Raw genomic sequence first — 115,343 nt, forward strand, 5'->3', positions numbered from 1 at the left:
GTCGGTCGTGTAGTCGTTGTTGACCAGCATCACGATTTCGACGTTCTTGCCGTCGGCGGTACCGGCCGGGAAGTTGACGATGCCGTCACCGTCCGTGTCCTTCAGACCGGCCTTGGCGAGTTCGGCCTTGGCGCCCTCGAGGTCGAATGGATAGTAGACGGTGGACTTGCGGTCATAGAAGCTGGTGCCCGAGGAGAGGCCGCCTGGATAGATCGCGGTGAACGGCCCCTTGACGAGGGAATCGCCCAACGCCTTGCGGTCAAGCGCCATGGTGACGGCCTTGCGGAAATCCTCGTTGCGGTTCAGTTCGCGGATCGCCTGGCCGCGCTCGTCCGGATTGCCCCAGCCATTGGCGGAGAAGTTCAGGCGCAGATTGTAGCCGATCAGCCGCGGGCCGAAGGCAAGGCGCGCCGGCGCGTTCGCCTCCGCCGCGCGCTTCAGCGAGGCGACGAAGTTTTCCGGCTGCTCGAGGTTGGAGAAGTCGCCGGCGCCGGCGACCGCCTGAACGTCGCGGTCGGCCCAGGTCGACAGTTTGTAATGCAGCTCGTTGAGATAGGGCAGCTGGTTGCCCTTCTCGTCCACCTTCCAATAGTAGGGATTGCGGCGCATGACGATGATGTCGTCGGCCCGATATTCGACCGGCACCCAGGCGCCCATGACAGGCATGTTCATATATTCGGGCGGGAAAGCGTTCTTGAACTGGTCGTAGGTGTTCTTCGAATATTTCGGGTGCTGCGGCTTCAAAATGTGTGCGGGACCGGGACAGAAGGTGCCATAGGCCATTGCGTAGAGGTGCTGTTTCGGGAAGGCGTCCTTGAAGGTCCATTCGACCGTGTAGTCGTCGATCTTCTTCAGCGTCGTGCCGACGCCGAAGGTTTCCTGGGTGGCGCCATTGAGCGGCGAGACGTTGGGATCCATGACCTCGTCGTCCCAGTAGAACATGACGTCGTCGGCGTTGAACGGCACGCCGTCGGACCATTTGGCACCTTCGACGAGATGCATGGTCAGCTTGTGGCCATCGGCTGACCAATCCCAGCTTTTGGCAAGATTGGGCAGCGGCTCGGTGTCCTTCGCCTCGACCTGGAACAGCGGCGCGGTGCGCGTCAGGCACTCGGAAAGACCGATGTCGATGCCGCCCCACCCTTGGGTCTGGCCGGCGCCGTAGTTCCAGCCTTCGGGCCGGCCGCCGATGACATGGCGCATCGTATCGCCGTAGACGCCGATGCCGTCCGGCATGTTGGCGGTCTTGAAGACAAGCGGCTCTTTCGGCAGCCGATCTTTCACCGGCGGCAGCTTGCCGGCCTTGACGTATTTTTCCGTGACCCAATCGGGCTCGTGATAGTCGGGCAGCGCCTTGAACTCCAGGATGGAGTCGCGCGGCACGTACTTGATCTTGCCCTCGGCCGGAAACGTCGCCGGAACCGGTGGGATTGTCGGCTCGGAAGCGAAAGCGTTGAGCGCCGGAACGGAGACGCTCAGCGCCAGTCCGGTGGCAATGCCAATGCTGCGTAGGTTCCTCATTGTCTCCTCCCTCCTGTTCAGACGTTTGCTGCTGCTCGTATCTTGCCTGGACGGCAGACTGCGGTGGATCCGCCTCCCGTGGATCCGCCGCCGCGCCCGGTTCTCAGACGGCCTGTTTCAGCGCGGCCTTTTCGGCGCGCAGTTCCTCGATCGAGCGCACGCTTCGCCGCGCGGCACCGGCCCATTCCCGCGTCTTGACCGTGGATTTCGACAGCCTCTCCTTGGCTGCCGGAACCGCATGGGCATATTGCGGCAGCCATTGCGCCTGGGCGACGACCATTTCGTCGACCATCTGCCAGACCTCCTCCGGCGTCGACACCGCGCCGACCAGCGGGTCATGCAGCACGGCAAGCTTCAGAAGATCGATGTCGCCAGATATCGCCGCGTGGACCGACATGCGCTGGACGTTGATCGAGGCCATGCAAGTAGCGGCACAGGCTTCCGGCAACGTGATGCCGGCGGCCATGTTGATGCCGAAACGATCGACGAAACCGGGTGACTCGATGATGGCGTCGCGTGGCAGATTGGTGATCACGCCGTCATTCCTGACGTTGAAGTGGCCACGATAGACGCGGTTGGTTTCCAGCGCCTCCAATATGTGGCTCGCATGCTCGTTCGAGCGCCTTGACGCGTCGATCGGTTTCGACGCCGCTTCGAGGAATTGCGGATATTCGGTCTCGAACCAGTTGCGGGTTTCCGTGGAATAGCGGAGGTAGCCGCCGGTCTCGCCATGGATCCAGTCGGACATGTCGATCCAGCGCGTGATCTCGTCGGGGCGCTTGCGGTACCAAGGCAGATATTCGGAGAGATGGCCGTTGCTTTCGGTCGAATAGACGCCGAAGCGCTTGAGCACATCGATGCGCAGCTTTTCCTGCTGGGAATAGACCGGATGTGCCTCGAAGGCGGCAATTAGCTCATCCCTATCAATCTTGCGGCCGTTCAGCCGCAAATCGATGAACCAGGTCTGGTGGTTGATGCCGGAACAGACATAGTCGAGTTCCCGCGGCGATTTCGCGCCCAGCACCTCGGCGATCTGTTCGGCTCCGTGCTGGACGCCATGGCAGAGACCGACCGTGTCGACCTTGCCGTATTCGATCGCCGCCCAGGTGTTCATCGCCATCGGGTTGGCATAGTTGAGGAATTTGGCGTTGGTATCGGCGACTTCGCGGATGTCCTTGCAGAAATCCAGGATCACCGGAATGTTGCGCTGACCGTAGAGAATACCGCCGGCGCAGATCGTGTCGCCGACGCATTGGTCGATGCCGTATCTCAAGGGAATGCGGATATCATCGGCATAAGCTTCGAGGCCGCCGACCCGCACGCAGCTTATGATGTAGCGCGCGCCCTCGAGCGCCTTGCGGCGGTCGGTCGTCGCGGTCACCCTCGTTGGCAGATTGTTCGCCTCGACGATCCTGTCGAGGATCGCCTTGATCATCGCGAGATTGTGCTCGCTGATGTCGGTCAGCGCGAATTCGATGTCCTTGAATTCCGGCACGCACAATATGTCGGTGAACAGCTTCTTCGTGAAACCGACGCTGCCGGCGCCGATAATAGCGATTTTGAAACTCATCACCTTCACCTCGGTCCAATCGAATGCTAGGCAAGGAGCAGCAAGGGAAGAAAGATGGCCACACGCCTTTGGGCGCATGCCATTCAAGCCGGAATCCGGCTTTTCTCTCCTCCCGCCCGCTCCTCGTTCGCAGGCTATTCGCGTTCTTCGAGGCGCGATTATGCGCTTATTCGCGGGCGCGGCCAGAGAAGGATTATGCTTTCAGGGGTAATTTTGTGCTGCGGGATTTAATCGCCAACGGAGAGTCAATGCGGACCGTCTCGCTGCCGCGCGGCCGCCAGCGCCTGCATGCCATGCCGACGAGCACGGGCTATGAGGTGCGCGAGGACGTGACCTATGACTGGGACGGGCGAAAGCGCGGTCAGACACCGTTCACCGTCCTGCAGCATACGATCGGCGGTACCGGCCGGTTGCGCTACGAAAACCGCGATTACCGCCTGCAGACGAACGACACGCTGCTGGTGCTGGTGCCGCACAACCACCGCTACTGGCTGGCCAGGGGCGAGCGCTGGGAATATTTCTGGATCTCGATGAACGGCGAGGAGGCGTTGCGCGTCCACAAGTCGATCCTCGACGTGTCGGGACCGGTCTTTCGGCTGCAGCCGGCGACGATCGATCATCTTGCCGATTGCAGTCTGCGTCTTATCAAAGGGGCCGCTTCTCCAGGCGCTGCTTCGGCGATCGCCTACGAGGCGGCGATGGCGCTCTACGACGATGTGTTCGGCTCGCACGCCTTTGCCGAAAAACAGAGTGCCATGCAGCCGGTCATCGATCATATCAACGCCAATCTCGACAAAGCCCTGCCGGTGGCGGACCTTGTCCAGATCAGCGGACTGAGCCGGGCTCATTTCTCACGCTGCTTCGCCGAGAGCGAAGGCCTGCCGCCCGCCGAGTTCGTGCTGCAGCAGCGGCTGCAGCGGGCGGCGAAATTGCTGACCAAGGCCGATTTCCTGCCGGTGAAGGAAGTGGCCATCCTGTGCGGGTTCGAGGATGCGAATTATTTTTCGAAGGTTTTTCGCCGCCTCTACGGCACGACGCCCAGCCAGTTCCGCACCACCGGCATGTATGCCAGCTTGCGAACGCCGGCCAGGCGCGGCGCCAGGGTGTCGGACGACGAGACCTGATGCCGCTTGAGACCTAATCAGGCCGCGTGCAGGCTGCCCCCGTCCAGCCACTCGAGTTCGGCTGGCGAAAGCGCGATGTCCAGCGCCCGCAGGCTGTCGTCCAGTTCGCCCAGCGTGCGCGGCCCGATCAACGGGACCGATGGGAAAGGCTGGTTGAGGACATAGGCCAGCGCAATATGGATCGGGCTCTTGCGCAGCCTGGCGGCGAGTTCGATCGCCCGGTCGCGGCGGCCGAAATTGCGCTCTGAGTACCAGACCCGCACCAGTTCCTCGCTGTCCAGCCTGTCGCGCCCGGCGCGGTCGGTGAAGAAGCCGCGTCCCTGGCTCGACCAGGCGAAATTCGGCATCTGCCTGGATGTCAGCCAGGCTTTCCAGTCGTCGGTGGAGGAGGTGATGCAGCCGGCCCAGATCGGCTCCAGCATTTCGGCCAGCGAAAAATTGTTGGAGAGCGCGCCGGGCTTCTGCTTGCCAGTGCGCTCGGCATAGGCAATGGCCTCGTCCATGCGCTGCATCGTCCAGTTGGAGCCGCCGAAGGGACCGCGAATACGCCCGGCCTTGACCTCCGCGTCCATGGCGTCGACGAACTCGCCGACCGGCACGTCCGGATTGTCGCGATGCATGAAATAGATGTCGACATGGTCGGTCTGCAGACGGTCGAGCGACTGGGCAAGCTGCTTTGCGATCACGTCGGGATAGCAGAGCGGCGAGTGCGCGCCTTTGGCGATGATCACCGACTGCTCGCGCACGCCACGGTTTCTCAGCCATTGGCCGAGCAGCGTCTCGGTGTAGCCGCCGCCATAGACGTAGCCGGTGTCGAACAGATTGCCGCCAGCCTCGAAAAAGGCATCGAGCAGGATCGACCCGGAGGAGAAGGTGCGGAAATCCTCGAAGCCGAGCGCCACCACGGAGGTCGGTTTCGGCAGGCCCGGAATGGTGCGCTTGCCTATCGCGGTGCCGCCGGGCCGCAGAGGTCGGCCGGAGATGGTGTTGGTGCGCAGCGAGGCCTTCTCGATCTCGTACTCCAGCCCCACCGCCGCGCGCCATCTGTCTAGCACGCGCAAGGTGCCGAGGCTGTCGGCCCAGCCCATCCCCGGCCAGGCGAATTCCTGTCGCCCGGCGCGGATCGCCTCGCCGGCGGCATCGACCTCGAAGGAATAGACATGGCGCTTCTCGTTGACGCTGATGGTCTCTTGCGCGCCGTCGGCGCCGATCACGTCGATCCGGCCGAGGCCGACATCGCGGTCGCCGCCGGCGAACCAGAAGTCCGGCACCTCGATGCGGCCCTTGGTGCCGAAGATGCGCAGGACGTTGTCCTGGTTCAGCGAGATACTGCAGGAAACCTCGGCGACGATGCCACCGGGGAAATGCAGGACAGCGGAGGCCCATTCGTCGACGCCGGACTGGCCAAGGTGGGCGCCGCCCACCACCTTGTCGGGTTCGGCGAATGGCTTTCCCGCGGCAGCGCCGGCAATGAGGCGCACCATCGACACGGGATAGCCGCCGACGTCGAGGATGCCGCCGCCGGCGAGGTCGTTGGCATAGAGCCGGTGCTCCGGCATGAAATCAGGCATGGCGAAGCCGAAGCTCGACTTGATCATCCTGATCTCGCCGATGACGCCGGACTTGACCAGGCCTACCAGCTGCAGCGTCTGCGGATGCAGCCGGTACATGAAGGCTTCGCCTAGAAAGGTGCCAGCCTTGCGCGCCGCATGCATCATGGCGTCGGCCTCGAAGGCGGTCAGCCCGAGCGGCTTTTCGCAAAGCACATGTTTTCCGGCTTCCGCCGCCCGGATCGCCCATTGCGCGTGGCCGGGATGCGGCACCGCGATATAGATCGCGTCGATCTCCGGATCGGCGAGAAGAGCGTCGTAACCGTCGAGGATGCGGGTGCCGGGAAAGCTCTCGGCCAGACCCGGCTTGCCGGGGTTGCGCGCGCCGATGGCGACCAGTTTCCCGGTGCGGGAACCGGCGACGCCGCCGGCAAAGGCCTTGGCGATGCCGCCCGGCCCAAGAATCCCCCAGCGAATGGGCGTTGATGCAGTCATGTCATTCTCCTTGCGGGCTTGGAAAGGGGCGGCCGGTCAGCGCAGCCGCAGCCCCTTTTCGTCGAACAGGTAGGATTTGCGGATGGAAACGGTGACCTCCGAGGTGTCGGGAATCTTTGCCGCGTCGCGCTGAATCACCATATCCTCGCCATGGGCCGTTCGGGCATAGAGGAAGCTCGTGCCCCCCAAATGCTCGACCACGTCGATGGCGGCGGTCAGGTCGGCGTCGCCTTCACCGGCGCTGCCAAAATGTTCCGGCCGCACGCCGACGATGACTTTGCTACCCAGTTCGGGCCCTGCGCATTTCAACGGTTGCGTGATGCGGGTCTTCTCCTCGCCGGCCAGCTCGACCACGACCCCTTTTTCATCACGCCCGACAATATGGGCCTTGATGAAATTCATCTTCGGCGAACCGACAAAGCCGGCCACGAACATATTGTCGGGATTGTCATAGAGTTCCAGCGGCCGGCCGATCTGCTCGATATGGCCGGCGCGCAGCACGACGATCCGGTCGGCCAGCGTCATCGCCTCGGTCTGGTCGTGGGTGACATAGACCATGGTGGCGCCGAGTTCCTTGTGCAGCCTTGAAATCTCGACCCGCATCTGGACACGCAGTTCGGCATCGAGATTGGAGAGCGGCTCGTCGAACAGGAACACTTGCGGCTCGCGCACGATGGCGCGGCCGATGGCGACACGCTGGCGCTGGCCACCGGAAAGTTTCTTCGGACGGCGGTCCATCAATTCGCTGATGCGCAGGATCTCGGCCGCGCGCTTCACCCGCCGCTCGGTGTCGGCCTTGGGGTTGCCGGTCATGCGCAGCCCGAAGGAGAGATTCTGCTCGACGCTCATATGCGGATAGAGCGCGTAGGACTGGAACACCATGGCGATGCCGCGGTCGGCGGGCTCGACATCGTTGACCACCTTGCCGCCGATGGCGATCTCGCCGCCGCTGATGTCCTCCAGCCCGGCGATCATCCTGAGCAGCGTTGACTTGCCGCAGCCCGACGGGCCGACGAAGACGACGAACTCGCCATCGGCGATGTCGATGTTGGCACCGTGGACGACTTCGAACGCGCCGAAGCGCTTGGCGACATTGGTGAGCGTGACGGTTGCCATTCTGCCCCTTACTTGACCGCGCCGGCGGCGATGCCGGCGATGAAATGACGCTGCAGGAGCACGAAGACGATGAGCATCGGCACGGTCAGCATGACCGCGCCCGCCATGATGCCGCCCCACGACACTTTGGTCAGGCCGATCAGCGTGCCAAGCGCCACGGGTGCTGTCATCGAACCCGGCTGGCTGTTGATCAGAAGTGGCCACAGATAATTATTCCAGGAGGCGAGGAACAGGATGATGCAGAGCGCCGCCAGCATCGGCCGCGCCAGCGGCAAGGCGATGAAGACGAAGATCCGCCACTCCTTGACGCCCTCGACGCGGGCCGCATCGAACAGATCGTCCGGCATCATCGAAAAACTCTGGCGCATGAACAGCACGCCCAGCGAATTGAACAGCGGCGGCACGATCAGCGCCACCCAGGTGTTGGCAAGCTTGAAGTCGCGCGCCACCATGATGAATTGCGGGATCAGCACCACCGCATAGGGCAGCGTGATGGTGCCCAGGATGATGGCCACGACCACGCTTTTACCGAAGAACTGGTAGCGGGCCAGCGCCCAGCCGGCCATCGAGGTCAACAGCACCGACAAGACGGTGTAGGTCACCGCCACGCAAACGGAGATGACGATGGCGCCGACGAAGTCTGTGTCGCGCTGCAGATTGTTGAAATTGTCGACGAAATTGCCGCGCGGCAACAGTTCGATGCCCGGGCTGAATATGCCGTTGTCGGGCATGGTCGAGAACACCACCATCATCCACAGCGGAAACAACCAGATCAGCGCCAGCGGCGTCAGGAACAGGTGCAGTGCGATGCTTCGTTTCAGTCTTGCCGACGAGAGCGAACTCATTTCGGTTCCCTCGTCAGCCATAGCTGCACCAGCGTGATGGCGATCGCCAGCCCGGCCATGGTGTAGGCGATGGCAGAGGCATAGCCGAAATTGAGCGAGCGGAAGCCCTGGCGGTAAAGCAGCAGACCGAGCGTCTCGGTGCCGCCGCCCGGCCCGCCACGCTCGGTGATCAGGAACGGCTCGGTGAACAATTGCATGGTGCCGATGATCGACAGCACGGCGCAGAAGACGATGACCGGCTTCAACAGCGGCAGGGTGATGTAGAAGAATTGCTTGAGCTTGCTGACCCGGTCGAGCGTCGCTGCCTCGTAGACATCCTCGGGAATGGACTGCATGCCGGCCAGCAGGATGATGGCGTTGTAGCCGGCCCAGCGCCAGGTGACCGCGATCATGATCAGCGCCATGGCCGGCGTGACATTGGAAAACCAGTCGACCTTGGGCAGGCCGATGCTGTTCAGCAGCTTGTTGACGATCCCGAAATCGAGGCTGAACATCAGCCGGAACACCGCCGAATAAGCGACCTCGCCGACCACCACGGGGGCGAAGAAGGCGAAGCGGTAGAGGCCGCGGGCCTTGAGCAGCGGCGAATTCAGAAGCACCGCCATCACCATGGCCAGCGCGATCATCACCGGAACCTGGATGACAAGGATGAGCAGCGTGTTCTTCAGCGCGTTGAAGAAGGCGGGGTCGCCGACCAGCCGGCCCCAGTTGAAGCCGGGCGCGAAGCGCCACGGCACGGTGCGCGTCGCCTGGAACGAGATCAGGAACGAGGAGATGATCGGCCACACCCAGAAGATGGCGAAGATCAGGAGATAGGGCGTAAGGAAGCGATAGGCCGTGGCATTGCGGTCGCGCATCTTTTGTCCTCCTTCATCCCTGGTGTTGAAAGCAAGCGTGCAAGCGGCGGGTCCAGGACGGCATAGCTGCCGTCCCGGACCCCGTCCTGGGAGGTCAGGACTTGACAGGCAGCCCAGTCGCCGAGGCGATCTGGCTGGCGGCATCGTCGAGTGCCGCCTTGGCGTCGGGATATCCGCCAGCGAGGTATTTGGTCTGCACGGCGCGCACGATGATCTCGGCATCGCTCTGGAACTGCGTGCCGCGGCTCGGAACGACCTTGGGCAAGGTGCCCAGAATATCCTTCCACACCGCCTGGCCGCCCCAGTAGGGCTGGCCCTGGCTGACGTAAGGGTCGTTCAGGGCCGAGACCAGTGATGGGACGAGGCCGAACTCCTTCAGCATGGTGATCTGGCCTTCATTGGTGCCGAGCGTGTATTTCAAATACTCGTACGCCGCTTCCTTGTTCTTCGACGCCGAGGTGATGGCGAGCGACGAGCCGCCGAGATTGGCGGCATGCGGCCCGTCCGCGGTCAGGCTTGGCATCAGGTAGACGCCCCATTTGCCGTTTTCGCCGGCCGATTCGGTGCGGATGGTGCCTTCGTACCAGCCGCCATAGACCTGGGTGGCGACGGTTCCGGCGGTGTTGTTGGTGATCTTGGTGCCCCAATCGGCCGACGAGACGATGCCCGCGTCCTTCATCTCCTTGACCTTGGTCATGGCGTCGACGCATTTGGGCTGGTTGACCGTGATCGACTGGCCGTCCTCGGCGAAATAGGCGCAGCCCTGTTCGTTGGAGATCATGCGGAAGAATTCACTGTCGCCGTTGAAATCGGCATTGGTCATCGAGACCCCTGGATTGGCGGCCTGGATCTTCTTGCCGGCGGCGATGAAATCGTCCCAGGTCTTGATCGATGCCGGGTCGACGCCGGCCTTTTCATAGAAGTCGCGGCGATAGAAGGCGGCGACCGGGCCGGAATCCCACGGCATGGCATAGGCCTTGTCGCCGACTTCGAGTTCGGTACGCTTGAAATCGGGGAATTTCTTCTGGTCTTCCGCCGTGTAGCCCAACGTGTGCAGGTCGACGAAACAGTCGGGGAACTGGCTCCAGTAATTCTCGGCCTCGCCGTTCTCGATGGTCACGATATCGGGCAGGCCGACGCCGCCGGCCGCGCATCCGGCGATCGACTTGTCATAGGTCGGCTGGTTGCCGAGATCCTGGACCGTGACCTTGATGTCGGGATGGACCTTGTTGAAACCGGCAACCGTTGCCTTCAGCGACGAGGCGGCGATGTTCCAGCTCCAGATGGTGATTTCGCCGGATTGCGCGAAGGCCGGGGCTGAGCCCAAGGCAAGCGCGAGCGCGGCGCAGGACAGTGTGATGCGCATTGAAATCCTCCCATTTCATTTGCTCTCTCTGCGAGCCTGGCTAGACTAGGCACCGGCAAAGGCCTGTCCCCGACAAAGGGAATACGAAATTGGCGGAAAGTAAGATGCCCGAACGGCCGTTTTACCAGCCTGGTGCCAGCAGCGTGGAAGGCCTGCCGCTGCTGTTGCAGATGTTCCACACCAATCCGCTGGTGATGCTGAAACCGCATTGGCATGCCCAGGTCGAGGTGAATTTCATCGTCCGCGGCTCCGTCCACTACCGCATGAACGAGCACGAAATCTCGCTCTCGGCCGGCGAGATGTGCCTGTTCTGGGGCGGCCTGCCGCACCAGATGGACGATTTGAGCGACGACGCCGTCTATGCCGGCGCGCACCTGCCGCTGGTGCATTTCTTCCGGCTGCACCTGCCGGCGGACATACGCCACCGGCTGATGACGGGTGCGACGCTGGTGACAAGCGCCACCGATCAATCCGACAATGACAATTTCGCCCGCTGGAACCGCTACGCCCGTTCGGGCGATCCGGCCAAGACCGAGCATGCCGTCAACGAACTCCTGCTGCGGCTGGAGCGGGTGCGGTTCGAGCCCTATCGGCTGGTGCCGGAAAACGCCGCCGGGCAGGAGGCGGGCAGTCCCTTCGACCAGCAGTCCTCACGCAATGTCGGGCGCATGTGCGATTTCATCGCCGAAAATTTCCTCTACGACATCGATTGCATGAACATAGCGGCCGCCGCCGATATCCACCCCAAATACGCCATGAGCCTGTTCAAGAAATCAACCGGCATGACGCTCAACGAATATGTCAACCTGTTGCGGCTGAGCTACGCGCAGGCGCTTCTGATGCATCAGGACGCCAATGTGCTGCGGGTCGCCATGGACTCGGGCTTCGGCTCGCTCAGCGCCTTCAACAAATCCTTCCGCAAGCTGGCCGGCATGACCCCATCCGACTTCCGCAAGGGGCTGCCAAGCGCCAGATAGGCGGGCGCACGGCATGGAAACCGGCCCATCGGGCGACATTTCTTTTCCTGCGGGAAATCCACATCTGGGCGCTGGACAGGCCGGATTCCCATGCTATAACCCACGCGCTTTCAAGGGGCGCCCACGGTGCCTTCATGAAATCCGGAGCGGGAGTTTTCGTTAGCCGGAACAGGCCCAGATAGCTCAGTTGGTAGAGCAGCGGACTGAAAATCCGCGTGTCGGTGGTTCGAATCCGCCTCTGGGCACCATCATTTTAAAAATCCAAGCGCTTATGGCGTGACCACCTGATCGCTATCATCGCATGCGCCTGTTGCAGGCGCGTTCGCGTGTCGTCGCTTAGGTTTTCTTGTCGCCATCGGGATTTGGTGCCGGTGCCTCTCGCACGTCTCGCGGTGGCGGATCGACATGCTCAGGCTCTGGCGGTGCTTCCTTGTCCGGCCGACGGACGGGTGGCTGCGGGCCGGGCTTCGGCCGTGGTTCTTGGATCTTGGCTGGCATATCCAGTTAACCGCAACCACAGGCTCTTGTTCCCTTGTGTCTTAAAGAACCGGGAGGCCGAAGCCTTCTGTCGGCTTGGTGCGGGTGCCCGCCCTGTCACAAAGATCGATGGACGGAACGACTTTGCCTTCGCCGGGCTTGTGGAGGATTCAATTTGCTTGGTGATCCCACAACCCTAGGGCAAACTCCCTGCCGGGGCTGCAGGAGGTGAAATGAGAGCACGCGCAGCAACGCTTGGGGATCTCGAGGATGTCTTCCATGGCCTGTCGAAGCGGATGTCGGACGAGTACGCGGCGGCCGGCAAGGACAGCAAGATCGCCTACGACAATCTGATGATGAATTTGAAGGAAGGCCGCGCGCACGCGCTTGTCGAGGGCGAGAAGGCCGTGGCGATCATTGCCTGGCATGAAAACAGCGACGCCGCCGATACGCTGTTCGCCGCGCGGGAGGATTTCTTCCGCGGCTCGACCGTCCGTTTCTGCAAGCGGCATATCAGGCATATCCAGGCGCTTGCCGGCAACCTTCCAATCCACTCGCGCAGTTGGCTCCAAGGGCCCGACGTCGCCAGGTGGTTCGGCATTATCGGCTATGTCGAGCGCGGCCAGGAAAACGGCGCAAAACTGTTCGAACTGCCGCCTGCGCGCTGAATAGAAATTCTACCGCACCGCGAACGCCGCCTGCACCGCCCGGTTGACCGTCACCGGCAGGATCGACATGTGGTTTTCGCCGGCATGGAGTTCGAAGCTTGCCCGCAGGCCCGGGAGCGCGTCGAGGCGTTCCGCCATCGCCCTGGCGAATCCGTCGGTAAGGATGAGCTTTTTCTGCGCCAGGCGCTTTTCCTCGTCTTCCGCGCCGACCTGGAACGGCGCCAGCTTTTCGGTCTCATACTCTCCGGCCGACAGGATTACGTCGGCTTTCAGGCCGTCGGGAACAGCGGCTTCGAACCTTTCGAGAAAGCGGTCGATAACGCGATCTTCCCAATAGATGGCAGGGCTGGCCGCAATGAAGGTGCTGAATGAGAGCGGGCGGGTGAACAGGGCGTAGAGCGCGAACAGGCCACCGAAAGAGTGGCCGTACAGTGCCTGGCGGCTCTCATCGATCCTGGTCCGGCTGGCGACCCACGGCTTCAGCTCGGCTTCGATGAAGGCCAGAAAATCCCCCGCCCCGCCGGTCCTGACTTCCGGCGTGCCCTCGTGGAAGGGCGGATAGGTCCTGCCCGGCGGGGGCCCCAGATCCCATGAGCGGCGCAGCGAGTCATAGGCGCCCTCGACGGGGTAGCCGATGGCGACGATGACGCCCCAGCCGACATTGGTGCCGGCGGGATAGAGGGCCTGCGCGCGCATCGCGTCGACCGCCGTGCCGATAACGGCGTTGCCGTCGGTCATGTAGAGCACCGGCCAGCCGGCCTCGGGCATTGGCCCCGACGGCACATGGATGAAGACCCGCCAGGGATCGCCTCCGCTTTTGCCAACGAAGTCGTGGACGGTGGTGTCGGCAATCAAGGCTGGCGTCGCCATCGGCTTGGATATCTCCACGGGACAAGGCTCAGCGGCGGCGCAAGAGCCACATCAGGACGGGGCCGCCGATCAGCGTCGCGACGAGGCCGGCCGGAATCTGGCGCGGGAAGATGGCGGTGCGGCCGATCCAGTCGGCGCAGACCATGATCAGCGCGCCGGCAAGCATCGCGCCGATCGCTTGCGACAGCGCACGCGACAGGCCAAGGCGCCACGCCAGGTGCGGCGCCATAAGGCCGATGAAGGTCAGCGGCCCGACGACCAGGGTCGAGGCGGCGGTGAGCGCTGCCACCATCAAAAGCACCAGCAGCCGTGTTGCCTTGAGGTTGACTCCGAGGCTTTGCACCGCGGCGGAGCCGAGCGGCAGCATGTCCAGCCAGCGCAGGAAGAACGGTGCGAGCAGGAACAGGCAAAAGGCAAACGTCGAGGTCAGAAGCGCCGAGCCGGCGTCGACGCCGTAGGTCGAGCCGGTGAGCCAATTGAGCAAAAGCATGGCGCGCGGATCGCCCGTGGCGGTGAGCACCAGGATCAGCGCGTCGAACAGGGCCGTCAAGGCGACACCGGCAAGCAGCAGCCGCTCTGGCGCATAGGCGGTACGGCGGCCGATCGCCAGCGTCACCAGAAGGGCGGCGAAGGCGCCGATCGTGGCGGCCAGGGTCTGTACCGGGCGGCTGGCATCGGCGAGCGCGAACAGCGCCACCATCATGCCGAGCACAGCACCGGCGCTGATGCCGAGCACTTCGGGGCTGGCCATCGGATTGCCGGTCAGCCGCTGCATCATCAGCCCGGCCAGCGCCAGCATGGCGCCGGCGGCAAGTGCCGCGGACACTCGAGGCAGCCGCCAGGCCAGCAAGGGCCGCAGCTGATCGCCGGACGCGAATGTCCAACCATCGGTGCCCGGCGCGTAGAGCAGCGCCAGCACGAGCAGCAAAAGCAGGAGGCCGCCGATCGCCGCCAGCACAAGGCCGGGCCTTTTCGTTCTGGGCAAGCGCTCGGCGGCGAGTGCCGGTGCTTCCGCGCCAAGCGCGAGGCGCGGCAGAAGCCAAAGAAGCAGAGGCGCGCCGAGAAGCGCCGTCATCGCGCCGGTCGGCAGCAGGTCGCCCTGTGGCCCGGTCGCGACCTGCACTCCCTGGTCCGCCGCCCACAGCAGTGCCGCGCCGATCAGCGGCGCCATCACCAGTTGCTGGCCGAGCCGGCGGGCGCCGCCGATGCGCGCGAGCGTGGCGGCGGCAAGGCCGACGAAGCCGATGACGCCGACGGCGGCAACGACGAAGGCGATCAGGGCGACCGCCGCCGCCAGTCCGGCGAAGCGATAGGTACCGAGCGGGACGCCGAGGCTGCGCGCGCCTTCGTCGTCGAGGCCAAGCAGGGTCAGCGGCCGCACCATGAGGCCGATCGCCAGCGCGGCACCGCCAAGGCGCGGCAAGAGCCACCGCATCACCGACCAGTCCTGCTGGCCGAGCGAACCGGCGCCCCAGAGGAACAGGCTGGCCAGCCATTCATGCCGAAGCACCACAAACGCAGCACCGATGGCGCCGGCATAAAGGCTGACGACCAGCCCGGCCAACACGACCGAAAGCGGCGACAGGCCCTTGTGCCAGGAGAGCGCCAGGACCGCCGCAAGGGCAGTGAAGGCGCCGGCAAGCGCCACCCATTCGCGGCCGAAGGCAAGCAGCGACGGCGCCAGAAGCGTCGCCAGTGCCAGCGCCAGATAGGCGCCGGCCGAGACGCCGACGGTTTCGGGCGAGGCGAGCGGATTGCGCAAAACCTGCTGCAGCACCGTCCCGGCCAGTCCGAGGGCCGCACCGCAGAGAAGGCTGACGGCGAGCCGGGGCAGGAAGGCGTAGTGGACGAGCACCTGCCTGATATCCTCGATATCGGGGCTTGCGAGCGCCCCCAGCCAGAGTGCCGGCGGCAATTGCACGCTCATGTTGGAGAGGGTCGCGGCGCCGGCCGCGCAGAGAAGCACGACGCAAAGCAGGATCGCGCCCAGGGGATATCCGCCTGGTATGCGAGGCGACGGGGCGCGGCCGCGGACGAGGCCGGCATTGTCGGGCAAGATCGCTTCCTGCTCAACCACGGGCGGTCTCCGCCGTCAGCGCCGCGGCCAGCAGGCGGGCAAAACGGCTCGCCGAGGGCAGCGTGCCGAACATCAGCACCGCAGGCAGGCGCATGATCGAGCGCTTGCGCACGAACGGCATGGCATTCCAGACCGGGCTCTCGGTCAGCGTTCCGCCCGCCCCTTCGGGCAAGGGTTCGAGATAGGCAAGGCGCGCATCATCAGACGTTGCCAGCCCGTCGATGCCGACAGTTGCAAATCCCCAGTAATTAGTCTCTCCGGCCCAGGCGTTGCGGATGCCGATGCGGTCGAACACCGCCTGAAACAGGCTTTTTTCGCCATAGACGCGCACATTGCGCGGGTCGAGGAAGCTGACGACATAGATCGGCCGCGCCGAAAGCGGTTCCAGCTGCTGCTTGATGGTCGAAAAATGCGCCTCCGTCGCCGCTATCAGCGCCTCGCCCTCCCTTTCCTTGCCGACAAGCCTGGCCAATTGCCGGGTCGCCTCGATGGCGCGCTGATAGGGCTGACCGTCGGGCGTATAGATGCCGATCGTCGTCACCGGTGCCACGCGCTCGAGCAGCGGCTTGATGCCGTCGAGATAAGGGATGGAGAGGATGATGTCGGGACGAAGCTGTTGCAGGAATTCGAGATTGGGCTCCAGGATCGTGCCGATGTCGGCGACTTGGGGCGGCAGCGGCGGCTCGACCACCCACGTTTCCCAGACCTCACGGTCGGCGATAGCGACCGGCGTGATGCCGAGCATGAGCAAGGTCTCCGCCAAGCCGTCATCGAGGCAGACGATGCGCGGCGGGCTGGCCGCGGCTGGCGTCACGACGCCGGTGAACGGCAGAGTGAACAGCGCGAGCGCGTGGCGACGCGTGATCCGGACGCGCGGACGATTGACCTCTCCTGGCCGGGGTTGATGATCTGTATTCAACTTGGCTTGCCTGTTGCCCGGGGCCCTGGTCTCCGGCGACCAATCCGAGTTGACTATTAAACAGGATATTCTTAGTCAAGTTTTTAAGACGAGGCCGGCGGCGACAAACCCCAAGAAGGCAGGTGACGCGATCCGGCAACAGCTCCTAAAATCCGTCAGCAAACTATCCCCGAAAAGGGGCCGGAGGCGGTGCCGGGCGCATCCGCCACAGCGTGATCGGGTTGCGCTCGGCAGGCGTTGATGGTTTGTTGCCGGTCAGCGGAGATCAAGTGATGCGAGAATCCATGGGTCAAGACGAATACGGGTCGGCGAACCCCTTCGATCCGGACGACCTGCCGAATTTGAACGCGATCGGACCAGGGATCGGCAATAACGACTTCGAGAAATACGCGGTCGCCGTGATCATCGTGTTCGGCGCCCTGATCATCGGCGGCTTGATGGCCGCGTCGATGACTTTCGGCCACCGCAACGGGTTCCTGTTCGCGCTGGGCGGTGCCACGTCGGCCTGGATATCGGGAAACGCGCTGCTGCTCGACCGGCCACGCATCTATGCGCTGTTCGTCGGCATCGCCGCCTTGATGCTGATCGCGTCGACCATCACGCTGGTGACCTGACGGCTCCCGGGCCATGAGGCGGAGGCCGGTCCCGAAAGGCGGAATCCGGCCTCATCCGGAAAGCAACGGTCTTGCGGCCTGTCAATATCCGAGCGCTTCGCCGGCTGCCGCGCGGCTGTCGATGGCGCCATTGTAGCGCGCGCCGCCGCCCTTCTCGATTTCCGCCAGGCTCTTGCCGCCGACGAGAATGCCCGCCGCCTGGCCCCAGCTCTGGTCACTGAGATCAAGGCGATAGCCCATCCCGGCCAGCAGTCTTTCTGTATCCGGCGAAAGGCCGAACGGCTCGACATAGACGGTATCGGGCAGCCATTGGTGATGAATGCGCGGCGCGTCGATCGCCTCCTGGATGTTCATGCCGTGGTCGATCACGTTGACGATGGCTTCCAGCGTGATGGTGATGATGCGCGAGCCGCCTGGGCTGCCGATGACCATGAACGGCTTGCCATCCTTGGCCACCACGGTCGGGCTCATCGAGGACAGCGGCGTCTTCTTCGGCTGGATGGCATTGGCTTCGCCCTGGACGAGGCCATAGAGATTGGGCACGCCGGGTTTCTGGGTGAAGTCGTCCATCTCGTTGTTGAGCAGGATGCCGGTGCCGTCGGCGACCACGCCGGCACCGAACGAACCGTTGAGCGTGTAGGTGACCGCGACCGCGTTGCCGTCCTTGTCGATGATCGAATAGTGCGTCGTCTCCTTCGACTCGCCGAAGCCCTTCGGCATCAGATCCTGCGACACGCCGGCGCGGAACGGATCGATCTTGTCGCGGATGTCCTTGGCATAGGCTTTGTCCAGCAGCCTGGAGACGGGGTTGTCGACGAAATCGGGATCGCCGAGCGCGGAGTTGCGGTCGACATAGGCGTGGCGCATCGCCTCGACCATGACGTGGACGGTCTCGGCCGAGCCGGCGCCGAGATAGGACAGCGGATAGCCTTCCAGCACGTTGAGGATTTCGCAGATGATGACGCCGCCTGAGCTCGGCGGCGGCGAAGAGATGATCTCGTAGCCGCGATAGGAGCAGGTGACGGGCTTCAACTCGCGCACCGCGTATTGTTCGAAATCACCCTTGGCCAGGATACCGCCCTTGGCGCCGCTCGCCTTGACGATGGCGTCGGCGATGGCGCCCTTGTAAAAGGCATCGGGACCTCTCTCGGAAATGGCCGAGAGCGACGCGGCAAGGTCGGGCTGAACCAGCTTCTCGCCGACGCCATAGGGCTTGCCATCGGTTTTGAGGAAGGCCGCCGCCGCCGCTGGGTCCTTCGCCAACCTTTCGGCGCTGCCGGCGAACGAAGCCGCATCGCCCTGGTTGAGGACGAACCCATCTCTGGCATAGGCGATCGCCGGCGCCATCAGGTCCTGCCTGGACAAGGTGCCATATTTCTGGCGCGCCATCTCGAAACCAGCCACCGAGCCTGGTACGCCGACCGCGAGATAGCCGTCCAGGCTAGCGCCCTTCACCGGGTTGCCGTCCTTGTCGAGATACATGGTCTTGGTCGCGGCAAGCGGCGCCCGCTCGCGGAAATCGAGGAAGGTCGATTTGCCGTCCTTGAAGCGGATGGTCATGAAGCCACCGCCGCCGATATTACCGGCATTGGGATAGACGACGGCCAAGGCATAGCCGACGGCGACCGCCGCATCGACGGCATTGCCGCCCTTTTTCAACACCTCGACGCCGACTTCGGAAGCCAGATGCTGGGCCGTGACGACCATGCCGTTCTCGCCCTTGGCCGGTGCCGGCGACGCGGCGAAAGCCGATGGCGAAAAGGCGAAGGCGATGGAAAGACCGAGGGCGATCAATGTCCTACGGGTGAGATGCATGGCGGGTTCTCCAAGTGGTGCTTGCCTAGAAGAGCTACTTGGAGCGATCGAGTCCATCTTCAATAAAGACATTCACGGGTTGGTGACTGCTCGCTTGTGGTGGAGATGCAGGGCAGAGGAGGCGTGAAGGATCGCCAACTTTCGGACGTCGGCGCGACAGCGTCCCCTCTGTCCTGCCGGACATCTCCCCCGCAAAGGGGAAGATCGGCTCTACCTCAAACGATCCCGCCGGAACCACCTGCGACGGCTGGCCGCTCCGCCGCGATCTTGGCGCGATAGCCCGCCGCCCGGTATGCGGCGACCGGATCGATGGCGCCACCTGTCTTCAGCCGTGCCATGGCAAGGATCGGCTCGACATCGGTTCGGTAGGCCGCCTTCAGCGTCTGCGTCGCCATCAGCGCGTCATTGCCGTCCTGGAACCCTTCAAGCGCCTTTCGGTCGACCAGCAGCGCCTGCGTATAGGCGCGCTGCACCTCGACCGCCGACAGCATCAGGCTTTCGATCGGATCGGTGACGTTGTGGCTCTGGTCGAGCATATGAGCGGGGTCGAACCCCTCGGGGCCTGACAGCTCGGCATCGACCAATTCGTTGAAAACCAGGAACAGCCGATAGGGGTCGATCGACCCGGCATCGAGGTCGTCGTCGCCATATTTCGAATCGTTGAAGTGGAAGCCGCCGAGTTTTTTGAACTGAATCAGCCGTGAGACGATCATCTCGATGTTGACGTTGGGCGCATGATGGCCGAGGTCGACCAGGCAGAAGGCCTTGTCGCCGAGCTCCCTTGATATGATGTAGTTGGTGCCCCAGTCCTGCACGACGGTGGAGTAAAAGGCAGGTTCATACATCTTGTGTTCGGTGAACAGCTTCCAGTCGTCCGGCAGCCCGGCATAGATCTCCTTCATCGCGTCGAGATAGCGCTCGAACGCCTTGGCGAAATTGACCTGGCCGGGGAAGTTGGAGCCGTCGCCGATCCACACCGTCAGCGCCTTCGACCCAAGCGTCTTGCCGATCTCGATGCATTCGAGATTGTGCTCGACCGCCTGACGACGCGTGTCGGCGTCGGCATGCGACAGCGAACCGAATTTGTAGGAAAGCGTCTGGTCCTTCGCGTCGGAAAAGGTGTTGGAGTTCATCGCATCGAAGCCAAGCCCGAAGCGGGAGGCCGCCTGCTTGAGCCGGTTCGGATCGGCCTTGTCCCAAGGAATGTGCAGCGACACGGTCGGCGTCGCCTGCGTCAATTGCTGGATGACGGCGCAATCCTCGATCTTGTCGAAAATGTCGCGCGGCTCACCGGCGCCGGGAAAGCGGGCGAAGCGGGTGCCGCCGGTGCCGACGCCCCAGGACGGGATCGCGACCGCGAAGTTTTCCACCTTGTCACGGATAGCGTCGATGGCGATGCCGCGTCGGTCGAGGCGCTCGCCGAGCGAGGCATAGTCACGCTCGAGGTCAACCTTGCGCGCGGCGTTACTGCTGGCGACGATGTCGGCGGAGATGATGGATTCGGACACTGCTGTTCCTCCCAGAATGCATTCGGTCGGCGGCGCCCCTCATCCGCCTGCCGGAAACTTCTCCCCGTATAGCGACGGGAGAGAAGGGGCCAGCGTGAGCGCCGGCGAGCGGCTACCGCGTAAAGCTCTGTGCGTTGCCGGCGTCGACGTTGATGATGTTGCCTGTCGACTTGGCCGACATGTCGGAGGCGAGGAAATAGATCGCCTCGGCGATGTCTTCCGGGAAGACGGAGCGCTTCAGCATCGAACGCGAGCGGTAGTGCTCTTCCAGATCGTCGGTCGACATCTTGTAGGCGGCGGCACGCTGTTCCTTCCACTCGCCGGTCCATATCTTCGAGCCGCGCAGCACCGCATCCGGGTTGACGACATTGACCCTGATCTGGGCTTCCGCGCCCTCCAGCGCCAGGCAGCGGGCGAGATGAATTTCGGCGGCCTTGGCGGTGCAGTAGGCGGCGGCGTTGGGCGATGCCGCCAGGCCATTCTTGGAGGCGACAAAGACGACGTTGCCGCCGATCTTCTGTACCCGGAACAGCCGGAATGCTTCTCTGGAGACCAGGAAATAGCCTGTGGACAGGATGTCCATGTTCTTGTTCCACAGCGCCAGGGTCGTCTCCTCGATCGGCGCCGACGATGCCAAACCGGCATTCGAGACCAGAATGTCGATGCCGCCGAACTCGACGGCCGTCTCGGCGAAGCCGGCGACGACCTGGTCCTCCGAGGTGACGTTGATGAGAACTGGGCGGACGAAATCCCTGCCATAGGCTTTTGCCAGTTCCTCGTTGGCGCCGGCGAGTGCCGCCTCGTCGATATCGGCCAGCACGACGCAGGCGCCTTCGCGCAGCAGGCGGTTGGCCGTGGCGCGGCCGATGCCGCCGGCGCCGCCGGTGACCAGCGCGACCTGGCCGGCGAGAGACTTCGGCTTCGGCATGCGCTGCAGCTTCAAATCCTCGAGCAGCCAATACTCGATGTCAAAGGCCTCCTGCGCCGGCAGGCCGACATAGGACGAGACGGTCGACGCACCGCGCATGACGTTGATGGCGTTGACGTAGAATTCGCCCGAGATGCGCGCTGTCGCCTTGTCGCCGGCGAAGGTGAACATGCCGACGCCGGGCATCAGATAGACCACCGCGTTGGGGTCGCGGATAGCAGGCGAGTCCGCATGCTTGCAGCTGTCGTAGTAGGCTTGGTAGCCGACACGATATTCGGCAATGTCGTCGGCGAGTCGCGCGATGACGGCATCGACGTCGGGCTTTGCGGGATCGAATTCGATCACCAGCGGGCGGATCTTGGTGCGCAGGAAGTGGTCCGGGCACGAGGTGCCGAGGGCTGCCAGCGGGCGCAAATCCCTGGAGTTCACGAATTCGAGCACGGCGGGCGAGTCATCGAAGTGGCCAAGCTTGTGGCTCTTTTCCGAGACCAGGCCGCGAATCCTGGGCATCAGCTTGGCGGCAATCGCTCGGCGGGCAGCCGCATCGAGCGACTTCACTACCTCCCCACCGAAGATCGCCACGCCTTCGGAGCGGCGCTCGAACCACTCTATCGCTTGGTTGATCACCGAAATCGTCGTTTCGTAGCACTCCTTCGGCGTATCGCCCCAGGTGAACAGGCCGTGGCTTTCGAGGATGACGCCCTTGGCGGTGGGGTGTTCGACGCAGAATTTCTCCAGCCACAGGCCGAGTTCGAAGCCCGGCCGCTTCCACGGCAGCCAGCCAATGGCACCGCCGAATATCTCGTTCGTCAGCACCCTGGAATCCTTGGCGGCGGCGATGGCGATGATGGCATCGGGATGCATGTGGTCGACAAAAGGCTTCGGCACATAGGCGTGCAGCGGCGTGTCGATCGAGGCCGCGCGCGGATTGAGGTTGAAGGTGCAGTGGGGAAGATAGCCCACCATCTCGTCCTCGTGCTCGACGCCGCGATAAAGCCCCTTCAGCGCCCGCAGCTTGTCCATGTAGAGCGTTGCAAAGCCATCAAGCTTGATCGAGGCGCTGTCGCCGCCCGACCCCTTCACCCACAGCACTTCCACATCCTGGCCGGTGAGCGGATCCTTCTGCCATATCTTCGAGGAGGTGTTGCCGCCGCCATAATTGGTGACGCGCTTGTCGGAGCCGAGCGTGTTCGAGCGATAGACCAGCAGCTCGGGCTCGCTCATCCCCTTCGCCTTCGCGTCGTCCCACAGATTGGCGAGGCGCGAGCCGGAGCGCTTGTCGAGCATAGTAATCCTCCCTTTGGAGCGCGCACCATGCGCTCCTTTTTCGCTCGGGAATGTCTACGCAAGAGGCGAGCTTGTCAATCACAAACGATCAATATCAATCATATTGCACTGCACAATGAAATTATATGATCGGAAATGATTGACACTGCTCGGTTTGGGTGCCTAGATGCTCAAGCAGGGAGGAACCATGCACGAAAAAGAGCGCCACAGGATCATTCTGTCCGCCGTCCAGGAAAAACCTGTGGTGACGGTGCAGGAAATGGTCGACCTGACGGAATCGTCCGAGGCGACGATCCGGCGCGACATCGCGGCTCTCCATGTCCAAAAGCGCCTGCGCCGTGTGCGCGGCGGTGCTGAAGCAATATCGCCGCCGCAGTTCATCGGGCTGGCCGGCCGGCCCTTCTCCGTCAACGAAACGCTCAACGCGGCGCAGAAGCGGGCGATCGCTCGTGAAGCGGTCGAGTTGTGCAAGGACGGCGAGCCGATCATCATCAATGGCGGTACCACCACCTTCCAGATGGTGCATTTCCTGACCGGCCTCCGCATGCCGATCTTCACCAATTCGTTCCCGATCGCCGAGCACCTGCTCAAGCACTCCAAGAACACGGTCATGCTGTCGGGCGGCACCATCTATCGCGAGCAGAACATCATCCTGTCGCCCTTCGACAATGACGTGACGCGCAATTTCTACGCACGCCGCATGTTCATGGGCGCTCAGGGACTGGGGCCGCTCGGCCTGATGGAAGGCGATCCACTGCTGATCCAGGCGGAGCAGAAGCTGATCGACCAGGCCGACGAGTTGGTGGTGCTGGTCGATTCCTCGAAATTCCGCAAACGCTCCAGCCTGATCCTGTGCGGTCTTTCGCGCATTGCCACCGTCATCACCGACGACGGCATCGAGGACCGCGAGGCAAAGATGCTGGAAGCCGCGGGGGTGACGTTGATCGTCGCCCGCAAGTCGACAAAAGAAGAATCTTCACTGCAGGCCTGAGACACCTCACGCCCGCAGCGGCGATGGAATGCAACGCTCAAGGGAGGAAATTCGATGAGCTTCTTGAAGAAACTGATGGTGACGGCGGCCTTCTCGGCCGCCATGTTCGTGAATGCCGCCTACGCGGAAAACGTCGAGATCGCGCTGGTGGTGAAGTCCCTCGGCAACGGCTTCTTCGATGCCGCCAACAAGGGCGCGCAAGAGGCGGCTAAGGAACTCGGCGACGTCGACATCATCTACACCGGCCCGACCAAGGCGACCGCCGAGGCGCAGATCGAAGTGGTCAATTCGCTGATCGCGCAGAAGGTCAACGCCATCGCGATTTCCGCGAATGACGCCGACGCGCTGGTGCCGGTGCTGAAGAAGGCGATGGAACGCGGCATCACCGTCATCTCCTGGGATTCGGGCGTCGCCAAGGAAGGCCGTCAGCTTCACCTCAATCCGTCCGACACCGGCCTGATCGGCGAGACCATCATCAAGCTCGCCGCCGACTATCTGCCGGAAGGCGGCGATGTCGCCATCCTGTCGGCTTCCTCGACCGCGACCAACCAGAATTCCTGGATCGAAGCGGCCAAGAAGGTGCTGCCGGAGAAGTTCCCCAAGATCAAGCTCGTCGCCACAGTCTATGGCGATGACGATTCGGCCAAGAGCACGGACGAGGCCAAGGGCCTGTTGAAGTCCTATCCGAACCTCAAGGCGATCATCGCGCCGACCACCGTCGGCGTCGTCGCCGCCGCCCAGGTCGTCACCGACGAGAACCTGATCGGCAAGGTCAATGTCACCGGCCTTGCGCTGCCGTCGGAGTTCAAGAAGTTCATCGACAACGGCGCCAGCCAGGCGGTTGCGCTGTGGAACCCGATCGACCTCGGCTACTCCGCCGTTTACCTCGCCCACGACCTGGCGGTGAAGAAGGAAGAGGCCAAGCCGGGTGCGACGCTGTCGATCGGCCGCGTCGGCAAGGTCACGCTCGACGACACCAACTCGGCCGCGATGGCTCCGCCCTTCCAGTTCGACAAGAGCAACATCGAGAAGTTCTCCAAGATCTATTGATCTCGGAGCTTTCAAGCTGGCGCCGGCGCGGGGGTCCTCACACCCCGCCGCGACTTCAAACGGACCTAGTTTCAGGGCTTGATACGGATATGGACACGACGGCCCGACACAGCGAGACTGACGAGCGGCTTCCGGCCTCCGCTCCGCGCCTGGCACTGTCCGGCATCTCCAAGAGCTTCCCCGGTGTCCGTGCCCTGCACAATGTCAGCCTGTCGCTCTATCCCGGCCAGGTGACCGCGCTGATCGGCGAGAATGGCGCCGGCAAGTCGACGCTGGTCAAGATCATGACCGGCATCTACCAGCCCGATGCGGGCACGATCAGCATCGACGGCCAGGCCGTCGCGCTGCCCAGCGCGCACGTCGCCTTCGGCCACGGCGTCACCGCCATCCATCAGGAAACCGTGCTGTTCGACGATCTCAGCGTCGCCGAAAACATCTTCCTCGGCCATGCGCCGCGCACGCGCTTCGGCACCATCGACTGGCGCACGATGCGCAAGAATGCGCGCGAAGTGCTCGACACCATGCATGCCGGCCATATCGATGCCGATGCGCGGCTCAGGGATCTCGGCATCGCCAACAAGCATCTCGTCGCCGTCGCGCGCGCCATGTCGATCGACTCCCGGATCGTCATCATGGACGAGCCGACCGCAGCCCTTTCGATGAAGGAGATCGAGGAGCTTTTCCTTTTGATCGAATTCCTCAAGGAGCAGGGCAAGGCGATCCTGTTCATCAGCCACAAGTTCGACGAGATCTATCGCATTGCCGACCGCTACACGGTGTTCCGCGACGGCGAGATGGTCGGCGAAGGCCTGATCAGGGATGCCGGCCAGAGCCAGATCGTGCGCATGATGGTCGGCCGTTCGGTCGACCACATCTTTCCGCAGCGCAAGGCCGAGATCGGCGCGCCGGTGCTTTCCGTTTCCGGCCTGTCGCATCCGACCGAGTTCAGGGATATCGGCTTCGAACTGCACAAGGGCGAGATTCTTGGCTTCTATGGCCTGGTCGGCGCCGGGCGCAGCGAGGTGATGCAGGCGATTTCAGGCATTACCCGCATAAGCGCCGGCACGATCACGCTGGATGGCAAGGCGATCGCGCCGAAATCGGCCGCGGATTCGATCGAGGCCGGCATCGTCTACGTCCCGGAAGAACGCGGCAAGCAGGGCGTGGTTATCGGCCTGCCGATCTTCCAGAATGTTTCGCTGCCATCGCTCGCCCGCACCTCCAAATCAGGCATGCTGCGGCTGGCGGAGGAGTTTTCGCTGGCCCGTTCCTACACGGAACGGCTCGACCTCAGGGCCTCCTCGCTCAGCCAGGATGTCGGCACGCTATCGGGCGGCAACCAGCAGAAGGTGGTCATCGCCAAATGGCTGGCGACCGCGCCCAAGGTGATCATCCTGGACGAGCCGACCAAGGGCATCGATATCGGCTCCAAGGCCGCCGTGCACGGCTTCATGGCCGAACTGGTGGCGCAGGGCTTGTCGGTAATCATGGTGTCGTCCGAACTGCCTGAAATTCTCGGCATGTCCGATCGCGTCGTCGTCATGCGCGAGGGCCTTGTCGCGGCGGTCTACGACAACAAGGGACTGGATGCCGAGACGCTGGTCAGGACAGCAGCAGGGATCGCGGCATGAAAGCTTTCCTCAAATACCGCGAAATCTGGCTGCTCGCGGCCATCGTCGTTTTGATCGGGCTGATCTCGACGCGCTTCCCCGCCTTTGCCGACCCCGGCAATCTGCGCCAGGTGTTCAACGACACCTCGATCCTGATGATCCTGGCGCTCGGCCAGATGGTCGTCATCCTGACGCGCTCGATCGACCTGTCGATGGCGTCGAACCTCTGCTTCACCGGCATGGCGGTGGCGATGCTGAACGCCGCGCACCCGGCGATCCCGATCCCGCTGCTGATCGTCATCGCGCTTGCAGTCGGGCTGGCGCTCGGCGCCATCAACGGCCTTTTGGTGTGGCGTCTGAACATCCCCTCGATCGTGGTGACGCTGGGCACGCTCACCATCTATCGCGGCGCCACTTTCGTCCTGTCCGGCGGCGCCTGGGTCAATGCCGACAGGATGAGCCCGGAGTTCATCGGCTTCCAGCGCGCTGCTTTCCTCGGCATTCCGGTTCTGTCCTGGATCGCTATCCTGGTGATCGCGCTGTTCTTCGTGCTGATGACGCGCACCGCGCTCGGCCGCTCGATCTATGCCATCGGCGTCAATCCGACGGCGTCCGTCTATACCGGCATCGATGTCGGGCGGACCAAATTCATCGTCTTCTGCATCTCCGGCATGATCGGTGGCCTCTGCGGTTATCTCTGGATCTCGCGCTATGTGATCGCCTCGGTCGAGGTCGCCAATGGCTATGAGTTGAACATCATCGCCGCCTGCGTCATCGGGGGCATATCGATCGCCGGCGGCATCGGCTCGGTCGGCGGCGCCGTGCTCGGCGCGCTGTTCCTCGGCATCATCTCCAACGCTTTGCCGGTCATCAACATCTCGCCCTTCTGGCAGATGGCGATTTCGGGCAGCGCCATCATCCTGGCGGTCGTGCTCAACGCGCGCGGCGAACGCCAGCAAGGCCGCATCATCCTCAAGAAAGTGGAAGCGGTGACATGACCGACGTCCCCGCCCCGCGCCACATTCCCGACCGGCTCGACAAGCCGCTCTCTTCGGCGATCTTTTCCTGGGAAGCGCTGCTGGTCGTGGTGGCCATCGCCATCTTTGCCATCAACAGTTTCGCCTCACCCTATTTCCTCGATCCGTATTCGCTGTCCGATCTCACCTTCAATTTCACCGAGAAGGGCCTGATCGCGTTCGCCATGGCGCTGCTGATCATTTCGGGCGAGATCGACCTGTCGGTGGCCGCCATCATCGCGCTCGCCTCGACCATGATGGGCATGGCGGTGCAGGCCGGCGCCGGCACGCCAGTGCTTGTCCTGATCGGCATCGTCGTCGGGCTCGGCTGCGGCGCCTTCAACGGACTGCTGGTCACGCGCCTCGGCTTGCCTTCCATCGTCGTCACCATCGGCACGATGAGCCTGTTTCGCGGCATCGCCTTCATCACTCTCGGCGACCAGGCCTACAAGGGCTATCCCGAAAGCTTCGCCTTCTTCGGCCAGGGTTATGTCTGGTGGGTGGTGTCGTTCGAACTGGTGCTCTTCCTCATCGCGGCCGTCATCTACTGGTTCCTGCTGCACCGGACTAGCTTCGGCCGCCGGGTCTTCGCGATCGGCAACAATCCGGTCGCGGCGCAGTTTTCCGGCGTGCGCGTCGGCCGTATAAAATTCATCCTGTTTTGCCTGACCGGCCTGATGTCGGGCATCGCCTCGGTGCTGATCACGGCTCGGCTCGGCTCGACGCGTCCGTCGATCGCGCAGGGCTATGAGCTGGAGGTCATCACCATGGTGGTGCTCGGCGGCGTCAGCATCCTCGGCGGCGCCGGCAGCATCGTCGGCGTGGTGCTTGCCGCCCTGATCATGGGGCTGGTGACCTTCGGGCTCGGCCTGCTCAACGTGCCCGGCATCGTCATGTCGATCTTCATCGGCCTGCTGTTGATCATCGTCATTGCGCTGCCGATCGTCTGGCGGCGGCTGCGCGGGGGACGCCTGGCCTGATGCCCGAGAAATACGCATTCAAAATGATGCTTAAACCCGGCATGAAGGCCGGGTACAAAAAGCGCCACGATGAAATCTGGCCGTCGCTGGTCGCATTGCTGAAGCAGGCCGGCGTCTCCGACTACTCCATCCATCTGGACGAGGAAACGAACATCCTGTTCGGTGTGCTGTGGCGGCGCAATGGCCACGGTATGGACGATCTGCCGAAGCATCCGGTGATGCAGCGCTGGTGGGCTGAAATGGCCGACATCATGGAGACGAAACCGGATAACGAGCCGGTGGCGGTGCCGCTGGAAATGATGTTCCATATGGAATGAGCGCGGTCCGCCATATCGCCGTCATCGACATCGGCAAGACCAACGCCAAGGTGGCGCTGGTCGATCTCGCCACATTGAGCGAGGTGACGCTGCGCCGGATGGCGAACGCGCCGGTGCGACAAGCGCCCTACCCGCATCATGATGTCGGAGCGCTATGGGCGTTCATCCTCGACAGCCTTGCCGACCTCAATCGCGAACAGCGCATCGACGCAGTTTCGATCACCACGCATGGCGCGACCGGCGTGCTGGTCGATGCCACGGGCGAGCTGGTGCTGCCTGTGCTCGATTATGAATACGATGGGCCCGATGAGCTGGCGTCCGACTATGACGCGATCCGCCCGCCCTTCTCCGAGACCGGCACGCCGCGCCTGCCGCTCGGCCTCAATCTCGGCGCGCAATTCTTCTGGCAGCAGCAAAGTTTCCCGACGGAGTTCGCCAGGGCCGCCGCGATGCTGATGTACCCGCAATACTGGGCGCTGCGCCTGACCGGCGTCGCCGTCAACGAGGTCACCTCGCTCGGCTGCCACACCGATTTGTGGAACCCCTGGGCGGGGGATTTTTCGGCGCTGGTCGATCGCCTGGGCTGGCGCGAGCTGATGGCTCCCGTACGGCCGGCCAGGGACCGGCTTGGCTCGATCCTGCCCGCGCTTGCGGAGCGGACCGGGCTCGATCCACAAACCCCGGTCTTTTGCGGCCTACACGATTCCAACGCCTCGCTGCTGCCGCATCTCCTGTCAGATGCGCCGCCCTTCTGCGTGGTCTCGACCGGCACCTGGGTGGTGTCGATGGCGGTCGGCGGCAAGACGGTAGCGCTCGATCCGGCAAGGGATACGCTGGTCAATGTCAATGCGCTCGGCAACCCCGTGCCCTCGGCGCGGTTCATGGGCGGCCGCGAATTCTCGCTGCTGACCGAGGGCTCGGCGCAGAGCTGGAGCGACAGCGATGTCACCGCGGTGCTGGCGCGCAAGACATTGCTTTTGCCTTCGATCCAGCAAGGCTCGGGGCCGTTTCCGCATCACACCGCCGCCTGGCGCAAGGGCGAGGCGATCCCTCCCGGCCAACGCTTTGCCGCCATCTCCTTCTACCTGGCGCTGATGACGGCGACCTGCCTCGACCTCGTCGGCGGCGATGGCCCGACGACCGTCGAGGGGCCTTTCGCGCGCAATCAATTGTTCACGCGGATGCTCGCCGCGAGCACTGGCCGCGCCGTCATCGCATCGGAAGCCGCTACCGGCACCAGCATCGGGGCCGCCCTGCTTGCATCGGACCAGCGCGCGGCGCATGGCAAAGGTCAAACACTGGAGCCGCCGGCCGATCCGGCCTGGGCGGAGTATATCAGCGCATGGCGGGCGGCCGTCGAGGCTATTGGCTGATCAGAGAATCCGCTTGCCGAAGGCCGACATGACGAAGTTGACCGCGTCGCTACCGATCCTGGGCTCCAGATCGGCACCCAGGCCGGAGACATCCATCGAAAGCAGCCCGCCGGAAAGCGCGATCGCCTCCATCGCCTGATGCGTCTCGCGCACGGTGAGGCCGCCGGAGCCAGCCGCCCAGCCGGCGAATTCGGTCGCCGTGGGCGAATAGCTGACATGAAACCCTTGCGTGCCCGAGGTGGCGATGCGGATTGCCTCGTGCATCAGGTCGCGCATGCCCATCGCGTCGATATCGGTCATCGTGAAGGCCGAGACGCGCGAATCCTTCAGGACCCGCACTTCCGCCGGATCGGCTTGGCGCAGTCCGATGATGACGACGTTTTCCGGCGACAGCTGCGGCTGCAGCGCGCCGGCCTTGTGGTCGAGGCCAAGCGAGCGCGCCAGTACCGACGCCTCCGGCAGGTCGATGCCATCTTCGTCCTCCGGCATCAGCGCGGCGATGGAATCGATCCAGATCAGGCCGAAGGAGTGGGTCGCGCGGGCCGTTGCGGTCAGCGCCTTGTGCGCGATGCGACGATCGGCGCCGGCGGCGAACCGGATCAGACCCGAGGGCGGCCGATCGATATCGGCCAGTTCGACGACGTCGAAATTCATCGACTCCAGCCGGGCGCTGGTTGCTTCGCGCGCGAGGATGCGAGCCGCTTCCGCTTCGGCCGAGATCGACACCATCTTGCGGCCGGAGAAATCCGCGACATCGTGCATCGGTGCTTTTTCGACATATTCCGAGGTCATGGCCAGAAGCATGGCGCCGTAGCTCATGCGGAAGGCGACGCGGTCACCAACGGCGAGCGGCGGGTCGGCATCCTGCACATCGAGCAGCAGATGGTCACTGGAGGCGCCGAGCACCCTTATCCCCTTGGCGATCGGGATCAGCCCTTCGACCAGCACATCCTCGCGGCCGATATTGGCGATGGCACGCAACCTGTCGCCTTCGTCGGGGAAGACCGGCTGGTTGCCGAAGGCGTCGTAGCCGGAGGTGCCGATCGGCCGCGACGGCTTGAGCTTGACCTCGATGACGTCGCTGGTCAGCCGGCAGGCATCGGGTTCGAGTTCCGCCCATGGCACATCGCGGAAGGTCTCGACACCGCCCTGCAGGATCGCCTCGCCGACGCGCAAATTGTTGATGCCGGCCGGCAATTTGCCTTCAAGCAGCAGCGGCAGGGATGACGACGCGCCGCCGGAGATGAAGTCCAGGCTTTTCCCGGACAGGCGTTCGGTCTTGTAGGCATGAGCGACGAGCTGGCCGAGATTTTCCTCCGTCGGCATGATGGCGCCGAAGCAACCGAGATTGGTGCCGATGCCGGCGATGCGCACGCCCTTCATGTCGAGAATCCGCTCGACGGTGGGGATGAGGTCGTTCGGCCAGATGCCTTCGCGGAGGTCGCCGAGATCGATCATCAGCATGATGTCGTGGACGCGGCCCATACGCTCGGCGATGCGCGAGATCTCGCGGATGATCGTCAGCTCCGACTGCAGGCTGACGTCGACGGTGCGCACCACCTCCTCGACGCGCGCCATCGGCGGGCTGCGCAACAGCATGATCGGCGCGCTGATACCGCTGTCGCGCAGCCGGCGGATGTTTTCGAAACGCGACTCGGCGATCCCGGAGACGCCGCCGCGCAGCATGGCGCGCGCCACTTGCGGCATGCCGCAAGTGCCCTTGGTGACGCCGAAAACCTTGATGCCCGAAAGCGCGCAGCGGTCCACGACGGTGCGGGCGTTGCGCTCGATGCGGCCAAGGTCGATGGCGACTTGCGGTCCCGACATCCTATCCCCTGTAGACCAGGCCTTGGGGGTCGATCTCCGGCTTGCGGCCGGCAATGAGGTCGGCGAGAAATTTTCCCGAGCCGCACGCCATGGTCCAGCCGACATGGCCGTGGCCGGTGTCGAGATAAAGGTTGCGGTATTTCGCCTGGCCGATGACCGGCACCGAGTTCGGCATCATCGGCCGCAAGCCCGCCCATAGCTCGGCCTTCCTCTCGTCGAAAGCACCGGGGAACAGGTCCTTGCCGGTTCTGAACATGGTGGCGAAGTCGCTGGGTTTGTGGGTGCGGTCGAAGCCGGTGAATTCGGCGGTCGAAGCCAACCGCAATCGATTGCCGAGGCGCGAATAGGCCATCAGCTGATCCTCGTCGGCGCCGCCCATGGTCGGGCCTTTGCTCTCATCCTCCAGCGGAATCGTCGCGGTATAGCCCTTCACCGGATAGACCGGCAGGTCGATGCCGTAGCGCCGGCCGAGCAGGCCGCTCTCCGGCCCCATCGATATGACCACCGCATCGCCGGCGATCGGTCCGGCCGAGGTCATCACGGCGCGCACCCGGTCGCCCTCGATATCGAGGCGCTCGACCGTCGTCCCATAAAGGAATCTCACGCCGAGCTTTTCGGCGGCATAGGCAGCGAGGTTTTCCACGAACTGCCGGGAATCACCGGTCTGGTCGATCGGCGAGTAGACGCCGCCGGCGATCTTTTGCTTCACCCCGGCAAGACCTGGTTCAAGGTCGACCAGCCGGTCGCGGCCGACGATCTCGATCGGCAGGCCATGCTCGGCCAGATAGCGGTAATTGTCGGTGCCGGTGTCGAGACTGTGCTGCGAACGGAAGAAGTAGAGGATGCCCTTCTTGCGCTCGTCGTAGTGGATGCCGGTGTCGGCGGATATGGCGTTGATGCAGTCGCGCGAATAGAGCGCCAGCCGCAGCTTGACCTGGCTGTTGGCCCGCAGGCGGGCCACCGTGCACTGGCGAAGGAAGCGCAGGCTCCAGGCGAGGAAATAGGGATCGAAGCGCAGCCGCACCTTGATGCCGAGATCATGATTGTAGAGCCCGCGCAGGAACGTCTTGAGTGCCGCCGGCGAGGCCCAGGCGGTGGCGTCACCTGGAGACACCAGCCCGGCATTCGACTGGCTGGTGCCTCGCGCCGGCGCCGCATGACGCTCGATCACGGTGACCTCGTGACCGTCGGCGGCCAGATAGTAGGCTGCCGCCGTACCGACGACGCCGGCTCCAAGCACCGTTATCTTCATACCATCCCCCAAAGCTCTTCGCGGCACCGCCTCCACACGTGTCGCGGATACTTGCATAGCGCGTCGCCGCGCGCCTTGCGAGCCCTGGGCTTGTGAGCCCCTGGGGAAAGCGCGCTCAGCCCCGCGCGGAGTTCTTGCTGGTCAGGATGCGTTCCCAGGCCAGCGCGTCGTTGACGATCTGGTCGAGATCGTCGCGCCGCGGGGTCCAGCCCAGTTCGGACCGGGCGAGATCGGAATTCGCAACCACCGCCGCGGCATCCCCGGGACGCCGGTCGCCCATCCTGACTTCGAAATCATGGCCGAAGGCGCGCCGCACGCTTTCGATCACCTCGAGCACCGAATAGCCATGGCTGTAGCCGCAATTGGCGACGAGGCTGGCGCCTCCGGCGCGCAGCCGCTGCAAAGCCAGGCGATGCGCGGCGGCCAGATCGCTGACGTGGATATAGTCGCGCATGCAGGTGCCGTCCGGCGTCGGATAGTCGGTACCGAAGACCTGCATGAAGGGTCGCTTGCCGAGCGCGGTCTCGCAGGCGACCTTGATCAGATGGGTGGCGCCCGGAGTGGACTGGCCGGTGCGGCCCTTCGGGTCGGCGCCGGCGACGTTGAAATAGCGCAGCGCCGTGTAGCGGATGTCGTGCGCAAGGCCGGCGTCGCGCAGCATCCACTCGCTCATCAGCTTGGACAGGCCATAGGGCGATTCCGGCGCCAGGCGGGCATCCTCGCGCACCGGCTCCAGCCCGGCGCCGCCATAGACGGCGGCTGTCGAGGAGAAGATGAAATTCGGCACGCCTTCGCGGACCGCTGTTTCGATCAGCGTGCGGGTCTTCGAGGTGTTGTTCTCGTAGTAGGCGAGCGGATCGGCTACCGATTCCGGCACCACGATGGAGCCGGCGAAATGGATGATGGCGTCGACATGATTGTCCCGGATGATCCCGCCGACCAATTCCTTGTCGGAGACATCGCCGACAATCAGCTTTGCCTCCGGCGCCACTGCCCATTCGAAGCCGGTGGAAAGGCGGTCGAGAACGACCACGCTTTCGCCTGCATCCAGCAATTCCCAGACCATATGGCTGCCGATATAGCCGGCGCCGCCTGTCACCAAAACCGTCATCCCAAGTCCTCGCTTACCCAAGATTTATCGGAAACTGTCTCAACAACCGCCTTACTGGAAAGCCCCGCGCATGACCATTAGAACGAGAGGTAACCGGCGTTCACTTGATGTGGCATCATGCGGAAACAAAAGTGATCCACTGAGCGTGTCGTGAAGCGGAATAGGCCACGATCCGCCAACGTTAGGAACAGGTGCGGGGCGTGGCATTTTGACCAAAATGGCCCGGTGGACGGCCAAAAGGCCAATGATTATGATGCCGCGCAAAATTGGGAAGTCGACATGAACTATCAGCGGTTTTTCGAGGAAGCGATCGATCAGCTCCATGCCGAGCGTCGCTACCGCGTCTTCGCCGACCTGGAGCGTATCGCGGGCAAGTTTCCGCGCGCCGTCTGGCGTTCCAACGGCCGCGCCGAGGAAATCACCGTCTGGTGTTCCAACGACTATCTCGGCATGGGCCAGCATCCTGACGTGATCGCCGCATTCCAGAACGCGGCCGGCAAGATGGGATCGGGCGCCGGCGGCACCCGCAACATTTCCGGCACGTCCAACCCGCTGGTCGAGCTCGAGCATGAGCTGGCCGACCTGCACGGCAAGGAAGCCGCCTTGGTCTTCACCTCCGGCTTCGTCTCCAACGAGGCCTCGATCTCGACAATAGCGCGGCTTTTGCCCAATTGCCTGATCATCTCGGACGAGCTGAACCATGCCTCGATGATCGAAGGCGTGCGGCGCTCGGGCGCCGAGAAAAAGATCTTCCGCCACAATGACGTCGCGCATCTGGAAAGCCTGCTGCAGACCGCGGGGCGCGAACGCGCCAAGCTGATCGTCTTCGAAAGCGTCTATTCGATGGATGGCGACATCGCGCCGATCAAGGAGATCGTCGAACTCGCCGAACGCTACAACGCCATGACCTATATCGACGAGGTCCACGCCGTCGGCATGTACGGACCGCGCGGCGGCGGCATCACCGAGCGCGAAGGCCTGGCCGACCGCATCGATATCATCGAAGGCACGCTGGCCAAGGCGTTCGGCACGCTGGGCGGCTACATTACCGGCACCAGCGCCGTCATCGACGCGGTGCGCTCCTACGCGCCGGGCTTCATCTTCACCACCGCGCTGCCGCCGGCGATCGCCGCGGCCGCCACCACCTCGATCCGTCACCTGAAGCGCTCGCAGGCCGAGCGCGACGCCCAGCAGCAGCAGGCGAGCCGAACCAAGCAGATCCTGTCGGCGGCCGGTCTGCCGGTGATGGAATCGCCGACACATATCGTGCCGGTACTGGTTGGCGATCCTGAACTCTGCAAGATGGCGAGCGACCGCCTGCTCGGCGTCCACGGCATCTACATCCAGCCGATCAACTACCCGACGGTGCCACGCGGTACCGAACGGTTGCGCATCACGCCGACGCCGTTCCATTCCGATGCGCTGATCGCCGAACTGCAGGACGCGCTGGTCGAAACCTGGGACGCGCTCGGCATCCCCTACGGTTCGGCGGGACGGCCCTCAGTGACCAAGAGCGACCGCATCATTCCACTGCTGGTGCCCAAGTCGGGCGGCTGAAGTCAGGTGGCGGAAGCCGCCACCGCTCAGACAGTCTTCATCCACCTTGCCAGCCGGTTTGCCGCATCCTCGAGCTGGTCGAGCCGGCGGTGGAAGCACAGCCGCAGGAACGCTTCGCCACCGGGCCCGAAGGCGGTGCCGGGCGCCAGGCCGACATTGGCCTTGTCGACGATTTCGAAAGCGGCTGCCCGCGAGTCCGTGATGCCGTCGACGGTGAAGAACAGGTAGAAGGCGCCCTGCGGCACGGTGAAGCGCGCCTTGCCGGTTTCGCCCAGAATGCCGCAGACCAGGTCGCGCGCTTGCCTCGCCCGCTCCACCTGTTCGGCGACGAAGGCATCGCCCTCGTCGAGCGCCGCGACCGCGCCGCGCTGCATGAACTGGGCCACGCCCGAGTTCGAATACTGGATCAGGTTCTCGAACACCTGCTGCAGGCTTGGATGCGTCTTGATCCAGCCGACGCGCCAGCCGGTCATCGCCCAGTTCTTGGAGAAGCTGTTGACGAACAGGATGCGGTCTTCCGCCTCCGCGATGTCGAGGAAGGACGGCGCGCGGCCGTGACCATAGTGGAACAGCGAATAGATCTCGTCGGCGATGATCCACAGGCCCTTGGCGCGGGCGAGATCGAGGATCGCCCGCAAGGTCTCGTGATCGGCGGTCCAGCCGGTCGGATTGGACGGCGTGTTGATGAACAACGCCTTCGTGCGCGGTGTGACCGCCGCCGCTATTTTCTCGACGTCGCATGACCAGCCATTTCCGGAATGGTCGAGCGTGACCGGCACCGGCACGGCACCCGCGATAGCGGCGGCGGCGTCGAAATTCGGCCAGGCGGGCGACAGGTAGATCACCTCGTCGCCGGCTCCCGCAAGCGCATCGAGCGCCAACTGGATGGCATGCATGCCGGAGCCGGTGACGATGAATTGCTCCTCGGCGAAGGTCTTGGCGAAGTGCCTTTCGTAGTAGCGTGCCAGCGCCTGCCTGAGATCGGGAATGCCCCTCTGCCAGGTGTAGAACGTCTCACCGCCGGCCAACGCCTTCGACGCCGCATCGGTGATGAAGGACGGCGTCGGCAGGTCGCCCTCGCCGGCCCAAAGCGGGATCAGGCCTTCGCGCAATCTACCATAGTTGACGACGGCGACGATACCGCTTTCGGGCGCGGCCAGGGCCTCGGGGCGCAGGGTCTGGATCAAGGTCATGGGCAGGTCCATTGTCTCGGGGCGTTCGCAGGTGCTGTTTACCAGATGCGAAAACAGAAAACCCCGGCCGCGAACGACCGGGGTTTTGGTCCAGAAGAACCCTATCCGTCTATCGCCTGGCCAGCAGATCGCGGATTTCGGTCAAAAGCTGCACATCGGCCGGCGGTGGCGCGGCCGCTGGAGCCGGCTTTTCCCTTTCCAGGCGCCTGCGCATGTTGTTCACGGCCTTGACCATGAGGAAGATGATGAAGGCTAGGATGATGAAATTCAGCACCACGGTGATGAAGCTGCCATAGGCAAAAACAGCACCTTGCTTTTTGGCTTCCGCCAGCGAGGTGGCGTTGACGGCCGAGGAAAGCCCAAAGAAGTAGTTGTTGAAGTCCAAGCCGCCGAAGATCGCTCCGACAATCGGCATGATGATGTCGTTGACCAGGGAATCGACGATCTTGCCGAAGGCAGCGCCGATGATGACGCCGACGGCCAAGTCCATCACATTGCCCTTGGAAATGAATTCCTGGAATTCTTTCAGCATTCGACCCTCCTTATCATGGCGGGCCGCGCAGCCGTCCCATCCCGGAAGCACCGCCCCGGCGACACCATAACAAAAACCTCAAGTTGCAACATGGGCAAAAAGGAGAAAACAACCGGTTTCGCCTTACCCTGCGTTACCTCTTTGAAATCAGGTGCCCAAAGCCGTGATGGACTTGACGCCCAAGCTGTGATTGCGTCTGACCCGGCCAGGTGAAAATCGGCACAGGGAGGATCTTGCCGGCGTGCAGGGCTTGTTCATCGTCATCATCGCGATCGCCTATGTGACGCTGCTGTTCGCCATCGCCAGCCTGGGCGACCGCCGCTCGGCCTTGTCAGGGCCCAGCAGGGCGCGACCTTTCATCTATGCGCTCAGCCTTGCCATTTACTGCACGTCCTGGACCTTCTTCGGCTCGGTCGGCCTTTCCTCCGAACGCGGCCTCGAGTTCCTCGGCATCTATACCGGCCCGGTGCTGGTGTTCGTGTTCGGCTTTCCCTTGCTCAACCGCATCGTGCGGCTGGCCAAGACCGAGAAGATCACTTCGGTCGCCGACTTCCTCGGCGCCCGCTACGGCAAGAGCTTCACCGTGGCAGCCATCGCCACGCTGATCGCCACGATCGGCGCCGTGCCCTATATCGCGCTGCAATTGAAGGCGATCTCCGGCTCGGTCAGCCTGATGGTCGAGCATTATACGGGCTCGCCGCCGTCCTTCGATCCGTTCGTCAGCGACATCTCGCTGGTCGTCGCCATGCTGCTTGCGCTGTTCGCGGTCCTGTTCGGCACGCGCCACGCCGATGCCACCGAACACCAGGATGGGCTGGTGCTGGCGGTGGCGGTGGAGACCGTGGTCAAGCTCGCCGCCTTCCTGGCCATCGGCCTGATGGTCACCTTCCTGATCTTCGGCGGCCCCGGCGACATGTTCGACCGGCTGGCCGAGAATGGCCAGGTGCGGCAGGCAATGGGCTATTCGACATCGCTGGCCACCTGGCTGGTGCTGACGTGCCTGAGCGGCTTTGCCATCATCCTTTTGCCGCGGCAGTTCTACGTCACCATCGTCGAGAACCGCAGCGAGGCCGAACTGCGCACCGCGACTTGGGTGTTCCCGCTGTATCTCGTGGCGATCAACCTGTTCGTGCTGCCGATCGCCTTTGCCGGCCTGACGCTGGTCGGCGCGAGGACGAGCAGCGACCTTTACGTGCTGTCGCTGCCGCTGTTCAGCGGCCACGATTTCCTGGCCATGGCCGCCTTCATCGGCGGCTTGTCGGCGGCAACCGCCATGGTCATCGTGGAGAGCGTGGCGCTGTCGATCATGATCTCCAACGACCTGATCATCCCGCTGTTCGTGCGCCGGCTGTTGCGGACGACCACCTCGGAGAACGAGGATTGGTCGACGCTCATCCTCAATGTGCGGCGGGCGTCGATCTTCATCCTTTTGTTCATCGCCTTTCTCTATTATCGCGAGAGCACCAACAGCGCCCGGCTGTCCTCGATCGGCCTGATGTCCTTCGCCGCGATCGCGCAGTTCGCCCCTGCCCTGGTTGGTGGGCTGATCTGGCGCGGCGCCAATGGCCGGGGTGCGGCACTCGGCATGGTCGCCGGCATCCTGGTCTGGGGCTATACGCTGCTGGTCCCGTCGCTCGTCGCGCCCGATACAGGCATCATCGTCCACGGACTGTTCGGCTTCGAGGCACTGCGGCCGCAGGCACTGTTCGGCACCGTCGCCGAGCCGCTGAACCACGGCGTGCTGTGGAGCCTTTCGGTCAACGCGCTGTTTTTCGTCTTCGGGTCACTGTCGCGCGCGTCGGTACCGCTGGAGCGCATCCAGGCATCGATCTTCGTGCCGCGCGAAGCCGGACCGATGCCGAGCCTGCGCCGCTTCCGCACCGCCATCACCGTCAACGACCTCAAGGATACGATCGCACGCTATCTCGGCGTCGAACGAACCGAGCGGTCGTTTCAATCCTTCGAGAAGAGCAATGGTACCTCGCTGCATGGCAACGAGCAGGCCAGCATGGACGTCATCCGCTTTTCCGAGCAGCTTTTGGCCAGCGCCGTCGGCTCCTCCTCGGCACGGTTGATCCTGTCGCTGCTGTTCCGGCGCCACGACCGCGAATCCCGCGACGCCTTCCGCCTGCTCGACGACGCCACGGAAGCGCTGCAGCACAACCGCGACCTGCTGCAGATCGCGCTGGACCAGATGGAGCAAGGCATTACCGTCTTCGACCGCGATTTCCGGCTGATCTGCTGGAACCGCCAATACCGGGCGCTGTTCGACCTGCCCGACGAGATGGGCCAGGTCGGCGTTTCGCTCGACCAGATCCTTCGCCATCTGGCCGAACGCGGCGACATTCCCGCCGACCAGCGCGTGACGATGCTCAACCGGCTGACCAGCTTCGTCAGCCCCTGGCAGATGGAGCTGAAGACCAGCGGCCGCATCCTCGAACTGCGCTCCAACCCGATGCCTGACGGCGGCATCGTCGCCACCTATGCCGACATTTCCGGCCGCGTCGAACAGGATCTCGCGCTGAAAAGCGCCAATGAATCACTGGAGCAGCGCGTCAAGACCCGCACCATCGAACTGACTGGGGTCAACGAGGAATTGACCCGGGTCAACGAGGAACTGGCGCAGGCCCAGATGCTCGCCGAGGAGGCCAATCTCGGCAAGACGCGCTTCCTTGCCGCCGCCGGTCACGACATCCTGCAGCCCTTGAACGCCGCCCGGCTCTATTGCTCCTCGCTGATCGAGAAGGCCGGCAAGGGTCCGGCCGGCAAGGCGGCCATCAACATCGAATCCTCGCTGGAATCGGTCGAGACCATTCTCGGCGCCGTGCTCGACATTTCGCGCCTCGATGCCGGCGCCATGAAGCCGGACGATACCGCCTTCAACCTCGACGGCCTGCTCAGCCAGATCGGCAATGATTTTCGACCGATGGCCGCAGCAAAGAAGCTCGAGCTGACCATCATTGCATCCTCACTGACCGTGATGACGGACCGCAACCTGTTGCGCCGCCTGATCCAGAACCTGGTTTCCAATGCCATCAAGTACACCCGCCAGGGCCGCATCCTGGTCGGCGTGCGGCGGCGCGGCGAACTGGCGGAGATCCAGATCATCGACACCGGCATTGGCATCGCCGGTGACAAGCTGAACACTGTCTTCCATGAGTTTACCCGACTGGACGAAGGCGCACGCGAAGCAGAAGGTCTTGGTCTTGGCCTGTCCATCGTCGACCGTATCGCCAGGGTGTTGCGGCTTGAGATCCGTATCTTCTCCAACCCGGGCAAGGGCACGCGCTTTTCCGTCATCCTGCCCGTGGCGGCCGCGCAGGTGCCGCGACGCGAGGTCGAGACCAGGGCGCCGGCCCGCGCGGCGGCTTCGCTCTCCGGCCTGCATGTGCTGTGCATCGACAATGACATCCGTATCCTCGAGGGCATGCGGCTGCTGCTCGAGGGCTGGGGCTGCAATGTCGCTACGGTGACCGGCTCGGAGGATCTGGAGAGGGCCGCGATCGACCGTCCGGACATCGTGCTTGCCGACTACCATCTCGACCGCGAAACCGGTCTCGATATCATTATCAGGCTGCGAGCCACCCACGGCGATGACTTGCCGGCCGTGCTGGTCACGGCCGACCGTTCCAACGAGGTACGAGCAGCCGCGGCAGGCCTCGACATCCCGATGATCAACAAGCCGTTGAAGCCGGCGGTGCTGCGTTCGATGATGGCCAGGTTCAGGCCGATGGTGCGGGCGGCGGAGTGACATCGAAGCGCCTGAATCAGGCCTGGTGCTCCAGGGCTTCGAGATAGGCGCAGAACATGTCGGCGAGCGCATCGGAACAGGTCGATGCGGCGAGCCGAAGTTAAAAGTTCCGACTGAGCCAAGCAGCCGGCACTCAGCCCGCCGGCTGCAGCGGGTCGCTGCCTATCTTGGACAGCAGGATCACCGCCTGGGTGCGACTGTCGACGCCGAGCTTTTGCAATATGGCCGAGACATGCGCCTTGATCGTCGCCTCGGAGACGCCGAGTTCATAAGCGATCTGCTTGTTGAGCAGACCCTCGGCCAGCATGCCGAGCACGCGGGTCTGCTGCGGGGTCAACGTCTGCAATCGTTTGATCAGGTCCGATATTTCGGGATCGCGTTCGACGCCGAGATCGACGCCGACAGGTGCCGCGATATCGCCGGCAAGCACCGACTGCACGGCGCCGCGGATTTCCTCCATGCTGGCCGACTTGGAGATGAAACCGGAGGCGCCGAGATCGAGCGCGCGCCGTATGGTCGCCGGGTCGTCATGCGCCGACACCACGACCAGCGGCACCGCAGGATGGATACCGCGCAACGAGATCAGGCCGGAGAGGCCGCTGGCGCCGGGCATCGACAGGTCGAGCAGCACCAGATCGACATCTTCATTAGCCACGACCAGCGCCTTGGCGCTTTCGAAATCACCGGCCTCATGGATGGCGGCGACATTGCCGATGCCGGCAAGCGCCTCGCGCAGCGCGCCGCGAAACAGCGGATGATCGTCGGCGATCACGAAAGAATAGCCTGACGGCAAATGTCCCTCCCCGAATCCCCGATTTACTGCTTTTTGCGGGATCAGTTGGACGATTATGAGGGGCTGCGCACTGTTTTCAAGCGGCAAAGCCAGCGCGCCGCGTTTTCCCTCGTCTATGGCAATCAGGTCTTCTGCGAGTTGGGCCGGGCGCCGTCGCCGCTGTCCTTGTCCATATCCTTGACGATGCCCATGAAGCTCTTCAGGAAGCGCTCCATGTAGCTCATCGTCGTGTTGAAATCCTCCTCGCTCGGCAGTTTCGATTCGAGACGGGCGGAGAGCGAATTCTCCAGCTTGGTGACGCGCTCGTCCATCGCCTTCATCGAGGCTTGCAAGCGATCGACCTCGTCCTGGTAGGCGGCGCGTTCGTCGGCCGCCATCTTGCAGACGAGCTGGCCCGAACGCTCCTCGCAGATCGACATCGCGCCGGTCTGCGTATCCATGCGGATATAGCCGGTGGCCGATTTTTCCAGCCGGTAGCGGTCCGTTTCTTCCGAATAAGCTGAAGCCGCGACCAGCGAAACGAGCGCGGCGGGGATCAAGATGTGCTGCAGACGCATGTTGTCCTCCATGGCCAAGGCCTCAAATATCGCATGTTTGCGCCGGAAATGGGGAAGACCCTTGGCCTGGCCTTCCCCGCGCGACTGGTTCGGATTATAGCGCAACCATGTCACAGATTATCTACAAGATAACTCCGCAAGCGCCTTGGCGCGAGGCCGAAGCCAAAGGCCGCTTCGCCGGAGCGCCGATCGACACCGCCGACGGCTTCATCCATTTTTCGACGGCGGCGCAGGCCAGGGAAACCGCGGCAAAGCATTTCCAGGGCCAGACCGACCTTCTGCTGGTCGCCGTCGACGGAAACCGCCTGGGTGATGCGCTGAAATACGAAATCTCGCGCGGCGGCGCGCTGTTTCCGCACCTCTACGGCGTGCTCGACCTGAAAGCGGTGCTCTGGGTCAAGCCGCTGCCGCTTGGGGCCGACGGTACCCACCAGTTCCCGGCCCTGGAGGGGCAATGAGCGTGCTCGACCGGATCGGCCAGAAACTGCTGTTCACCTTCGATCCGGAAACCGCGCATGGCTTGTCGATCGCGGCACTGCGCTGCGGCCTGCCGGGCGGCGCGCGGACGGTACGCGATACGAGGCTGAAGGTCAGCCTTTGCGGTCTCGATTTCCCGAACCCACTTGGCATGGCGGCTGGCTACGACAAGAACGCCGAAGTACCCGACGCGCTGCTTGGCCTCGGCTTTGGCTTTGCCGAAGTCGGCACGGTGACGCCGCTGCCGCAGGCCGGCAACCCGAAGCCGCGCATCTTCCGGCTGACATCGAATGAAGCTGTCATCAACCGGCTGGGCTTTAACAATGAGGGCCATGCGGCCGCCGAAAAAAGGCTTGTGGCGCGCTTGGGGCGCGGCGGCATCGTCGGCGTCAACATTGGTGCCAACAAGGACAGCACCGACCGCGTCGGCGACTATGAGAGCGGCGTTTCCCGCTTTGCTCCTTATGCCAGCTATCTCACCGTCAACATTTCCTCGCCCAACACACCAGGCCTGCGCACCATGCAGGCGCGCGAGCAGCTCGGCGAATTATTGTCCCGGGTCAGGGCCGCGCGCACTGCAGCGTCCGCGCAGCCGCCGATCTTCCTCAAGATCGCGCCTGATCTGGTCGAGGCCGAACTGGAGGATATCGCCGCCGAGGTCATCGAAAAGCAGATCGACGGCATCATCGTTTCCAACACAACCATTTCCCGCCCGGCGCTGCGCAGCGACGATGCCGCGCGGGAGACAGGCGGGCTTTCGGGAAAGCCGCTATTCGAGCGCTCGACCATCGTGCTGGCCAGGATGCGCAAGCTGCTCGGGCCCGAAATGGCCATCATCGGTGTCGGCGGTGTCAACTCAATGGAGACGGCTCTGGAAAAGATCCGCGCCGGCGCCGATCTCGTCCAGCTCTACACCGGCATGATCTATGGCGGACCGGCGCTGCCGGGCCGGATCGTCGCCGGGATGGCACGTTTTGCCGAAACGGAAAAACTCAAGTCGATGCGCGAGTTGCGCGACAGCCATCTCGACCGATGGGCGTCGAAGCCGCTCAGCTGAACGCGGTTTGCATCCGCAGCCGCAGAATTGTCAGCAGGCTCAATCCCCGCACCAGCAGAAAGACGTGCAGCGCCGCCCACAGGCCGCGATTGCCGAAGGTGGGCGCCAGCGTGATCAGCGCGGCGGCAAAGGCGAGGAATGACAAGAGCATCATGTTACGCATGTCGCGCGACCAGGTCGCGCCGATGAAAACACCATCCATCTGGAAGGCGAGCACACCGCTCAGCGCGGTGAACGCGGCCCAAGGCAGGTATGTGTCGGCCACGGCGCGGACCTGCTGCGACGTCGTTACGACGGCAATCAGGTTGGTGCCGGCCATGAGCAGCACCAGCGCCGCGGCACCGGCCAGACCAAGGCCCCAGAACAGGGTCAGCCGCACCGCCTGCCGGAAGGGCTGTTCGGAGCGCGCGCCGACGGCGCGGCCGGCGAGTTGTTCGGCGGCGGTGGCGAACCCGTCGAGGAAATAGCCGGCGACGAGAAAGAAGTTCATCAGCACCGCATTGGCGGCCAGCGTCACCGTGCCGAACTGCGCGCCCTGGCGGGTGAACAGCGCGAAGGCGGCGAGCAGCGAGAACGAGCGGATCATGATGTCGCGGTTGAGCGACAGCATGCGCAGGAAGGCGCCCATATCGAGCAGGCGCTGCCGAGGCAAGGGCGGGGTGGATCGGAACCGGCGAACCACGATCGCGAGACCAAGCAGCATGGCGAGGAATTCGCCGGTGACGGTTGCCCAGGCGACGCCGGAAACACCCCAGCCGAGCTCAAGGCCGAGCAGGAAGCACAGCGCGATATTGGTGCCGTTCAGCACCAGTTGGAGGATCAAGCCGAGCCCGCCCTCGCCGCGCCCCAGTACGTAGCCGAGGATGGCGTAGTTGATCAGCGAGAACGGGGCGGCAAGCAGCCTGATCCTGATGTAGACACCCATCGCGTCGCTGACGCGTGGCCCGGCGTCCATGAACCACTGGCCGCCAACGGCGATGAGTGGTGAAAGCGCTGCCAGCACGACGCCGGCAACGACCGCGATCAGCACGGCACGCCAGAACACCGCCTGTTCCTCCAGCGCGTCGCCACGCCCGAAGGCCTGGGCGACGAGACCGGTGGTGCCCGAACGCAGAAAATTGAAGGTGGTGAAGACGACGTCGAAAGCCAGCGCGCCGGCGGCCAAGCCGCCAAGCAAGGCGGCGTCACCGAACTGGCCGACAACAGCCGTGTCGACGAGGCCGAGCAGCGGCGTCGTGAGATAGGCGAGCGTCATCGGCACGGCGATGGCAAGCACCGACCGGTTGGTGACGGAAAATACTTTGATGTCGGCTGGGATGGCGCCCTTGTCCAAAGGATTGCTGCCTTGCTGATTTGCGGCTTGATCGGGGAACCGATGTGCCCCATTTTCCGGCCACCGCGCAATCGCCCTTCCGCGGCGGCCAACCGAAATCCCGCTCTGGCGCGAAACCGTCCGACCCAGTTCATGCCCCTGCAGATCGTCCACCATCCCGACTACGACGCCGGCTTCGCGACCAGCCATCGCTTTCCGATGAGCAAATATCCGCTGCTGATGGAGGCCCTGCGAGCACGCGGCCTGGCCGGAGCCGGGGCGCTCAACACAGCCGAACCCGCGCCTGCGTCTTGGCTTAAGCTCGCCCATGCGGCAGATTATGTCGAGCAGGTCGTCGGTTGTTCGGTCCCTGAAAAAATCGAGCGAGAGATCGGCTTTCCGGTCGGCCCGCGCGTCTCGTTGCGCGCGCAGCTTGCCACCGGTGGCACGGTGGCGGCGGCGCGGCTTGCCTTGCGTCACGGCATTGCCTGCAATACCGCCGGCGGCAGCCATCATGCGCGGCGCGCGCAAGGCGCCGGCTTCTGCACTTTCAACGACGTCGCCGTCGCCTCGCTGGTGCTGCTTGAGGAGGGCGCGGCACACAATATCCTGGTGGTCGATCTCGACGTGCACCAGGGCGACGGCACGGCGGATATTCTGGGCGACGAGCCGCGCGCCTTTACCTTCTCCATGCATGGCGAGCGCAACTACCCCGCGCGCAAGATCGCCTCCGACCTCGACGTCGCCCTGCCCGACGGCACGGGCGACGCCGCCTATGTCGAAAGGCTCGATACCATCCTGCCGGAGCTGTCGGCCAAGGCGCGTTGGGACATCGTCTTCTACAATGCCGGCGTCGACGTCCATGCCGAGGACCGGCTCGGCAGGCTGTCGCTTTCCGACAAAGGCCTGCGCGCCCGCGACAAGATGGTCATCGGCCATTTCCGGGCGCTCGGCATTCCCGTCTGCGGTGTCATCGGCGGCGGCTATTCCACCGATGTGCCGGCACTTGCCGCGCGCCACGCCATCTTGTTCGAGGTCGCATCGGACTATGCCTGAAGGTCACTTCCGGTAGTTGGCGATCCTGAGCAGGATGAAGGCTGGCACGACGATCGCGGCACCGAGCAGGATGTAGCCGAGGAAACGGTCGATGGCGTGGAAGCCGAGATTCCATAGATCAATGAAGAACTTCTGGATGCCGTAGAACACGTCCATCGGCGACCAACCGAAAGCGTTCATAACCAGGCCGACGAGAAAGGATACCACCAGCAGCTTCAGAATAATCCTGAGCGGCGAGTCGCCGAGAAAGCGCGTCAGTGCGGACAAGGCCGTCTCCCGATTGAGATGCCCCGATTCATGGGCACGGCGCAGAGATACGTGCTTGGCGGCCATCCATCAAGCCGCCAGGGGCCGGTGCGGGGGAATTGATAAGCCGCGGCAGATGTTGGGCGCCATCGGGAGGGCGCTCTGCCCTGCCACAGCTGGTGAAAGCCGGATCCTGGCGGGCTTATGGCGCGGTGCCCGCATCCGCATGGAACTGCCGGTTCGTTCGTGACACGTGCCATCGGCGCCGCCAAAAGCGTGGCGGCCGCACGACCCCCGGCTTACCTGTTTTCTGTTTTCTAACCAATTGCCGCTATTGCCATTCCAAAGCGGGAGCCAGGCTTTGGTGGGAACGGGAAAAATCGGCGCGCACCGCGCACCCATGTTGTCGGTCGTCGTGCCTTGCTACAATGAGCGCGACGGCGTGGCGGAGCTTCATCGACGCGTCAGCGCGGCATGCCTCGAGCAAAGCCTCTCCTACGAGGTCGTGCTCGTCATCGATGGAGCGACCGACGGAACCCGTGATGCCGTTTTCGAACTGGCCGAAAAAGACGACCATGTGGTCGCGATCGACCTTGCCCGCAACTACGGCCATCAGATCGCCTTGAGCGCCGGGCTGGAATTCTGCCGCGGCCAACGCATTCTCATCCTCGACGCCGACCTTCAGGATCCGCCCGAACTATTGAGCGCAATGATGGCGAAAATGGATGAAGGCTTCGACGTGGTCTACGGCCAAAGGGTAAAACGGGAGGGCGAAAGCTGGTTCAAGCTGGCCTCCGCCTCGATGTTCTACCGCCTGCTCGGCCGGATGGTCGATGTCGAGATCGCGCCGGACTCCGGAGATTTCCGGCTGATGAGCCGGCGCGCGCTGGACCATCTGATCGCGATGCCCGAACGCTACAGGTTCATTCGCGGCATGGTGAGCTGGATCGGGCTGAGGCAGGCCGCCTTTCCCTATGAACGGCAGCGGCGCTTTGCCGGCGCAACGCACTACCCGCTGAAGAAGATGGTTCTTCTGGCGGTCGACGCTATGACCAGCTTTTCGATCGTGCCTTTGCGCTTCGCTTCGCTGCTGGGCATGATGTTCGGCCTGCTCGGCCTGGTCGTGCTTGGCTATACGCTGTTCGAATGGTCTATCGGCAATGTTCTGCCGGGCTGGACGAGCCTTGCCGCGATCATGCTTATCCTGGGCAGCGTCCAGCTTCTGGTGCTGGGCATTTTCGGCGAGTATCTCGGCCGCATGTACATGGAGACGAAGCGGCGACCGCTTTATTTCGTCAACGAGATCGTTTCACGAAGCCAGGCGGCGGCCGAGGACCAGGACCTGCCGGTCCACCGCCTCCAGGAAATAGTGAAACGGGCGGCGCGTCGTTGAGGTAAGGGTCGACCGTGGGTAACGGGAACGCCATGGGCAGGATATGGTCGATTGTTCCGGCCGGCTTTTCGCGGATGCTGCGGTTTGGCGCGGTCGGGCTGCTCAACACGGCGCTGGGCTGTTGTCTTATCCTGGCTGGGCTGGAGCTGGGCCTTGGCGACATCGCCGCCAACATGACCGGCTATGCCGGCGGTCTTGTCCTTGGCTTCTTCCTCAACCGCCGCTGGACCTTCGGCCGTGCAGGCGGTTTTCGCTCCGGCACGGCGGTGCGGTATGCGCTTGCCTTCGTTGTGGCTTATACCGCAAACCTGACGATAGTGGTCGCCGCCATGTCCGCCGGCGTCGTCGAAAATCCGTTTGTCCACCTGGCGGGAAACTGCCTCTACTCGGTCCTCTTCTATCTCGGCTCGGTCCGTTTCGTCTTCGTCGGCGCGGCAAAAGACGCTGTCTTGGTCGCGATCGACATGAAGTCCCCTGGAGCGGCGACATGAACAAGGTCGAGGCAATCGTTCCAGTGTTCTCGCCGCTCGAGGACGCACAGCGCGCCAGGCTGATATTCTGCCTGATCGGCGCGGGTGTCATGGCGACGGTTCTGGCAACCTTTGCCAGCGCAACCCTGCAGGACCCCGACAGCTGGTGGCATGTCAAAGTGGGGCTGGATTTCCTGGCAAACGGAACGCTTCCGACCGTCGACACCTATTCCTACACCTTCGCCGGCCAACCGTGGATTGCCAAGGAATGGCTGGGGCAGGTTCTGCTGGCCCTTGCCTACAGCGCGGGTGGCTGGAACGGCGTCGTCACGCTGATCATCGGCACGATCTGTCTCGCGGTCTTCCTGTCGGGATGGTTCCTCAGCGCGCACCTGAAACCGGTCCTGGCCGTAGCGCTGGCATTCGTCGCGGCCTTCCTGATCAGCCCGATCTATACGGCGCGCCCGCACGTCTTCACCTTACCGATTATCGTCGTCTGGACGACGATGCTGTTTCGTGCCGCGCAGGACGAGAAGGCTCCGCCGCTCTGGCTGCTCGGTCTGGTCGTATTGTGGGCGAACCTGCATGCCACGTTCACTCTGAGCTTCATCATCGCCGCCTTCGCCGGCCTCGATCTGCTGGCGCGCACCGGCCTGTCGAAACCCGCACTTTTGGCGAAGTGGGTGGCGTTTGGCCTGCTCTGTCCGTTGGTCAGCCTGATACACCCTTATGGCGTGCAGGCCATCCTGGCCACGCTCACCGTCGCCTATGGCAATGAGGCGGTGCCGCTGATCCTGGAGTGGCGGCCGTTCAATGCCCAGGAACAGGTCCTCCAGGAAGCCGCGATACTGCTGGCCTTTTTCGGGCTTCTGACATCGAGGCTACGGATCGGCTGGGCCAAGGCGTTGTTCATCGTCTTCACCTTGCACGTCTACCTTTCGCATCTGCGGTTCGTCTATCTGTTCTTCCTGCTTGTTCCCCTGGTGGTCGCGGTCGAGGTCGCGCGCCAATATCCCGCCCTGTCCGCAGGCGCCTGGCTGAAAGAAGAGCGCGACGGACTGGAAAAATTCTTCGCCAGCCGGTTCCATCTGCTCCGCGGCGCGACGGCGGTGTCGCTGGTCGTTGCGATGCTTGCGCTCAACAACGCCGCCTACCAGGTCGCGCCGAGCCCGAAGACATCAGCCAGCGGCGCCCTTGCGTTCGCCAGGGATCACCACCTCGCAGGCAATGTGCTGAATTCCTACAATTTCGGCGGCACATTGATTTTCCACGACATCAAGACCTATGTCGACGGCAGGACGGACCAGCTGTTCCTGGGCGGGTTCACGAAAGCGGATGAGGCGACGGGGCAGACCGGCGGAAAACCACTGCTCGAGGCGCAGTTGAAGAAATACGCCATCGGCTGGGCACTGCTTACAGCCGCGGATACCCGCATCCCCTTCTTCGCCGAGTTGGGCTGGAAGCGGGCCTATGCCGATGACCATGCCGTGATCTACCTGCCGGCAACCTGACCGGCCGCTTCCAAACCGGCTGCGCCGGCGTCCAAAGCATGGCGTTCCGGCTTGACACTCATGTTGCAGTGCAGCAAAATCGTTTCGCAGAGGAGAGCCTGTGAACCCCACGGCGTCACGATTTTTCGCACAACCAAGGCATCGTCGCATGAGCGGCGTGGCATGCTTCGCACGAGATCGGCGGGCCGCGAGCCGCGGACTGTCCGAATGAACTACAGGCGCGACATCGACGGCCTGCGGGCCGTTGCCGTGCTGCCCGTGGTGCTCTTTCATTTTGGCGTGTCCGCCATCCCAGGGGGATTCACCGGCGTCGATATTTTCTTTGTCATATCGGGCTATCTGATCAGCGGCAGCTTGCTGGATGATCTCGAGCGCGGCCAGTTTTCGATAGGCCGCTTCTACTGGCGCCGCGCACGGCGCATCCTGCCGGCGCTGACCTTCGTCATCCTGCTTGCAAGCATCGCGGCATGGTTCATCCTCCTGCCGTCGGACCTGCACGAGTTCAGCCTCAGCGTGATCGCTGCCTCGACCTTCTGGTCGAACATCTATTTCTGGAAGACGACGAACTATTTTTCGATCGACGCCGAACTGCGGCCGCTGCTGCACACATGGTCGCTTTCGGTCGAGGAACAGTACTACATCTTCGCGCCGATCCTGGTTTATCTGATCTATCGCTATGCCTCGAAGCGCTGGCTGACGATACTTCTGCCCATCACCATCGGCAGTTTTGCCCTGGCGGTGATGGCGACCACGCTGGCGCCGACCGCCGGCTTCTACCTGCTGCCGACACGCATCTGGGAACTGGCGCTGGGCGCCATGCTGATGCTGAAAAGGCCGCCGCCACTTGCCAGCCGGCCGGCGACGGAACTGATCGGCCTGGCCGGCTTTGCACTGCTCGGCTTCGGCTTCCTGACGATCTCGGAGAGCGACCCGTTTCCGGGCTATAACGCCCTGTTTCCCTGCGTCGGAACGGCCCTGCTGATCTATGCGGGCCAGAACCATGCGAACCGACCCGTGCCCCTCGCCACGCATGTGCTTCAGTTCGCCCCGATGGTCTGGATCGGCCTCATCTCCTATTCGCTCTACCTTGTTCACTGGCCGATCAACTCCTTCGTCCACTACCTCTCGCTGAAGGCCATCTCGGTGCCGATGATCGTCGCGATGACGGTGGCCAGCGTCGCCCTGGCGACCTTCTCGTGGAAATATGTCGAGCAGCCTTTCCGGCGGAAGCGGGCCTTCACCGCCCCGCTGCCGATCTTCGCCTTTTCGGCGACGGCGATCGCCCTGCTGTGCGTCGGCGGTCTGGCCGGTGTGCTGGGCAAGGGCTTTCCGCAGCGGTTCCCGGATTTCTCGACGCAACGGATCCTGGTGGGCGACTGGCGCAACGGTGTCTGCTTCAATGAGGGTGCGAGCCGGATCGAGGATTGGAACCTTGCCGACTGCACGCGCACGCACGGCTTTGCCACCAATGTGCTGCTGTGGGGCGATTCCTTCGCGGCTCACTACGTATCGGGCCTGGAAGCCAACGCGCAGAAAATCCAGGCCAACGTCGTCCAATATACCTATGCCGGCTGCCCACCCAACCTGAGCTATTTTTCCTATGCCCGGCCGGCCTGCACCCGCTTCAACGAACGGGCGCTGTCGATCATCCGTGATGCCAATATCCAGGCGGTGATCCTGAGCGGTCGATGGACCGACTACCAGGCCAGGGGCTTCGATGGCCTGCAGACGACGATCGACCGGCTACGCGACATGGGTGTCAAGGTCTATGTCATCGGCCAGTCTCCGGAGTTCATCGCCGACGTCCAGAAGATCGCTTTCTTTGCAAAACACGAAGGCGCCGCGAATACATCCTGGCCGATGGCCATGGATCCCGACATCAACAAGCAGGTGCAACTCTTCGCCAACGGCGCGACCTTCATCGACCCGCTCACCTATCTGTGCGACGCAACCGGTTGCTCCTATGCGGATGCCGGCAGCAAGCAGTTTCTCTATTTCGACTATGGCCATTTCTCTTCCGCCGGCGCGACGCTGGCCATCTCGAAATACTGGCCGAGCTTCGCCGCCGGCGGCGAAGTCGCAAAGGCCAGGGAGCCAACGCCGACCGTCACCGGTGAGTTGGCGAAGCCCGCCTTGTGAGACCGGTTTGCGATTGCCCGAGGCCATGCCGTCATGATAACGAGGCTGCAGCGCGGGTATGATGTAATGGTAGCCTGTCAGCTTCCCAAGCTGAACGCGCGGGTTCGATTCCCGCTACCCGCTCCAGTCTGATGCGAAAAGCCGATTGCCTAGCCCGGCCCCTGTCCGATTGGCAGCACTATCGGGATTTCGCCTAGGCCTGTCCGGTTAGCATCTGCTTCTTGAGGAGGAACCGGGCGAGATTGTTGATGTTCCGCGGCGCCACCTTCCTGGGCAGATGCGCCAGCAAGTCTTCCGATTTGACGTCGTTGCGGAACCGCTCCGCCCAGTCTTCGGTGAGATCGTCCCGCTGCAGGCGTAAATTCGTTTCGAACTCTCCGTCCGGCATTTCAACCGACAACTGCCGGGCCACCGACGCAACGTACGGCCGAGGATCGTCCAACAAATCGTCATAAAAAAAGTGATCGTATGCCAGGTCGGCCAGCCGCAGGTAAGCTTCCCAGAAGGCATAGCTCTGCTCGATCAGGAAATAGGCCTGGCAGATGCCGGCGAAGTCGTATCGCGGAACCAGATCGGCGCCGTCCATCGTGCTTTTCCAGTGCCCCGACGCCTTTGCCCGGCAATAGGAAATCGCCTGGCGAAGGCGGTCCCGCCGCTCCAGCAGGACCAAGCCCATGGCATGGCGCCGGCTGCATTCAGCGAGGAAGTCAACTCCATATCTGGCCTGCGACCAGTGAAGATGCCGCGGAAACAGTTTCACGGCGAACGTGCCGTTTGCGGTTCCGCCGCGATCGATCACGGCGGACATCAGGTCATCGAAGGATTTCGGCTTGCACCCCAGATTGGCCGTATCGAGCCACTCGGCCGACTTGCCCAACAATCCCGTGCTGTTCGTGAGACTGCCAAGCCATTCGGAGCCGCTGCGGGCTTCGGTCAGTATGGCGACGCCCTTCATGCGTGCCGCTTCTCCGCGGCACGCATGATCTTGATTGCAGAATGCCGTTCTTCTTGATGGTCCCTCGGCATGGTCAAAGCTCCGCTTTAAACAGGCTTCAACGGACAAAGGCTCATATGGTTCCGCCGATTCGGCGGCAGCTAGGCAAAAGTGCGAGTCCCAAACACGTTACAGTTGGGTAATCAACGCCGGACTTGAAGAGCCTGAACACAGGTGCCGGCCACCTGCGGTGGCCGGCTTATGCGTCAGCAAGAAGAGATTACAGCCATACGCGGAGCCAGACGCGCTCGCGCCAGCAGCGGGTACGGCGGCGGCCATGGCGCCAGTAGCTGCGGCAAACTCGTCTCCAGCCGCGGCGTCGCCCGTGGCGACGACGCCAGTAGCCATCGTGGCCATGATGGCGGCGAAAATGCCAGTCGCGATGCGAGACCTGCTCTACCTCGACCGCTTCATCCCCTTCGAAGACAGCCGGATCCGGCTTGTCCAGTTCATCGAGAATTCCGTTTCCCTGGGGAACACCGGCTACCGCGCGGCCTGGTCCGGCCACGCTCGCAAACGCCGCTGCCCCCGCGAGGCCAAGCATTCCAGTAAGAAACAACCGACGTTCCATAAAAACCTCCCGAGTTGTTAATCGTCGACACCTCGTTTCCTCGCCCGCAACGGGCTCCAGCGCGCATGCCGAACGGTTTGAACGCGCGGCAGCGGTTCTCGTTCCATTACCCCACTTCGCGCAGGATGAAATCATGCAGCATTTTGGCAGCCGGCGACAGTACGCGATTCCTGACGGTGATCAGGCTGTAAGGCCTGACCTCGATGTCGAATTCGGTTTGGACGACATCGATGGCGCCGGCAAGCCCGTCCGGGTTCTGGATGAACTTCGCCACCTGCACCGAGACCGGCGCGATGGCATCGGATTGCGCGACCATGACCAGCGTGAGCAGCAGCGAACTGGTGTTCAAGATCCGGTCCGGCAGCGCGATGTTGCGGTTCAGGAAGTTGCTCTCCATCGCCTGACGCAAGGGCGAACCGCCCGACTGGAACACCCAGTCATAGGCAGCGGTGTCTTCCAGCCGCACCACATTGCCTCCGGCGAGCGGGTGGCCGCGGCGCACGATCAGGCAGGCCTTCTCGACGCCGATCACACGGGATTCGAACAGTCGTGGATTGAGGTCGTCGGGAATGCGGGCGATGATGAAGTCGTGGCGCGAGCCGATCAGCTCGCGGGCGAGCACGTTCGACGTCTCGACCTGCATGGTGATCTCGATGCGCGGATAGATGCGGCGGATTTCACGGATCGCCGGCACTGCCAATTCGATCGCCGGCGCGGTCACGGCGCCGAGGAACACCGAACCGCCCTTGCCGGCCTTGAGCTCGGCAATCTCGCGGTCGGCTTCGCGCATCTCGAGCAGGATCGAGCGGGCCCGCCTGGCAAGCGCCTGGCCATAGGGAGTGAGGGTCACTCCGCGCGGCAGCCGTTCGCACAGCTTCACGTCGAGCACCGCCTCCATCTCGGCGATCATGCGCGAAGCGGCCGGCTGGGAGATGTTCATGACCTGGGCCGCGGCGCTCACCCGTCCGTGATCGTCGAGGGCGGCGATCATGCGCATGTGGCGCAAGCTCAAACCACTGCGCAGGAGTGTCTCACCGTCTCCCGGGAGCTTCTCGTAACTTACTGGAATCGCATCGGGATCGCGCAATGCCGCCATGATCTCCAGCTTTCTCGCCGATTGCTTTCCGGATGCTAGATCATACCGGTTTCGGTATAGCAACCACCAAAGATCGCATTTGACAGTTATGGCAAAGGGACCCACCCTTCGCGCGTTCCGGGACGCAAGGGTCGGTAGCGATCAAAATCGTATCGATTGAAACTGCGTCGCGGAGCCGATTGGGAGGATACCGGAGATCGATAATGCCGACAGCGGCGCGTTTGCGCTCCTGTCTGGCTGCGCGGCCCGCGAAGCCCCGAGGTGTCGCGTCCATCAACCAGGGAGAGTAATGTGAAGATTATCAAGACGCTGGCCGCCGTGGCGGCCCTTGGCATCGCTGCCATGACCTATCAGGCGCACGCGGCCGACAAGGGTCTTGTCGGCGTGCTGATGCCGACCAAGACCTCGCAACGCTGGATCAATGACGGCGACGCCGTCAAATCCCAGCTCGAGGCGCTCGGCTACACTGTCGACCTGCAATACGCGCAGGACGACATCCCCAACCAGCTCAGCCAGCTGGAAAACGAAATCACCAAGGGTCCGAAGGCGCTGATCATCGCCTCGATCGACGGCACCACGCTGTCGGATGCGCTGCAGAAGGCCAACGACGCGGGCGTCGTCGTCGTCGCTTATGACCGCCTGATCAAGAAGACCAAGAATGTCGACTATTACACCACCTTCGACAATTTCGGCGTCGGCGTGATCCAGGCAAATTCCCTGGTCAAGGGCCTCAAGGAGCGTTTCCCGAACACCAAGCCGTGGAACGTCGAACTGTTCGGCGGCTCGCCCGACGACAACAACGCCTTCTTCTTCTACAATGGCGCGATCTCCGTCCTGCAGCCGCTGATCGACGACGGCTCGATCAAGATCAAGTCCGGCCAGACCGGCATGGACAAGGTCGGCACGCTGCGCTGGCTCGCCGCTACCGCCCAGGCGCGCATGGACAACCTTCTGTCGGCCAACTACTCGGACGGCAGCCGCGTCGATGGCGTTCTGTCGCCCTATGACGGCCTGTCGCGCGGCATCACCGCCTCGCTGCGCGCTGTCGGTTACGGCACCGACGCACAGCCCTGGCCGATCGTGACCGGTCAGGACGCCGAGACCGCCTCGGTCAAGCTGATCATCTCGGGCGAGCAGTACTCGACCGTGTTCAAGGACACCCGCGAACTGGCCAAGGCCACGGTGCAGCTGGTCGACAAGGTGCTCTCCGGCGGCAAGCCGGAAGGCCTCGACGAAAAGACCTACAACAACGACGTCAAGGTGGTTCCCTCGATCCTGCTGACGCCGCATGAGGTCGACAAGTCGAACTACCAGGCCCTGGTCGTCGACTCAGGCTACATCAAGGCCGAAGACCTGAAGTAATCCCGGTTACAAAGGCAGGGGTCCTGCGCGACGCAGGGCCCCTTTTCGTTCACAAGCGGCCCCGGTATTGTCTCTGCCGGCCTAGAGCCATTCCCGGAAATTGCGCAGCGGTTTTCCGTCAGGAATCGCCTAAAAAAGAAAGTCTAGGAGGAGCTTGCCTGATGACCTCGACGATTTTGGAGATGCGCGACATCACCAAGACGTTCCCCGGCGTGAAGGCGCTGTCGAACGTCAACCTCCACGTCGAGGAAGGCGAAATCCATGCCGTGGTCGGCGAGAACGGCGCCGGAAAATCGACACTGATGAAGGTGCTTTCGGGCGTCTATCCCTCCGGCACCTATGATGGCCAGATCATCTTTCAGGGCCAAGAATGCCAGTTCAAAGGCATTCATGACAGCGAACACAAGGGCATCGTCATCATCCACCAGGAGCTTGCGCTGGTGCCGATGCTGTCGATCGCCGAGAACATTTTCCTCGGCAACGAGCAAGCCAGATACGGCGTCATCGACTGGGACGCCAACGAGGCGCGCACGGCCGAGCTTTTGAAGAAAGTCGGGCTCAAGGAAGACCCCAAGACGCTGATCACCCATATCGGCGTCGGCAAGCAGCAGCTGGTCGAGATCGCCAAGGCGCTCAGCAAGGAAGTGAAGCTGCTGATCCTCGACGAGCCGACAGCATCGCTCAGCGAGAAGGACAGCCAGGCGCTGCTCGATCTATTGCTCGAGTTCAAGCGGCAGGGCATGACCTCGATCCTGATCTCCCACAAGCTCAACGAGGTGAACCGCGTCGCCGACAAGGTGACGGTGATCCGCGACGGGCGCACGATCGAGACATTGCCGAGGAAGGACATCAGCGAGGACCGCATCATCACCTCGATGGTCGGCCGATCCCTCGACGATCGCTACCCGCCGCGCGAACCTAGCATCGGCGACGTCATTTTCGAGGTCAAGGACTGGTCCGTCTACCACCCGATCCATGCCGAACGGCAAGTGATCAAGAGCATCGACCTCAAGGTGCGGAAGGGCGAAGTTGTCGGCATTGCGGGACTGATGGGCGCCGGCCGCACCGAATTCGCCATGAGCCTGTTCGGCCGCTCCTATGGCCGGCGCATCAGCGGCGAGGTGCTGCTCAACGGCAAGCCCGTGGACCTTTCCACAGTGGGCAAGGCCGTGCAGAACGGCATCGCCTATGTCACCGAGGACCGCAAGACCTATGGACTGAACCTCATCGACCATATCAAGCACAATGTGACGCTGGCCAACCTCGGCGGCGTTTCCAGTGGCGGCGTGATCGACGATATGCGCGAAATGAGCGTCGCCAACGACTATCGCAAGAAGACCAATATCCGCGCCTCCAGCGTCTATCAGCTGACCGGCAATCTCTCTGGCGGCAACCAGCAGAAGGTGGTGCTGTCGAAATGGCTGTTCGCCGACCCGGAAGTCCTGATCCTCGATGAGCCGACGCGCGGCATCGACGTCGGCGCCAAGTACGAAATCTATACAATCATCGCTCGCCTTGCCGCCGAGGGCAAAGCGATCATCGTCATCTCGTCTGAAATGCCGGAATTGCTCGGCATCACCGACAGAATCTATGTCATGAACGAAGGGCGCATCGTCGGCGAAATGGCGGCAAGCGACGCCAGCCAGGAAAAAATCATGCGCGCCATTGTTCGCGGAGAAGGAAAAGCATCATGAGCACAGACAGCGCTCCCGCACCCCAAAGCGGCACCGCCGAGGACGTCAAGCAGGGTCCTCGCGTCGCCGTCTCGGCGCTGACGACGAATCTGCGCGAATACGGCCTGATCATCGCGCTGATCGTCATCATGCTGTTCTTCCAGTACACGACGTCGGGAACGCTGTTCAAACCGGTCAACCTCAGCAACCTGGTGCAGCAGAACTCGTTCATCATCGTGATGGCGCTCGGCATGCTGCTGGTCATCGTCGCCGGCTATATCGATCTCAGCGTAGGATCGGTCGCCGGCTTCATCGGCGCGCTTGCCGCCATGATGATGGTCATCTGGCCGCTCGGCATATTCAGCAATCCGCTCGTTGTCTCGATCGTCTGCCTCATCGTCGGCGGGTTGATCGGTGGCGCGCAAGGGTACTGGATCGCCTATCACCGCATACCAAGCTTCATCGTGACGCTCGCCGGCATGCTGATCTTCCGCGGCATCTGCCAGGCGCTGCTTGGCGGCGGCTCCTCGGTCGGCCCGCTTCCCGACAGTTTCAAGGCGCTGAGTTCCGGTTTCATCCCCGATGTCATCGGCCCGCTGACCCTGATCCCGCCGACGGTGAACGCGGCCGGCAAGACCGTTTTGGGCAGTGGCCTGACGCTTCACATGACGACAGTCGTGCTGGGCCTGATCGCGGTGCTCGCCTACGCCTATTTCGGCTTCAGGACGCGACGCAAGCGCGAACTCCACGGTTATGAGGCCGAGCCTTTCACCCTGTTCGTCATCAAGACCCTGGTCGGCAGCGCGCTGGCGCTCTTCCTGGTCTTCCAGTTCGCGACCTATCGGGGCCTGCCGATCGTGCTCCTGGTGATGGGCGTGCTGATCTCGCTGTTCGTCTTCGTCACCAAGCGCATGACCATCGGCCGCCGCATCTACGCCATGGGAGGCAACGCCAAGGCTGCGCAACTGTCGGGCATCAACACCGAAAGGCTGACGCTCTGGGTGTTCGTCAATATGGGCGTTCTGTCGGCGCTCGGCGGGCTGATCATCGCCGCACGTCTCGGCCAGGCCGTGCCGGCCGCGGGCCTCGGCAGCGAGCTCGACGTCATCGCGGCCGTCTTCATCGGCGGCGCCTCGGCGATGGGCGGCGTCGGCCAGGTCATCGGCGCGGTGGTCGGCGGCTTCATCATGGGCGTGATGAACAACGGCATGTCGATCATGGGCGTCAATGTCGACTGGCAGCAGGTGGTCAAGGGCCTGGTGCTGCTCGGGGCCGTGATCTTCGACGTCTACAACAAGAACAAGGCTTGAGGGCTGGGGCGAGGACTAGGAGGCATACCGGTTCTAGATCGCGAAGCTGCCGGCAGCCCGTCGGCACCAAGAAGTCCGGGGAAGGACCAGGCTCGCGAACGCAATCCGGACGAAGCGTTTCAACCGTGGCGCGTTTCCGCGCCGCGCCGGTCAGGATTTGCCCATTGGCAGCCGGATACAGATAAATGAGAGAGGACTGATCATGCTGATCTCGCAGATTCTCGACGACGCCGAGACGATCCGTGTCGTTGCCCGCAGCGGCGGGAAGACCCGGATCATCAACGGGGCGCGCAGCGTCTATTCGCTGGCGATGGAGGCTGCCCGCACCGGCGTCGGCCTGGCCGCCCTGATCGAACGCAAGGGGCTTGGCGAGACGATCGATCTCGACGCCGCCTACAAAAGGGGGCGCCTGCTGTCGCCGATCAATCACCCCGACCCGGCGCATCTGCACCTGACCGGCACCGGGCTGACGCATCTGGGGTCGGCGGCGACGCGCGATTCCATGCACAAGAAGCTCAGCACCGACGGCGAGGAGCAACTTACCGATTCCATGAAGATGTTCCGCATGGGACTGGAAGGCGGCAAGCCCGCGAAAGGCCAGGTCGGCGTGCAGCCGGAATGGTTCTACAAGGGCAACGGCACCATGGCAGTCGCGCCTGGCGCGGCGCTCATGTCACCGGCCTTTGCCAAGGATGCTGGCGAGGAACCAGAGGTCGCCGGGATCTATGTCATCGGCGATGACGGGGCGCCATTCCGCGTCGGCTTCACCTTGTCGAACGAATTCTCGGACCATGTGACCGAGCGCGTCAACTATCTCTTCCTCGCCCATTCCAAGCTGCGCAATGCCTCCTTCGGCCCGGAGATCCTGATCGGAGACCTGCCTTCGGACATCCGCGGCACGTCGCGCATCCTGCGCGACGGCAAGGCATTGTGGGAGAAACCCTTCCTGTCGGGTGAAACGAACATGTCCCACACCATCGCCAATCTCGAACACCACCACTTCAAATATTCGGCCTTCCGCCAGCCTGGCGACGTGCATGTGCATATGTTCGGCACCGCGACGCTATCCTTCGCCGACGGCATCAAGACGGAGGCCGGCGACGTGTTCGAGATCGAGGCCGGGGACTTCGGACTGCCGCTGCGCAACCCGCTCGAGATCGAGAAGCCGGTGAAGGTGTCGGTGAAGGCGCTTTGAAGCCATGAGCGCGTGATTCCCCTCTCGTGGGGAATGGCTGGCAAGCCAGAGCGGGGCGCTGTCCCGCCGATCTGGCAATAGGTTTCAGTCACGTCCCTGCCGGGCATCTCTCCCACAAGAGCGAGGTCGGCAGCTTCAACCTTAGCGCACGGCGCGGAAATGCTTTGACAGCTTCAGGCCCTGCGCCTGGTAGTTCGAGCCGAGATCGGTGCCGTAGAGCGCCTGCGGTCGCTTCAGCATATGCTCGTAGACCAGCCGGCCGACGATCTGGCCGTGGTCGAGGATGAACGGCACTTCGTGGCTGCGCACTTCGAGCACCGCCCGGCTGCCGGTGCCGCCGGCCGCCGAATGGCCGAAACCCGGATCGAAAAAGCCGGCATAATGGACACGAAACTCGCCGACCAGCCGATCGAACGGCGTCATCTCGGCGGCGTAGAGCGGCGGCACATGCACCGCCTCCTGGCTGACGAGGATGTAGAACTCGTCGGGATCGAGCACCAGTTCGCCGGCGCGGCTCTTGTGGATCGGCTCCCAGAAGTCGAGGACATCCTGCGCGGCGCGCTTGTCGACATCGACGAGGCCGGTGTGGTGCTTGCCGCGATAGCCGACCAACCCATCCTTGTCGCCATTGAGGTCGATCGACAGCGCGATGCCGCCGCCGGAAATGTTCGGCGGCTCCGTGGCGACCAGCATCTCGGCACGATGCAGCTCATGCAACTCGGCTTCCGAAAGCAGCGCGTTGCCGGTGCGAAAGCGGATTTGAGACAGGCGCGAACCCGTGCGCGCGATGATCGGAAAGGTGCGCGGGCTGACCTCGAGATAGAGCGGACCGTTGTAGCCGGCGGCGATCTTATCGAACTCATGGCCCCGATCGGTCATGACGCGGGTGAAGATGTCGAGCCGCCCGGTCGAGCTCTTCGGATTGGCCGAGGCCGAAATGTCAGCCGGCAGGGCCAGACTTTCGAGCAGCGGCACAATATAGACGCAGCCGGTTTCGAGGACCGCGCCTTCGGTCAGACTGATCTCGTGCAGTTGCAGCCGATCGAGCTTTTCCGACACCTTGTGGTTGGGACCGGGCAGGAACGAGGCGCGAACCCGCCAGGCCTTTTCGCCCAATCTGAGATCAAGGCTCGCCGGCTGGATCTGGTCGGCATCAAGCGCGCGCGGCGACTTCAGCGCGCCGGACCGGAACAGCGCCGATATGTCCTGATCGGGAAGAATGCCTGTCTGCCGCAAAGTCTGGCTCCGCCCCAAGACTGGTCTCTTTCGTTTGCAGGTTCTTGTTTGTTGCAGGTTCTTGCCGCAAAACCGCGGGGCACTTCTGCGGAACCTGCCTTGGTACAAACGTCTTAATGAAGCCGGCAATTGACGCAAGCGTGGCGCGGGTCTAAAGGGTCGTTATCCCGTGGTGATTTGGCCGGTCGGCTTGCAGCCACGTTAAACAAGTCGCTAAAGGACCGTCGGGCCGCAAGGCCGTATGGACCGGTTGCGACTTTCGCGGCCGGTTTTTTTGTGTCTGGAACAAAGCGATGAGCACCAAGAAGCGCAACTGGAAACCTCAGACGGCACTCGTGCATGGCGGAACCCTGCGTTCCGGCTTCGGCGAAACCTCCGAGGCGATGTACCTGACCCAGGGCTATGTCTATCAGACGGCGCAGGCCGCCGAGGCCCGCTTCAAGGGCGAAGAGCCTGGTTTCATCTATTCGCGCTACGCCAACCCGACCGTCGACATGTTCGAAAAGCGCATGTGCGCGCTTGAAGGCGCCGAAGACGCGCGCGCCACGGCGTCGGGCATGGCGGCGGTGACGGCTGCCCTTCTGTGCAGCGTCAAGGCCGGCGACCACATCGTGGCCGCGCGCGCGCTGTTCGGCTCCTGCCGCTGGGTGGTCGAGACGCTGGCGCCGCGCTATGGCATCGAGGCGACCTTGGTCGACGGCACCGAGATCGCCAATTGGGAAAAGGCGGTCAGGCCGAACACCAAGCTGTTCTTCCTGGAAAGCCCGACCAACCCGACGCTCGAGGTCGTCGACATCGCTGCCGTCGCCTCGCTTGCCAATTCGATCGGCGCGCGGCTGGTCGTCGACAATGTCTTTGCCACGCCGCTGCAACAGAAGCCGTTGCAGCTTGGTGCGCACATCGTCGTCTACTCGGCCACGAAGCACATTGACGGCCAGGGCCGCTGCCTGGGCGGCGTCATCCTGTCGGACAAGAAGTGGATTGACGAGAACCTGCACGACTATTTCCGCCACACCGGTCCCAGCCTGTCGCCGTTCAACGCCTGGACGCTGCTGAAGGGCCTGGAAACCTTGCCGCTGCGCGTGCGCCAGCAGACCGAGAGCGCCGGCAGGATCGCCGACTTCCTGGCCGGGCAGCCGCAGATCGCCCGCGTCATCTATCCCGGCCGTGCCGACCACCCGCAGGCCGATATCGTCAAGAAGCAGATGTCGGGTGGCTCGACGCTGATCTGCCTCGACGTCAAGGGCGGCAAGCCGGCGGCCTTCGCCCTGCAGAACGCCCTCGACATCGTGCTGATCTCGAACAATCTCGGCGACGCCAAGAGCCTGATCACCCATCCGGCGACGACCACCCACAAGAACCTCAGCGATGAGGCCCGCGCCGAACTCGGCATCGGGCCAGGTACGCTCAGGCTGTCGGTCGGCCTGGAGGATACGGACGATCTGCTGGAAGATATCGCCCAAGCCTTGAAGGCCGCCAAATAGGTTTCGTCCAGGAAGCGTCGTCAGCAGCGATCAGGCGCTCGACGGCGTCTCCTCCAGTTCCGCCGTCTTGGTCCGGATGGTCATGGCGTTGCCGCGCCAGTCGACGGCGCCGCCGAGCCAGCCGCGCGCCCAGATGGCCGGGAGCATGACGTCCCGCGCGACCGTCGCCGCGATCATGCCCGTCGAGACGTGCCAACCCTTGGCCAGGGCCAGAGCGCATTCCGGAAGATAGAACGCAGCCAGCACGGCAATCGCGGTCGCCCAGAGACTAATGCCGGCGCTCGCCGCGGCAATCAGCGCAAGAACCAGCGGGACCGCCGCACCAGTCAGGATCTCGGGCGCGAAGAACAGCGGGAAAGTGACGCGGCGCAGGCGCGCCCAGCGGGCCTGGCGCGACCAGATCTCGCCAAACGTGCGCTGGCCGAGCGGCTGCTCGAAGGGGGCGGCAACGAGGTTGACACGCAGGCCGAGGCCGTTCACCAGCTTGGTTGCGGCGGCGTCCTCGGCGATCTCGGCGGCCAGCGCGCGTATGCCGCCATTGGCGTCCAGCATCGGCTTCTTCCACAGCATGCTCTTGCCCTGCGCGAAGCCGAGGCCGAGCGCCGCGCCGGCATACTGCCAGCGGGCCTGCAATGTGTTGAGGAAGGCGCATTCGACGTCGGCCCAGAAACCATCTGGCCTGGAGCCGATCGGCGTCGAGCAGACAAGGCCGGTACCGTGCTGCCACGCCGCCATCATGTGCTCGACATAGTCCCTCGGCATCAGAACGTTGGAATCGGCAAGAATGACCCAGTCGTGGCGCGCCGCTTCCCAGCCTTTGACGCAGTTGTTGAGCTTTGGATTGGCACTGACACGGTCGTCGCCGATCAACAGCCGGGCCGGCACCTGCGGAAACCGGGCAATCGCCCTGTTTATCAGTTTGACCACCGGGTCGTCGGCATGGGCGACGCAGAAGATCAGTTCGTAGCGTGGCCAGTCGAGCGCGAAGGCGCGTTCCAGCGTCTCATGTGTGAATGGCTCGACGCCGCGCGACGGGACGACAATCGACACCGCCGGCGATCTGCCCGCCGGCGGGGCAATCGTGGTGCGCCGTTTCAGCTGTGAAGCGGCAAGCAGGATGCTGGCAGCGTTTGAGAGGATGAGTGCGGTCGAAAGCGAGGCGGATATGAGAGTGAGTTCCATCGAGATCTGGTCACTCCGGAAGTCGGCCCGCGTCGCGGCCGTTTTCAACAGTTCGACAGAGGGCCGAGTCGCCCGGTTCGCGCACACCACCATTGTCGTGTGTCACTTAAATGACATTCTTTGCCGGCACCTGCGTTTCAATCCCAGGCGCGACAGGACGCGCACGTTGACCTGCTCACCGCGAGCGTCGAAAGTCGTCGGATTGTTTTGGAGCCGCTCATGTACCGCGCCGTGACGCGCAACATCGAAGTGCAGGTCAGGCCGTTCTATCTGGAGGATCGTTCAGATCCCCAGGAGAACCGCTACGTCTGGGGCTATCAGATAACGATCGACAACCAGTCTGACGAGTTCGTGCAGCTTCTGTCGCGCTATTGGCACATCACCGATGGTGCCGGCCGGGTCGAGGAGGTCCGCGGGCCGGGCGTTGTCGGCGACCAGCCGGAACTCAATCCCGGCGACAGCTATCAGTACACGTCCGGCTGCCCGCTCTCGACACCCTCCGGGATCATGGTCGGACGCTACACGATGCGCAACAAGCGCGGCGAGACGTTCGACATCGCCATCCCAGCCTTCTCGCTCGATCTGCCGGGGACAAGGCGCACAGTGAACTGAGGGCCGACGGTCGCGCCGCCCCTCATCCGCCCTTCGGGCACCTTCTCCCCGCGGAACGGAGAGAAGGAAACGCTTTACTGAGCCGCAAACTCGGCTGGATCGAAGTCGTACTGCGTCGAGCAGAATTCGCAGGCGACATGGATGCCGCCATCCTCGGTGCTGTCCTTGATCTCCTGCGCGGAGAAGCCTTCGAGGATGCCACGGATCTTGTCGCGGGAGCATGAGCACTGATCGGCCACGGGAACGCCGCCGAAGACGCGCACGCCATGCTCATGGAACAGACGATACAGCAGCCGCTCGGCGCCGATGGTCGGGTCGATCAATTCGGTCGGCTCGATGGTGCCGAGCAAGGCCAGGAGTTCCTGCCAGGAATTATCGGCCGGATCGTGGACTTCCTCGCGCGGATCGCCGTCCCCACCCGGCAGGTCCGGAATGCGCATGCGCTCGGGCGATTGCGGCAGGAACTGCGCCAGGATGCCGCCGGCGCGCCATTGCTCGCGCGCGCCGCCGATCCCGGGCGTCAGCAGCTTGGCGACCGAGAGCCTGATATCGGTCGGGATCTGTTCCGACTGACGGAAATAGGTGCGCGCCGCGTCTTCCAGCGTTTCGCCGTCGAGCTGGACGATGCCTTGGTAGCGCTGGGTATGGGCGCCCTGGTCGATGGTCAGCGCCAGCACGCCGCTGCCAAGCAGCGTCTGCTGGGACGTCTCGCCTGCCGCGACCAGTGCTTCGAGCCGATCCGCATCGAAGCGTGCATAGGCGCGCAGTGCCGAGGGCGTGGAGAAGTCCGCGACCAGCATGTCTACAGGCCCGTCGGTACGGGTCTGCAGGATGAACTTGCCTTCGAATTTGAGCGAGGTGCCGAGCAGAACGGTCAGCACGCAGGCTTCCGCCAGCAGGCGGGCGACCGGCTCGGGATAATCGTGGCGGCCAAGGATGGCGTCGAGCATCGGCCCAAGCTGGACCGTGCGGCCGCGCACGTCGAGCGGACCGACCTCGAAGGGAACGACGTGATCGTCGCCGGCGTAGCCGAACTCGCCGAGTTTGGGGTGATGTTCAGTCACTTGATGGCTTTCCAACATGACAAAGCTCCAGGGCGCGGCCATGCGGCCCTGGTGGGCACATGCGTCCAAACGCGCTTGATTTGCGTGATGCGGCGCAGATAGGCATCGCGCCGCCGCAGATCAAGCGCCTGGGCATTTCAGGCGCCTGGGCATTTCGGGCGCCCAAGACACTTCAAGCCCCAAGACACTTCAAGCACCAAGACACTTCAAGCACCGAGGCACCAGGCAAGCACTGCCTTCTGGGCATGGAGCCGGTTCTCGGCCTCGTCGAAGACCACCGAATGCGGCCCGTCGATGACCTCGTCGGTCACTTCCTCGCCGCGATGGGCCGGCAGGCAGTGCATGAACAATGCATCCGGCTTGGCCTTGGCCATCAGCGCCGCGTTGACCTGATAGGGCGAGAAGACATTGTGCCCGCGAGCACGGTGTTCCTGTCCCATCGACACCCAGCAATCGGTGACGATGCAGTCGGCCTGGTCGACGGCTTCCTCGGGCGAGCGGGTGAAATGCAGCTTGCCGCCATGCGCCTTGGACCAGTCGACATGCTTCTGCGCCGGTTCGCTGCCTTCGGGCACGGCGACGTTGAGATTGAAGCGGAACCGTGCCGAGGCCTCGAGCAGCGAGTGCAGCACATTGTTGCCGTCGCCGGTCCAAGCAATCGTCTTGCCGGCCACCGGACCGCGATGCTCCTCGAAAGTCATGATGTCGGCCATCAGCTGGCAAGGGTGGGTGTCGTCGGTCAGTCCGTTGATCACCGGAACGGTGGCATTCTCGGTCAGCTCCAGCAGCCGCTCATGCGAGGTGGTGCGGATCATGATCGCATCGACGTAGCGCGACAGCACCTTGGCGGTGTCGGCGATTGTCTCGGAGCGGCCGAGCTGCATCTCGGTGCCGGTCAGCATGATGGTCTCGCCGCCGAGCTGGCGCATGCCGACGTCGAAAGAAACGCGCGTGCGCGTCGACGGCTTGTCGAAGATCATGGCCAGCACCTTGCCTTCGAGCGGCTTGCTCCGCTCGCCGGCCTTGAGACGCGCCTTTCGCGTCACCGCATCATCCAGCATGAAGCGCAAATCGCCTTCGGAAACGGTGGAAAGATCAGTGAAATGGCGAACTGACATCAGGAATGGTTCCGGATTACTTCGCGGCGGCGGAGGCGATCGCCTCCGACAGGCCCTTGGCGCCGGCGCGGATGCGGTTGAGCGCTTCGTGAATCTCGGCGTCGGTGACGGTGAGCGGTGGCAGCAGGCGAATGACGTTGTCGCCGGCCGGAACCGCCAGCAAATGCTGGTCGCGCAGCGCCATGTTCACCTTGCCGTTAGGCATCGCGCATTTGAGGCCGAGCATCAGCCCGGTGCCCCTGATATCCTCGACAATTTCGGGGAATTCGTCGGCTATCGAGGCTAGCCCCTGCTTCATCAGCAGCGCCTTGCGCTGGACATCCTCCAGGAAGCCGTCTTCCAGAACGACGTCGAGCACGGCGTTGCCGACCGCCATTGCGAGCGGATTGCCGCCGAATGTGGTGCCGTGCACGCCGGCGGTCATGCCGACGGCCGCCTCGTCGGTGGCAAGGCAGGCGCCCATCGGGAAGCCGCCGCCAATGCCCTTGGCGATTGCCATGATGTCGGGCGTCACCGCGGACCACTCATGTGCGAACAGCTTGCCGGTACGGCCAATGCCGCACTGGACCTCGTCGTATATCAACAACAGGCCGTGCTGTTCGCAGAGCTGCCGCAGCCGCTTGAGCGACTGTGTCGGTACTGGGCGGATACCGCCCTCGCCTTGCACCGGCTCGATCAGGATCGCGGCGGTCTCGGGCGTGATCGCCTTCTCGGCGGCGTCGATGTCGTCGAAGCCAACCTGGTCGAAGCCTTCAACCTTGGGTCCGAAGCCTTCGAGATATTTGAACTGGCCGCCTGCCGCGATGGTCGCCAGCGTGCGGCCATGGAAGGCGCCTTCGAAGGTGATGATGCGGAAGCGCTCGGGATGTCCCTTGACGAAGTGGTAGCGCCGCGCCGTCTTGATCGCGCATTCCAGCGCCTCGGCGCCGGAATTGGTGAAGAACACCTTGTCGGCGAAGGTGGCATCAGCCAGCCGCTCGCCAAGTCTGCTCTGCCCCGGGATCTCATAGAGATTGGAGACGTGCCAGAGTTTCGCCGCCTGCTCGGTGAGGGCCGCGACAAGGTGCGGATGGCCATGGCCAAGCGAATTGACCGCGATGCCGCCGGCGAAATCGAGATATCGCTCGCCCTTGTCGGTAACCAGCCAAGTGCCTTCCCCATGGTCGAAGGCCAGGGGTGCGCGAGCAAAGGTCTCGTAAAGCGCCGAACCGCTCATTATATGCGTCTCCGGTACCGGAAAATCAAAAAAGCCGCCAAAGCGGCGGCCTGCTGCGGCTTATCGTGTTTTTCGGCCATGAAGTCAACGAAAACGTCGCGTAGTGGCGCGCGGCAAGCTCCCCGACGCAACGCCGGCTCATGAGCGACCGGGCAAGTTGGGGAAAACCGAAAAAACCGATTCGTGTTGCACTTGGGACTCTTGTCACCGAGTCAGCGCATAGAGTAGTTGTAGTCGAGAAATAACTAGATTTCGTGCGGCGGACCTAATCACCAGATATATGTGGTGTCTGCCCCAGCAGTGGTGCTGGGTCGGGAATGGATTCTGATTGCCGCACGCTTATGAGGAGCGCGGTCATGAACTGGACTGACGAGCGGGTAGAACTCTTGAGAAAACTGTGGTCGGAGGGTCTGAGCGCAAGCCAGATTGCCGCGCAGCTTGGAGGGGTCAGCCGCAATGCCGTCATCGGCAAGGTGCACCGGCTGAAGCTGTCGGGTCGCGGTCGCGCAACGGCGACGCCGGCGCGCCAGAAGAAGGCGACGCAGGGATCGACCGTCCAGAAGTCGGTGGCGCGCGCCGCAAGCACGGCACGCCACGTCACGACTTCGATCGGCGCGACGGCTCTTCAGACGCAATTCGAGGCCGAACCGGTGGCGCGGCACTACATCCGTCCGGTCGAGAACGTCGTGGTGCCGATCTCACGGCATCTGCAGCTCGTCGAACTGACCGAGCGCACCTGCAAATGGCCGAACGGCGATCCCCTTTCGGAGGACTTCAATTTCTGCGGCAACGAAGCCGCTGAAACCGGTCCCTACTGTAAATACCATGCCCGCGTGGCGTTCCAGCCGGCGGCGGAGCGGCGGCGGAATAGATAAGCGGTGAGTAGTGAGTAGTGAGTAGTGAGTAGTGAGTAGTGAGGAAACAAGCGCTCCCACCAACCACTACCGACTACTCACTACCGACTACCGACTTCCTCACAGCCAGCCGTTCTTCCTGAAGCGCCAATAAAGGAAGCAGCAGATAAGCGCGATGGTGGCCAGCACCATCGGATAGCCATATGCCATCTTCAGCTCCGGCATGTCGGTGAAGTTCATGCCGTAGATGCCGGCGAATGCGGTTGGCACCGCCAGGATGGCCGCCCATGAAGCGAGTTTCTTGGAGATCGCCGTTTCCTGGCTTTGGCCGACCAGAAGACTGGCCTCGAAGGCAAAGGCCAGCACCTCGCGCAGACTGTCGATCTTCTCCTGGACGGTACGGATATGATCCGTAACGTCGCGGAACAGCGGGTGCATGGCCGAATGGATCTGCGGCAGGTCGGCGCTGGTCAGCCGGCGACAGACTTCCACCAGGGGCAATGCCGCGTTGCGCAGGCGCAGGAGGTCGCGGCGCAGCATGTAAAGGCGTTCGATGTCGGGGCCGGTCATTGGCTTCAGCAGGACCTTGTCCTCGATCGCCTCGACCTCGTCCTCGATCTGCTCGAGCACGGGCATGTAATTGTCGACGATGAAGTCGAGAATGGCATAGAGGACGAAATCCTCTCCCTTGGCCAGCGAGTGCGGGCAGCTTTCCCAGTGCTGCCGCACGGCGGCATAGGATGTCGAAGGACCGTGCCTGACGCTGACGATATAGCCTGAGCCGACAAACAGATGTGTCTCGCCGAAGGTGACGCGCCCGTCGATCAGCTGCGCCGTGCGGGCGACGATGAACAGCGCATCGCCATATTGCTCGATCTTTGGCCGCTGGTGCGGATGCTCGGCATCCTCGATCGCCAGTTCATGCAGATGAAACTGCGCCTTGACGCGCAGCAGAAGTTCGCGATCAGGCTCAAGCAGCCCGATCCAGACGACATGTCCCGACTTCTTGGCCCATTCGCCCGCTTCCTCGATCGGAATATCGGCGATACGGCGCCCGGCGGTATAGACACCGCAGGCGATGATGCCCGATGTCGGCGGCGAGGCCTTGAACTCCCGGACATATTCCATGGCAGCCTCCCGAAAGCGTTGCCTTCCCTGGGAACCGGCAAGCTTATCTTGGGATAGTCTAGCGCAATATGATCAAGCGTTCGAGAGGACGTGCGTTCACTTCACCGGCAGCGCCTCGGGGAGGCCGATCTTGTCGGTCTTGTCGCCTTTCGGCCGGTCGGCGGGCATCTGGTCGCCGGTGACGATATAGTAGATGGTCTCGGCGATGTTGGTGGCGTGATCGCCGATCCGCTCGATATTCTTGGCGCAGAACAGCAGATGCGTACAGGGCGTGATGTTGCGCGGATCTTCCATCATGTAGGTCAGCAATTCGCGAAACAGCGACGTGTACATGGCATCGATCTGGTCGTCACGGTCGCGCACGAAGCCGATCTTGTCGACCGAGCGCGACGCATAGACGTCGAGCACTTCCTTCAGCTGGGTCAGCGCCAAATTGGCCAGAGCCTCCAGGCCGCGAAACAGGCTGGTCGGCTGCCGGCCGTCGGTAACGGCAACCACCCGCTTGGCGACGTTCTTGCCGAGGTCGCCGACGCGCTCGAGGTCGGCCGAAATGCGGATGGCGCCGACGATCTCGCGCAGGTCAGTCGCCATAGGCTGACGCCTGGCGATGATGATGATCGCCTTGTCGTCGATCTCACGCTGTCCCTCATCCAGGACGGCGTCGTCTCGGATGACCTTCTGGGCCAGCCCCGGATCGGCGTTGACCAGGGCGGCGACCGCCTGCTCGACCATACGCTCGGCATGGCCCCCCATCGCGGCGATGCGCTTCGACAGATATTTCAGTTCCTCGTCATAGGCGCTGACAATGTGAACGGACTGCATGGATGAAATGCCTTCCCACGGGATCTTGTCTTTGAGTCGTTTCCTCGAATCCCCGCTGATACGCTAACGGGATGACAGAAAAAAGAAACGGCCCCGTGGAAAACTAGGGCAGTATCAGTGCGCCGGCAAATGGACCGAGAAGGCGGCGCCCTTGCCGACCTCGGACCTGATCGTCAGCCTGGCGTTGTGACGCGTCAGGATGTGCTTGACGATCGACAGGCCAAGCCCCGTGCCCTTCTGGGTCCGGCTGGTCTCGACATCGATACGATAGAAGCGCTCGGTGATGCGCGGTATGTGCTCCTCGGGGATGCCGGGACCAAAATCCCTGATGGTGACGTCGATGCCGGGTTCGGAACCATCATCGCCGCGCGCGATCGACACCACGACACGACCGCCCGACTGGCCGTATTTGCAGGCATTTTCCAAAAGGTTCTCGAACACCTGGAACAGCTCGTCGCGATCGCCCGGCACATCGAGCGGCCCCTTGGCGAAATCGCGCTCGATGGCGACATTGTTTTCGCGGGCGAGCGGGCCGAGCGAATCGATGACGCTGTCGACGGTCTGGCGCAGATCGACTTCGGTTCCCGGCTTGAGATAGGGCTTCATCTCCAATCGCGACAGCGACAGGAGGTCGTCGATCAGGCGCGCCATGCGGCCGGTCTGGTTCTGCATGATCTGGAGGAACTGCTCGCGCGCCGCCGGATCGTTGCGGGCCGGTCCGCGCAGCGTTTCGATGAAGCCCGCGATCGAGGCCAGCGGGGTGCGCAATTCGTGGCTGGCATTGGCAATGAAATCGGCGCGCATGCGGTCGATACGCCGCGCCTCGCTCTGGTCCTTGAAAACCAGCACATAAAGATCGGTGCCATGCCCGACCGAGGATGCGCTGACCCGGTAGGCCCGTTCGACAGGCAGTTTCTCCGTGTAGTCGACGACATCCGAGGCGACAGTGCCCGACAGCACACTGTCCAGCAGCGCCTGCATTTCCGGCGCCCGGAATTTCAGCGGCAGCGATATGCCGGGCGCGATGCCGCCAAAGGCGGCAAAGGCGGCGGCGTTGGCGTGGACGATGGTGGCGGCGTGGTCGAAGATGATGAGCGGGTCGGCCACGGCGGCCGCCAGATATTCACCGGACAGGCGCTGCAAGCCAATCGCCTCGATCGCCGCGGCGTTCCCCGCGGAATGGCGGGCGCCGGTGACCGGCAATATTGCCGCGGCCGGCAGCAGGAGCAGCGCCGGCACCAGCACGTAGGCGGAAAAGCCCGCGAAGCCAAAGGCGATCAGAACCGCCACGACACCGGCCGCAAGCAGCCAGCGGCTGTGCCACAGCCGAGCGGCCACAGCTTGCCCCGTGCTCTTCTGCTCTGCGCCCAGCTCGGTCATTCGCGCGCCCAGCCTCCACCGGTCAGACGGCGGCGAAAACTTCCGCTGGACCGCAAATCAAAAGTGCTACAGCCTCCTTTGCGCGTCCAAACGGAGGCGCGGCGCTGTAGTGGCTCCCAATAGCATGAGTCCAGACACTTAAAAGGGTTCGTCTGCATGAAAAAAGCCAACGACAATTCGGTCACTCCAACCTCGGGCCCGCTGAAAATCAGGATCGGCGGCAAGGAACGGGAGTTCGATATCGAGAATCCCGAGCTTCCGGACTGGGTCGAGGAGAACAAGCTGACCGCGGGCGGATATCCTTACGACAAGAAGATGAAGAGCGAGGAGTATGACGAGACGCTCGAGAAATTGCAGATAGAGCTCGTCAAGGCGCAGGCATGGCTGCAGGCGACCGGCAAGCGGATGATGGCGCTGTTCGAGGGTCGTGACGCGGCCGGCAAGGGCGGCACGATCTTCGTGCTGCGCCAGTATCTTAACCCACGCACGGCGCGCAACGTCGCGCTGACCAAGCCAACCCCGACGGAACTGGGGCAATGGTACTACCAGCGCTATGCCGACCATTTCCCGACATCCGGCGAATTCGTCACCTTCGACCGCTCCTGGTACAATCGTGCCGGCGTCGAGCCGGTGATGGGTTTTTGCACCCCCGAACAGCACGAGAAGTTTCTCGACGAGACGCCGCATTTCGAGCGCATGATCGTCAATGACGGCATCTATTTCTTCAAATTCTGGCTGAACATCGGCCGGGAGACGCAGCTCGAGCGCTTTCACGATCGCCGCTACAGTCCGCTGAAGAGCTGGAAGTTCTCGCCGATCGACATTGCCGGCATCACCAAGTGGGACGATTACACCAAGGCGCGCGACACCATGTTCGAGCGCACCCACAAGGAGTTCGCGCCATGGATCATCGTGCGGGCCAACGACAAGCGCCGCGCGCGGCTGGCGGTGATGCGCCGCATCCTGCTGTCGCTGCCCTATGAGGGGCGCGATCTCGACGCTATCGGCAAGGAAGACAAGAAGATCATCGGCGAAGGGCCGTCATTCCTGGGCAAGGAAAGTTGATATCTGCTATGCCGCATGACGGTCCACGCGGCATAGCATTCCGGGCGGTGGCTCAGGCAGCCAGCCTGGCGATCCGCTGCAACCGTCGCAACGTGGCGTCGTCCTGCAGCGCCTGCTGGAACAGCGATATCTCCTCATCGATGCGCTCGCAAAGCGCGGCGGTGTTCCCCTTGAGCAGGCCGCGTGTCTGCAGCAAAGCGGCAACCGGCTTTTTGGCGAGCTGCCTGGCTCGGCCAAGCGCCGCTTCCTCGACGCTGCCTTCCGCGACGATCTCGGCAACGAGGCCGAGCGCTCTGGCGTCTTCGGCAACAAGCGTGTCGCCGAGACAGAAGAAGCGGAAAGCACCGGCATAGCCGAGTTTCTGCGGCGCCAGGATGCTGGTTGCCGCGTCCGGCACCAGGCCGAAATCGACGAACGGCACCCGGAAGGTGCTTTTTTCAGATGCGATCACCATGTCGCAATGGAACAGGATGGTGCAGCCGACGCCGACGGCATCGCCGTCGACACAGGCCAGGATCGGCTTTGGAAACGTCGCCAGCATGCGGAACATGTCGGTGACGGCGGCGATCAGCTTCTGGTGCTTGGCGGCATCCAGGAATTCGGAAAAGTCACCACCAAGGCAGAAGCAGCCGGCCAGGCCGCGCAGCACGACAACCCGCACCTCGTCATTCTCGGCGGCTTCATGGAACGTCCTGGCAAGGCTCTCATAGGCCCTCCGGTCGAGCACCGGCCGGCCGTCGTTCGACGACACGGTGACGATCAGTGTGTGGTTGCGCAGTTCGGGTTGCGGGTGCGCGTTCATGACGCCCTCCTTTGACCGAACATGTCGGGATATCCCCTGGCCAAGACGGGTGCATGATGATTGCGGCGCGAACGCACCACGTCCAGCGTGTGCTCGTTGAAGGTGAGCAGCGTCGCCACGACCTGCTGGTTGCCATAGGTGCGCTGATAACCGAGCGGCGTCGCCAGGAAGTGCAGTTGCAATGCGCGCAGCACCCACATCGGCTCGAACTCGATGATCACCTTGTCGACGCCGCGCTTCAGACCCCACTCGACGAAGCCGGCTATCAATTCCGTGCCGACGGTCGAGACGCCGCGCCGGCCATCGCGAAAACCCGGAGCCACCGCGTAGCGGGTCAACTCCCAGATGTTGGGACCCGCCGGCGGCGTTCCTTCGGAGAGATCGGTCAACACCTCGGTCAGCAAATGCGGCCGTGTGGTCGGCAACATCCTCTGATAGCCCGCGACTTCATTGCCCCTGATGACGATCTGATGCACCGCCTCGTCATGATCGAATTGGTCGACCTCAAATCCGTCGGGGCGCCGAAGGTCCTCCCATCCCATCTCCTCGACGAATATCCGGTAGCGCAGCCGATGGACGGCCTCCCAAAGGTCGGGACGTTCCATCAATTCCTTGGTCGTAAGACAAAAAAGCATTCCGTAGTCTCCTGTGGTTCAGGGGAAGATACGGCCGTGCTTCGATGCGAAAATTGCGTGATCACGTAGGCAAGAAGTTCTAGGCCTGCACGGCCGACCTAGCTAATGTAGCCGCGCCTTATCGCCTCGGCGACTGCCTGGACCCGGTTGACGGCACCGAGTTTGCTTTTGGCGTTAAGAAGATGTTTCTCCGAGGTGTGCTCGGAGATGCCGAGGATTTGGGAAATCTCCCATTCGGACTTGCCGACGGCAGCCCATTGCAGGCATTCGCGTTCGCGCGGCGTCAGCTCGATGTGATCGATCGTCGTGGTCGCCATGGTGTGGAGTTGCATGGCGCGGCCGACGGCATAGGTCGAGACCAGGGAGACCAGGCCGAACTCGGCCGCCGACAGTTCCACGGCCTCGCCCCCCAGCGACACCATGACGATTTCGCCGTCGAGCGTGATCAACGGAAAGGCCAGCCCGTCGCGCAACTTGAAGGCGCCGGCGTCGCCCATCACTTCGCCGCTGCTCTTGTCGATGCGGATGCCCTGGGCGGCTTCCCGCCACTGGAACGGCGCTTGCAGCTGTTTCATGTGACTGACGACGGGATCGTGATCGACATAGTTGCGCGTCACGTAGCGCTCGAGCCATTCGACCGGCCAGTCGCAGAGCAGCACATGCTGCTTCTGCTGGCCCGTCGGTGTGCCCGGCTGCGGAACGGTTCCGGCCATCAGCGCGGTCAGACCGAACTCCGACGTTACGCCCAACAGTTTCTCGCAGACCGCGGCCGCCGTTGCGGCGTGCTGCAGTTGATCTATGTATTCCAGCGTTCGATCGAACTGACTCATCGCAACATCAACCCCATGTTGCCTCATGCATTAAGTCCATGGTCCGCGCCTTCCCGGCACTTCGCCACCGACCACGGATTGCAAAGCGCCCGCTTCCGGTTGTGGTTCTCGACCCTGGTATTCCCACCAGGGCAGCCACCGCTGTTTGCAAACCGACCGAACCATATCCTGAAATCGAAGCGTTGAAATCAAAAAGCATTGTGCCTGTATCGTTTTCGTACCAAAACCGGCACGAGCACGGGTGCGGCGGAGTTTTATCGTGGCGTTCCAATGGAGGTCCCATGTCCTGGCAGCGGCGCTCATCGCCGCATTGTCATGGGTTTCCGGCGCGGGCGCGGCGGAGCCGCAGGTGCCGGTGTTGTGGGATGCCAAGGAGCGGCTTCCCAAGCCCGACCTTTCGGCGCTGCCGCGGCTGCGGTTCCTGACGACCACGGATTTTCCGCCCTTCAATTTCCTCGACGGCGCGGGGAAGCTGTCCGGTTTCCACATCGACCTGGCGCGCGCCATCTGCGCGGAACTCGGCATCGTCGACAAATGCCAGATCCAGGCCTTGCCTTGGGCGGAGCTTCAAGGCGCGCTTGAGAGGGGCGAAGGTGAAGCTGTTATCGCCGGCATTGCCCCGACGTCACAGTCGCGCCAGACATACGCCTTCTCGCGCGCCTACCTGCAGTTCCCGGCGCGCTTCATCACTGCGAAGAACAAGGCGCTGGCGGAACCGCTCTTCGACAAATTGCACGGCAAGCGAGTCGGCGTGATATCGGGCTCGGCCCATGAACGCATGCTGCGCGATTATTTCGGCACGATCCAGGTCGTCCCCTTCGACAAGCCGGAAGCCCTCTATGGCGACCTCAAGGCCGGCAAGATCGACGCGGCTTTCGGCGATGGCATGCGCTTCGCCTTCTGGCTCGGCGGCTCCGATGCCGCCGGCTGCTGTCGCTTTGCCGGCGGCCCCTACCTGGCGCCCGAATATCTGGGCACCGGAATGGCCATCGCCACGCGAGCGGACAATCCGGCGCTGGCCGCGGCCCTCGACTACGCTTTGCAAGAGATTTCGATGAAAGGCACCTTCGCCGAATTCTACCTGCGCTATTTCCCGGTCAGTTTCTTCTGATCCGGTCCGGTCAGCTTTTCTGATCCGGCCGTAACCTCGTCAGGTCAGAGTTCGCAGCCTTGCCTTGGCCGCACGACCGATGGCCGCCACGGTCAGCGTGTCGAGATCGAGCTGGCGACGGATCAACTGCAGCACCCGCACTTCCTCCAGCCGCATCTCCAGATCGACGGCGGCCACTTCGAAGGCCGCGGCATAGGCGGTGTCGCGCAACCGCTCCGGCAGCGCCTCCGAGACCTGGGTCAGGACACCTTCGAGCCCACCCTTCTCATGCAGCATCTTCTGGCAGGCCTGGGCCACGGCAACCAACCGGTCCTGCTTGAAATCCTCGAACACCGGCCACGAGCGAACAACCTCACCGATCCTGGCCAGTTCGACATCGGTCATGTCCCGGTCGGAGGCCGAAGTGATGACCATCAGATAGATCAGGGCTTCGTGCGGGGTGGGCGACAGCATTCTTTGCTCCTTGAACGGGCTCCGAAAGTAGGAAGGGGAGCCTGAGGCCGCAAGGAAAAAGCGCCCGACGCGTTGACGCTCCGGCCACGCACGCCTAGAGACCGGTTGAAAATGCACTTGCGGCTATTGCCGGGATACAATCTGGAAACTGTGACATGGCGGGATCAAACATCATCGATCTCAATCCCGAACTGCTGACGGCCGCGGCCGAGAGCAAGGCATGGCCGTTCGAGGAAGCCAAAAAGATTATCGAACGCTACAAGGGCGCCGATTTCCCCGAAACGATCCTGTTCGAGACCGGCTATGGACCGTCGGGCCTGCCGCATATCGGCACGTTCGGCGAAGTGGCGCGCACCTCGATGGTGCGCCATGCGTTTCGCGTGCTGACGCAGGACAAGGTCGCGACCAAGCTGCTGTGCTTTTCCGACGACATGGACGGCATGCGCAAGATACCCGACAGCGTGCCGGACCGCGCTGCGCTCGAGCCATATCTGCACAAGCCGCTGTCATCGGTGCCCAACCCCTTCGGCGGCGACTATGCTAGCTTCGCCGACCATAACAATGCGATGCTCTGCCGCTTCCTGGACACGTTCGGCTTCGATTACGAATTCGCCAGCGCGACGCAATACTACAAGTCAGGCCGCTTCGATGCGATGCTGTTGCGCGCCGCCGAACGCTATGACCAGATCATGGCGGTCATGCTGCCGACGCTCGGACCTGAGCGGCAGGCGACCTACAGCCCCTTCCTGCCGATCTCGCCAAAGAGTGGGCGCGTGCTTTACGTTCCCATGAAGCATGTCGACCCCAAGGCCGGTACCATCACCTTCGACGATGATGGCACCGAAACCACGCTGCCGGTCACCGGCGGCCGCGTGAAGCTGCAGTGGAAGCCGGATTTCGGCATGCGCTGGGCGGCACTCGGCGTCGATTTCGAGATGTTCGGCAAGGATCATCAGACCAATGCAGTGGTCTATGACCGCATCTGCAACATACTGGGCGGGCGGGCGCCGGAGCATTTCGTCTACGAACTGTTCCTCGATGAGAATGGCCAGAAGATCTCCAAGTCGAAAGGCAACGGCCTGACCATCGACGAATGGCTGACCTATGCGCCGACCGAGAGCCTGGGGCTCTACATGTACCAGCGGCCGCGGCAGGCCAAGAAACTCTATTTCGACGTCATCCCGCGGGCCGTGGACGAATATTACACCTTCCTCGCCGCCTATCCCCGCCAAGAGTGGAAGGAGCGGCTGGGCAACCCGGTCTGGCATATGCATGACGGCAATCCGCCCGCCATCGACATGCCAGTGCCGTTCTCGTTGCTGCTCAACCTTGTCAGCGCCTCCAATGCGCAGAACAAGGACGTTCTGTGGGGTTTCATCTCGCGTCACGTCGCGGGTGTGACTCCGGCGACCCATCCCGAGCTGGACCGGCTGACGGGCTACGCGATCCGCTACTTCGACGATTTCGTGAAGCCGACGAAAACCTTTCGCCCGGCCGACGAGGTCGAGCGCGAAGCGCTGGTGGCTCTCGAAAAGGCACTTGGCGACTTGCCGGCGGGCGCCAGCGGCGAAGCGATCCAGAACGCTTCGCTCAACGTGGCGCGCAAGATCGAACGCTATCAGGATCATTCCAAGCAAAGTCCTGAAGGTGGCCCGGGTGTCTCAGGCGCCTTCTTCCAGATGATCTACCAGGTGCTGATCGGCCAGGAGCGTGGTCCACGCTTCGGATCGTTCGCCGCCCTCTACGGCGTCGCCGAGACCCGCTCGCTCATTCAGAAGGCGCTGGCTGGTCAGCTGGCTTGAGGACGCCGCCGTCCTCCTCCAGGATCGAGCCCGGCGCCTGAGGCGCTGGGGTGGGTGCGGCCGGCATCGCCGAGATGCCGGCAAGGTTCGGCGCCGACCCGAAAATGCCTTTCTTCGCGCCTTGTGCCTTGTCACCGGCCTCGACATAGGGTCCGCCCTTGGCGGCACGCGCCCAGCCGTTTTCGACCAGCCATTGACCGACATCCTGCTTGCCGATCCGGCATTCCGCCGCGATCCGGTCGCGTCCGCCTTCCGGCGGCACCGTGCAAACCACGGCGCGGCCGCGCAGAAAGGCGCGGAATGCCGTGCGCGCGCGGATGCCGCACGGCCAGGATTTCCCGTCGGTGGTGCAGGTCTCGTCCTGCCTGACGACATCGATGCCGGAAATCGCGACCGAATACCCCTTCGCCTCGATCAGGCCGGCGGCCGGAGCGACCGGCTGGAACAGCTTCGTGCCGTTCCAGTCGTCGGGCATTTTAGGCTTGGGCGGCACGGCGAGCGCCAGCTTGCTCAACGGCGCACGCGGCTCGACCCGCTCGAGTTCGCCGGTGGGCAGTTCCGGGGGCGCGACCACGTCCGGGTCGATCGCCCGCGAATGCGCCGCCGGATTTGGTGGCTGCGCCGGTACACGAATTGCTGAGGTGGACGGTTCCTCGGGCGTCGCATCCCTATCTGCCTCAGCGGTAGTGTCGGCGCCGGGATCGATCTGATCCACCGCAACAGTGCTTTCGCTGCCTTTCAGCGTGCGTCCGCCGGCAACGACCAGCGCCGCCATCGCCGGGATCATCAGAACCGCCAGGACAAGATGAGGAAGTCGCACCCGTTGCACCTATTGGCTTGCCCAGACGATCCGCGCCACCCACTCGACCTCGAGCATGGGGATGTCGCGGTCCGGATGCTCTGGATTGAGCGAGACCAGCGCGATCGACTTGACTGTCTGGCGCTCGAGCACCTTGGCCATCACCTCGCCCGATGTGGTCTTGACGACGACGCGGTCGCCCTTGCGGGTGGCCGCACCCGGCTCGACGATGAGGACGTCGCCATTGCGGTAGAGCGGCAGCATGGAATCGCCCTGCACCTGCAGCGCATAGGAACTTTCGGTCGATTGCGCCGGCAATTCGACGAGATCCCAGCCCTGCCCCGCCGGAAAGCCGGCATCGTCGAAGAAGCCGCCGGCGCCGGCCTGGGCGAAGCCGAGCAACGGCACCGCGCGCCGGCTGGCGGGCGATGCGCCACGGCCTTCGATCAGCCCGGTGAATTCGTCCAGCGAAGCGCCCGTCGCCTCGATGATCTTGGCCAGCGATTCGGTCGAAGGCCAGCGCGGCCGACCGTCCGAGGACAAGCGTTTGGATTTGTTGAAGGCGGTTGAATCAAGTCCCGCGCGCCTTGCCAGACCCGAAGCCGAAAGCGAATAGCGCTCGGCAAGAGCATCGATGGCAGCCCAGACTCGGTCGTGCGAGAGCATGACGTGCTCTCCTTCGAAACAGGAAAAAATGCCTCTTCCTGTCTAACGCGCAACGGCTGAGTTGTCCACCAGCGGGCTGGCGGATCACGAACAAAGCTGTGTGCCGCAACCACGGCACAGTGTCATGGCCGAAGCCGGCTATCCGGCCAATGCCGCCATCGCCCTCGGCAGGCCCTTCTGGAGCTCGTCGACGTTCATCACCGGGATGAGCTCGACGGTGGCATTGAAGGCGAAGAAGAACCGCTCGGCGACATAGGGCATGTCCGAACTGTCCTTTACCTCCAGGAAAAGGTAGGCCGTCCGCCAACCACCGTCCGCGGTAAAGTAGGCAGCCTCCGGCTTGAGATCGGACAGGGTTTGCTCGATGATCTTGCCCATGCTGCCGTCCTTGATCGCCTTATTGCCTTCCTCGGCCGGGATGGAAACTCTCAGCATCATACGCATGATGATTACTCCTCCGCCAACATCATGTTAGCGATACCTAATATATCATCCGCGCCTGGTTTGGGAAAGTCGATCGAATCCTGCTTGCCAACGGGTTGGTCAGCCGGACGATTTGGCCAGGCCGCGCAGTCCCTGGTGCGATGTCATGAAAATGCGTTCTGCCTCGGTCGGTGGCCGCGGTTCACCGCACGGCCAAGTGCGGCGACAACCGCGTCAATGTCGAGGAAGCGGCGCGCCTTGCGGTCATAGTCGGTCGGCAGGCAGCGAAAGGCCAGCCGGCCTTCACCGCCCATCATGTAGGGGCCACGGCTTCGCGCCGTGGCCGGCATGCGCGCCCAGACATAACATGACGCTCTGTCAGGCTGCCTGCTTCACATCGCCCTTGGCATAGGGGTCGAAGCGTTCGTAGAAGGTCTCACCTTTCTCGGCCATGTCGAGGAGCAGCTTGGGCGCCTTGAACTCGGCGCCATACTTCTTCTGCAGCGCCTTGGCGATCTTGACGAATTGTTTGGCGCCGATGCCGTCGATATAGGACAGCGCGCCACCGGTGTAGGGCGCGAAGCCGAAGGCCAGGATCGAGCCGACATCGGCCTCGCGTGGATCGGTGACGATGCCCTCTTCCATCACGCGCGCCGCTTCGAGCGCGATGGTGACCAGCAGGCGTTGCTGCAGCTCCTCATAGTCGACCTTCTCGGCCGCGAGCTGCGGATAAAGATCCTTCAGGCCGGGCCACAGCTTCTTCTTGGCCGGCTTGCCCGGGTAGTCGTAAAAACCCTTGCCGTTCTTGCGGCCGAAGCGGCCGTGATCGTCGACCATGGTGTTGATCAGCGCCATCTGCCTGGGGTCGACGGTCTTTTCGCCGAGATCCCTGATGGTCTGCTTCATGATCTTCTGGGCAAGGTCGATGGCCGTCTCGTCGGTCAGCGCCAGGGGACCGACCGGCATGCCGGCGGCCTTTGCCGCATTCTCGATCATCGGCGCGGGCACGCCTTCGATCAGCATCTTGTAGGCTTCCGACATGTAGCGCAGCACGCAGCGATTGACGTAGAAGCCGCGCGTGTCGTTGACGACGATCGGCGTCTTCTTGATGGCCCGCACGAAGTCGATCGCGGTGGCCAGGGCCTTGTCGCCGGTTTTCTTGCCAAGGATGATCTCGACCAGCATCATCTTGTCGACCGGCGAGAAGAAGTGGATGCCGATGAAATTCTTCGGCCGCGCCGAATTCCTGGCGAGGCCGGTGATCGGAATGGTCGAGGTGTTCGAGGCGAAGATCGCCGACGATTTCAGCACGGCTTCCGCCTGTTCGGTGGCGTTCTTCTTGACGGCGGAATCCTCGAACACGGCTTCAACGACGAGATCGCAGCCGGCGAGGTCGGCATAGTCTGCCGTCGGCGTGATCAGAGACAAGAGCTTGTCCTTATCCTCGGGCTTGGCACGGCCCTTCTTGACCTGATCCGAGATCAGGCCGTCGGAATGCGCCTTGCCCTTTGCGGCCGCCTCCATGTCCCGGTCGAGCAGCACCACCGGAATGCCGGCCTTGGCCGTGACATAGGCGATGCCCGCGCCCATGAAACCGGCGCCGAGGATGCCGATCTTCTTGAACTTGGTGTCCGGCACGCCGGCCGGGCGGCGTGCGCCCTTGTTCAATTCCTGCAGCGACACGAACAGCGAGCGGATCATCGCCGCCGCTTCCTTGGTCTGCATGATCTCGGTGAAATAGCGCTGCTCGATCCTGAGCGCCGTGTCGAAGGGCACCAGGAGGCCCTCATAGACGCATTTCAGGATCGCCGCGGCGGCCGGATAATTGCCATGGGTCTCGCGGCGCAGGATGGCGATGGCTGGCGGCCACAGATTGGCACCGGCCGCCGAATAGACCGGGCCGCCGGGCAGCTTGAAACCTTTCTCGTCCCACGGCGCCACCGGCTTGAGGCCGTTCCTGATCATCGCCTTGCCGATCTCGACCAGCTTGGCCGGTTCGGCGATCTCATGGATCAGGCCCATCGCCTTCGCCTTCTGCGGCGACAGGGTCTGGCCGGAGGTCAGCATTTGCAGCGCCTGCTGCTGGTCGGTCAGCCGCGGCACACGCTGGGTGCCGCCGGCACCGGGGAAGATGCCGATCTTCACCTCGGGGAGTGCCATCCTGACCTTGTCGGAATCGGCCGCGACGCGGCCATGGCAAGCGAGCGACATTTCGAAGGCGCCGCCCATGCAGGTGCCGTTGATCGCCGAGACCCATGGCTTGCCGCAAGTTTCCAGCTTGCGGAACAGGCCGGTCATGATGCCGGCATTGTCGAACAGCGCCTTGGTCGCCTTTTCGACATCCTTGACCTTGTCGGTGGCGAAGGTGGTCAGCATCCTCTGCAACAGCGTGATGTCGGCACCGCCGGAGAAGGTGTCCTTGCCGGAGGTGATCACCGCGCCCTTGATGGCGGCGTCGCCGGCCACCTTGTCCACGATATCGTTCAGCTCGCGCATCACCTCTTCGGTGAAGACGTTCATCGAGCGGTCCGGGCTGTTCCAGGTGACCAAGGCGATGCCATCGGCGTCGATGTCGAGGGTGAAATTGGTGTAGCTCATCGTTCTCTCCCCGTCAGACGCGTTCGATGATGGTTGCAGTGCCCATGCCGGCGCCGATACAGAGCGTCACCAGCGCGGTGTTGAGGTCGCGCCGCTCGAGTTCGTCCAACACGGTGCCGAGGATCATCGCGCCGGTGGCGCCGAGCGGGTGACCCATGGCGATAGCGCCGCCATTGACGTTGATCTTGTCGTGCGGAATTTCGAAAGCCTGCATGTAGCGCAGCACCACCGAGGCGAAGGCCTCGTTGAGCTCGAACAGGTCGATGTCCGACAGCTTCATCTTGGCGCGCTTCAACAGTTTCTCGGTGACGTCGACCGGGCCGGTCAGCATCAACACCGGCTCGGAGCCGATGTTGGCGAAGGTGCGGATGCGCGCGCGCGGCTTGAGACCCATCGCCTTGCCGGCCTTCTTCGAGCCGAGCAGCACGGCGGCCGCGCCATCGACGATGCCGGACGAGTTGCCGGCGTGGTGGACGTGGTTGACCTCCTCGACCTCCGGATGCTTCTGCACCGCCACCGCGTCGAAGCCGCCCATTTCGCCAGGCATGACGAAGGACGGGTTGAGCGAGGCGAGCGACTGCATGTCGGTCGACGGCCGCATATGCTCGTCATGATCGAGAATGGTGAGACCATTCTGGTCCTTGATCGGGATGACCGAGTTCTTGAAGCGGCCATCAGCCCAGGATCTTGCGGCGCGCTTCTGGCTCTCGACCGCGTAAGCGTCGACGTCGTCGCGCGAGAAGCCGTATTTGGTGGCGATCAGGTCGGCCGAAATGCCTTGCGGCACGAACCAGCCGGGCAGGCCGACCGAAGGATCCATGAACCAGGCGCCACCGGACATGCCCATGCCGACGCGCGACATGGATTCGACGCCGCCGGCGATGACGATTTCATCGGCGCCTTGCGCGATCTTGGCGGCGCCGAAATTGATGGCGTCCAAGCCGGAGGCGCAGAAGCGCGAGATCTGCATGCCGGGTGCCTTGGTGTCGTAGCCGGCCTCGAAGGCGGCGGCGCGTGGAATGACGGAACCCGCCTCGCCGACCGGGTCGACGCAGCCGAAGATGATGTCGTCGACGTTTGCAGTGTCCAGCCCGTTGCGATCGCGCAGGGCCTCGAGCGTCCTGGCGGCGAGCCGTACCGCCGGCACTTCGTGCAGCGATCCGTCCTTCTTGCCCTTGCCGCGCGGCGTGCGCACGGCGTCATAGACATAAGCTTCGGTCATTTTTCATGCTCCCTGGGGTTCGCTGAAAAGCTGCTCAGAGCGAGCGTCCGATCAGCAATTTCATGATCTCGTTGGTGCCGCCATAGATGCGCTGGACGCGAGCGTCGCGGAACATGCGGGCGATCGGATATTCATTCATGTAGCCATAGCCGCCATGCAATTGAAGGCATTCGTCGACGACTTTGCCCTGGAGGTCGGAGAGCCAGTACTTGGCCATCGAAGCGGTCACCGGATCGAGGCCGCCATTGATGTGGCGGGTGACGCATTCATTGTAGAAGACGCGGCCGATGGTGGCCTCGGTCTTCAGCTCCGCCAGTTTGAACTGTGTGTTCTGGAAATCGATGATCGCCTTGCCGAAGGCCTTGCGCTCCTTGACGTAGTCGATGGTCAGCGCCAGCGCCCGCTCGATCATGGCGATCGCCCCGGTGCCGATCTGCAGCCGCTCCTGAGGCAATTGCTGCATCAGCTGGACGAAGCCCTGTCCCTCTTCATGGCCGAGCAGATTGGAGGTCGGTACACGCACGTCGTTGAAGAACAGCTCCGACGTGTCGTTGGCCTTCAGTCCGATCTTGTCGAGGTTGCGGCCGCGTTCGAACCCCTCGACCTCGTCGGTCTCGATGACCATCAGCGAGGTGCCCTTGGCGCCCTTCTCCGGATCGGTCTTGGTGACGACGATGATGAAGTTCGCCAGCTGGCCGTTGGTGATGAAGGTTTTGGAGCCGTTGATCTTGTACTGGTTGCCGTCCTTCTCGGCACGGGTCTTGACACCCTGCAGGTCGGAACCGGCGCCGGGCTCGGTCATGGCAATGGCGCCGATCAGTTCGCCGGTGGCGAGCCTGGGCAACCATTTCTTCTTCTGCTCTTCCGAACCGTAATGGAGGATGTAGGGGGCGACGATCGAATTGTGCAGGCCGATGCCGAAACCGTCGACGCCGACATGGCCGATCGCCTCGATGATGGCGCTCTCATGCGCGAAGGTGCCGCCGGAGCCGCCATATTCCTCCGGCATGGACGCGCAGAGCAGGCCGGAGGAACCAGCCTTGAGCCAGCTTTCGCGGTCGACCATCTCGTTCTTCTCGAACTCGTCGTAGCGCGGCGCGATCTCCTCCGACATGAAGCGGGTAGCCATGTCGTAGAGCATGCCGACCTCGTCGGCCGCCCAGGCTGGTTTCGGCAAAGAGAGCACTTCGGCGGGATTTGTCGCCACGATTTCCTCCGCGTATCGACAGACAGAAAGGCTAGCGAGACGGAGTTTAGAACGCTTCCGCCGGCAGGGCCATCAGCGTATCGGCACCACTCGAAATACGGGCGAGGTGCGCCGAGGTCTCCGGCATGATCCGCTCCATGAAGAAGCGCGCCGTCACCACCTTGTTATCGTAGAAAGACTGGGAGCCGTTGGCATCAGTCTTGCCCTGTGCCGCCTTGGCCATCCGCGCCCACATGTAGCCCAGCGCGACGAGGCCGAAGAGATGCATGTAGTCGGTCGAGGCCGCACCGGCATTATCGGGCTTGGCCATGCCATTCTGCAGCAGCCACATGGTCGCCGCCTGCAAATCGTTGAGGCCCTTCTTCAGACCCTTGGTGAAGGGCGCCATCTTCTCGTCCGCGCGGTTTTCCTCGCAGAACTCGCCGACCTCCTTGAAGAAGGCCTGGATGGCTCGGCCGCCGTTCAAGCCGAGCTTGCGGCCGACGAGGTCGAGCGCCTGAATGCCGTTGGCGCCTTCATAGATCATGGCGATGCGGGCATCGCGCACGAACTGGCTCATGCCATGCTCTTCGATGTAGCCGTGGCCGCCGAACACCTGCTGCGCCATGACGGCGTGATCAAAACCCTTGTCGGTCAGCACGCCCTTGACCACCGGCGTCATCAGGCCGGTGTAATCGTCGGCCGCCTGGCGATCCTTGTCGTCGGCGGAGCGGTGCGCGATATCGGACTTGATCGCGGTCCACAGCGCCAGTGCACGGCCGGCCTCGTTGAACGCCTTCATGGTCATCAGCGAGCGGCGGATGTCGGGATGAACGATGATCGGGTCGGCCTTCTTGTCCGGCGCCTTCGGGCCCGACAGCGAGCGGCCCTGCAACCGGTCCTTGGCATAGGCGGCGGCATTCTGGTAGGCGATCTCCGACAGCGACAGGCCCTGCAGGCCGACGCCGAGGCGGGCCTCGTTCATCATCGTGAACATCGCCTTCAGGCCGCCATTGGCCTCGCCCAGCAGCGTGCCTTCGGCCTCGTCATAATTCATGACGCAGGTCGAGTTGCCGTGGATGCCCATCTTCTCCTCGATCGAGCCGCAGGAGACGGTGTTTCTCGTCCCCGGATTGCCCGAGGCGTCGAGCTTCAGCTTGGGCACGATGAACAGCGAAATGCCCTTGACGCCCTCCGGCGCGCCTTCGATGCGGGCCAGCACCAGATGGACGATGTTGTCCGACATGTCGTGCTCGCCGGCCGAGATGAAGATTTTCTGGCCTGAAATCTTGTAGGTACCATCGCCGTTCGGCACCGCCTTGGTGCGCAGCAGGCCAAGATCGGTGCCGCAATGCGGCTCCGTCAGGTTCATGGTGCCGGTCCAGCTGCCCTCGACCATCCTGGGCAGCCAGGTCGCCTTCTGCTCGTCGGTGCCGTGGGTGATGATGGCGGCGATCGCGCCCTGGGTCAGGCCCGGATACATCATCAGCGACATGTTGGCCGACACCATGTATTCAGCCACCGCCGTGTGCACGGCATAGGGCAGGCCCTGGCCGCCGAACTCGACGGGCGCCGCCAGGCCCATCCAGCCGCCTTCGCGATACTGGTCGAAGGCTTCCTTGAAGCCCCTGGGCGTGGTCACCGAGCCGTCGTCATGGCGCACGCAACCCTCCATGTCGCCGACACGGTTGAGCGGATGCATGACGTTCTCGGCGAGCTTGGCCCCTTCGGCGAGAATTGCCTCCAGCACGTCAGGCGTTGCGTCGGCGAACCCCGGAAGGTTCGAATAGCGCTGATAGCCGAGCACCTCGTTGAGCACGAACAGCGTGTCCTGGACCGGGGCCCTGTAGATCGGCATGCTTTTCCTCCACCATGCGGATTGACCCCGAAATCAAGCCGTGCGCGGCAAGCGGGCCAATGTCGAAGCCGCAATAGCAAATATTGACGTTTGCGTAAACGTCAATATTTGCGCTGCGGCAAGATTTCCGCCACCACAGGCGCAATCGCCAAGCGTCACGGCAATGCGCAAGCCAGCGCGAATCACGCAGGCCAGACAGCGAAAAAGCCGCGCGGCATCGCCACGCGGCTTTGTTGTGAAGGGTCCGACAGTATCGGAGGGTGGCTTAGCTCGCGACGCTCGCTTGCGGCGCCGAACGCTCGGCCAGCATCTGACGCACCGCCGACATCGAGCCGCCGAGCTCATTGATGGCGTCGTCGATCAGCGCCCGCTGCTTCTGCAGGCGAGCGAGCTGCTTTTCCGACTTGTCCAGCGCCAGCCGCAACTGCTTGGTGTTGGAACCGGTCGGATCGTAGAGGTCCATCATCTGCTTGACGTCGCGCAACGAGAACCCAACCTTGCGGCCGAGCAGGATCAGCTTCAGCCTCGCCTTGTCGCGGCGCGTATAGAGACGGGTCGAACCGTCGCGCTGGGGGTTGAGCAGGCCCTTGTCTTCATAGAAACGCAGCGTGCGCAGCGTCACGCCGTACTTCTTGGCCATCTCGCCGATGCGGGAGAGATCCTCGCCGGCTTCAACGGTTGCATTATTGGTGTTGGCCGCGGTCTCGCCGGCCGAGATAAGCTTCATGGTCACTGGCTTCCCCGTCTGGTGGCGTCGCGGTCCCGGACCATGCGTCGCCTGACTGGAAGCGGGGGCGTGCTTCCGGCCGTGGTTTCGACAAACAAATCGAAAACAGCGCAGTTGATACGCCATTTACGTTTACGTCAATTCTATACCGGTAGCCGTCTCATGACGCAAGGGCGTTCTGAGAACGGTGCTTTATGCCGCACCGGAAGTCACGTCAGCCAACTTCCTTGCAACTTCTTAAGCTTGGTTAACGCGTTGTTTACCACGTTGGGCGAAATGTGCGCGTGTCGGCTACCCGTGGTTATCCTGTATCGAATTTTCACGGTTTTTCGGAGCGCGGGGAAACCCGGGAAGCTTGTCTTCCACCGTGGCATCGAAGCGCGGTCGCCTCGTTCCGGCAGGGACTTGGGGAGCTGGCCGCAAGCCGGCCAATCTGAAAGACGGACGCACCGATGAACAGCAAGCGGTCCTACCTCGATACACTCAATGCCGGCAGGCAGCGCAAGCCGCAGACCACGCTAGAGCAGTTGAACCGCTCCCTGGAGACGCTGGAACAGCGCCTGGGGCAGACGCGCGAGGACGCGACGGCACGACCCGCGCCTCGCCAATATGGGGCCGAACCGCGTTACCCCGCCTCCGACCCGCGCTATCCCGCTGCGCAGCCGACGGCCCAGCAGCGCTGGTACGAGGATCCGCAGCCGGCACCGCGTGCGCACAACCCGGCGCCCTCCCCTGCACCCTTCGACCAGAATTATCAGGCGATCGCGCGTGACATCGACCGCGTGCGCGGCCAGGAAGACAGCGTCGCCATGGTCGGCAAGATCGCCGGCGAACTGCGCGGCATGCGCGAGGAACTGCGCCACCAGGTGACTTCAGGGCTGCAGCGCGAATTCGACGCGCTGCGCAAGGACATCGACCGCGCCTTCCAGTCGAACGCCAAATCCGGGACATCGGGCAAGGGCAGCGCCGAACTCGGCGTGGAATTCGAGCGGCTCTCCGGCGCCATCAAATCGCTGTCGGAGAAGAGCGACGACAGGAGCGTCAACCTGCTGCGACTGGAACTCGAACAGGTCAAAGCCGCGCTCGACACGCTGGCGCGCGAGGAGAGCGTGCAGAAGGTCGACCGTCGCTGGGACGAGTTCGATCGCCGCTGGACGGCCTTCGAGGATCGCGTCGACGCCGACCAGCGCAAACGCTCCGACGACCCCGCCCTTGCCGCCTTGACCGACCGGCTGGAGCAGATCAGCAACGCGGTCAACAATCTGCCGGAATCGCTGTCCCTGCGTTCGCTGGAGGAGAAGGTCCGCACGCTGGCCGGGGCGGTCGACCATTTCGCCAGCCAGCAGGACAATCGCGGCGGCGGCACGCTGGCCATGATCGACGAGCGGCTGGACGAGATTTCCCGCGCCATCGTCGCCTCGACAGTCGCCGCACAGGCGAATTCAATCGACCACGAAGCCTTCGAGCGCATCGAGAAGCGGATCGACTCGCTCGCCCAGCAGATCGAGGAAGTGGCGCAGGACCGTCCCGCAAATGTCGTGATCGACCGGCTGAACACGCTGTCGAGCCGGGTCGACGACCTCGCCGGCCGCGCCAACCTGCCCGAGCAGGCGATGGAACGGCTCGCCAAGCAGATCGCGCTGATCGCCGACAAGATCGATCAGGCGCCGGCCATGCCCGACGCCGACTACATCTTCCACGGGCTGGAGCAGCGCTTCGACGTGCTGTCGGGCATGATGGAGCGGCGCCAGGGCGACGCCATCGAGCAGGGCAACATGCTGTTTCGCGATCTCGAGCGCCGGCTGGACGAGGTTGCCGACCGGCTGGACCAGCGCAGCATGCCGCAGGTCGACAGTGCCGGCATCATGGACGCCATCGACGCTCGCTTCACCGCACTGGCCAAGCGCATGGAGACACGCGCTCCCGATCCCGCCGGCGAGGCGGCGATCCGGGGCCTGGAAAGCCGGCTCGAAGATATTTCAAGCCGGCTGGACGCTTCGGCGGCCCAGGTGGCCGGCATCGATCCGGCGCTGATCCGCAGCCTGGAGGCGCAGGTCGCCGGCCTGTCGGCGCATCTTTCCAAGCCCAGCACGCCGCTGCCGGACTTCGAGGACATCAGCCCACGCCTCGACGAAATCGAAAAAGCGCTGGCCGGGACCCGCGATTCCATCCTCGGCGCGGCACGTGAGGCGGCCGAGAACGCGGTGCGCTCGCTGGCCGGAACGAGCACCAATACGGCCGCGGTATCCGGCCTCGCCCAGGATCTGAAGACCCTGGAGACGCTGACGCGGCGTTCCGACGAGCGCAATTCGCGGACCTTCGAGGCCATTCACGACACACTGCTCAAGATCGTCGACAGGCTGGGCTCGCTGGAAACCAGCGAGCCGTCCGAAGCGGTAAGCGAACTCCTGGACGCGGCCTCGATCGAACCCAGTGGCTGGCGTGGCTTGCAGCGGCCCAAGATGGCCGTGAACGCACCATCCATGACCATGGACGAGCTGCCGCTGACTGGCGACATGGCCGATCTGGACGCGCGTGCCGCGGCCATAGTGCGCACCGAGCCCGGCGAGCCCGCACTGCACGTTGGAACGGGCTTGTCTCCCCGGCCGGGCACGCGCTCGCCGGCGGAAGCCGCCGCCGCCGCCGCGATGGCCGCACTCGGTTCCGACACCACCGCCGGAAAGGACCAGCCGGCAGGCCGCAAATCGATGTTCGGCGGACTGGCGCGGGCCTTCAAGGGCAAGAAGGCGGCGGATGTTCCGCCGCTGGCCGGCTCGGCGCCGAGCGCCGACATCCCGAGTGTCGATCTCGACGAGCCGCTCGACCCGAAAGTGGCCAACCGCCCGCTGGAGCCCGGCTCCGGCGCGCCTGACCTCAATGCCATCATGAAGCGCGTGCGCGACGAGCGCGGACAACCGGCAAAGTTCGGCGACAGCGACGCGGCGAAATCGGATTTCATCGCCGCCGCCCGGCGCGCGGCGCAGGCGGCCGCGGCCGAGGCCGACGCCCTGAAGCGCCAGTCGACGATGAAAGGCCCCGTCAAGGCGCTCAGGATAGGCGACCTGCTCAAGGCGCGGCGCAAGCCGATCCTGATGGCGGCGGCAGCGATCATGCTGGCGCTTGCCGGCCTGCAGCTCGGCAAGGCGTTCCTTTCGGATCCCGCCCAGGTGGCAAGCAACGACGCATCCCCGATCGTCGCCCCGCAGCCGGTTCAGACGGCATCTCTCGATACCGCCAGCCAGCCGAAGACCGAAGTTCAGCCGACGGCGATGAACAGCGCGCCGGCCCGTCCGGCCAGGCAGGCCGAACAATCCGCGCCGGCCAGCAAGGACGATATGGCGGCGCGGACCGTCGTGGCCATGCCGTCTGATACGGACGCGATGCCGGACACAGCGCCCACGGCCGAGCCCGCTTCGCCGGTCACGTCGGCCATGGCCTCCGGCCCGAGCGCCCCCGACGCGATGGCTTCGGCCGCGCCGGTTGCTCCGATGACCGCTGCCCCGGCCATGACGGATCCGGCACCAGCCGCCGGCGCTACGCAGGCGACGGATGCCGATCTCCAAGCGGCCCCTGCCGCGCCAGTGGCGACCGAGGCGACGACCAACGACACGACTGGCACCGTTGCGCCCATGGACAAGCCGGCGGCGACAGCCGCGATCAAGTTCGACATTCCGGCCGATGCCGGCCCGGTCGCCTTGCGTGACGCCGCCGCCGGTGGCGACGCCAAGGCGCTGTTCGAGGTCGGCTCGCGCTACGCCGAGTCGCGCGGCGTCAAGGAAGACATGCCGGCTGCCGCCAAATGGTACGAGAAATCGGCGGAACTCGGCTTCGCGCCGGCTGAATACCGCATCGGCAATTTCTACGAGAAGGGCATCGGCGTCGCGCGCGACATCAAGAAGTCGAAGACCTGGTACCAGCTCGCCGCTGCGCAGGGCAACGCCAGCGCCATGCACAATCTGGCGGTGCTGTTCGCCATGGCCGCCGACGGCGCAACCGACAATGAATCGGCCGCGCATTGGTTCCAGGCGGCCGCCGACCTCGGCGTCAAGGACAGCCAGTTCAATCTTGGCATCCTCGCCGCCAAGGGCGTCGGCATGAAGCAGAACCTGGAGGAATCCTACAAATGGTTCGCGCTCGTCGCCAAGACCGGCGACAAGGATGCTGCGGCCAAGCGCGACGAGATCGCCAACGCGCTGCGGCCCGAGCAGCTCGAGCGCGCGCGCGCGGCGACCGAATTGTGGAAGGCCAAGCCGCTCAACGCGGCGGCCAATTCGGTGGACATTCCCGAATCCTGGCAGGAAGGCACGCCGCAGACGACGGCCGGCATCGACATGAAAAAGGCGGTCAAGAACATCCAGCTCATCCTCAACAAGAACGGCTATGACGCCGGCGGCGCCGACGGCGTGATGGGCGGGAAGACCAAGAACGCGATCATCGCTTTCCAGACCGACAACAAGCTGCCAGCGACGGGCGCGGTCGACGAGAAGCTGGTCAAGGCATTGCTGGCGCGCAAATAACGGCAGAAGCGTCGTTTCCACGACGCCCTTGCCTTACATTTGCCTGTTAACTGATTGAGTTGTTTTTTGTTTCGGCGCGGTGACGGGGTTTGGTCCCGCTGCCGCGTCGGCGCAAGAGAAAATTGGCTTTTCGATGCGATAGTGCCCGCAGCGGCTTTATTCGCCGACAGGCAAACTGATCGAGACAGACGGGTGGGCATCTATCTCCCGATCGCGGAAATTTCCGTCAACGTCTTCGTGCTGCTGGCCATGGGCGCCGCGGTGGGCTTCCTGTCGGGCATGTTCGGGGTGGGCGGCGGCTTCCTAATCACGCCGCTCTTGATCTTCTACAACATCCCGCCGGCGATCGCGGTCGCCACCGGCGCCAACCAGGTCATTGCTTCTTCCGTCTCCGGCGTGTTGTCGCACATGAAGCGAGGGACGCTCGACTTCAAGCTCGGCAGCGTGCTTCTGGCCGGCGGCGTCGTCGGCTCAACCGGCGGCATCTATGTGTTCGGCTTCCTGCGCAGGCTCGGCCAGCTCGACCTGTTCATCTCGCTGCTCTACGTCGTGCTGCTCGGCACCGTCGGCGGGCTGATGCTGGTCGAGAGCATCAACGCCCTGCGCGCCACGCGCAGCGGCGCGGCACCGGTGCTGAAGAAATCCGGCCAGCACAACTGGATCCACCGCCTGCCGCTGAAGATGCGCTTCCGCGCGTCGAAACTGTTCGTCAGCGTCATTCCGGTGCTCGGGCTTGGCGCCGGCATCGGCTTCCTGTCGTCGATCATGGGTGTCGGAGGCGGCTTCATCATGGTGCCGGCGCTGATCTATCTCTTGAAAGTGCCGACCAATGTCGTCATCGGCACCTCGCTGTTCCAGATCATCTTCACCTCCGCCTATACGACGCTGGTTCACGCCACCACAAACCAGACCGTCGATGTGATGCTGGCCTTCCTGTTAATGGCCGGCGGCGTGGCTGGGGCGCAATATGGCGCCAAGGCCGGCCAGCGGCTGCGCGGCGAGCAATTGAGGGCGCTGCTGGCGCTGCTGGTGCTGGCGGTGGCGATCCGGCTTGCCACCGATCTGTTCGTCACGCCGCCCAACCTTTATTCGCTGTCCGGCCTGGGCCTCAACTGATGAATGGCCTGAAAGCGCTCGCAGCCGTCGCTCTCCTGTCCCTGATCGCCGCCGCGCCGGCGAAGGCGCAGACGCCGCTGACGGAAGGCATCCAGATCGGCCTTTCCACCGACGCGGTGTCGATCACCGCCGGTTTTTCCGGCGCCGACCTGACCATCTTCGGTTCGCTGGAAAATCCCGACCCGCTGGTCGCACGCCAGGGCCGTTACGACGTCATCGTCGTGCTCGAAGGGCCGCCGAAACCGGTGGTCGTGCGCCGCAAGGACCGGGTGCTGGGCGTGTGGGTCAATTTGGATTCCGAGACCTTCGAGAACGTGCCGGTGTCCTATTCGGTCGCGACGACGCGGCCGCTGCAGGACATCACCGAACCCAACAGCTACAAGCAGCTGTCGCTCGGCGCCTCCAACCTCTACATGCAGCCCGCCGAAGCCGGAGACAGCCCGGCGACGATCGAGGAATTCACGGCCGCACTGCGCGAACGCAAGGCCGCCGCCGGCCTCTACAGCGAGAATGTCGGCGGCGTGCAATTCCTGTCGCAGAACCTGTTTCGCGCTACCGTCAGGCTGGCGCCTGATGTCTCGGTCGGCACGCACAAGGCGCGCGCATTCCTGTTCAAGAGCGGCCTATTCGTCAAGGAGAGTTCGGCGCAGCTCGAAATCCGCAAATCGGGCTTCGAACAATCGATCTTCCGCGTCGCCCACGACTATTCGTTCCTCTACGGCGTGTTCGCCGTATCGTTGGCCATGGTGACTGGCTGGCTCGGCCGGCTGGTGTTCCGAAAGGATTGATGCCGCGGGAAAAGAGGGGTTCCCCTTTTCGCCGCCATGCGATAAACCGCCGCCTCCCAGCCCAGGGGCAAACACGCACATACCATTCGCCAGGAGCGGTCCGGCATCCCGATGACAGCGGCGACGCGTCGCCGCTGTTTTGCCGCCATGAAACAATGACAGGAGGCTGCGATGCATCAGGCATTCGGCGGCATCGACTTCGGCACGTCCAATTCCACGGTGGGCGTCATCCGGAACGGCAAGGCGCGGCTGGTCCCGCTGGAGGGCGGGCAGCCCACTTTGCCAAGTGCCGTGTTCTTCAATTTCGAGGATGGCCATACCTATTTTGGCCGCCGCGCTATCGGGGACTATACCGAAAGCATCGAAGGCCGCCTGATGCGCTCGTTGAAGAGCGTGCTCGGCAGTTCGCTCGCCCACGAGAAGACGCGGATCAAGGCACGCCAGATCGGCTTCATCGACATTATCGGCCTGTTCATCGGTCATCTGAGGACGCGGCTGGAAGAGGACGCCGGCGGCGTGGTGGAGAGCGTGGTGCTCGGCCGCCCGGTGCAGTTCGTCGATGACGACGCGCAAGCCGACGCGGAGGCGCAAGGCGAACTCGAGAAGGCTGCCCGTGCCCAAGGCTTCAAGCATATCGCTTTCCAGTTCGAGCCGATCGCGGCGGCGCTCGATTACGAGCAGAAGGTGACACGCGAGGAACTGGCGCTGATCATCGACATGGGCGGCGGCACGTCTGACTTCTCGATCGTGCGGGTCTCGCCGGAGCGCGCGCGATCGGCCGATCGCAAGGACGACATCCTGGCCAGCCGCGGCATCCATATCGGCGGCACTGATTTCGACCGGCTGCTGAGCATCGCCCATGTCATGCCGCAGCTCGGGTACCTCTCGCCGACCAAGGACGGCAAGCGCAATCTGCCGGCCAGCTACTTCATCGATCTCGCCACATGGCAGCGCATCAATCTGGTCTACACCGCCAAGGCGATGACGCATCTGCGCCAGATCCGCTACGAGGCCGCGCGCGCCGACCTGGTCGACCGCTTCATCCATATCGTCGAGCACCGCTACGGGCACGCGCTGGCGGCGCTGGTCGAGAAAGCCAAGATAGAGCTGACCGACATGTCATCGGCGGACGTGGCTGTGAAGCTGCCGGGCGCGGCATTCGCCGCCGGGATCACGCGCGACGGGCTGGAGGCGACGATCGCTCGAGACATCGAGCGGGTTACCGAAACGGTGGCGCAGACCATCCGCGACGCCGGAGTCAAGCCCTCCGACATCACCGCGGTGTTCCTGACCGGCGGATCGACGGCGATCCCGCTGGCAAGGCGGGAAATCCTGTCGCTGGTGCCGCGGGCTTCCGTCATAGAAGGCGACATGTTCGGATCGGTCGGGCTCGGCCTGGCGCTCGATGCGCAGCGGAAGTTCGGCTGAACCTACCCCAACGTGGACCGGTTCGCCTCCGCGGCCAGATGCGCCTTCAGCGCCATCTGGGCCAGGCTAGCCTGACGGTCGCGGTGGGTGATCATGGCGAAGTCGCGCTTCGGCAATTCAATCGGCACGGCTCTCAGGCTCCCCTCGGCGACCGCGCGCCCGACCACCAGCTCCGAAATGATGGTCGCGCCGGCACCCGCCTCGACAGCTTGGCGAACCGCCTCGTTGCTGGGCAGCACCAGGAATATCCTGAGGTCGGCAAGCGAAATCCCCTCGCGGCGCGCCAGATCCTCCAGCACCTCGCGCGTGCCGGAGCCGCCCTCGCGGATTATCCAGCGCAGACCGGTGATGTCGGGGCGGCCCGGCGCGGTTTCGGCGATCTCTGGATGGGAGCTGGCAACGACCAGCATCAACCGGTCGGTATCGACCTTGACGCGGCGCAACAAGTCGGACTCGGTGCGCCCTTCGACCAGGCCGAGATCGGCGGTTCCATCCAGCACGCTGGCCTCGACCTGCCTTGTGTTGCCGATGGTGACGCTCAGCCTGACGGCCGGATAGGCCTCGTGGAAAGAGGCCAGCCGGCGCGGCAGCCAGTAGCTGGCGATGGTCAGGCTGGCGGCGATGGAGAGGCTGCCGGCGACCGTCTGCGAAACATGTTCCAGGACATTGCGCGCGGCGGCGGCCCGCTCCAGCACGGCCTTGGCCTCCGGCAGAAACCGATGGCCGGTCTGAGCCAGCTCGATGTTGCGGCCGACGCGGTTGAACAGATGGACACCATGCTGCTCTTCCAGAGCGCGAATGGCCGCCGACGCGGCCGATTGGGAAATGCCCAGAAGCTCCGCCGCCTTGGTCATGTGGCCGCGCTCTGCGACGGCGACGAAAATGCGCAACTGATCGAGGGTCATGCCTGTATTAAGAACCAATATCGATCGAATTTACAAGAACAACTGATTAGACGGATCGATAGCTTTATTCTACTTTTTCGTCGGAAGTTAGAAAAAATTAGCCTGCAGGTCGCAAAGAGCAAAATGGTCGGGCGGTTCAGGTCCCTGCTTGCGCATTGGAGCCGCGGTATAAGGCGACGGCTGGCCGGTGATCGCTACCATCCCGAAGAACATTATATGCGCGGCCCCGGGCCGAAGACGCGAGCCAAATCCGCTGGCCGCGCGAGCACCACGGGATCATGATGCAAGGACCGCCGCGCGGCGCCAATTCAGCCCCCTCGCAACGCCCGCTTGCCGACACGCGGGCGCCCGATGAAGGCGACGGTGTCGACACCTCGCCTGATGTTTCCGACAGCATCGCCAAGACGACCTGCTACATGTGCGCCTGCCGCTGCGGCATCGACGTGCACATCAAGGACGGCAAGGTCCGCTACATCAACGGCAACAAGGATCATCCGGTCAATCGCGGCGTGATCTGCGGCAAGGGCAGCTCCGGCATCATGCAGCACTACAGCCCGGCCAGGCTGAAGAAGCCACTCTTACGCACCGGGCCGCGCGGCTCGGGTCAGTTCCGCGAGATCGAGTGGGAGGAGGCCTTTTCGATCGCCACCGAGCGCCTGTCGAATATCCGCCGGACCGATCCTAAGAAACTCGCCTTCTTTACCGGACGCGACCAGTCGCAGTCCTTGACGGGCTGGTGGGCGAGCCAGTTCGGCACGCCGAACTTCGCCGCTCATGGCGGCTTCTGTTCGGTGAACATGGCGGCGGGCGGGCTCTACACGATCGGCGGCTCGTTCTGGGAGTTCGGCGAGCCCGATTGGGACAACACGAAATACTTCATGCTGTTCGGCGTTGCCGAGGACCATGATTCCAATCCGATCAAGATCGGACTGGGCAAGCTCAAGGCGCGCGGCGCCAAGGTGGTGTCGATCAATCCGTGCCGGACCGGCTACAATGCGATCGCCGACGACTGGATCGGCATCCGGCCCGGCACCGACGGCCTGTTTGTGTTCGCGCTGATCCACGAACTCTTGAAAGCCGGCCGCGTCGATCTCGAGTATCTGCTCCGCTACACCAACGCGCATGTCCTGGTTATCCAGGAGCCGGGCGCGGCCGATGACGGGCTGTTCATGCGCGACAGCGACGGCAATCCGCTGGCATGGGACAGAGTGGCGACGACCTCCGTCAACGCAGTCGATTCAAATGCCAAACCGGCACTGACCGGCAGCGTCACGGTCGACGGGCGCAGGTGCCTTCCCGTGTTCCAGCTGATCGCGGACCGCTACATGGACGTCAGCTATTCGCCCGATGCGGTCGCGGAGCGTTGCGGCATCCCGGCCGGAACGATCCGCCGGATCGCCGCCGAACTGGCCCATGTCGCCTTCGAGCAGGCGATCGAACTGCCGGTCGCATGGACCGATTGGGCCGGGCGCCGGCATCAGACGATAAAGGGACGGCCGGTTTCGATGCATGCCATGCGCGGCATCTCGGCCCATTCCAACGGCTTTCACACCTGTCGCGCCATCCACCTGCTGCAGGTTCTGCTGGGCACGGTGGATGTGCCGGGCGGCTTCCGCTTCAAGCCGCCCTATCCCAGGTCGGCGCCGCCCGGCCCGAAGCCCTGCGGCAAGGATGTCAGGCCGATGACGCCGCTCGACGGCATGCCGCTCGGTTTCGTCTGTGGACCCGACGATCTGCTGGTCGATGAAGCGGGTACGCCGCTGCGCATCGACAAGGCCTATTCCTGGGAATCGCCGCTTGCGGCGCATGGGCTGATGCACACAGTCATCCGCAACGCCTGGGCCGGTGATCCCTACCCGATCGACACGCTGATGATGTACATGTCGAACATGGCCTGGAATTCCTCGATGAACACCGTCGAGACCATGGCCATGCTCACCGACCATGATGAAGCGGGCAATTACAAGATCCCCTTCATCATCTATTCCGATGCCTACTATTCCGAGACCGTGCCTTTCGCGGACCTGGTCCTGCCCGACACCACCTATCTCGAGCGTCATGACTGCATCAGCCTGCTCGACCGGCCGATCAGCCATGCCGACGGGCCGGGCGACGCCATTCGCCATCCGGTCGTCGAGCCCGACCGCGACGTCAGGCCCTTCCAGTCGGTGCTGATCGACCTCGGCGCGCGGCTTGGCCTGCCCGGCTTCGTCGATGACGAAGGCTCGCCGAAGTACCGCGACTATGCCGACTACATCGTCAATCATGAACGCACGCCCGGCATCGGCCCGCTCGCAGGCTGGCGCGGCAAGGACGAAAACTCGATCGGCAAGGGCGACGTCAATCCCAACCAGTTGCAACGCTACATCGACAATGGCGGGTTCTGGCACCACGATTTCACCGAGGACCAGCGCTACTACAAGATGGCCAACCGCTCCTATCTCGACTTCGCGGTGCAACTGGGCTTCATCCCCAAGGCCGAGCCGATCGTCTTCCAGCTCTATTCCGAACCGATGCAGCGTTTTCGGCTGGCCGCGCGTGGTCATGGCCGGGTGGTGCCGCCCGAAAGCGAACGCAAGCGCGTCGAGACCTACATGGACCCGCTGCCGTTCTGGTACATGCCGTTCGAGGAAGCGTCCGTCGACCAGGAAGAATACCCGCTGCACGCGCTGACGCAGCGGCCGATGCACATGTACCATTCCTGGGGTTCGCAAAACGCGTGGCTCAGGCAGATCTCCAGCCAAAACCGGCTGTTTGTGCATCAGCGAACCGCCGCCGGGCTCGGCCTTGGCGACGACGACTGGGTGTGGATCGAAAGCATCAACGGCAAGGTGAAAGGGCAGATCAAGCTGGTCGACGGCGTGAACGAAAGCACGGTGTGGACCTGGAACGCGATCGGCAAGCGACGCGGCAGCTGGGGGCTGAAGGACGATGCCGCCGAAAGCAATCGCGGCTTCCTGCTCAACCACATCATCGGAGACCAGACCTTGGCCGACGCGCAGGGCAAGCGTTATTCGAATTCCGATCCGGTCACGGGACAGGCGGCGTGGTTCGATCTGCGCGTGCGCATCGTCAAATGCGCGGCGGAGGAGGCCGGCTTCACCGAACCGCAATTCGAGCGTTTTCAACAGCCGCCGCATTTCGAACCCTCGCCCGACAAGCTCACTTTCGGCGCCGGGTTTCGGCAGGCAAGAGAGGCGGCCGAATGACCTGTCTTCCAAGTCCAGGCGGCAAGAAGCTCGGCCTCGTCATCGACCTCGACACCTGTGTCGGCTGCCAGGCCTGCGTTACCGCCTGCAAGGAATGGAACACCGGCGGCCACATGGCGCCGCTGACCGACATCGACCCCTATGGCGGCCATGTCGACGGGGTCTGGTTCAACCGCGTGCACAGTTACGAGCACATCACCGAGATGGGTGGGCGCACGGTCAACTTCCCGCGCTCCTGCCTGCATTGCGAGACGCCGGCCTGCGTCACCGTCTGCCCGACCGGCGCCTCCTACAAGCGCGCGTCGGACGGCATCGTGCTGATCGACGAGGACAAGTGCATCGGCTGCAAATTGTGCAGCTGGGCCTGCCCTTACGGCGCGCGCGAATTCGATGGCGATGTCGGGGTGATGAAGAAATGCACGCTCTGCGTCGACCGCATCTATAACGACAACCTGGCCGAGGGGGACCGCGTGCCGGCCTGCGTCGCCGCCTGCCCGACCAGCGCCCGGCATTTCGGCGACCTCGGCGATCCCCAATCCCCCGTTTCGCAACTGGTGGCGGAGCGCGGCGGTGTCGACCTGATGCCTGAACTCGGCTATCGCCCGACCAACAAATACCTGCCGCCGCGCGCTCACACGCAACGCGCCGCATCGGTGACCGCTCCCGCGCTGGAGCCGCTACGGGCCGAGGGCGGTTTCCTTGGCTGGGTCGACCGCATGCTTTCGAGCTGACCATCCATGCATCCGGCTTTTTCCGTCGTCTTCTTCACCACCGCCACGGGTGCCGGCTATGGGCTGCTCGCGCTGCTGGGCGTGCTCGGCCCGCTCGGCTTCGTCGCGCCCGATTTCTGGCCGGGCTTCGTCGGCATGGGGCTGGCGCTCGGCCTGATCGCCGCCGGCCTGTTGTCATCGACCGGCCATCTCGGCAGGCCCGAACGTGCCTGGCGGGCGTTCTCGCAATGGCGCAGTTCATGGCTGTCGCGCGAAGGCGTTGCCTCGGTCGCCACCTTCATTCCCGCAGGCGTGTTCGGCGTAGGCTGGGCCTTCCTTGGCCGCCTCGATGGCTGGGTGGCGGCCGCCGGCGTCCTGGCCGCCGTTGGCGCCACAGCCACGGTCTGCATGACAGGCATGATCTATGCCTCGCTGAAACCCATCGCCCACTGGCACAGCCCCTACACCTTGCCCGGCTATCTCATCTACTCGGCGATGAGCGGCAGCGTGCTTCTGAACGCTGTGCTGCAAGCATTTTCTCTCGGCTCGAAAATGCTTCTGGCGGCTTCCGCGCTGCTCATTTTGCTCGGCTGGGGCTGGAAGCTGGCGACGTGGCGCTACAACGACCAGCTTGAGATCCCGACCAATGCCAACACCGCGACCGGGCTCTCCGGCGGCATGGTGCAATCCTTGGAATGGCCGCATACCGAGGAGAACTACCTGCTCAAGGAAATGGGTTTTCGCATCGCGCGCAAGCACAGCGCCAAGCTGCGCCGGATCACGCAGGCGCTGGCCTTCGGTTTGCCCATCCTGTTGCTGCTTGCCGCCTTCGCCTTGCCGTGGCCGCTCGCGGCGGCGCTATCGGCGCTGGCCGCGATCGCCCAGTTTGCCGGCATGCTGGTCGAACGCTGGCTGTTCTTCGCCGAAGCGAAGCACACGGTCATGCTCTATTATGGGCGATAGATATCAGCCTGGCCGCAGCATCGAGTGCGAGATGGCGAAGATGCGCTCGGTGCCGAGCATGTAGGCCATCAGCGACTCCAGGCGAAACAGCCCGGCATAGGCGCGGTCGAGCACGTTGAGCGAACCGGTATAGGCGCCGAAGGCCGGCATGATCATGCGGCCGCCATCGCCGGCAAAGCAGCGCCTGCGCACCGAGCGGCCTTGTTGCACGATACGGGCGCAGGGATGGAGGTGGCCCGATATTTCCCCCTCTACCCTCACCTTCGATGGCTCATGCCGGAACAGCAGCGAGCCTATGGCCAGTTCCCGCACGGTCTCGCCAGGCAGATCCGCCGGCGCTTCGGGGTCGTGATTGCCGGCGACCCAGAACCAGTCACGGCCTGCCATCTGCGCTTCCAGCCGTTCGCGAAAGCTCGAATGCATGCGCGCTGCGCCGCCACCGTCGTGGAAGGAGTCACCCAGGCTGATGACGATCGACGGCTGGTAGTCCGATATGACCGCCTGCAGCCTGAGCAGGGTCGCGCCAGTATCGTAGGGCGGGATGAGCGTGCCGCGCCTTGCCAGGGACGACCCCTTCTCCAGATGCAGGTCCGATACCGTCAGCAGCTTGAGCTCGGGGAAATACAGCACACCGCGCGGATCGCAGACCGCGCGCTCGCCCGCGATGCCGACGAGATCGGCCTCGGCGATCAGCGATGCGCGCGCCAGCGAGAAATTCATTCATCAACCATCCCGGGCCCCATGGCCTCTTCGACCAGTGTCGCCGCATCCATAAGCAGCGTTTCATCGGCCTCGCCGTTCACCGGCATCTTGCCGATCTCGAGCATGATCGGCACGGCAAGCGGCGATATCTGTTCGAGCGCCTTATGCATGATTCGACCCTGGATGCGCGAGAGCATGTCCGCAAGTCTGCTGACATCGAGCAGGCCGGTCGCCGCATCGGCACGCGTCGCCTGAAGCAGGATGTGGTCCGGCTCATGGCTGCGCAGCACGTCGTAGATCAGGTCGGTCGACACGGTGACCTGCCGGCCGCTCTTCTCTTGGCCGGGGTGGCGTTTTTCGATCAGGCCCGAGATCAGCGCGCAATTGCGGAAAGTGCGCTTGAGAAGCCAGCTGTCGGCCAGCCAGGCTTCGAGATCGTCGCCCAGCATGTCCTGATCGAACAGCGCGCTCAGTGAAGGTTTCCTGGCTTTGAACATCGCGCCCATGTCGCCCAGCGACCATATGGCCAAGGCATAATCAGTGGCGACAAAGCCGAGCGGCCTGACGCCCGCCCTGTCGAGGCGACGGGTGAGCAACATGCCAAGCGTCTGGTGCGCCAGCCTGCCCTCAAAGGGATAGGCGACCAGATAATGGCGATTGCCACGCGGAAAGGTCTCGATCAGCAAATCGTCGCGCTTGGGCAGCATGGATTTGTCCGACTGGAACCGCAGCCAGTCGGCCACCTGCTCCGGCAGCTTCTTCCAGCGCTGCGGATCGTCCAGCATGATGCGGACCTGCTCTGCGAGGTAGGTCGAGAGCGGGAACTTGCCGCCGCCATAATATGGCACCTTGGCGTCGCTGCCGGGCGCGTTCGACACGAAGCACTCATTCTCGCGGATGCCCTCGAAACGCAGCACCTTGCCGGCGAACATGAAAGTATCGCCATGCGTCAACGTTTCGAGGAAGGCCTCCTCGATCTTGCCGAGCACGCGGCCACCGTGCGACGCCGCGCCTTTGCTGCCGGCCTTGACGTAACGCACGTTGAGGGCGGGCACCTCGATGATGGTGCCGACATTGAGCCTGTATTGCTGGGCGACGCGCAGATTGGAGACGCGCCACAGTCCATCCTTGTTGAGGCGGATGCGGGCGTAACGCTCATAATTCTTTAGTGCATAGCCACCGGTGGCGACGAAATCGATGACACGGTCGAAGGTCGGCCGATCGAGGTCGGCATAGGGTGCCGCCGCTCGTACCTCCGCGTATAGGTCATCGGCGCGGAACGGTGCGCCGCAGGCGCAGCCGAGCACATGCTGGGCCAGCACGTCGAGCCCGCCATTGACCAGTGGCGGCGTATCCTGCGCGCCGAGATAATTGGCGTCGAGTGCGGCCCGGCACTCCAGCACCTCGAAACGGTTGGCGGGGATCAAAATCGCCTTGGACGGCTCATCCATGCGGTGATTGGCACGGCCGATGCGCTGTGCCAACCGGCTGGCGCCCTTCGGAGCACCGACATGCACGACCAGATCGACATCGCCCCAGTCGATGCCGAGATCGAGCGTCGATGTGGCGACGATGGCGCGTAGCGCGTTCTCGCCCATTGCCTTCTCGACGCGCCGGCGCTGGGCGACGTCGAGCGAGCCATGATGCAGGGCGATCGGCAACGTGTCCTCGTTGACGCGCCACAACTCCTGGAACAGCAGCTCCGCCTGACTGCGTGTGTTGACGAACAGCAAGGTCGTCTTGTGGCGCTTGATCTCGCGGTAGATTTCCGGCGTGGCGTAGCGCGCCGAGTGCCCTGCCCACGGCACGCGCTCCTCGGAATCGAGGATCGAGATTTCGGGCTTGGCACCACCCGTCACAGTGATCAATTCCGCCATGTCACCCGGTGGGTTCTGGCTGACAAGCCAGCGCCGCAACTCGTCCGGCTCGGCCACCGTCGCCGACAGGCCGATCGTCTGCAGGCCAGGGACAAAGCTGCGCAACCGCGCGAGGCCGAGCGCCAAAAGATGGCCGCGTTTCGACGTCACCAGCGAATGCAATTCGTCGAGCACGACATAGCGCAGATCCTCGAAGAAGCGTCTCGCGTCGCCTGCCGCGATCAACAGCGCCAGTTGCTCCGGCGTGGTGAGCAGAATGTCCGGCGGCGCAAGCTTCTGTCGCTGGCGCTTGTGCGCCGGCGTGTCGCCGGTGCGCGTTTCGATGGTGACGGGCAGGCCGATCTCCTCGACCGGCTTGGCGAGATTGCGCTCGATGTCGACGGCCAGTGCCTTAAGCGGCGAGATGTACAGCGTGTGGATGCCGCGCCGCGCTTGGCCTAGGTTTCGCCTTGGCCTGACGGCCAGTTCGGTCAGCGACGGCAGGAAGCCGGCCAGCGTCTTGCCGGCGCCGGTCGGCGCGATCAGCAGTACCGATTGCCCGGCCTGGGCCTTCGCCAGGAGCTCGATCTGATGCGCGCGCGGCGACCAGCCTTTCTCGCCGAACCATTTCAGGAATGGCTCGGGCAGGACGACTGCGGCATTCTGGTCGGCGAGGCGGGGCTCAACTGTCACGCGCCAGAGGTAGCGCGGCGACAGGCAATCGCCAAGCAGATTCGGAACAAAAGGGGATCGAAAAAGCCTTACGGGCGCCGGAACCCTGTCGGCCCGCCATAGAGATAGCCGATGCGAGCTATCGCCTCCTTCAGGTCCTCTCGCGACACAAGCATGGTGTGACCGTTGGCGTGGATCATGGTTTCGGCGTCGGTCATGATGGCGACATGCCCTTTCCAGAACACCAGGTCACCACGTCGCAGCCCCGAAAAATCAGGGCCCGGCCCGAGCGGCTCGCCGATCGAGGCGGCCTGCATGTCGGAATCGCGCAGCACATTCTTGCCGGCCATGCGCATGGCCAGTTGCACCAGGCCGGAGCAATCGATGCCGAAGCCGGAAACACCGCCCCATAGATAGGGCGTGCCGAGAAATGTCTCGGCCACAGACACATAGTCGCCGGCCACTTCGCTGATCGGCTGCAAATGGCCAGCGATCACGGCTTTACCGGAGGGCAGCAACGCATAGTGCGTGCCCCGTGTTTCAGCGGCACCCGTAACGGTTACGGTCGATCCCATGGACAATTGCCCGGCAATCGGAAAGCGCAGGTCCGGACCGGGATAGAGAAACGTGCGTGGCACCGAAATGATATGAGTGGACGCATGGTCACGCCCGCCCAGCATGGCATCGGCGACATAGCCGACATAGCCATCGCGTTCGCCCTGGACCCAGGCCCAGCCTTCTCTCTCCTCGAAGACGAGGAGATCGTCGCCGAAGAGGAACTGCGTGTTGATGCCGGCGTCGGGCCGCGGCCCCTTGCGCAGATCGGCCACCGAGGCGGCAATCCGCGCCGGCCGGCCGGCGACGAAACGGTCGGCCGTCACCTCGCCCTTCAGCCGCGCATCGGCAAGATCGGAGCGAAAGGCGTGGAGGCGGGCGTCCCTGGCAGTCAAATCGTCAAATCCGGTCAAATGGAAATCGGTTACATCGGCAGTTCGTGGGCCTTGGCGATGATACCATCTCCGAAGCGCTCGACAAAGAGCGCGCCTTCGACGGTGCGCTTGATCAGCACGTTGCGCTTGTCGAGCTCGTCGCGATGGCGCGACACCAGTTTCAGCGCGCCCATCGTGTCGAGCGCGCGGGTGATAACCGGCTTGGTGACGTTGAGGCGGGCGGCAAGCCCGCGCACGGTGTGCGGCGGCGGATCGAGGTAGATGGTGAACAGGATCGCCGTCTGGCGCATGGTGAGATCAGGCGCGTCCTCGCGCACCTGCGACAGCATTACTTGCTGCCACAGTCGCAGGGCCTGGCTCGGGCGCATCGCAATCGACATCGCGCCAGCATGACGGCAAATTGTTTCGGTTCCGTTTCAGTTTCCAGCAATTTGCCGGCTCTGCTTGCGGGCCGTCCCTTCAGCCAAAGCGTGTCGAAATGACCCGCTCCAGCGCCCGGATGCCCTGCGCCTCGCCACCGGCCGGGCCATGCGGGCGATCGGCGGGGTTCCAGGCGAAGATGTCGAAATGCGCCCAGCTTGCCGTCTTCTCGACGAAGCGCCTGAGGAACAGCGCCGCGGTGATCGAACCGGCGAAACCATCTGATGTGACGTTGTTGATGTCGGCTATCTTCGACGACAGTTTCGCGTCGTAAGGCCGCCATAGCGGCATGCGCCACAGCGGATCCTCGACCGCCAGCGCCGCCGCCGCCAGCTCCGAGGCAAGCGCCTCGTCATCGGTGTAGAAGGGCGGCAGGTCGGGGCCAAGCGCGACGCGGGCGGCGCCGGTCAGCGTCGCCATGTCGATGAGAAGCTGCGGCTCCTCGTCGTCGGCCAGCGCCAACGCGTCCCCCAGCACCAGCCTACCCTCGGCGTCCGTGTTGCCGATCTCTACCGTGATGCCCTTGCGGCTCGCCAGCACGTCTCCCGGGCGGAAAGCGTTGCCGGCGATCGAATTCTCGACCGCAGGGATCAGCACGCGCAGCCGCACATTGAGCCCGGCGGCCATGATCATCGAGGCCAGGCCCAGCACATTGGCGGCGCCACCCATGTCCTTCTTCATCAACAGCATGCCCGATGACGGCTTGATGTCGAGGCCGCCCGTGTCGAAGCAGACGCCCTTGCCGACCAGCGTCACCTTCGGCGCGCCCTGCTGCCCCCATGTCATGTCGATCAGACGCGGGGCATCGGACGAAGCGCGGCCGACGGCATGGATCATCGGGAAGTTTTGTGCGAGCAGGTCGTCGCCCTTGGTGACCGAGACTTCGGCCTTGTGAGCCCCGGCCAGGGTCCGCACCGCCTTCTCCAGATCGTCCGGCCCCATATTGTTGGTCGGTGTGTTGACCAGGTCGCGCGTCAGGAAAACGCCGTCGACGACGCGGCGAACGCGCTGCGCATCGACACCGGCCGGCAGCTCGAAGCGCAGCGCCTTGCCCGGTTTCTTGCCGTAGCGGGCAAAGACATAACCGCCGAGCACGATTGCAAGAGCCGCCAATTCCGGCTCTGCGGGCATGGAGGCAAAATGCCAATCGCCCTCCGGCAAGGTTTTCGCCAGCGCACCTACGGCAAGCGCGCCCTCGCCGTCACCGAGACCGAACATGGCGCCGCCAAGCGCTCCGTTCTCGCCCGGCAGGATCAGCGTCCTGCCGGCCTCGCCGGAAAAGCCGTTTGCCTTGGCCCAAGCGACAATAGACGGCGACAGACCGGCCGTCTCCAGTCTGTCCCTGGCGACCAGATGGATCGGCAGCGGGTTCTTCGGCTTGCTCTCGACCAGTTCAACGGACATCAGATGTTTCTCCTACCGAGTTGCGAGTCGGCGCGTCTTAACCCTCCGTTAGGGTTAACAGAATATTTCTGCTGGAGGGAAGATGGCCACGCAATGGCCACGCATGAATGGAGGCCCAGGTGCCGATGCCGACCAACCGCACAATAGACATCCGGGGAAAACGGCTCATTACCACGGCATTCATGCTGGCGCTCGCGGCGGGCGTTGCCGGTTGCGCGACCGACAAACTCACCACAGGGTCGATCGGACGCACCAGCGGCAAGCCGCTGGAAACGATGTCGGCGGGAGAATTGCACAACGCCACGGCCGCACTTGGCCAATCCTACGCGAGGAACCCCAACGACAAGCGGATAGCGACCAACTTCGCGGCGGCGCTGCAGATGGACGGCGATGCCGACCAGTCGCTTGCCGTGATGCGCAAGCTGGCGATCGCCTACCCCAAGGACCGCGAAGTTCTCGCCGCCTATGGCAAGGCATTGGCCGCCAATGGCCAGCTCGAGGCAGCGCTCGACGCCGTGCGCCGCGCACAAACGCCGGAATACCCCGACTGGAGGCTGGTGTCGGCGGAGGCGGCCATCCTCGATCAGGTCGGCCAGAAGGACGAAGCGCGCCAACTCTACCGCAAGGCGCTTGAACTCAAGCCGAACGAGCCATCGATCCTTTCCAATCTCGGCATGTCCTATGTGCTGGAAGGGGATCTGCGCACCGCCGAGACCTATATGCGCTCTGCCGCCCAGCAGCCGAATGCCGATAGCCGGGTGCGTCAGAACCTGGCGCTCGTTGTCGGGCTGCAGGGTCGCTTCGATGAAGCCGAGAAGATCGCCTCGCAAGAACTTTCCCCCGAACAGGCGCAGGCCAACGTCGCCTATCTCCGGCAGATGCTGGCCCAGCAGAACGCCTGGAGCCAGCTCAAGGATCAGGACAAGGCGAAAACGGCGAAAACCGCCACCAACTGATCGTCGCGCGCGGCGCCCGATCGCGCCAAACGAAAGAGCCGCGTGGCATTTTCCGCGCGGCTCTTTCGCTTGGATTGTGCGGATTCGCCTACTGGGTGCCGTTGCTTTGCGACTGGCCGAAGATGCCGCGCTGGCTGACCTGGATGCCGGCAGGACCCAGGATGATGGCGAACAGCACCGGCAGGAAGAACAGGATCATCGGCACGGTGAGCTTGGGCGGCAGCGCGGCGGCCTTCTTCTCGGCCGCGTTCATGCGCATGTCGCGGCTTTCCGCGGCAAGCACACGCAGTGCGAGCGCCACTGGCGTGCCGTAGCGCTCGGCCTGGACGAGCGCCTGTGACACGGACCTGACCGATTCCAAGCCGGTACGGCTCGCAAGATTCTCGTAAGCCTGCTTACGTTCCTGCAGGTATGAGAGCTCAGCGTTGGTCAGGATGAATTCTTCCGCCAGGGCCACCGATTGCGCGCCGATCTCGTCGGCGACCTTGCGCAGGCCGGCTTCCACCGACATGCCGGATTCCACGCAGATCAGCATCAGGTCGAGCGCATCCGGCCACGCCAGCTGGATCGACTGCTTGCGCTTGGTCGCGCGGTTGTTGACGTAGAGGACCGGCGCATAGAAGCCGCCATAGGCAACGAGGATGCAGACGAAAAGCCGGATCACCAATGGCTTGTCGGGCAACCCTCCGAGCACGAAAATATAGAACAGACCCAGCGCGAAACCGACAAAAGGAAGCACCAGACGGAAGAACAGAAATCGCGTTAGCGGATTTTGCCCGCGAAAGCCGGCGACCTTCAGCTTTTGCAAGGTGGACTCGTCGGCCAACGCACGGCGCAGATCGAGCCGGTCGACAATGTTGCGCATACCGACCGACTGCTGCTCGCGCAGGCCCTTGCGGCGGCGATCGGCCTCGTTCGCAAGCCGCGCGCGCTGCTTGGCGCGAAGCTCGTCACGCTCCAGCGCGACCGACTTCATGCGCGCCTTGAGCTGGTTTCCGCCAAGCGCCGGCAGCAGCGTAAAAACGGTTGCGAACACGGCGACAGCGACCAGCATCGCAATCAGGAGGCTGGGATCCGTCAGTGATTTGATGACTTGTTCGGTCATGCCACGGTCCTAGACTTCAAAATTCATCATCTTGCGCATCACGAAGATGCCGATCGACATCCAGATGCCGGAAACACCGAGGATCAGATGGCCGACGCTGGTCGTGAACAGCGGCATCAGGTAGTTGGGACTGGAGAGATAGACGAGAAAGGCAACGATGAAAGGCAAGGCGCCGATGATGGCGGCGGATGCTTTCGCCTCCATCGACAGGGCCGCGACCTTGGCCTTCATCTTCTTGCGGTCGCGCAAGACGCGCGAAAGATTGCCTAGCGCTTCGGAGAGATTGCCACCGGCTTGCGACTGGATCTGGATGACGATGCCGAAGAAGCTCGCCTCGGTGCATGGCATGGTTTCGGGCATGCGCAAGGTGGCGTCGGGGATCGACAGGCCCATCTGCTGCGAATCGACGATGCGGCGAAACTCGGTCTTGACCGGTTCAGGGGATTCGTTGGCGATCAGGCGTATGGCATCGTTCAGCGGCAGGCCGGACTTGACCGCCCGCACGATGACGTCGAGCGCGTTTGGAAATTCGTTGAGGAATGACTTGACGCGCCGGCTACGACGAAAAGAAACGAACCAACGCGGCAGGCCAAGCGCTCCGGCGAGCAGCACACCGGGCAAGACAATCATCGGCGCACCGGCCACGAACGCGACCACCGTCAGCGCGAGACCGCAGATGGCCGAATAGATATAGAAACGTTCGATCGACACCTTCATCCCAGCCTGGCGAAGCTGCGCTTTAAGCGGCGGCTTCTTGACGGCGATGTCCTTGGATTTCTGCTTTTCGTCGAGATCCTTCAGTGAATCCTGCACCGATTTGCGGCGCTTGGCGGCGTCGGCCGCCCGGTCGCGGGTGGCCTTGACGACGGAACGGTCCGTCTCGGCGGCCTTGATCGTTTCCAGCCGCCTGCCGGCCTGTTTCTCGTTGCTGATCTGGTTGAACAGAAATACATAGGCGACCGCGCCGGCGCTGAAGCCGGCGAGTACGACAAACGCCAGTACGGTGCCGTCAATTCCAAACATCGACCAGAACCTTCACGCCTGTGAGTGCGTCAGTCAGCACGTTTCTCCATGGCCTCGAGCGCTATTGCGAGGCGCTGCTCTTCGCCGTAGTAGCGCGCGCGTTCCCAGAAATGCGGGCGGCCGATGCCGGTCGAGACGTGTTCTCCCAGCAGCCTGCCGTTGGCGTCCTCGCCCTTGATGTTGTAGAGGACGAGATCCTGGGTGATGACGACGTCGCCCTCCATCCCGATCACTTCCGTGATATGGGTGATGCGGCGCGATCCATCGCGCAGGCGTGCCGCCTGGATGATGACGTCGATGGAGCCGACGACGATTTCGCGCACGGTTTTCTGCGGCAGCGAATAGCCGCCCATGGCGATCATGGATTCGATACGGTTCAGGCATTCGCGCGGGCTGTTGGAGTGGATCGTGCCCATCGAGCCGTCATGGCCCGTGTTCATCGCCTGAAGAAGGTCGAAGACCTCGGGTCCGCGCACTTCGCCGACGATGATGCGTTCAGGCCGCATGCGCAGGCAATTCTTGACCAGGTCGCGCATCGTCACCTCGCCCTCGCCCTCGAGATTGGGTGGACGCGTTTCCAGGCGCACGACATGCGGCTGCTGCAGCTGCAGTTCGGCCGAGTCCTCACAGGTGATGACGCGCTCGTCGCGGTCGATGTAGTTGGTCAGGCAGTTGAGCAATGTCGTCTTGCCGGAGCCGGTGCCGCCCGAGATGACGATGTTGCAGCGGACACGGCCGATGATCTTGAGAACTTCTGCCCCTTGCGGAGAGATGGCGCCGAACTTGACCAGCTGATCGAGCGTCAGCTTGTCCTTCTTGAATTTGCGGATGGTGAGCGCGGTGCCATCGATAGCCAGCGGCGGCGCAATGACGTTGACGCGCGACCCGTCGGGAAGACGAGCGTCGCAGATCGGGCTGGATTCGTCGACGCGGCGGCCGACCTGGCTGACGATGCGCTGGCAGATGTTGAGAAGCTGCTGGTTATCGCGAAACCGAATGCCGGTCTGCTCGACCTTGCCGTTCACTTCGATGTAGACGTTCTTGGACCCGTTGACCATGATGTCGGCGATGTCGTCGCGCGCCAGCAACGGCTCGAGCGGCCCATAGCCAAGCACGTCATTGCAGATGTCCTCGAGCAGTTCTTCCTGCTCGGCGATCGACATCGCGAAGTTCTTGATCGCGATGATGTCGTTGACGATGTCGCGGATTTCCTCGCGCGCGCTTTCGGGATCGAGCTTGGCGAGTTGCGACAGGTCGATCGTATCGATGAGAGCCGAGAACACCTGGCTCTTGGTGTCATAGTAGGTTTCGCTCTTTTCGCGGCCCCTCCTCGGTTCCGGCGCCATGGGTGGCGCTTCGACCGCGCGCCTGGCCGGCGGCGCGACCGGTGCGCTCGGCTGAGCCGTGGCCGCGGGCCGGGCAAGCACCGCGGTGTCGGCCGAAACCGCGGCGGCCGGCGCGGCCGGTGCCGGTGCCGGCTGGCGAAATTCCGGCTTGAACCGGTTGCCGTCGTCGTTGCCTCTTTTACCGAACATGACCGACTACCGACCCCATTGCGTCACTTCTTGTTGCGCGAGAGCTTGCCGAGCAGACTGCCCAGGCCAGCTTTCTTCTTCGCCCGGATTTCGCTGCGGCCCGTCAGCACATGAGCAATCTCGTTGATTATGGCGACAACCGGATTCTTGGCATCCATCTCGCCCAGCATCCGCCCGTTGTTTGCAGCATTGCCGAACAGCAGGGGATCAAAGCCGATGACCGACATTGGTGTCAGGCCGAGCGGTTCGGCGAAATCGGATGCCGAGATCTCGGGCCGCTTTGGCACGCCGGCCTGATTGATGATCAATTTCGGCGGCGGGTCGTTCGGACGAAGCCGCTTCAACATGTCGACCAGGTTCTTGGTGTTGCGCAGATTGGCCAGTTCCGGGGTCGCCGTGATGACGATCTCGTCAGCCTTGACCAGCGTGTTCTTGGCCCATCCCGTCCAGACATGAGGAACATCGAGTACAAGCAGCGGCACGCTGCGCTGCGCGGTATCGACAAGTTGCGCGAAGGCATCGGGATCGAAGTCGTAGACGCGTTCCAGCGTCGAGGGCGCCGCAAGCAGCGACAGGTGCTCGGCGCATTGAGTCAACAGCCGGTCGAGATAGACTTCGTCTATGCGCTCGGGCGAGAACACCGCCTCGGCGATGCCCTGGGCCGGATCCTGGTCGAAATTGATGTTGGCGGTGCCGAAGGCGAGATCGAGGTCGGCGACAACGACCTCGGATTTGAACAGCGAGGACATTGCCCAGGCGACGTTGTGGGCGATCGTGGAAGAGCCGACGCCACCCTTGGCGCCGACGAAGGCGACGGTGCGGCCGAGCGGTTCGGCATCCGGATCGACGAAGATCGACGACACGACGCTGACGACGTCGGCCATCGACACCGGCGCGATGACATATTCGGAGATGCCGGAACGGATGAGTTCGCGATACAGGCCGACATCATTGTAGTGACCGATCACCACCACTTTCGAGGATGGATCGCAGTATTCCGAAAGCTGGGCGAGCTGCTCCAGCAATTGCTTGGGTTCGCTGCGCGATTCCAGCAGGATCAGGTTCGGTGTCGGCGCCGACTGGTAGAATTCGATTGCGGTGGCGACGCCGCCCATATGGACCTTGAGATGCGCCTTGGTCATGCGACGGTCCTCGCCGGCGCGCTGGACCGGATTGGCAACGCCCTCGGTCTCGCAGAATGCCTGGATCGAAATGCGCGGAACCGGCCGCAACGCCTGCATCGCGGCGACGTCCTGCGGCGAGGTATCGCCGCCCTCGACGGTGGCGTCATAGGCAAGGCTGCTCATGGTCATGCTCTTTCCGTGGCCTGTTCCTGGCGTCGCTTCTTTCCGAAGGCGGCTTAGTAAGTCACTTCCGAGTTGCCGAGGAATTCATCCGAAATGCCCCTGTCTTGGTAGACACCGATGGCTTTGCTGCGATTTGCCGCATCAATGGTGGTAGACTTGCGCGGCCCGAGAAGGTCGGCCGGATTGGCCATCTGGGCGGCCAGATTGTTCTGATAGGAGCAGCCGAAATCGGCGTAGTGCTTGTTTTCCGACGTTTCCACCAGGTCATCGGGCCAACGTCCGCATTTGTCGGTCTGTGCCCTCACCGCGATATAGGAGACGCGAACCGGGGCTGATGCCTCGCTCGATCCAGCCTGATAGGAGACCACGACGATCCGGTTGCGCTTGATACCGGCGGCGGCCGCGAGCCGGGCGAAATCACGGCCGGCCGCCGTCGCGGCGACTTCGTTGGCGGATCCGCTTGGAACCTGGATCGTCAATGTCGGAGCGGCAGACTTGTCGTAGCCGTCGAGGAACCCCAGAAGCGTGTCGCGCTGCGCGCCGGTCATGCCACGGTCGCCGGCGCCGACGGGAAGATCGATCTTCTGGTTCTTCTCCGCGATGACGATCGGATGATTGGTGCGATAGTCGTCGGGGATGGCGCCGACGGTAATGCTGTCGCGGTGGGCGCAACCGGCCAGGAGAGCCGTCAACGCAGCCGCGAGGATCGGAAGGACCCGCAGGCCCGTTCGAGAACGGCCGGAGCGCATCGCCATGGTCTTTGCCTTTAATACTGACTGAGACATGTCCGCTTTCCCGTTCACTTGTAGATGAAGCCGACAACGCCATGATAGCGGCCGTTGGGCCTGTCGGTCTGCATGGTGCCGTAGACGCGATTGACACGCCCAAGGAACATGCCTGCCCCGTCGCTTGGAGGGTTGAAATTGTCGTCCGGCTTGGCGAGTTCATTGCGCGCCACCGGCTTCACCAGATAGGGCGTAATGATGATGACGAGCTCGGTCTCGTTGCGCACGAAATCCCTGCTGCGGAAGAGCGCGCCGAGCACCGGGATCTTTGTCAGTCCAGGCAAGCCGTTGACGGCTTGCCTGACATCGTCGCGAACAAGGCCGGCGATCATCATGGAGCCGCCGGAGGGCAGTTCCACCGTC

The 115,343-nt window shown here is 63.5% G+C and carries 96 protein-coding genes, 2 tRNA genes and 1 riboswitch (2 of these 99 cut by a window edge); of the genes, 41 read left to right on the top strand and 57 right to left on the bottom strand.

Annotation, left to right across the window (positions count from 1 at the left end):
• Both LB555_RS15145 and LB555_RS15150 read right to left on the bottom strand, forming a co-directional pair.
• A protein-coding gene (locus LB555_RS15145) for an ABC transporter substrate-binding protein (RefSeq protein WP_224683172.1) crosses the window boundary here: on the bottom strand, positions 1–1,521 show its 5' portion. It extends 561 nt beyond the left edge of the window; only the first 1,521 of its 2,082 coding nucleotides appear in the window; its start codon is at positions 1,519–1,521; its stop codon lies beyond the left edge, outside the window.
• 103 nt (positions 1,522–1,624) lie between these two features.
• The gene (locus LB555_RS15150) at positions 1,625–3,091 is read right to left on the bottom strand and encodes an alpha-glucosidase/alpha-galactosidase (RefSeq protein ID WP_140660718.1); all 1,467 of its coding nucleotides are present in this window, start codon (positions 3,089–3,091) and stop codon (positions 1,625–1,627) included.
• Positions 3,092–3,339: 248 nt separating this feature from the next.
• Between LB555_RS15150 and LB555_RS15155 the strand changes: the two genes are divergently transcribed.
• Complete coding sequence (locus tag LB555_RS15155; RefSeq protein ID WP_140821283.1) at positions 3,340–4,215, top strand: AraC family transcriptional regulator; 876 nt, start codon at positions 3,340–3,342, stop codon at positions 4,213–4,215.
• 17 nt (positions 4,216–4,232) lie between these two features.
• Here the strand turns inward: LB555_RS15155 and LB555_RS15160 are convergent, their stop codons facing one another.
• The 5 genes from LB555_RS15160 to LB555_RS15180 all read right to left on the bottom strand — a co-directional run bounded on the left by LB555_RS15160 (position 4,233) and on the right by LB555_RS15180 (position 10,444).
• The gene (locus LB555_RS15160) at positions 4,233–6,260 is read right to left on the bottom strand and encodes an aldo/keto reductase (RefSeq protein WP_224683173.1); all 2,028 of its coding nucleotides are present in this window, start codon (positions 6,258–6,260) and stop codon (positions 4,233–4,235) included.
• A gap of 36 nt (positions 6,261–6,296) precedes the next feature.
• Positions 6,297–7,376 (bottom strand): ABC transporter ATP-binding protein, encoded by a 1,080-nt coding sequence (locus tag LB555_RS15165; RefSeq protein WP_224683174.1) that lies wholly within the window; start codon positions 7,374–7,376, stop codon positions 6,297–6,299.
• A gap of 8 nt (positions 7,377–7,384) precedes the next feature.
• Positions 7,385–8,221: a carbohydrate ABC transporter permease gene (locus tag LB555_RS15170; protein WP_224683175.1), complete on the bottom strand. Its 837-nt coding sequence runs from the start codon at positions 8,219–8,221 to the stop codon at positions 7,385–7,387.
• A complete protein-coding gene (locus tag LB555_RS15175) occupies positions 8,218–9,078 on the bottom strand; it encodes a carbohydrate ABC transporter permease (RefSeq protein WP_224683176.1) in 861 nt (286 codons plus the stop codon). Before LB555_RS15175 ends, LB555_RS15170 begins: the two co-directional genes overlap by 4 nt.
• 94 nt (positions 9,079–9,172) lie before the next feature.
• Positions 9,173–10,444: an ABC transporter substrate-binding protein gene (locus tag LB555_RS15180; protein ID WP_140660714.1), complete on the bottom strand. Its 1,272-nt coding sequence runs from the start codon at positions 10,442–10,444 to the stop codon at positions 9,173–9,175.
• Positions 10,445–10,548: 104 nt separating this feature from the next.
• Between LB555_RS15180 and LB555_RS15185 the strand changes: the two genes are divergently transcribed.
• The 3 genes from LB555_RS15185 (at position 10,549) to LB555_RS15195 (ending at position 12,566) form a co-directional block, all read left to right on the top strand.
• Positions 10,549–11,421, top strand: coding sequence for a helix-turn-helix domain-containing protein (locus LB555_RS15185; RefSeq protein WP_140614694.1), 873 nt, complete (start codon positions 10,549–10,551; stop codon positions 11,419–11,421).
• Between the two features lie 172 nt (positions 11,422–11,593).
• Positions 11,594–11,669 (top strand) — tRNA-Phe (locus LB555_RS15190).
• Between the two features lie 462 nt (positions 11,670–12,131).
• Positions 12,132–12,566 carry a hypothetical protein gene (locus LB555_RS15195; protein ID WP_015319225.1) on the top strand — a complete coding sequence of 145 codons (435 nt, stop codon included), beginning with the start codon at positions 12,132–12,134 and terminating at the stop codon, positions 12,564–12,566.
• Between the two features lie 9 nt (positions 12,567–12,575).
• On the opposite strand, the gene LB555_RS15200 is transcribed toward LB555_RS15195, so the two are convergent.
• Genes LB555_RS15200 through LB555_RS15210 form a run of 3 tightly spaced genes read right to left on the bottom strand, consistent with a single transcriptional unit; the run spans position 12,576 to position 16,432 of the window.
• A complete protein-coding gene (locus LB555_RS15200) occupies positions 12,576–13,436 on the bottom strand; it encodes an alpha/beta hydrolase (RefSeq protein WP_140787222.1) in 861 nt (286 codons plus the stop codon).
• Between the two features lie 28 nt (positions 13,437–13,464).
• On the bottom strand, positions 13,465–15,513 hold the full coding sequence (gene fhuB / locus LB555_RS15205; RefSeq protein WP_224683177.1) for a Fe(3+)-hydroxamate ABC transporter permease FhuB: 2,049 nt from the start codon (positions 15,511–15,513) through the stop codon (positions 13,465–13,467).
• The gene (locus LB555_RS15210) at positions 15,506–16,432 is read right to left on the bottom strand and encodes an ABC transporter substrate-binding protein (protein ID WP_224683178.1); all 927 of its coding nucleotides are present in this window, start codon (positions 16,430–16,432) and stop codon (positions 15,506–15,508) included. The genes fhuB and LB555_RS15210 overlap by 8 nt, the downstream gene beginning before the upstream one ends.
• A gap of 272 nt (positions 16,433–16,704) precedes the next feature.
• On the opposite strand from LB555_RS15210, the gene LB555_RS15215 reads away from it, so the two are divergent.
• On the top strand, positions 16,705–17,046 hold the full coding sequence (locus tag LB555_RS15215) for a hypothetical protein (RefSeq protein WP_015319229.1): 342 nt from the start codon (positions 16,705–16,707) through the stop codon (positions 17,044–17,046).
• Between the two features lie 81 nt (positions 17,047–17,127).
• On the opposite strand, the gene ggt is transcribed toward LB555_RS15215, so the two are convergent.
• From ggt to LB555_RS15230, 3 genes are all read right to left on the bottom strand, one after another.
• On the bottom strand, positions 17,128–18,861 hold the full coding sequence (gene ggt / locus LB555_RS15220) for a gamma-glutamyltransferase (RefSeq protein ID WP_140821290.1): 1,734 nt from the start codon (positions 18,859–18,861) through the stop codon (positions 17,128–17,130).
• Between the two features lie 215 nt (positions 18,862–19,076).
• Positions 19,077–20,369: an L-rhamnose catabolism isomerase gene (gene rhaI, locus LB555_RS15225; protein ID WP_224683179.1), complete on the bottom strand. Its 1,293-nt coding sequence runs from the start codon at positions 20,367–20,369 to the stop codon at positions 19,077–19,079.
• A gap of 112 nt (positions 20,370–20,481) precedes the next feature.
• On the bottom strand, positions 20,482–22,584 hold the full coding sequence (locus LB555_RS15230) for a bifunctional rhamnulose-1-phosphate aldolase/short-chain dehydrogenase (protein ID WP_015319232.1): 2,103 nt from the start codon (positions 22,582–22,584) through the stop codon (positions 20,482–20,484).
• A gap of 187 nt (positions 22,585–22,771) precedes the next feature.
• On the opposite strand from LB555_RS15230, the gene LB555_RS15235 reads away from it, so the two are divergent.
• The 7 genes from LB555_RS15235 to LB555_RS15265 all read left to right on the top strand — a co-directional run bounded on the left by LB555_RS15235 (position 22,772) and on the right by LB555_RS15265 (position 29,921).
• Positions 22,772–23,575, top strand: a complete 804-nt coding sequence (locus tag LB555_RS15235; protein WP_140614716.1) for a DeoR/GlpR family DNA-binding transcription regulator — start codon at positions 22,772–22,774, stop codon at positions 23,573–23,575.
• Positions 23,576–23,629: 54 nt separating this feature from the next.
• Entirely contained in the window at positions 23,630–24,625 is a 996-nt protein-coding gene (rhaS, locus tag LB555_RS15240; RefSeq protein WP_224683180.1) for a rhamnose ABC transporter substrate-binding protein, read from the top strand.
• Between the two features lie 89 nt (positions 24,626–24,714).
• Positions 24,715–26,256 (top strand): sugar ABC transporter ATP-binding protein, encoded by a 1,542-nt coding sequence (locus LB555_RS15245; protein ID WP_224683181.1) that lies wholly within the window; start codon positions 24,715–24,717, stop codon positions 26,254–26,256.
• Positions 26,253–27,233, top strand: a complete 981-nt coding sequence (locus tag LB555_RS15250) for an ABC transporter permease (RefSeq protein ID WP_224683182.1) — start codon at positions 26,253–26,255, stop codon at positions 27,231–27,233. Before LB555_RS15245 ends, LB555_RS15250 begins: the two co-directional genes overlap by 4 nt.
• Positions 27,230–28,231 (top strand): ABC transporter permease, encoded by a 1,002-nt coding sequence (locus LB555_RS15255; RefSeq protein ID WP_224683183.1) that lies wholly within the window; start codon positions 27,230–27,232, stop codon positions 28,229–28,231. The genes LB555_RS15250 and LB555_RS15255 overlap by 4 nt, the downstream gene beginning before the upstream one ends.
• Entirely contained in the window at positions 28,231–28,548 is a 318-nt protein-coding gene (locus LB555_RS15260) for an L-rhamnose mutarotase (protein ID WP_224683184.1), read from the top strand. Before LB555_RS15255 ends, LB555_RS15260 begins: the two co-directional genes overlap by 1 nt.
• Positions 28,545–29,921: an FGGY-family carbohydrate kinase gene (locus tag LB555_RS15265; protein ID WP_224683185.1), complete on the top strand. Its 1,377-nt coding sequence runs from the start codon at positions 28,545–28,547 to the stop codon at positions 29,919–29,921. Before LB555_RS15260 ends, LB555_RS15265 begins: the two co-directional genes overlap by 4 nt.
• Here the strand turns inward: LB555_RS15265 and LB555_RS15270 are convergent, their stop codons facing one another.
• The 3 genes from LB555_RS15270 to galE all read right to left on the bottom strand — a co-directional run bounded on the left by LB555_RS15270 (position 29,922) and on the right by galE (position 34,111).
• Positions 29,922–31,748, bottom strand: a complete 1,827-nt coding sequence (locus tag LB555_RS15270; protein WP_224683186.1) for an alanine racemase — start codon at positions 31,746–31,748, stop codon at positions 29,922–29,924. It lies immediately after the preceding gene.
• Between the two features lies 1 nt (position 31,749).
• Positions 31,750–33,000, bottom strand: a complete 1,251-nt coding sequence (locus LB555_RS15275; RefSeq protein ID WP_224683187.1) for a D-amino acid dehydrogenase — start codon at positions 32,998–33,000, stop codon at positions 31,750–31,752.
• A gap of 115 nt (positions 33,001–33,115) precedes the next feature.
• Positions 33,116–34,111 (bottom strand): UDP-glucose 4-epimerase GalE, encoded by a 996-nt coding sequence (galE, locus tag LB555_RS15280; protein ID WP_224683188.1) that lies wholly within the window; start codon positions 34,109–34,111, stop codon positions 33,116–33,118.
• A gap of 279 nt (positions 34,112–34,390) precedes the next feature.
• On the opposite strand from galE, the gene hemA reads away from it, so the two are divergent.
• Entirely contained in the window at positions 34,391–35,668 is a 1,278-nt protein-coding gene (gene hemA / locus LB555_RS15285; protein WP_140787201.1) for a 5-aminolevulinate synthase, read from the top strand.
• 26 nt (positions 35,669–35,694) lie between these two features.
• Here the strand turns inward: hemA and LB555_RS15290 are convergent, their stop codons facing one another.
• Together LB555_RS15290 and mscL are read right to left on the bottom strand one after the other, a co-directional pair.
• Entirely contained in the window at positions 35,695–36,861 is a 1,167-nt protein-coding gene (locus LB555_RS15290) for a pyridoxal phosphate-dependent aminotransferase (protein ID WP_141906087.1), read from the bottom strand.
• 109 nt (positions 36,862–36,970) lie between these two features.
• Positions 36,971–37,393, bottom strand: coding sequence for a large conductance mechanosensitive channel protein MscL (gene mscL / locus LB555_RS15295; protein ID WP_015319245.1), 423 nt, complete (start codon positions 37,391–37,393; stop codon positions 36,971–36,973).
• Between the two features lie 241 nt (positions 37,394–37,634).
• On the opposite strand from mscL, the gene LB555_RS15300 reads away from it, so the two are divergent.
• Complete coding sequence (locus tag LB555_RS15300) at positions 37,635–41,144, top strand: PAS domain-containing hybrid sensor histidine kinase/response regulator (RefSeq protein WP_015319246.1); 3,510 nt, start codon at positions 37,635–37,637, stop codon at positions 41,142–41,144.
• 133 nt (positions 41,145–41,277) lie between these two features.
• On the opposite strand, the gene LB555_RS15305 is transcribed toward LB555_RS15300, so the two are convergent.
• The gene (locus LB555_RS15305) at positions 41,278–41,937 is read right to left on the bottom strand and encodes a response regulator transcription factor (protein WP_015319247.1); all 660 of its coding nucleotides are present in this window, start codon (positions 41,935–41,937) and stop codon (positions 41,278–41,280) included.
• Between the two features lie 122 nt (positions 41,938–42,059).
• On the bottom strand, positions 42,060–42,494 hold the full coding sequence (locus LB555_RS15310) for a hypothetical protein (RefSeq protein ID WP_015319249.1): 435 nt from the start codon (positions 42,492–42,494) through the stop codon (positions 42,060–42,062).
• Positions 42,495–42,601: 107 nt separating this feature from the next.
• Here LB555_RS15310 and LB555_RS15315 point away from each other — a divergent pair, with 107 nt between their 5' ends.
• Entirely contained in the window at positions 42,602–42,952 is a 351-nt protein-coding gene (locus LB555_RS15315) for a DUF952 domain-containing protein (protein WP_015319250.1), read from the top strand.
• A complete protein-coding gene (locus LB555_RS15320; protein WP_015319251.1) occupies positions 42,949–44,028 on the top strand; it encodes a quinone-dependent dihydroorotate dehydrogenase in 1,080 nt (359 codons plus the stop codon). The genes LB555_RS15315 and LB555_RS15320 overlap by 4 nt, the downstream gene beginning before the upstream one ends.
• Here the strand turns inward: LB555_RS15320 and LB555_RS15325 are convergent.
• Positions 44,021–45,361 carry an MATE family efflux transporter gene (locus LB555_RS15325; RefSeq protein ID WP_224683189.1) on the bottom strand — a complete coding sequence of 447 codons (1,341 nt, stop codon included), beginning with the start codon at positions 45,359–45,361 and terminating at the stop codon, positions 44,021–44,023. The two genes, LB555_RS15320 and LB555_RS15325, sit on opposite strands and share 8 nt — an antisense overlap.
• Before the next feature lie 132 nt (positions 45,362–45,493).
• On the opposite strand from LB555_RS15325, the gene LB555_RS15330 reads away from it, so the two are divergent.
• A complete protein-coding gene (locus LB555_RS15330) occupies positions 45,494–46,396 on the top strand; it encodes a histone deacetylase (protein WP_224683190.1) in 903 nt (300 codons plus the stop codon).
• Positions 46,397–46,399: 3 nt separating this feature from the next.
• On the opposite strand, the gene LB555_RS15335 is transcribed toward LB555_RS15330, so the two are convergent.
• On the bottom strand, positions 46,400–46,663 hold the full coding sequence (locus LB555_RS15335; protein WP_023770995.1) for a DUF6460 domain-containing protein: 264 nt from the start codon (positions 46,661–46,663) through the stop codon (positions 46,400–46,402).
• Positions 46,664–47,006: 343 nt separating this feature from the next.
• Between LB555_RS15335 and LB555_RS15340 the strand changes: the two genes are divergently transcribed.
• The 5 genes from LB555_RS15340 to LB555_RS15360 all read left to right on the top strand — a co-directional run bounded on the left by LB555_RS15340 (position 47,007) and on the right by LB555_RS15360 (position 52,281).
• Positions 47,007–48,035 (top strand): glycosyltransferase family 2 protein, encoded by a 1,029-nt coding sequence (locus tag LB555_RS15340; RefSeq protein ID WP_210241762.1) that lies wholly within the window; start codon positions 47,007–47,009, stop codon positions 48,033–48,035.
• 32 nt (positions 48,036–48,067) lie between these two features.
• Positions 48,068–48,526 (top strand): GtrA family protein, encoded by a 459-nt coding sequence (locus LB555_RS15345; RefSeq protein WP_224683191.1) that lies wholly within the window; start codon positions 48,068–48,070, stop codon positions 48,524–48,526.
• On the top strand, positions 48,523–50,016 hold the full coding sequence (locus LB555_RS15350; protein ID WP_140660690.1) for a hypothetical protein: 1,494 nt from the start codon (positions 48,523–48,525) through the stop codon (positions 50,014–50,016). Before LB555_RS15345 ends, LB555_RS15350 begins: the two co-directional genes overlap by 4 nt.
• A 207-nt stretch (positions 50,017–50,223) precedes the next feature.
• On the top strand, positions 50,224–52,155 hold the full coding sequence (locus LB555_RS15355) for an acyltransferase family protein (RefSeq protein ID WP_224683192.1): 1,932 nt from the start codon (positions 50,224–50,226) through the stop codon (positions 52,153–52,155).
• Between the two features lie 52 nt (positions 52,156–52,207).
• Positions 52,208–52,281: transfer RNA gene (locus LB555_RS15360), tRNA-Gly, on the top strand.
• Between the two features lie 67 nt (positions 52,282–52,348).
• Here LB555_RS15360 and LB555_RS15365 read toward each other — a convergent pair.
• Complete coding sequence (locus tag LB555_RS15365) at positions 52,349–53,110, bottom strand: Stf0 family sulfotransferase (RefSeq protein WP_224683193.1); 762 nt, start codon at positions 53,108–53,110, stop codon at positions 52,349–52,351.
• A gap of 364 nt (positions 53,111–53,474) precedes the next feature.
• Here LB555_RS15365 and LB555_RS15370 point away from each other — a divergent pair, with 364 nt between their 5' ends.
• Positions 53,475–53,741, top strand: a complete 267-nt coding sequence (locus LB555_RS15370) for a hypothetical protein (protein ID WP_181166261.1) — start codon at positions 53,475–53,477, stop codon at positions 53,739–53,741.
• Between the two features lie 85 nt (positions 53,742–53,826).
• Here the strand turns inward: LB555_RS15370 and LB555_RS15375 are convergent, their stop codons facing one another.
• A complete protein-coding gene (locus tag LB555_RS15375; protein WP_140722844.1) occupies positions 53,827–54,816 on the bottom strand; it encodes a LysR family transcriptional regulator in 990 nt (329 codons plus the stop codon).
• 291 nt (positions 54,817–55,107) lie between these two features.
• Between LB555_RS15375 and chvE the strand changes: the two genes are divergently transcribed.
• The 4 genes from chvE to araD1 all read left to right on the top strand — a co-directional run bounded on the left by chvE (position 55,108) and on the right by araD1 (position 60,356).
• Complete coding sequence (gene chvE, locus LB555_RS15380; protein WP_015319282.1) at positions 55,108–56,178, top strand: multiple monosaccharide ABC transporter substrate-binding protein; 1,071 nt, start codon at positions 55,108–55,110, stop codon at positions 56,176–56,178.
• A 161-nt stretch (positions 56,179–56,339) separates the two neighbouring features.
• On the top strand, positions 56,340–57,872 hold the full coding sequence (gene mmsA / locus LB555_RS15385) for a multiple monosaccharide ABC transporter ATP-binding protein (RefSeq protein ID WP_140660687.1): 1,533 nt from the start codon (positions 56,340–56,342) through the stop codon (positions 57,870–57,872).
• A complete protein-coding gene (gene mmsB, locus LB555_RS15390; protein WP_015319284.1) occupies positions 57,869–59,161 on the top strand; it encodes a multiple monosaccharide ABC transporter permease in 1,293 nt (430 codons plus the stop codon). The genes mmsA and mmsB overlap by 4 nt, the downstream gene beginning before the upstream one ends.
• Before the next feature lie 202 nt (positions 59,162–59,363).
• Complete coding sequence (gene araD1, locus LB555_RS15395) at positions 59,364–60,356, top strand: AraD1 family protein (RefSeq protein WP_015319285.1); 993 nt, start codon at positions 59,364–59,366, stop codon at positions 60,354–60,356.
• 141 nt (positions 60,357–60,497) lie between these two features.
• Here araD1 and LB555_RS15400 read toward each other — a convergent pair whose 3' ends face one another.
• The gene (locus tag LB555_RS15400; protein ID WP_224683194.1) at positions 60,498–61,592 is read right to left on the bottom strand and encodes a 2'-deoxycytidine 5'-triphosphate deaminase; all 1,095 of its coding nucleotides are present in this window, start codon (positions 61,590–61,592) and stop codon (positions 60,498–60,500) included.
• Between the two features lie 159 nt (positions 61,593–61,751).
• Positions 61,752–61,829: riboswitch (SAM riboswitch) on the top strand.
• Between the two features lie 56 nt (positions 61,830–61,885).
• On the opposite strand from LB555_RS15400, the gene LB555_RS15405 reads away from it, so the two are divergent.
• Positions 61,886–63,076: an O-succinylhomoserine sulfhydrylase gene (locus tag LB555_RS15405; RefSeq protein WP_015319287.1), complete on the top strand. Its 1,191-nt coding sequence runs from the start codon at positions 61,886–61,888 to the stop codon at positions 63,074–63,076.
• Positions 63,077–63,106: 30 nt separating this feature from the next.
• Here the strand turns inward: LB555_RS15405 and LB555_RS15410 are convergent, their stop codons facing one another.
• Entirely contained in the window at positions 63,107–64,258 is a 1,152-nt protein-coding gene (locus LB555_RS15410) for a ceramide glucosyltransferase (protein WP_224683195.1), read from the bottom strand.
• A gap of 219 nt (positions 64,259–64,477) precedes the next feature.
• On the opposite strand from LB555_RS15410, the gene apaG reads away from it, so the two are divergent.
• Positions 64,478–64,870: a Co2+/Mg2+ efflux protein ApaG gene (gene apaG, locus LB555_RS15415; protein WP_023772981.1), complete on the top strand. Its 393-nt coding sequence runs from the start codon at positions 64,478–64,480 to the stop codon at positions 64,868–64,870.
• Positions 64,871–64,944: 74 nt separating this feature from the next.
• On the opposite strand, the gene LB555_RS15420 is transcribed toward apaG, so the two are convergent.
• The 3 genes from LB555_RS15420 to LB555_RS15430 form a co-directional block, all read right to left on the bottom strand.
• Positions 64,945–65,976, bottom strand: a complete 1,032-nt coding sequence (locus LB555_RS15420; RefSeq protein ID WP_140660684.1) for an Hsp33 family molecular chaperone — start codon at positions 65,974–65,976, stop codon at positions 64,945–64,947.
• A 164-nt stretch (positions 65,977–66,140) separates the two neighbouring features.
• Positions 66,141–67,052, bottom strand: coding sequence for an ornithine carbamoyltransferase (argF, locus tag LB555_RS15425; RefSeq protein WP_140660683.1), 912 nt, complete (start codon positions 67,050–67,052; stop codon positions 66,141–66,143).
• A 16-nt stretch (positions 67,053–67,068) separates the two neighbouring features.
• Positions 67,069–68,268, bottom strand: a complete 1,200-nt coding sequence (locus LB555_RS15430) for an aspartate aminotransferase family protein (RefSeq protein ID WP_224683196.1) — start codon at positions 68,266–68,268, stop codon at positions 67,069–67,071.
• A 356-nt stretch (positions 68,269–68,624) separates the two neighbouring features.
• Here LB555_RS15430 and LB555_RS15435 point away from each other — a divergent pair, with 356 nt between their 5' ends.
• On the top strand, positions 68,625–69,143 hold the full coding sequence (locus LB555_RS15435; protein WP_140821329.1) for a GcrA family cell cycle regulator: 519 nt from the start codon (positions 68,625–68,627) through the stop codon (positions 69,141–69,143).
• Between the two features lie 99 nt (positions 69,144–69,242).
• Here LB555_RS15435 and LB555_RS15440 read toward each other — a convergent pair whose 3' ends face one another.
• From LB555_RS15440 to LB555_RS15450, 3 genes are all read right to left on the bottom strand, one after another.
• Positions 69,243–70,250, bottom strand: coding sequence for a magnesium and cobalt transport protein CorA (locus tag LB555_RS15440; protein WP_015319294.1), 1,008 nt, complete (start codon positions 70,248–70,250; stop codon positions 69,243–69,245).
• 96 nt (positions 70,251–70,346) lie between these two features.
• The gene (gene phoU, locus LB555_RS15445; protein ID WP_015319295.1) at positions 70,347–71,072 is read right to left on the bottom strand and encodes a phosphate signaling complex protein PhoU; all 726 of its coding nucleotides are present in this window, start codon (positions 71,070–71,072) and stop codon (positions 70,347–70,349) included.
• A 114-nt stretch (positions 71,073–71,186) separates the two neighbouring features.
• The gene (locus LB555_RS15450) at positions 71,187–72,452 is read right to left on the bottom strand and encodes an ATP-binding protein (RefSeq protein ID WP_015319296.1); all 1,266 of its coding nucleotides are present in this window, start codon (positions 72,450–72,452) and stop codon (positions 71,187–71,189) included.
• A gap of 156 nt (positions 72,453–72,608) precedes the next feature.
• Between LB555_RS15450 and ppk2 the strand changes: the two genes are divergently transcribed.
• Positions 72,609–73,517: a polyphosphate kinase 2 gene (ppk2, locus tag LB555_RS15455; protein WP_224683197.1), complete on the top strand. Its 909-nt coding sequence runs from the start codon at positions 72,609–72,611 to the stop codon at positions 73,515–73,517.
• Positions 73,518–73,569: 52 nt separating this feature from the next.
• On the opposite strand, the gene LB555_RS15460 is transcribed toward ppk2, so the two are convergent.
• From LB555_RS15460 to LB555_RS15470, 3 genes are all read right to left on the bottom strand, one after another.
• A complete protein-coding gene (locus LB555_RS15460; RefSeq protein ID WP_140660678.1) occupies positions 73,570–74,319 on the bottom strand; it encodes an enoyl-CoA hydratase-related protein in 750 nt (249 codons plus the stop codon).
• Positions 74,316–74,954 (bottom strand): acyl-homoserine-lactone synthase, encoded by a 639-nt coding sequence (locus tag LB555_RS15465; protein ID WP_015319299.1) that lies wholly within the window; start codon positions 74,952–74,954, stop codon positions 74,316–74,318. The genes LB555_RS15460 and LB555_RS15465 overlap by 4 nt, the downstream gene beginning before the upstream one ends.
• 98 nt (positions 74,955–75,052) lie before the next feature.
• Positions 75,053–75,784: a helix-turn-helix transcriptional regulator gene (locus LB555_RS15470; protein WP_041163567.1), complete on the bottom strand. Its 732-nt coding sequence runs from the start codon at positions 75,782–75,784 to the stop codon at positions 75,053–75,055.
• A gap of 259 nt (positions 75,785–76,043) precedes the next feature.
• On the opposite strand from LB555_RS15470, the gene LB555_RS15475 reads away from it, so the two are divergent.
• Positions 76,044–76,895, top strand: coding sequence for a transporter substrate-binding domain-containing protein (locus LB555_RS15475; protein ID WP_224683198.1), 852 nt, complete (start codon positions 76,044–76,046; stop codon positions 76,893–76,895).
• 39 nt (positions 76,896–76,934) lie between these two features.
• Here LB555_RS15475 and LB555_RS15480 read toward each other — a convergent pair whose 3' ends face one another.
• A complete protein-coding gene (locus LB555_RS15480; protein WP_015319302.1) occupies positions 76,935–77,348 on the bottom strand; it encodes a tellurite resistance TerB family protein in 414 nt (137 codons plus the stop codon).
• 155 nt (positions 77,349–77,503) lie between these two features.
• Here LB555_RS15480 and LB555_RS15485 point away from each other — a divergent pair, with 155 nt between their 5' ends.
• On the top strand, positions 77,504–79,150 hold the full coding sequence (locus LB555_RS15485; protein WP_224683199.1) for a lysine--tRNA ligase: 1,647 nt from the start codon (positions 77,504–77,506) through the stop codon (positions 79,148–79,150).
• Here the strand turns inward: LB555_RS15485 and LB555_RS15490 are convergent.
• From LB555_RS15490 to LB555_RS15530, 9 genes are all read right to left on the bottom strand, one after another.
• On the bottom strand, positions 79,116–79,970 hold the full coding sequence (locus tag LB555_RS15490) for a thermonuclease family protein (protein ID WP_411970774.1): 855 nt from the start codon (positions 79,968–79,970) through the stop codon (positions 79,116–79,118). The two genes, LB555_RS15485 and LB555_RS15490, sit on opposite strands and share 35 nt — an antisense overlap.
• A gap of 9 nt (positions 79,971–79,979) precedes the next feature.
• The gene (locus LB555_RS15495; protein WP_015319305.1) at positions 79,980–80,615 is read right to left on the bottom strand and encodes a helix-turn-helix transcriptional regulator; all 636 of its coding nucleotides are present in this window, start codon (positions 80,613–80,615) and stop codon (positions 79,980–79,982) included.
• Positions 80,616–80,753: 138 nt separating this feature from the next.
• On the bottom strand, positions 80,754–81,059 hold the full coding sequence (locus LB555_RS15500; RefSeq protein WP_015319306.1) for a hypothetical protein: 306 nt from the start codon (positions 81,057–81,059) through the stop codon (positions 80,754–80,756).
• Positions 81,060–81,202: 143 nt separating this feature from the next.
• A complete protein-coding gene (locus tag LB555_RS15505; protein ID WP_318011802.1) occupies positions 81,203–81,388 on the bottom strand; it encodes a hypothetical protein in 186 nt (61 codons plus the stop codon).
• A 28-nt stretch (positions 81,389–81,416) separates the two neighbouring features.
• Positions 81,417–83,636, bottom strand: coding sequence for a 3-hydroxyacyl-CoA dehydrogenase NAD-binding domain-containing protein (locus LB555_RS15510; RefSeq protein ID WP_224683200.1), 2,220 nt, complete (start codon positions 83,634–83,636; stop codon positions 81,417–81,419).
• Positions 83,637–83,649: 13 nt separating this feature from the next.
• Complete coding sequence (locus LB555_RS15515; protein WP_015319308.1) at positions 83,650–84,858, bottom strand: acetyl-CoA C-acetyltransferase; 1,209 nt, start codon at positions 84,856–84,858, stop codon at positions 83,650–83,652.
• 34 nt (positions 84,859–84,892) lie between these two features.
• On the bottom strand, positions 84,893–86,065 hold the full coding sequence (locus tag LB555_RS15520; RefSeq protein ID WP_224683201.1) for an acyl-CoA dehydrogenase family protein: 1,173 nt from the start codon (positions 86,063–86,065) through the stop codon (positions 84,893–84,895).
• A gap of 46 nt (positions 86,066–86,111) precedes the next feature.
• On the bottom strand, positions 86,112–87,902 hold the full coding sequence (locus LB555_RS15525) for an acyl-CoA dehydrogenase (protein WP_224683202.1): 1,791 nt from the start codon (positions 87,900–87,902) through the stop codon (positions 86,112–86,114).
• Positions 87,903–88,167: 265 nt separating this feature from the next.
• Positions 88,168–88,629 carry a MerR family transcriptional regulator gene (locus LB555_RS15530; RefSeq protein ID WP_015319311.1) on the bottom strand — a complete coding sequence of 154 codons (462 nt, stop codon included), beginning with the start codon at positions 88,627–88,629 and terminating at the stop codon, positions 88,168–88,170.
• Between the two features lie 452 nt (positions 88,630–89,081).
• Here LB555_RS15530 and LB555_RS15535 point away from each other — a divergent pair, with 452 nt between their 5' ends.
• From LB555_RS15535 to LB555_RS15550, 4 genes are all read left to right on the top strand, one after another.
• Entirely contained in the window at positions 89,082–93,146 is a 4,065-nt protein-coding gene (locus LB555_RS15535) for a peptidoglycan-binding protein (RefSeq protein WP_224683203.1), read from the top strand.
• A 192-nt stretch (positions 93,147–93,338) separates the two neighbouring features.
• Entirely contained in the window at positions 93,339–94,262 is a 924-nt protein-coding gene (locus LB555_RS15540) for a sulfite exporter TauE/SafE family protein (protein ID WP_015319313.1), read from the top strand.
• Positions 94,262–95,050 carry a TIGR02186 family protein gene (locus tag LB555_RS15545; protein ID WP_140614750.1) on the top strand — a complete coding sequence of 263 codons (789 nt, stop codon included), beginning with the start codon at positions 94,262–94,264 and terminating at the stop codon, positions 95,048–95,050. Before LB555_RS15540 ends, LB555_RS15545 begins: the two co-directional genes overlap by 1 nt.
• Positions 95,051–95,221: 171 nt before the next feature.
• Complete coding sequence (locus LB555_RS15550; protein WP_224683204.1) at positions 95,222–96,478, top strand: Hsp70 family protein; 1,257 nt, start codon at positions 95,222–95,224, stop codon at positions 96,476–96,478.
• Positions 96,479–96,480: 2 nt separating this feature from the next.
• On the opposite strand, the gene LB555_RS15555 is transcribed toward LB555_RS15550, so the two are convergent.
• Positions 96,481–97,383, bottom strand: coding sequence for a LysR family transcriptional regulator (locus tag LB555_RS15555; protein WP_224643232.1), 903 nt, complete (start codon positions 97,381–97,383; stop codon positions 96,481–96,483).
• A 278-nt stretch (positions 97,384–97,661) separates the two neighbouring features.
• Here LB555_RS15555 and LB555_RS15560 point away from each other — a divergent pair, with 278 nt between their 5' ends.
• The 3 genes from LB555_RS15560 to LB555_RS15570 are packed head-to-tail and all read left to right on the top strand — an operon-like array spanning position 97,662 to position 102,265.
• Positions 97,662–100,592 carry a molybdopterin oxidoreductase family protein gene (locus LB555_RS15560; protein ID WP_224683205.1) on the top strand — a complete coding sequence of 977 codons (2,931 nt, stop codon included), beginning with the start codon at positions 97,662–97,664 and terminating at the stop codon, positions 100,590–100,592.
• A complete protein-coding gene (locus tag LB555_RS15565) occupies positions 100,589–101,323 on the top strand; it encodes a 4Fe-4S dicluster domain-containing protein (protein WP_224683206.1) in 735 nt (244 codons plus the stop codon). The genes LB555_RS15560 and LB555_RS15565 overlap by 4 nt, the downstream gene beginning before the upstream one ends.
• Positions 101,324–101,329: 6 nt before the next feature.
• Entirely contained in the window at positions 101,330–102,265 is a 936-nt protein-coding gene (locus LB555_RS15570) for a dimethyl sulfoxide reductase anchor subunit family protein (protein ID WP_224683207.1), read from the top strand.
• A gap of 3 nt (positions 102,266–102,268) precedes the next feature.
• Here the strand turns inward: LB555_RS15570 and pdeM are convergent, their stop codons facing one another.
• From pdeM to LB555_RS15595, 5 genes are all read right to left on the bottom strand, one after another.
• Positions 102,269–102,985 (bottom strand): ligase-associated DNA damage response endonuclease PdeM, encoded by a 717-nt coding sequence (gene pdeM / locus LB555_RS15575; RefSeq protein ID WP_140722891.1) that lies wholly within the window; start codon positions 102,983–102,985, stop codon positions 102,269–102,271.
• The gene (locus tag LB555_RS15580; RefSeq protein ID WP_224683208.1) at positions 102,982–105,516 is read right to left on the bottom strand and encodes a ligase-associated DNA damage response DEXH box helicase; all 2,535 of its coding nucleotides are present in this window, start codon (positions 105,514–105,516) and stop codon (positions 102,982–102,984) included. The genes pdeM and LB555_RS15580 overlap by 4 nt, the downstream gene beginning before the upstream one ends.
• A 68-nt stretch (positions 105,517–105,584) precedes the next feature.
• On the bottom strand, positions 105,585–106,445 hold the full coding sequence (locus LB555_RS15585) for an NlpC/P60 family protein (RefSeq protein WP_224683209.1): 861 nt from the start codon (positions 106,443–106,445) through the stop codon (positions 105,585–105,587).
• Positions 106,446–106,474: 29 nt separating this feature from the next.
• Complete coding sequence (locus LB555_RS15590) at positions 106,475–106,825, bottom strand: MarR family winged helix-turn-helix transcriptional regulator (RefSeq protein ID WP_023773016.1); 351 nt, start codon at positions 106,823–106,825, stop codon at positions 106,475–106,477.
• Positions 106,826–106,904: 79 nt separating this feature from the next.
• The gene (locus LB555_RS15595; RefSeq protein ID WP_224683210.1) at positions 106,905–108,269 is read right to left on the bottom strand and encodes a leucyl aminopeptidase family protein; all 1,365 of its coding nucleotides are present in this window, start codon (positions 108,267–108,269) and stop codon (positions 106,905–106,907) included.
• A gap of 125 nt (positions 108,270–108,394) precedes the next feature.
• Here LB555_RS15595 and LB555_RS15600 point away from each other — a divergent pair, with 125 nt between their 5' ends.
• Positions 108,395–109,225 carry a tetratricopeptide repeat protein gene (locus LB555_RS15600; RefSeq protein WP_140821731.1) on the top strand — a complete coding sequence of 277 codons (831 nt, stop codon included), beginning with the start codon at positions 108,395–108,397 and terminating at the stop codon, positions 109,223–109,225.
• Between the two features lie 88 nt (positions 109,226–109,313).
• Here the strand turns inward: LB555_RS15600 and LB555_RS15605 are convergent, their stop codons facing one another.
• The 6 genes in view from LB555_RS15605 to LB555_RS15630 are tightly spaced (at most 47 nt apart) and all read right to left on the bottom strand, a layout consistent with a single transcriptional unit that may run on beyond the window.
• The gene (locus LB555_RS15605; protein ID WP_015319327.1) at positions 109,314–110,330 is read right to left on the bottom strand and encodes a type II secretion system F family protein; all 1,017 of its coding nucleotides are present in this window, start codon (positions 110,328–110,330) and stop codon (positions 109,314–109,316) included.
• 9 nt (positions 110,331–110,339) lie between these two features.
• Positions 110,340–111,353 carry a type II secretion system F family protein gene (locus tag LB555_RS15610; protein ID WP_015319328.1) on the bottom strand — a complete coding sequence of 338 codons (1,014 nt, stop codon included), beginning with the start codon at positions 111,351–111,353 and terminating at the stop codon, positions 110,340–110,342.
• A 29-nt stretch (positions 111,354–111,382) separates the two neighbouring features.
• Positions 111,383–112,888, bottom strand: a complete 1,506-nt coding sequence (locus LB555_RS15615) for a CpaF family protein (protein WP_224683211.1) — start codon at positions 112,886–112,888, stop codon at positions 111,383–111,385.
• 23 nt (positions 112,889–112,911) lie between these two features.
• Positions 112,912–114,201 (bottom strand): CpaE family protein, encoded by a 1,290-nt coding sequence (locus LB555_RS15620; RefSeq protein ID WP_224683212.1) that lies wholly within the window; start codon positions 114,199–114,201, stop codon positions 112,912–112,914.
• A 47-nt stretch (positions 114,202–114,248) separates the two neighbouring features.
• Positions 114,249–114,980, bottom strand: coding sequence for a CpaD family pilus assembly protein (locus LB555_RS15625; RefSeq protein WP_224683213.1), 732 nt, complete (start codon positions 114,978–114,980; stop codon positions 114,249–114,251).
• Positions 114,981–114,994: 14 nt separating this feature from the next.
• Positions 114,995–115,343, bottom strand: partial view of a type II and III secretion system protein family protein gene (locus tag LB555_RS15630; RefSeq protein WP_140614761.1) — the 3' end only. 1,166 nt of this gene lie beyond the right edge of the window; 349 of the gene's 1,515 nt are visible here — the last part of the coding sequence; its start codon lies off the right edge, out of view — the gene reads right to left on this strand; it ends in the stop codon at positions 114,995–114,997.

The organism is Mesorhizobium sp. BR-1-1-10 (assembly GCF_020165595.1).
In the GTDB taxonomy this organism is placed as follows: Bacteria; Pseudomonadota; Alphaproteobacteria; order Rhizobiales; family Rhizobiaceae; genus Mesorhizobium; species Mesorhizobium australicum.

Bases quoted from the DNA above. Each gene is read 5' to 3' on its own strand.
- LB555_RS15150 (WP_140660718.1), bottom strand. From the start codon at position 3,091: ATGAGTTTCAAAATCGCTATTATCGGCGCCGGCAGCGTCGGTTTCACG.
- LB555_RS15155 (WP_140821283.1), top strand. From the start codon at position 3,340: ATGCGGACCGTCTCGCTGCCGCGCGGCCGCCAGCGCCTGCATGCCATG.
- LB555_RS15160 (WP_224683173.1), bottom strand. From the start codon at position 6,260: ATGACTGCATCAACGCCCATTCGCTGGGGGATTCTTGGGCCGGGCGGC.
- LB555_RS15165 (WP_224683174.1), bottom strand. From the start codon at position 7,376: ATGGCAACCGTCACGCTCACCAATGTCGCCAAGCGCTTCGGCGCGTTC.
- LB555_RS15170 (WP_224683175.1), bottom strand. From the start codon at position 8,221: ATGAGTTCGCTCTCGTCGGCAAGACTGAAACGAAGCATCGCACTGCAC.
- LB555_RS15175 (WP_224683176.1), bottom strand. From the start codon at position 9,078: ATGCGCGACCGCAATGCCACGGCCTATCGCTTCCTTACGCCCTATCTC.
- LB555_RS15180 (WP_140660714.1), bottom strand. From the start codon at position 10,444: ATGCGCATCACACTGTCCTGCGCCGCGCTCGCGCTTGCCTTGGGCTCA.
- LB555_RS15185 (WP_140614694.1), top strand. From the start codon at position 10,549: ATGCCCGAACGGCCGTTTTACCAGCCTGGTGCCAGCAGCGTGGAAGGC.
- LB555_RS15195 (WP_015319225.1), top strand. From the start codon at position 12,132: ATGAGAGCACGCGCAGCAACGCTTGGGGATCTCGAGGATGTCTTCCAT.
- LB555_RS15200 (WP_140787222.1), bottom strand. From the start codon at position 13,436: ATGGCGACGCCAGCCTTGATTGCCGACACCACCGTCCACGACTTCGTT.
- LB555_RS15215 (WP_015319229.1), top strand. From the start codon at position 16,705: ATGCGAGAATCCATGGGTCAAGACGAATACGGGTCGGCGAACCCCTTC.
- ggt (WP_140821290.1), bottom strand. From the start codon at position 18,861: ATGCATCTCACCCGTAGGACATTGATCGCCCTCGGTCTTTCCATCGCC.
- LB555_RS15230 (WP_015319232.1), bottom strand. From the start codon at position 22,584: ATGCTCGACAAGCGCTCCGGCTCGCGCCTCGCCAATCTGTGGGACGAC.
- LB555_RS15235 (WP_140614716.1), top strand. From the start codon at position 22,772: ATGCACGAAAAAGAGCGCCACAGGATCATTCTGTCCGCCGTCCAGGAA.
- rhaS (WP_224683180.1), top strand. From the start codon at position 23,630: ATGAGCTTCTTGAAGAAACTGATGGTGACGGCGGCCTTCTCGGCCGCC.
- LB555_RS15245 (WP_224683181.1), top strand. From the start codon at position 24,715: ATGGACACGACGGCCCGACACAGCGAGACTGACGAGCGGCTTCCGGCC.
- LB555_RS15250 (WP_224683182.1), top strand. From the start codon at position 26,253: ATGAAAGCTTTCCTCAAATACCGCGAAATCTGGCTGCTCGCGGCCATC.
- LB555_RS15255 (WP_224683183.1), top strand. From the start codon at position 27,230: ATGACCGACGTCCCCGCCCCGCGCCACATTCCCGACCGGCTCGACAAG.
- LB555_RS15260 (WP_224683184.1), top strand. From the start codon at position 28,231: ATGCCCGAGAAATACGCATTCAAAATGATGCTTAAACCCGGCATGAAG.
- LB555_RS15265 (WP_224683185.1), top strand. From the start codon at position 28,545: ATGAGCGCGGTCCGCCATATCGCCGTCATCGACATCGGCAAGACCAAC.
- LB555_RS15270 (WP_224683186.1), bottom strand. From the start codon at position 31,748: ATGTCGGGACCGCAAGTCGCCATCGACCTTGGCCGCATCGAGCGCAAC.
- LB555_RS15275 (WP_224683187.1), bottom strand. From the start codon at position 33,000: ATGAAGATAACGGTGCTTGGAGCCGGCGTCGTCGGTACGGCGGCAGCC.
- galE (WP_224683188.1), bottom strand. From the start codon at position 34,111: ATGACGGTTTTGGTGACAGGCGGCGCCGGCTATATCGGCAGCCATATG.
- hemA (WP_140787201.1), top strand. From the start codon at position 34,391: ATGAACTATCAGCGGTTTTTCGAGGAAGCGATCGATCAGCTCCATGCC.
- LB555_RS15290 (WP_141906087.1), bottom strand. From the start codon at position 36,861: ATGACCTTGATCCAGACCCTGCGCCCCGAGGCCCTGGCCGCGCCCGAA.
- mscL (WP_015319245.1), bottom strand. From the start codon at position 37,393: ATGCTGAAAGAATTCCAGGAATTCATTTCCAAGGGCAATGTGATGGAC.
- LB555_RS15310 (WP_015319249.1), bottom strand. From the start codon at position 42,494: ATGCGTCTGCAGCACATCTTGATCCCCGCCGCGCTCGTTTCGCTGGTC.
- LB555_RS15315 (WP_015319250.1), top strand. From the start codon at position 42,602: ATGTCACAGATTATCTACAAGATAACTCCGCAAGCGCCTTGGCGCGAG.
- LB555_RS15320 (WP_015319251.1), top strand. From the start codon at position 42,949: ATGAGCGTGCTCGACCGGATCGGCCAGAAACTGCTGTTCACCTTCGAT.
- LB555_RS15330 (WP_224683190.1), top strand. From the start codon at position 45,494: ATGCCCCTGCAGATCGTCCACCATCCCGACTACGACGCCGGCTTCGCG.
- LB555_RS15345 (WP_224683191.1), top strand. From the start codon at position 48,068: ATGGGCAGGATATGGTCGATTGTTCCGGCCGGCTTTTCGCGGATGCTG.
- LB555_RS15350 (WP_140660690.1), top strand. From the start codon at position 48,523: ATGAACAAGGTCGAGGCAATCGTTCCAGTGTTCTCGCCGCTCGAGGAC.
- LB555_RS15355 (WP_224683192.1), top strand. From the start codon at position 50,224: ATGAACTACAGGCGCGACATCGACGGCCTGCGGGCCGTTGCCGTGCTG.
- LB555_RS15365 (WP_224683193.1), bottom strand. From the start codon at position 53,110: ATGAAGGGCGTCGCCATACTGACCGAAGCCCGCAGCGGCTCCGAATGG.
- LB555_RS15375 (WP_140722844.1), bottom strand. From the start codon at position 54,816: ATGGCGGCATTGCGCGATCCCGATGCGATTCCAGTAAGTTACGAGAAG.
- mmsA (WP_140660687.1), top strand. From the start codon at position 56,340: ATGACCTCGACGATTTTGGAGATGCGCGACATCACCAAGACGTTCCCC.
- mmsB (WP_015319284.1), top strand. From the start codon at position 57,869: ATGAGCACAGACAGCGCTCCCGCACCCCAAAGCGGCACCGCCGAGGAC.
- araD1 (WP_015319285.1), top strand. From the start codon at position 59,364: ATGCTGATCTCGCAGATTCTCGACGACGCCGAGACGATCCGTGTCGTT.
- LB555_RS15405 (WP_015319287.1), top strand. From the start codon at position 61,886: ATGAGCACCAAGAAGCGCAACTGGAAACCTCAGACGGCACTCGTGCAT.
- LB555_RS15410 (WP_224683195.1), bottom strand. From the start codon at position 64,258: ATGGAACTCACTCTCATATCCGCCTCGCTTTCGACCGCACTCATCCTC.
- apaG (WP_023772981.1), top strand. From the start codon at position 64,478: ATGTACCGCGCCGTGACGCGCAACATCGAAGTGCAGGTCAGGCCGTTC.
- LB555_RS15420 (WP_140660684.1), bottom strand. From the start codon at position 65,976: ATGGCCGCGCCCTGGAGCTTTGTCATGTTGGAAAGCCATCAAGTGACT.
- argF (WP_140660683.1), bottom strand. From the start codon at position 67,052: ATGTCAGTTCGCCATTTCACTGATCTTTCCACCGTTTCCGAAGGCGAT.
- LB555_RS15430 (WP_224683196.1), bottom strand. From the start codon at position 68,268: ATGAGCGGTTCGGCGCTTTACGAGACCTTTGCTCGCGCACCCCTGGCC.
- LB555_RS15435 (WP_140821329.1), top strand. From the start codon at position 68,625: ATGAACTGGACTGACGAGCGGGTAGAACTCTTGAGAAAACTGTGGTCG.
- LB555_RS15440 (WP_015319294.1), bottom strand. From the start codon at position 70,250: ATGGAATATGTCCGGGAGTTCAAGGCCTCGCCGCCGACATCGGGCATC.
- phoU (WP_015319295.1), bottom strand. From the start codon at position 71,072: ATGCAGTCCGTTCACATTGTCAGCGCCTATGACGAGGAACTGAAATAT.
- LB555_RS15450 (WP_015319296.1), bottom strand. From the start codon at position 72,452: ATGACCGAGCTGGGCGCAGAGCAGAAGAGCACGGGGCAAGCTGTGGCC.
- ppk2 (WP_224683197.1), top strand. From the start codon at position 72,609: ATGAAAAAAGCCAACGACAATTCGGTCACTCCAACCTCGGGCCCGCTG.
- LB555_RS15460 (WP_140660678.1), bottom strand. From the start codon at position 74,319: ATGAACGCGCACCCGCAACCCGAACTGCGCAACCACACACTGATCGTC.
- LB555_RS15465 (WP_015319299.1), bottom strand. From the start codon at position 74,954: ATGCTTTTTTGTCTTACGACCAAGGAATTGATGGAACGTCCCGACCTT.
- LB555_RS15470 (WP_041163567.1), bottom strand. From the start codon at position 75,784: ATGAGTCAGTTCGATCGAACGCTGGAATACATAGATCAACTGCAGCAC.
- LB555_RS15480 (WP_015319302.1), bottom strand. From the start codon at position 77,348: ATGCTGTCGCCCACCCCGCACGAAGCCCTGATCTATCTGATGGTCATC.
- LB555_RS15485 (WP_224683199.1), top strand. From the start codon at position 77,504: ATGGCGGGATCAAACATCATCGATCTCAATCCCGAACTGCTGACGGCC.
- LB555_RS15495 (WP_015319305.1), bottom strand. From the start codon at position 80,615: ATGCTCTCGCACGACCGAGTCTGGGCTGCCATCGATGCTCTTGCCGAG.
- LB555_RS15500 (WP_015319306.1), bottom strand. From the start codon at position 81,059: ATGCGTATGATGCTGAGAGTTTCCATCCCGGCCGAGGAAGGCAATAAG.
- LB555_RS15505 (WP_318011802.1), bottom strand. From the start codon at position 81,388: ATGCCGGCCACGGCGCGAAGCCGTGGCCCCTACATGATGGGCGGTGAA.
- LB555_RS15510 (WP_224683200.1), bottom strand. From the start codon at position 83,636: ATGAGCTACACCAATTTCACCCTCGACATCGACGCCGATGGCATCGCC.
- LB555_RS15515 (WP_015319308.1), bottom strand. From the start codon at position 84,858: ATGACCGAAGCTTATGTCTATGACGCCGTGCGCACGCCGCGCGGCAAG.
- LB555_RS15525 (WP_224683202.1), bottom strand. From the start codon at position 87,902: ATGCCGATCTACAGGGCCCCGGTCCAGGACACGCTGTTCGTGCTCAAC.
- LB555_RS15530 (WP_015319311.1), bottom strand. From the start codon at position 88,629: ATGAAGCTTATCTCGGCCGGCGAGACCGCGGCCAACACCAATAATGCA.
- LB555_RS15535 (WP_224683203.1), top strand. From the start codon at position 89,082: ATGAACAGCAAGCGGTCCTACCTCGATACACTCAATGCCGGCAGGCAG.
- LB555_RS15545 (WP_140614750.1), top strand. From the start codon at position 94,262: ATGAATGGCCTGAAAGCGCTCGCAGCCGTCGCTCTCCTGTCCCTGATC.
- LB555_RS15550 (WP_224683204.1), top strand. From the start codon at position 95,222: ATGCATCAGGCATTCGGCGGCATCGACTTCGGCACGTCCAATTCCACG.
- LB555_RS15555 (WP_224643232.1), bottom strand. From the start codon at position 97,383: ATGACCCTCGATCAGTTGCGCATTTTCGTCGCCGTCGCAGAGCGCGGC.
- LB555_RS15560 (WP_224683205.1), top strand. From the start codon at position 97,662: ATGATGCAAGGACCGCCGCGCGGCGCCAATTCAGCCCCCTCGCAACGC.
- LB555_RS15565 (WP_224683206.1), top strand. From the start codon at position 100,589: ATGACCTGTCTTCCAAGTCCAGGCGGCAAGAAGCTCGGCCTCGTCATC.
- LB555_RS15570 (WP_224683207.1), top strand. From the start codon at position 101,330: ATGCATCCGGCTTTTTCCGTCGTCTTCTTCACCACCGCCACGGGTGCC.
- pdeM (WP_140722891.1), bottom strand. From the start codon at position 102,985: ATGAATTTCTCGCTGGCGCGCGCATCGCTGATCGCCGAGGCCGATCTC.
- LB555_RS15590 (WP_023773016.1), bottom strand. From the start codon at position 106,825: ATGTCGATTGCGATGCGCCCGAGCCAGGCCCTGCGACTGTGGCAGCAA.
- LB555_RS15595 (WP_224683210.1), bottom strand. From the start codon at position 108,269: ATGTCCGTTGAACTGGTCGAGAGCAAGCCGAAGAACCCGCTGCCGATC.
- LB555_RS15600 (WP_140821731.1), top strand. From the start codon at position 108,395: ATGCCGACCAACCGCACAATAGACATCCGGGGAAAACGGCTCATTACC.
- LB555_RS15605 (WP_015319327.1), bottom strand. From the start codon at position 110,330: ATGACCGAACAAGTCATCAAATCACTGACGGATCCCAGCCTCCTGATT.
- LB555_RS15610 (WP_015319328.1), bottom strand. From the start codon at position 111,353: ATGTTTGGAATTGACGGCACCGTACTGGCGTTTGTCGTACTCGCCGGC.
- LB555_RS15615 (WP_224683211.1), bottom strand. From the start codon at position 112,888: ATGTTCGGTAAAAGAGGCAACGACGACGGCAACCGGTTCAAGCCGGAA.
- LB555_RS15620 (WP_224683212.1), bottom strand. From the start codon at position 114,201: ATGACCATGAGCAGCCTTGCCTATGACGCCACCGTCGAGGGCGGCGAT.
- LB555_RS15625 (WP_224683213.1), bottom strand. From the start codon at position 114,980: ATGTCTCAGTCAGTATTAAAGGCAAAGACCATGGCGATGCGCTCCGGC.